The following is a 115343-nucleotide window of genomic DNA, read 5'->3' on the forward strand; positions in this document are numbered from 1 at the left end:
CATAGGCATTCCAACTTTAGCCGCTAACTATGTGCCTGCTGACATAGAAGTGATGTTGCAGTCAGAAAACGGTTTATTAGGCATGGGGCCTTACCCAACTAAAGCGAATGTAGATGCTGACATGATCAACGCAGGTAAAGAAACCGTAACTGCAGCCACAGGTGCAGCTATTTTTAGCTCAGCGGAAAGCTTTGCCATGATCCGTGGCGGCCATGTTGATGTAACGGTATTAGGTGCGTTTGAAGTTGACCAAAACGGAAATATTGCCAGTTATATGATCCCAGGCAAGTTAGTAAAAGGCATGGGCGGCGCTATGGATTTAGTTGCTGGGGCAGACAACATCATAGTTACTATGATGCATGCCAATAAACATGGCGAGTCTAAAATATTGCCTGCGTGTACGTTGCCGCTAACAGGCGTTAACTGTATTACTAAAGTTATTACTGACTTAGCTTATATGGAAATTGAAAACGGCGAGTTTGTGTTAAAAGAACGTGCGCCGGGGGTTACGGTTGAAGAAATTATATCTAAAACAGCAGGTAAATTAAGAGTGGATGGTGATATACCAGAAATGCAATTTGCTTAGTGTTTAAATGCTTTATCATATTGTGGTGATATGACTTTAGGGATCTGTATCAGATCCCTTTTTTTATGCGTGTTAAATAGAGATCAAGTTTACGCATTGACGTCACGAGCCAATTTAAGTTGTAGTTAATAATAGGCGAGTTGCTAAAAATGCATTTGAGCTGTAATTTATCGTTAAATAAGGCGAGTGCGCAGATTTGTGTAGTTGTTTTTTAACACATCAAGATGCCAATTGAGTCATTAAAATAACTTGTATTGACAGCGTTGATGGAAATGAAATACAAACACGTCAGTGACAATTTTTGTAGGTATTTATTATGTCAAACATAGTTCCATTAGAGTGTTCGTGCAAAGCCGTAAAAGGTCAGCTTAAAATAGTACCTGGTTCGTTTTTTCATGTGCAGTGTCTTTGTTGCGACTGCCAGAGTTTTGCGGCACATTTAAACAATAAAGAGCAAATTCTTGATCAACATGGAGCAACTGAATTAGTTCAAACCTATCCCGCTTATATGAAAATTACACAAGGGCAAGACAAAATTGCTTGTGTTCAATTAAATGATAAAGGTTTATATCGGTGGCATACCGCCTGTTGTAATATGCCATTAGCGAACACAATGAACTCATCAACCGTGCCTTTTGTTGGTGTATCAGTAGAACTAATGAAATTTGGTAATGAACAGGAAAAATTGGAACTATTGGGGCCAATAACAATGAAAGCATTTGGTAAATATTCAATTGGTGAGATACCAAAAGATGCCCACGCTCGATTTCCACTTTCCTATTTGCCCAAGATAATCGCTTTTATGTTAAAAGGAATGTTTACCCACAAAAACAGACCTTCTCCGTTTTTTAATAAAAAAATTCCCGTAACTAAAGTTAACGTTTTACCTTAGTTTATTATGCATCCATCGGTCATAAAGATAAGTGAAGATTACTTTAAAACATTAAATGTTGAGGCAAAGACATTAACTAGTTGGTTTTTTTGTGATAATAAAATTGACGCCAATGAGTGTGCAAAGCTAGTTTTGCAAAATATTAAAAAGGCGACATCGCCATCCTTATGGTGGTTCCATGCTAACGATGAAATATTGCCAAACGTTGGTGACCTAAACATAATCACCAATTGGAATGGTGAGGCGCAATGTATTATTGAGACAACAAAAGTTTCTATTGTGCCCTTTAATGAAATCACGGAAGAATATGCCGCTCTAGAAGGTGAAGGCGACAAGACACTTAAGTATTGGAAGCAAGTACATTGGCCTTATTACCAAAGGGAACTTGAAAATACCTGTTATACCCCCCGAGAAGATATGCCGATTGTGTGTGAGGTATTTAAGGTGGTTTTTACACCAGACTAATATTTATAAATGGTTGTCGTTTAGCATGTTCTATTAGTCAATGAGCATTGAGTAAATGACTGTTAACTATATATTTCAATAACCAATAACCAATAACCAAGGTGCGCATTAAATGCCTGAAGCTCATCCAGACCGTATTATGTCATTTGAAACCGCAACTGCGTTTGCTCAGTGGCTTGAACTTAATCACGCTACAGAAAGTGAGTTATGGGTGAAAATATTTAAGAAAGGTTCTGGTATTGTTAGTGTGAATTGGGATGATGTTGTCATTGAGTCTTTATGTTGGGGCTGGATTGATGGCATTAAAAAATCCCTAGACGAACAAGCTTACCTGCAACGGATAACCCCGAGGAAAGCTCGCAGCGTGTGGTCAAAACGCAATAGACAGCATGTGGAACGTTTGATTGCTGAAGGTAAGATGATGGCGTCTGGTCTTGTTCATGTGCATGCAGCACAATCGGATGGACGTTGGGACAAGGCTTACGCTGTCAGTGAAATGAAAGTGCCTGAGGATTTTATTAAAGCGTTAGAAGTAAAACCCGAGGCAAAACAGTTTTTTGAAAGTTTAAACAAATCGAGTCATCAAACCATCTCATATGCTTTATCAAGCTGTAAAAAAGCGGAAACAAGAGAGCGACGGTTTGTTAAGTATATGGACATGATGCTCAACCAACAAAAGCCAGTTTAATCATGTTTGGTTATTAAGGATATCAACTCGTCCGTCGCCCAAAAGCATTCGAGGTATTTAAAGAAAATAAACCCAATTAACATTGTTAATTGGGTTTTTAATATTTTGCTAAATATTGTAAATGTAACGGCTTAATTTACCGCTCCGTTGGCAATTAAAAACTCACGTATCTTTGCTGTTTTAGCACCATTGAGGGGACTTCTTAATTCTTTCCCTCGAACGGTTTCAGCGACAACTGATAAATTAATATCTGCCCCTTGGTCTACTAAAAACTTCACGACGTTGAAGTGTCCTGCCCGTGAAGCACTAATGAGCGCCGTTTCATCATGTACGACTATGGCATCTAGTTGAGCGCCTTGTTGGTACAAATAGTTAACCATTTCCAGATTATTGGTTAATGCGGCTGTAATAAGTGGGTTGCCATCTTGAATACATTCACCATTTACATCAGCCCCACGGTCTAATAAATATTCCACTAATGGTTTATTGTTGTTTTTCACTGCGATAATCAGAGGTGTACCTTCGCCAATAATTTTATGGTTTATGTCCATCCCGTTATCAAATATCTGTTCGATTTCAATTAGATTACCTTTAGATAAAATGTGAGTGATTTCATCATTGGTTTTGTTATCCAGAATATTAGCAAAACAAATGCTGGAGGCGAAAAGGCAGACACTAGACATTGCGATTACTTTAAATTTCATTGATGTTACTTTGCTACCTTTGTTTACAACGGGTGACTGATCAGAAAAAATATTCATTTTTAAATCCTTACTATTATTTAAGTGCTGTTTAGTAGAGTCGAGGTGAGCTGTAAAAAAGTTTGACGTTATTAGAAAGTTAACAGGCGAAGTTATTTTAGGTTGTGAGCGCAGTTGGTTTTGAAGCAAAAAAAGGCCCTGCGTTGCAGAGCCTGTTTAACTATTAAATCGAGCGATTTATTTATTTCTGACGTTTGAACTCAGACGTTTTAGACCAGTTTGGCCAGTCTTGACTGTTTGCTATTGTATATCCAACTTCAAAGAATAACTGAACGTCTTGCTGTGCGCCCGTTAAGTCCCAGCTTGAGCGATATTTATCACAAGGCTGGTGATAACAACCACGAACGATAAGATTCATTTTTTTACGGTATTTTGCTGTTTCTTCATCTAAAGGATCATTACCGCCACCGGCGTATAATGCTGGCACACCTACTTTGGCAAAGTTGAAATGATCTGAACGATAGTAATATCCTGCTGACGGATTTTTGCCTTTCGTAACACTTCTGTTTTGCTTAGTGGCTGCGGTAGTTAAATAGTCATCCATTTCTGACTTACCTAATCCAGTAACGCTGATATCTTTAACTTTTCCTAACACATTTAAGCTATCCATATTGATAACAGCAACCGTTTTATTAAGGGGTAATACTGGATTTTCTGCATAATAACGAGAACCTAATAACCCTTGCTCTTCCGCAGTAACAGCCAAAATAGTCACTGAACGTGATAGAGGTTGTTTTAACTCCGCATAGGCTTGGCCAATTTCTAAGATACCACCAATACCTGTCGCATTGTCGTGTGCACCATTATAAATTTGGTCACCTTTTTTAGTTGTATCCACACCTAAATGATCCCAATGCGCGGTATACATAATATGTTCATCAGCCGCTTTGTCACCCGGTAAAGTCGCAATAAAATTATAGCTTGTCGACTTTTTCACTTTTGATTTAACATCAACTGAAGCCGTTAACCCACCTAATTCAACCGATGTTGGTTTTTTCATGGCTTGTTTTTTTAGTTTATCAAAATTCAAACCGGCTTTATCAAAGATCTCTTTTGCAACTTCATGTTGTATCCAGCCTTCAACTGCAACTCGACCTTTGTTACCGTCATCTTTCCACAAACCATATTGTGGACCTGTCCAGCTATTTTCAACGACAGTCCATGGGTAAGAAGCCGGCGCTGTTTCATGAATAATAATGGCCCCTGCAGCACCTTGACGGCTAGCTTCTTCGTATTTGTATGTCCAACGACCGTAATAGGTCATAGTGGTACCTTGGAATAACTCTGGATCGCCAGACTCATAACCAGGATCATTAACAAGAATAACGGCCGTTTTACCTTTCATGTCGATACCAGCATAATCGTTCCAGTTATATTCTGGTGCGTTAATACCATAACCCACGAAGACTAATTCTGAGTTTTTTAACTGTTCAAATTCACTAGTACGACTAGTGCCCGTGACCATATCTTTACGATATTCATAAGCTTTACCGCCAATGGTCAGTACTTGATCTTCGTTACCAACAATCTCGACTAACTCCACGGCTTGTAAAAAGCTGTCGCCATTGCCCGGTTTAAAACCGTATGAAGTGAATTGTTTGGTTAGGTAATCTAGTGTTAGTTTTTCACCAGGACCTGTAGGAGAACGACCCATGTAACGATCGCTGGCAACTTCTTTAACATGTTTGGCAATATCTGCTGCTGTGATTGAATCGTAAGCTCGCTGAAAGTTATCTTCCGCGGTTGCATTAAATGTAGCTAAAACACTGGCAGCAAGTGCCATGCTTTTTATTGTTATTTTCATATTTGACGTTCCTGTAAATACATTGAATTACATAGGTTTTAAATAAAAGATGTTGGATACTAAATGATTTTTAATAACAACTGTTTAATATAAGTTGGATAAAAGGAGATCCAAAACTGACTTGAGTATAACTATCTGTTTTGGATCAAAATAGACCCTAAGCTCATTTATTTGTTAAAACTTTTTTGTTCACGGTTATCGGTTTACTGTATCCTCTAGTTAATAAAGTTAGATAGGTAATGCATTTACATTAATTTATGAAAAAATTTGAAACTTTCACAGAATGGACAACCAGTTTTGCTAACCAAGGTTGTTTTGACCATATCAATGCAATGACCGCATTTGACGAGTGGCTAGGTTGGCCAAGTACCGAAGCATTACAAACCTTGCAGCCAGACGAATTAAAAAACTTAAATAATAAAACTATTCAATTTGTGCCTCAGTCTGCAGAGCAAGATTACTCAGCCGTTGCCTACGAAGAATACATATACGAAACGGGCAAAGTACCTACACGAGAGAAGTCATGGCATGATATCTTTGGTGCTTTATCTTGGTGTATGTTTCCACAAACCAAAGCTACTATTAATCAACTTCATTACCACGACATCAAGCAATTTGGTACACAACAACGTAGTAGTTTAAGAAACGCATTAACCTTATTTGATGAATGTGGTGTTGTGTTGGTGACAACCAATCAAACCTTGTTAACCGCGTTAAAACAGCATCAGTGGCAACAAGCTTTTGTAGAATTAAGGCACTTATGGCATCAAGCGTCAGCAGAAGGAGTAGCTGTTTATCAGTTTGGTCACGCCAATTATGAAATGTTAACCAAACCATACGTGGGGTTGACAGGTAAGTGGTTAGTCATTGATGCCAGTGCTGAGATTGCCGGATTACCACTTAATGTTCAGTATAGATTGGTGGATCAAAAACTAGCCAATGCACTTAAAACTGGAACTCTTAACGACAATTCAAATCTGTATCCGTTACCTTTATTAGGCGTGCCCAATTGGTATGACGCGAATGAAGATTTTCGTTTTTACAACAACACAGAATACTTCAGACCTAAACCAAATAAATAGGAAGTGGATATGAAACTATTGTTATCATTAATTTTTACTGCTGTTGTTACAACATTTAATCTTAACGCGGCAGTTGCGTTTGAGTTTAAAACAACCACAGAAGTAACGGGCCTTAATAAACCTTGGGGCATGACCATGTTACCCAATGGTGATGTGATCATTACTGAACGAAATGGGCAACTAAGACGTTGGAATGGAGAGTCGTTATCAAACCCAATTCTAGGTATACCTGAGGTACTCGACGGTGGGCAGGGCGGCATGTTAGATGTAAAAGCCCATCCTGATTTTGCTAATAACCAAATGTTATATTTTACCTATGCCGCAGGGACAAATAGCCAAAATGGGACTCATTTAGCCAGAGCCAAGTTAACAGACAATGTGTTATCTAATGTTGAAGTATTATTCAAACCTTCCTTTTTAAAACGCAGCAGTTATCACTTTGCTGGCAGGATAGAGTTTTTATCTGATGATACTTTAGTGTTTGGTGTGGGTGATGGTTACAGTTATAAAGAACATGCTCAGGACTTAACCAGTCATTTAGGTAAACTTATCCGTTTAAATGACGATGGAACCATTCCAAGTGATAACCCATTTATAAAACAAAAAGATGCTCAACCAGAAATATACACTTACGGTCACCGTAATCCACAAGGCTTAGCTTTTGACATTAAACGGAACATTCTATTTTCCAATGAACATGGACCTAAAGGCGGCGATGAAGTAAACATTATTAAACCTAGCTTAAATTACGGTTGGCCAGAGATCACTTATGGGGTGGATTATTCAGGTGAGATCATTAGCAAATATTGGTCTAAACCAAACATGCAACAGCCTTTAGTGAATTGGACACCTTCTATTGCACCGTCTTCAGTCGTTGTTTATTACGGGAAAGCGTTTCCTGCATTAAACGGTCATTTGTTAAATACCGCATTAAAATTCCAAGAATTACGATTGGTAGAACTGACTAATTCAGTAATTAAAAACGGTGTAAGTGAAGTTCAAATAATGAGCGAAACTACGTATTTAAAAGAATTAAAAGAGCGTTTTCGTGATATTGAGTTGGATAATGAAGGCAATATTTACCTACTGACGGACAGTGGTAAGTTAATAAAATTAGAACCGAAATAGTGGTGAGTCGTAAGTATGGCTGCGCCACAAGCTAGAAGCTTTAAGTAAAAACAATTAAATAAATCCTTTTTACTTTTGTGGAGTTACATCAGCCTCTCGCAACTGGTTTTCCCGAACCTCCAGACACAAAAAAACTTGAAATGAGTATCAACTCAATTCAAGCTTTTGCTTACAGCTTACAGCTTACAGCTTACAGCTTACAGCTTACAGCTTACAGCTTACAGCTTACAGCTTACAGCTTACAGCTTACAGCTTACAGCTTACAGCTTACAGCTTATAGCTTACAGCTTATAGCTTAAAACTTTCACGCTCTCATCGGAATATCGTTATTTAACAGAGTCTGTTTTAACTCTTGAATATTGATAATCTGTTTATGAAAGACGCTGGCTGCTAATGCTCCGTCAACTTTGGCTAGTTTAAATACATCTTCAAAATGAGATATTTCACCAGCACCACCAGAGGCGATTAAAGGTAACTTACAAGCGGCTCTTATTTCTGTGAGCTGTTTGATGTCATAACCACTTCTTACCCCATCTTGATTCATGCAGTTTAATACGATCTCACCGGCGCCAAGTTGTTGTACTTGTTTAACCCAGTCAATCGTTTTCCAACTGGTTTTTTGCGTGCGTGTTTCATCACCAGTAAATTGATAAACTTCGTAATCACCAGTGTCATTATTAAAAAATGAATCTATACCAATAACAATACATTGTTGGCCATAAGTATCATGTAACTCAGTGATTAATGCTGGGTTAGAAAGAGCAGGGGAGTTGATAGATATTTTATCCGCACCCATAGCTAAAATCTCACCCGCTTGTTCTACCGTTTTAATACCACCGGCTACACAAAATGGAATATCAATCACTTGTGCTATCTTAGTAACCCAAGACTTGTCGACAACGCGGTCGTCGCTTGAGGCGGTAATATCATAAAAAACTAACTCGTCAGCACCTTCCTGAGCATAACGCTCAGCTAGCGGGACTATATCACCAATTATTTCATGATTTCTAAATTGCACGCCCTTTACAACTTTACCGTCTCTGACGTCTAAACAAGGAATAATGCGTTTGGCTAACATGAAATTCTCAGTATGAATAAGTAGAATAAAGGCGCAATTTAATTTTCTCAGGCTGTGCTGTCAACTGTTTACGTTAATAACTTATGTATTAATGGAATAGTGGAGCATAAATGTACTACATACGTAATCATTGGATTAGGACTTTACAACCCAGTTAATTCCATTATTTTTGCTACATAATTATTATAAAAGTCAGTTCAGGGGCGCGTTAATGTCTATTCAATTTCGATTTAAAAAGTCGATGTTATTAATCCTTACCAGTTTAAGTTTATCAATCAGTGGATGCAGTTCGGATTCAGTTGAACAAAATTCTGAAGTACAAAACATTGCGGAACCGGTTTCATATTTACAACGTGATGTGACGGACGATGTCTTTTATTTCGTGATGCCTGATAGATTTTATAATGCAGATACCAGCAATGATGAAGGTTCTAAAACGGTTTCTATCTCAGCAGGGGGATTTGATCCGACAAGTACTGGACACTATCACGGTGGCGATATTAAAGGTCTAACGGCTAAGTTAGATTACTTACAAGATATGGGTATTACGGCTATATGGTTAACACCTATTTTACGTAACATTGCGGTTCAAGGTGACTCTTCTGGTTATCATGGATATTGGCCATTGGATTTCACGCAGATAGATCCACATTTAGGTACTAATGATGATTTAGTGGAATTGATTGATTCTGCTCATGAAAAAAACATGAAAGTGTTTTTCGACATTATCACTAATCACACAGCGGATGTGATCAAATTTAAAGAATGCCATGACAAGTTAGAAGTTAAATTCAGCACGTCAAATCAGTTATGTGAATACAAGACATTAGCGCAGGTGAAGTCAGGCGATAAATACACGCCTTATATTCCAGAACACGCAAAAGCGGTTAAATTCCCAGCTTGGTTGAATGATACTAAGTTTTATCACAATCAAGGTGATAGTACATGGCAAGGTGAAAATTCAGTATACGGTGACTTCATGGGATTAGATGATGTTGATACCGACAACCCTGAGGTTGTTCAAGGCATGATTGATATATTTAATAATTTAATCACTGAATTTAAACCTGATGGTTTTAGAATTGATACAGTTAAACACGTTAACATTGAGTTCTGGCAGCAATTTACTCCTGCTATTACCGAACATGCTAAATCCCAAGGTATCCCTAAGTTTTTTGTTTTTGGTGAAGTTTATGATGGTAATCCAGAAGTATTAAGTTACTTCACGACAGTCGGCAAAATGCCGTCGGTACTGGATTTTGCTTTCCAATATAGAACAAAGGATGTGTTTGCTTTTGAAAAAGGCACAAACAACTTAACGGATTTATTTTCTAAAGATGAATTGTATCTAGATGAAGACAGCTCGGCTAACCTGTTGATGAATTTTGTTAGTAATCACGATGTTGGTCGTTTGGGTTATACCTTAGATCAAGCGTTACCTAATGCAACTGACGAAGAAAAGGTGAAACGCGCGGCATTATCAAATGCGTTAATGTATTTTGCTCGCGGTATTCCAGTGGTTTATTACGGTGATGAACAAGGCTTTACCGGAGATGGCGGTGACCGTGGCGCGAGAGAAGATATGATGCCGTCTAAAACCCCATCGTATAACGACAATGTATTACACGGCACCACAAAAACCACAGCGGATGATAATTTTGATAAGACTCACGTTTTGTATCAAAAGTTTGCTGATTTTGCCAAGGTATATCAGCGTTATAACGCTTTACGAAATGGTGAGCAGGCAATCTTATCTTCATCTGATGATGCGGGGATTTTTGCATTTAGCCGCAGCATTAAAGACGAGAAGTTGATAGTGGTATTTAATTCAGCTTTGGAAGCCCGCTCTTACGAAAACGACACACTTCTGTCTTCACAAGTAGTTTATGGAGATGGTGAGTTGGAAAAGAACTCGGTTAAGTTACCAGGCTTGAGTGTTTCTATTTTAAAAGTGAATTAACTAAGTCAAAGTTAAAATCGTTTTATCAAATACAAAGGTGCTTTTAGAGCACCTTTTGTTTATTTGTTATGCACATCAGGTATTACCAGTTGATTTAATTACATAAAATCAAACGGAAACTTTCCTATTTAGCACTTTGTTACGTAAAATAAACAGATTAATCACTTCATGTTTATGAACGGAAATACAATGTCTGAATTAGTACCTAAAAGCCCACTTTATATCCACCATTCTGGGCCAGCGTTAATCGAAACCCCATTATTAAATAAAGGTACCGCATTTACCAAAGTTGAACGAACCAACTTTAACTTAATGGGCTTGTTACCTCCGCGTTATGAAACCATTGAAGAGCAATTAGAGCGTGCTTATATGCAGTACTCTAGCTTCCAAGACCCAATTAATAAGCACATTTACCTACGTAATATTCAAGATAATAATGAAACCTTGTTTTTTAAATTGTTAAATCGTCATATTGAAGAAATGATGCCAATTATCTACACACCTACGGTAGGTGAGGCTTGTGAGCGTTTTTCTGATATTTACCGTAGTAATCGAGGTTTGTTTGTTTCATTTACAGAACGTGATCAAATGGACGATATTTTACGTAATGCAACAAAACGTAATGTAAAAGTGATCGTTGTTACCGATGGCGAACGTATATTAGGTTTAGGTGACCAAGGCATTGGTGGAATGGGCATTCCAATTGGTAAGTTATCTTTGTATACAGCCTGCGGTGGCATAAGCCCAGCGTATACTTTACCGATTACGTTGGACGTAGGAACCAATAATGAAAAACTGTTAAACGATCCTATGTATATGGGAGAGCGACATAGACGTATTAGCCAAGCGGCCTATGATGATTTTGTCGACCAGTTTATTCAAGCCGCTCAAAGGCGTTGGCCTGGCGTTATGATCCAATTTGAAGATTTTGCGCAACCAAATGCAATGCCGATATTAAAACGTTACAGAGATAATGTTTGTTGTTTTAACGATGATATACAAGGTACTGCAGCCGTTACTGTTGGTACTTTATTAGCGGCGTGTCGTAAAAAAGGGCAGAAGCTGTCGGAGCAGAAAGTCGTGTTTGTTGGTTCTGGCTCTGCAGGTTGTGGTATTGCTGAGCAGATCATCATGCAAATGATTGCTGAAGGCTTAAGTGATGAACAAGCAAGAAGCCAAGTATTTATGATGGACCGTTTTGGTTTATTAACCGAAGGCATGTCGGGCTTACGAGAGTTCCAACAAGCACTAGTGCAAAACCAAACGAATATTGGCAACTGGAATATAGAAGGTGAATACGCCAGTTTGTTAGAAGTGATGGTTAATGCAAAACCGGGGATTTTAATTGGGGTGTCTGGTGTACCTGGACTATTCACGGAAGAAGTGATTAAAACCATGCATAAAGGCAATAAAACACCAATTGTGTTTCCTTTAAGTAACCCGATTAAACAGATTGAAGCGCGTCCTGAACAAATAATAGAGTGGACCGACGGTGATGTGATTTGTGCATCAGGTAGCCCGTTTGACCCAATAGAATATAAAGGTAAGTTTTATCATGTTGCGCAGTGTAACAATGCGTATATTTTCCCTGGTATTGGTTTGGGCGTATTGGCAGTTAAATCTAAAATTATCAGCGATGAGATGTTAATGGCAACCAGTGTGACCTTGGCAGAATCTTCACCGGTAGTGAATACTGGCAATGGTAACTTATTGCCAAACTTGAAAGATTTACCAGAGCTGAGTAAAACAATTGCTTTTAATGTAGCCAAAATAGCAATGGAACAAGGGCATGCGTTAACTATTTCTGACGAAGAGCTAAAAGCACGAATTGAAAAGGGCTTTTGGTTACCAGAATATCGACCGTACAAACGGGTAAGTGTTTAGTTTTATATTTAAAGCCGACAAGTTTATCGGAATATGATTAAGTTAGTTTTCACTAAAGGTAGGTTATTAAAGTTATGGAATATGTTCATACTATGGTTAGGGTTAGTGATTTAGAACAGTCACTTAAGTTTTATTGCGAGCATTTAGGATTAAGCGAAGTTCAACGAACCGATAATGAAAAAGGGCGCTTTACCTTAGTTTTTTTAGCCGCGCCAGATCAATTGGAAGAAGCTAAGTTAACCAAAAAACCAACAATTGAGTTAACTTATAATTGGGATAAAGAAGAATATACGGGGGGACGTAATTTTGGTCACCTAGCGTTTAGAGTGGATGATATCTATACTCTTTGCCAACAACTAATGGATGCAGGTGTTGTAATTAATCGACCTCCACGTTGTGGTCATATGGCGTTTGTTAAGTCACCGGATGGCATCTCGATTGAATTAATACAGAAAAATGGCGATTTACCGCCACAAGAACCTTGGCTATCTATGCCTAACACGGGAAGTTGGTAATCCGCTAACTTTCACCTTTAACATATCCACAAGGAGAGTGATTCAATTAATTAAGCCGTTTACAATTTGGAGTCTATATGAACTATCCTTGGGTTAACAAAGCTAATAAATTATTTTATTGGATACTAATTTGCCAATTTTTAGTTGGATTACTCCTTACTTACTTCTCTGAGTCAGGTTATGCCCCTATAGTATTAAGTGCAGTGATCATCTCACTGCCGCTCATTCTAATCGCAACTAGACCATACGCTGTAATAACACGACATACAGTGGCTGCAGCTGTTCAATTGGTAACTGCCGTGCATATTCATCAAATGCAAGGGCTAGCAGAGATACATTTTGAGATCTTCTCATTATTGGCTGCTTTGATTTTTTATCGAGACTGGAAGGTCATTTTAACCAGTGTAGTAGTGGTCGCAGTACATCATATTTTGTTCTTTATTCTACAATCCCAAAGTATGCCAATTTATATTTTTGAAGAGGGGCATGTTTATTTTTATATTCTGATAATTCACGCCTTATTTGCAATAATTGAGGGTGCCATACTGATGTACATTGCTAATGATAGCTATAAAGAAGCAATGACAGGTTTAACAATTACCAATACTGTTCACAACATATTAAAACAAGATAATGTGTTTGATCTTTCTACCGAAATCGGTACAAAAAATAGCTCAGCGGAGTTAGATGATTTTAATCGATTATTGAGTTCGTTTAGATTGTTAATTGAACATGCCAAAACTATCTCACAAGCAACTAGTGAAGCATCGTTTAATGTCTCTACAACCGCAAAAGAAATGTCTGCGTCGACTGACCATGTAGCAGAACAAGTGGATTTAATTGCTACCGCTATCGAACAAATGACGGTAACTAATAATGACGTAGCGCAAAGAACAGTTGATGTGAGTAAAAATGCAGAATTAGCTAAAAATAATACGAATGACGTTAAAGTGATTATTAATCAATCCAGTAACAATATCACTTTGCTGAAAAATGATGTTGTATCTACTGCCACCACAATTGAAAACTTATCCGTTAAGTGTGATCAAATAGCAGAGGTAATGACATCAATTACTTCAATTTCAGATCAAACTAACTTGTTAGCATTAAATGCTGCGATAGAGTCTGCAAGAGCTGGTGAGCATGGGCGAGGTTTTGCTGTAGTAGCAGACGAAGTACGTCAACTTGCGACCAAAACAAGAGAAAATGCGGAAGGTATTCAAGCGGTCGTTCAGTCATTGATTGAAGATGCTAATTTGTCAGTTACACAAATGGCTTCTTGTATCGACAAAGTTGAATTGGCGGTTAGTTCATCTGATGAAATTTCAGATGTCATGGATTCTGTTTTGGATAAGATTGATACAGTTGCTGATAATATTAATTCTGTTGCGGCTTCTGCAGAAGAACAAGCAATCGTTTCAAATGATATTTCACAGTCAACTCAAGGGTTACATTCAACGGCGACTGAGCAAAATGCGGCGATGGAAAAAGTACAATTTGATATCACTCAATTAACCCATCGTATCGATGAGTTAAATGGTGAACTTGAAAAAATTCATCGTATGAATCTAAAACGTAATGCTTTGTATCTGATTGTTTCATTGTGGTTTGTTGGCATATTGGCTAGTTTGGTTTATATGTCAATATCCTCGGTTACTGCATTTGATCCAGACAATCAGTTACTTAGGCAAACCTCTTCACAGGAATATGATTTGGTTTTTGCCCATCAATTGGAAAAAAACTTACTAATATTGATAATACGGTACTGCACTTTGTTGAAGAAGGTTGCCGTTGTAATACCACTGCCGAGGAGCACATTAACTCAGTATATGAACTGGCAAGGCAAAACCACTTTAAAAACAGAACCATTGATATCAACGCAATTACTTTTATACAGCAAGGTGACTATTTACCAATCATTCCATCAACTCCGGCCATTGCTGTGTTTGGTGATGCCGGCAAGTTAATCTACTTTGGTCCATATTCAGCAGGTTACTCTTGCTCTGTTGGCAATGGAATTGTCGAATCTTTTATTTCGAGTCAATCCAACAAGATGCCAGGTGCTGCAATAGTTGCTGATACGTTGGGATGTTATTGTAATAGAACTTAATACTAGGGAAGTGTGTGTAAAGGTAAGTAAGAAGGGAATTAATAGATCCTGAAATCAATGATTTCAGGATCTGTAGGTCACTTGATTAAGCTTGGTAAACCCAAGCTAAAAACGATTTAGAGTCACGTGTGTTCATGAATTTAAATAGTTGTGAACCAGTTTTGTCTGTAATAACAATATTTTGTTTATTTACAGAAATAGATTGTACGGGTGCTGTAACTGAATACTCCGTACCATTATATGTATAAGACATAATAATACTCTCTTAAAAATGCGTATTTCGTATACGCTTGTTTCAGAAAAGCTCTACTATTGTTTAATCGATAATTTTTTACATTTATAACTGACTATTCTGAATCAAATTAATCTTTTTTATTAAAATAAAGGTAATTTGCAATTCAGATACTTAACAACAATTAAGCTTAATATTTTTGAGTGATGACTGACTGTGAAAGGGAAAGGCATAACTAAATTACCAACTGGTAATCTGTTAGATAAACAAGATAAGAATATATAACAGGCGGGACTATATAGAGTAAATCCTAATAAGTAAATGATTTTATTATTTTAATTGCTAATTAATGATTAAACACGTCGTAATTCACCACAAGACCAGCAAAATTCAAAGCTGTTCGCATTAATTTCTCCGCATTCTATACATGACCAATCAATATTATTTTGCTTTACTTCAGACTCAATCTGCTTACAAATGTGATTGGCCTGATCATAACAAGCGTCGTCTAATAGCCATAACTCTGGCCACACATCGGTAAAAGGTAATTCACCAACCGCCCCACTTATATATTCATTTTTACGTATAAATTTAATGTCAGCGACATTTAACCCAAATTCATAAGGGGCTAATTCAATGAGTGACGAACGACTAATTAGTTTTTTCATATTTTGAATGTCTACTTTTTATTCATTTTTAAATCAATTTGCTAAAAGTAACAAGCAGATTAAAACAATTAATGCGAGATGGCCTCTAAGCTCGTATAATGCAGCTAATTATTTTGTTGAGAGTGTAAAATGCAATTATTTGTTAATGACCTAACCGTGATCGATTTTTCTTATTTGTGTCCCAAACGAGGCATGGTAGGTGAAAGTTGGATTGTAGATTTGACATTACATGGTGAGCTAGATGAGCAAAACATGGTGTTGGATTTTGGTAAGGTGAAAAAACAAGTAAAACGCATTATCGATGATACGGTTGATCATAAGCTCGTGGTTCCGTCTGAATACGCTGGCAGTGAAATAAATCATATAGAAAACAGTAACTATATAAGAGTTAACTTTTCTGATGAACATGGCCACTCTATCGCTATTTCTAGCCCTGACGACGCTTTTTGTTTCATTGATGCTGACATAGTATCAATGGACGACGTTATTTTGCATTTAGCTTCAGTAATAAAACCACAATTACCTGACAACGTGAAAAAAGTAGAATTAAGCTTACGAGCGGAAGATATTAATGGCTTTTATTATCACTACACACACGGTCTTAAGAAACACGATGGTAACTGTCAACGTATCGCTCATGGACATCGTTCTAGAATTCAAATTTTTGAAAACGGCATGAAAAGTCCAAAACTAGAAAAAGCATTTTCACTAGAGTGGGCTGATATCTATGTTGCCACTGTAGAAGATGAAGTGACCAATCAGCAATTAGAGTTTATTCAATGTAGTGAGTCACAAGTTGCCTTTAAATATGAATCTTCTCAAGGCAAGTTTGAAATAGCATTGGAAAAAAGTGCGGTATATGTGATGCCAATGGATACTACTGTTGAGTTAATTGCTCAATACGTGGCGGATAAAATGAAAAAACAATACCCTGACAACAGTTATAAAGTCATTGCTTATGAAGGCGTGGCAAAAGGAGCAATTGCTTATGCTGAATAAAATTATCCTGATACTGGTTATATTTTTGTCGATAAACGCTAATGCGCAAAGTAAATATGTAAACCTGTCTGGTGATTTTATTCAAGGTGGAATGGTTATTGGCCAATCTACTATAGCAGTGGAAAGTGCCACTATTGATGGTGTGAAAATTCCAATTCATCAAAACTTAACTTTATTTGCTTTTGGCTTTGACCGAGATGCTAAAGCCGAGTCTGTACTTACGATTAATTATAAAGATGGCTCGCAAGAACAAATTCCCCTTTATATTGAACAGCGTGAATATAAAGTTGATAGGGTAAATGGAGTTGCAAGTAAATACGTATCCCCACCAGAAAGTGTATTACAACGAATTCGTAATGATTCCACAATTGTAAAACAAGCTAGAGCTGGATTGTCTTTTAGAACTGACTTTACTGACACTGCAATTAAACCGGCTCAAGGCCGATTAAGTGGTGTATATGGTAGCCAGCGAGTCTTTAATGGGGTACCAAAACGTCCACACTTTGGTATGGATATCGCCGCTAAAACCGGTACTGATGTAATAGCACCTTGGTCTGGAAAGGTAATGTTAGCAGAGCCTGAATTGTATTATTCCGGTGGCACTCTAATCATAGATCATGGCATGGGCATAACCACAACGTATATACATTTAAGTGCGATACATGTGGAAGTGGGAGATGTGGTTAATCAAGGTCAGTTAATTGCAGCTATTGGCGCGACAGGACGTGTGACTGGGCCTCATTTAGACTGGCGTTTAAATTGGTTTAACCGCAAACTAGATCCTCAATTACTTCTACCTTAATACACCCTGTTTTCTACTCAAACATTTAAGCTTGTTCAGTTTTAGTTACTGAACAAGCTAGCTGTCATAATTATACCAATCCATCTAGATCAGTGCCCACTCAGCGAGAGTTAAAAGCTTAAGAGGCAAGGCATTGATTGAAGTGAATAGTTGTTCTATTGTCAAAATCAATAACGAAGCATATGAAGCTTTTAAACTCGCCCTTGGGAACTCCCCAGCGGCGCGATAATTGCTCAAAATTACCTTGATGTACGACCACAAGGATGTGGGAGGTTGAGCGACGCGGGATGCCAAAGCCGAGAATGACTATACCTTCATAAGTTTCGCTTATTCTACCACCGCTGAATGAGTTCTGAGTGGGTAATTATCTAAATGGACTGGTATTATACTTGTTACTTTAACCACACCTTGGCTTTATCCGCATCTTGTACAACTAAACTGGCAATGAACTTAGGTGAAACTTCAATCTTGAGCATGTTTTGATATAACTTGTCTTTCCTAAAGTAATGAATCGTTGTTGTTTCACCTTCAATGGTACTTAACACTTTTTCAATATTGGTGTTATTAAGCCGGAAATTGCCAATTGCAATTAAGTGATCGTTAACGGCAATACCTGCTTGTTCTGCTGGACTATTCTCTAACACTTGCTTGACGACTAAGTTATTGTTATTAAGTGCCGTTACACAACCCAACCAATTGTTTTCTGAGTCATTAATAATGCCTTGAAGGTGAGTGCCGTTTTGTTGTGATTGATAGGTTAACGCCACACCGACTTTGGCAAAAGCGTCAGTTAAATCGATTTTATTGGTGTTGTATAAAACATCATGTAACAAGTCATGGTTATCTTGGCCAATAAAGGTTTTGAATAATGCTTCAAGTTGTTCTTGGGTCGTACCTATCTGGTTTTTGCCATAGGTATGCCATGCTTGATTCATTAAATCTCTTAGTGATTGTTTCCCTTGGCTGTCGTGTTTAATAATTAAGTCCATTAAACAGGCAATCGCAGTGCCTTTTAAGTAATAACTGACAATTTGATCTGCAGCGCCTTCGTCTTGCTGATAAAACTTAGTCCAAGTATGTAAACTGCTTTCGACAACCGATTGGCGTAATTGGCCTTGGCCTTTTTCTATTCGGGTTAGTGCCTTAGCTAAAATCTCTAAGTACTTCTCCTGTGTTATTGTATTGGTTTCAACCAAACTCAGATCATCAAAATACGAGGTCATGCCTTCGTAAAACCAAAGTTGCTTGGTATAAACTTCTTGTTCTAACTGATACGGAATAAACTCTTTCGGCTTTAAGCGTTTTACATTCCAAGTGTGTAAATATTCATGGCTGCATAAACTTAAAAATGTGGTGTAGTTATCATCAATATCTTGGTCTTTATTTAAAATGTCAAAACGACTACACACTAATGCCGTTGAATTAAGATGTTCCAAGCCACCAAACCCATTATCGGTCACCATAGTTAAAAATAAGTATTTATCGACCCCTTGTGGTAAAGCGTCAAACATGTCGATGTGGTATTGGCATAGAGGTTTTAAATCTTGCGCGGCACGTTGAACATCACCAAAATGTTGGCCTACGGTAACGAGATAATGCGGGGTATCTGCAACTGAGAATTCAGCAACATCTAGCTCGCCAAAAAGAATTGGGTAGTCGGTTAATTCTAAATAATTATTAGCGGAGTAATCACCCCAAGCAAAACAATCATTATGTTCAACCCCAGATAGCCCAGAAGCGGGTTGCCAGTTGGTTATTAATGGATGATTTGGTTTGATGAGCTCAACCAGACACTCTTGATGTTTAAGTTCATCAATACAAAATAAGGCGCTGGCGGGATTAATAAATCCAAATTCTTGATCTAAGTAAGCCTTACGTACGCTCATATCAAAGGCGTAATATAAGTAACTAACGGTAATTTCTTGTTGGTTATGATTGATGGCAAATCGGTTTTTTGAAATAGTTGTCAGGCACAATTCGCCATTCTTATCATGGGCCTTTAATTCTAAGACGTGTTTGGCAAAGTCACGGATCATATAACTACCCGGTATCCAATTAGGTAGTGAGATATGCATCAATTTGTCGGTGTTTGGGGTAAAGGTTATTTGAATTTTGAATTGATGTTTTAGTGGATTTTCAATTGATACTTTATATTTGATCGGTGCCATTCTGCTCAACTTTAATTAGAATTGGATTAAATTTAGATTACACGATAGTTGTATGTGCGTTTATAATGCTTTTCAACTGCAGCATTTAATAAAGAGCACTCATGGAACATTCAGAAAAAGTCTTAGCCCGCATTAACTACGCAACTACTTATACCACAAAAACCGTCTTTCCAGGCAGAACAAATCATCACAATACTTTGTTTGGTGGCGAAGCATTGGCATGGATGGACGAAGTTGCTTTTGTTTGTGCAACTCGTTTTTGTCGTAAGCCTTTGGTAACAATATCGTCTGATCGTGTTGATTTTAAAGAGCCAATTCCAGCCGGTTCGATTGTTGAACTTGTGGCAAGTATCGGTTCTTTGGGTCGTACTAGTTTAGTTGTCGATGTGAATATTTTTGTCGAAGGTATGTATGAAGACGACAAACATAAAGCGATAACGGGATCATTTAAGTTTGTTGCGCTAGACGAAAATAGAAAACCAACTCCGGTTTTAGATGGCGTTGAATTGTAGTTCGTGATATTTAGTAACAGTTAACGACCTATGAAGGTATAAAAATAATCTAGGTTTTCCTAATATCAATAAAAATAAACTGGAATTTGTTATGAAATCTATTACTCAGTGGTTAGAAGAATATGGCGTAAGCCATCAAAACCAAACGAATAAACTCATTCATTATTTGTGTGTCCCTGCAATCTATATGACGGTACTTGGTTTGTTATGGTCAATTCCATTTCCAGTAGCTGATATGCCATTGTGGGTGAATTGGTCTACGGTTTTGGCTATACCTGCATTGTTATTCTACTTTTCGTTGTCTTCTGTTGTAGGCCTTGGTATGACAGTGTTTACCGCGTTAATGGTCGTTTTCTTGCAGTGGTGGCAACTTAATATGGCGGAGTATATGTCGGTATTAATCATGTCAGTGGTTGTGTTTGTTGTCGCTTGGAGCTTGCAATTTGTCGGGCATAATATCGAGGGTAAAAAACCATCGTTTTTAAAAGACGTACAGTTTTTGTTGATCGGCCCAGCATGGATTTTATGTTTTGTTTATAAAAAGTTGAATATTAAGTTTTGATCTTACATTTACTTTGGTATCGACAAAATCGATAGTAAAGCGACAAACGGTGCATCTGCCAAGTCAGGCGGTGATGTGCCGTTTTTTATTACATTTATAATGAAATTAATGATTTGATTTATCCTCGTAGTTAAATAGGTAGTAGTTTGAATTTCCAAAATTTAATAGAAGACAGAAAACGATTTTTTTGGCTATTGCATTTCTCTGGATGGATTGGTTTTGCGTTAGTGCATTACATCGGGTCATTCATGAATGACATGCGTGACATTTATGTGTTTATCATTATTTCTAATGCCTGGTTTGGCGCTTTATTAACATTACCATTACGGTATGTTTATCAGCGAATTTGGGACATGGCCCCTTGGAAACTTATCTTGGCTATCCTTTCCGCTTCCTATGTGGTTGGGTCTATTTGGGTGGTTATGCAAAACTTCACCTATTGGGAGTTTTATAGGTTTGGTTACAGACCTGACGCTTGGTATTGGTATTTCCGAAATTCACTAGGTGGGTTCTATATCGTTCTTTGTTGGAGTGGATTGTACTTTGGTATTAAGTATTATCAGATGTTACAAAAAGAAAAACAAAAAGCGCTAAAAGCGTCGAGTATGGCGAACGAAGCACAATTGAAGATGTTACGTTATCAACTAAACCCACATTTTTTGTTTAACACTTTAAATGCAATCTCGACTTTAATATTATGTGAAGAAAATAAAACCGCTAATGGCATGGTCGCTAAGTTAAGTGACTTTCTACGTTATTCGTTGCATACAGACCCGATAAAAAAAGTACAGCTTAAACAAGAAGTACAAGCATTAACTTTATATTTAGAAATTGAAAAAATTCGCTTTGAAGAAAATTTAAAGGTCATTTGGTCGGTCAGTAAAGAGGCGAACAATGCATTAGTACCCAGTTTGTTATTACAACCTTTGATAGAAAATGCCATTAAATATGGTATTGCGGCCAAAACAGACGGTGGCACTATTAATATTGTGGCTAAAACATTTGGTAATGACTTATTGTTAGAAGTAAGTGATGATGGACCTGGATTAACTGCAACCAATACATCTTCAACTAATAAAGGTGAAGGGGTAGGGATTGCCAATATTAAAGACAGATTACAAACGTTATATGACGATTATTCATTTTCATTGTCAGCCAATGAACCAAATGGTTTAAAAGTTAACATTAGGATCCCTTTAGAGTTTGACTCGGAATAACCCGTATGATTGAAATCAATACCGATAATAAAATCAAAACCATCATAGTTGATGATGAACCTTTAGCCAGAAAGGGACTATTGATCCGATTAGCCGAATTTGCAGATGTTGACGTTATTGCGCAATGTCACAATGGTGTATCGGCCCTTGAGGTAATAAAACAAGAAAAACCAAGATTAGTATTTTTGGATATACAGATGCCAGGTATGACAGGCTTTGATGTGATGAAAAGCTTACATGATGATATGGCAACGGAAGATTGGCCAATTGTGGTTTTTGTTACCGCATATGATCAATACGCGTTAAAAGCATTTGAAGTGCATGCATTAGATTATTTATTAAAACCAGTTAACGACGAACGTTTACAAGACTGCATAACAAAAGTACGTAGTCAGATTAATTCAGATAGCCAAAATGAAAATCAAACTAAACTGGTTAATATGGTGGCACAATTAATTGGTTCAGATAGTGAAACCATATTAAAAAACCTAGCCGATGGTGAGTTTGTGCCTGCTAAAGAATACAGCAGTTATATCGCGGTTAAAGACGTTGGCGAAACAACCAGAATACCAGTAAAAGAAGTCGTATGGGTGGATGCAGCAGGGGATTACATGTGTGTGCATTGTTCAGATGGTGAAACACATATATTACGTAAAACCATGAAGCAGTTAGAGCAAGAATTAGACCCGAGTCGTTTTATTCGGGTTCATCGTTCAGTTATTGTAAATTCTACCGAAGTTTCAAAAGTATTGACGTTAACCAGCGGTGAATACGTCATCCAACTAACCAATAAACACGAAATAAGAGTTAGCCGCAGTTATCGAGATAAAGTGAGAGCTGCTCTGTTGTAACGACAATTCTAACTTACGCTTAGCTGCTTGCTGCTATTCGTATACGTTCTGCCGGTATACGTAGTTGTGTAATTAAATACCCTTTAAAATCTTCTTTATAAGGCTGTAACTCTACAGCCTTTTGCATACATAAAATCCATGCGTCACTTTCAGCATGGCCAATGGGTAAGTGCTTGTGAGCTTGAGGAATGTTTATCGGGCCAAAATGTTCCGAATACAATTTAGGGCCACCTAACCATGCGGATAAAAAGTACGCTAACTTTTGTCTTGATGAAGTAAGATCCGATTTATGCATATCTCTGATCACTTTAGCTTCTGGTAACGAGTCCATAAAATCATAAAAGTCATCGACTAATTTAGTTATCCCTTCTAACTCTCCAGCCGCTTTAAAAGAATTGTCACCCAGTCCGTAAGATTGCATGGTTAAGGTCATATATGACTTCCTAATAGATGGTTTAAGACAAGCTTATTGAATTAATAAGTTTTATCGGTCGTGGTTATTTTATTGGAAAATAGGCAATTAACAAAGCGCTATTAATAACTTATGGAACGGGAGTTTAAGGTTAAAACTCTTGTTTTGCCCCTTTAGTCATCACTTTCATATAGGTGTTCGGCAACAAGTGAAATAGCCAATGAGCAATAGTTGCTACTCGACCTAACAGTAAAGTTGGTTGTTTGTTTTTAATCGCTTTTAAGATTTGTTTAACCGCAACTTCAGGAGGGATAACTTGGCCGTTGGTGTTGTTTTTGGCTGCTCCTGGTGATGACACACCGTTATTTACTTGTACTTTAAGTTCGGGACGAGTGTTAACAAATGAAGGACACACGACAGTAACGTCAACATTTTGATCGCTAATCTCCGCTGACAATGAACGGAAAAAACCTTCCATAGCATGTTTGCTTGCACTGTAAGCTGCTCGGCCATATAAAGGTGCAAAGCCAGCAACACTAGATATAGCAACTATATGACCTTGGCTGTTTATTAAATGAGGCAAACAGGCCTTGGTGATATAAACGCTACCCATAAAATTAACATTCATTATGGTGCTGACTAACTCCAGAGGTGTATCTTCAAATTTACTCATGTGAGTAATGCCAGCGTTATTGATTAAAATATCTAACTTACCAAAGGTTTTAATCCCTAACTGCACAGCTTGTTCAACAGCGTCTTTACTGGTGATATCTGTGGTGATGTATAACACGTCATTGGTGGATTCTAAATGCTCAGTGGTTAAATCAAGTACAATGACTTTTGCACCAGCTCTTTGTAATTCAGACGATAAAGCACTGCCTAATCCACCGGTTCCTCCAGTGATCAAAACTACTTTATTTTTAAAATTTGAATACATAATTTACCTACTGCTAATACTTTAATTAATGACTTTCTAATTGCGAAATAGCGCGGATTGTTTTAAATCGCCAACTCGCCAATAACAGCGAAAATATGATTAAACCGCCAAACAATAATAGGGCAGTTTGGTAACTAAATAATCCGGCAAATATACCAGCTCCTAATCCACTCATGGCTGGTATAAACTGGCCAATGATAGTGTAAACACTCATTATTCGACCGCGATATTGTGTTGGTGAAAAATACTGTAAACCTGCCACTATCAAACTAATGGCAATCCCACCGCAAACACTGGCAATGATAAGTAAAGTAACCGAGGTGGAAAGTTGCTCTATGACTCCAAGGGAAGCGATACCAGCTCCCGCCAATGCAATGCTAATTATGCATAGCCAGCCAAAGTGAACTTTTTTCTTAATCGCCATCGTTAACAAGCCGCCAATGATTAATGAAAATGCCACTAAGCTCAAATAGTTACCTTGTCCAGTTTGTGATAACTGCAGTGTTTGTTCCGCAACCGTAGGTAACAATACTTGCATAGGTCCCATCAACAAATAGGCGATAGCAGCTAACGACAATAACTGTTTAACTTCAGGTGAGCCTTTTATAAATTTTAAACTCTCGACAATCTCAGCTAAGGTTTTATCTGCTGGTTTAGACTTAAACTTGATTTTTAATGGTAAAAGTAACAGCGAAGAGACGAACAATAGGCCAACCGTAGTGAACATGACTCCTTGCCAGCCAAAATCAACATTGACTAATTTAAGTAACATAGGTGCTAGACCAAAACCTGTCATTACCATTAAATTTAGGCCAATTGAACCTAACATTAGCTTTTCTGGTTTGACATAAAATACTACAGCTGCAAAACGAGCCGGAGCAACAAATGACCAGCCTATACCAGAGAAAAATGCAGCGCTTAATAACAAAATAAGTTGAGTGTCAGTACTTTGGTCAAAGGCTAAATACAGCAAAAATAAACTTACAAAGTAACTATTTTGAGCCACTAAAATTACATTGCGTGGTGAATAGCGATCACAATAAACCCCTGCAAACCAACCCAAAATAACCGGTGGCGCAAAACATAAAGCATAACCAATCCCAGCAATAGAATGAGAGTCAAACCATTCTAGTGATAGAAAGATAATACTGTAGTTGACCATATGTCCTGCCAAAAAGGCCATCAGGCAGGACAATAAAAACAGGGGGAATTTCATTAGTTAGCGTCTGCTTGTTTTTTAACATCAGAATCGTAGCTTTTATCAAGCTCATAACTATTTTCAAGATCATAGCTGGGACGTAAACGGATCAGGGTTGGTTGTGCATCTTCGATGTGCCAGCTTGGAAAACTAGAATTAGTGGTATACACATCACCGTTTGGTGCAATTTCAACATCACGGGTAAAAGTTACACGTTTTGGCATAGGGAAATGTTGCCATTCTTGTTTATCAATATTAAAGCTGTACAAGGCATCGGAAGTATTACCGTTTACCCAAACGATATCGCGCTTAGTATCAACGTTAAGTGAATAGGGTGTTTCGCTACCTAACGGATATACTGGCAGTGGGTAGTTAGTGTAAGTTTCCGTAATAGGATCAAACTTAACTATCATCGACTCAGGAAATGCGGCAATCCATAAATTGCCTTTAGAGTCGGTACGTAAACGACGAGGCCCTTTAAATGGTGTATCGTAAACCGTGACTTGTTTGGTTTTAGCATCAATTTTACCAATAGAGTCGGCCAATAAACGGGCAAACCATATATCACCATTTGGTGTGATGTCGATACCATAAGGCATAGGTAACCCAGATGATTGTTCGTCTATGCTTACCCAGTTGGCAAGTGGTAACCCCCAGTCCATTAATTTTAAGATCACGCCCATTAACGAAACGGTCACCCCTTCTTGGAAGTTTCTAGCCGGTAAGTCAAACAATTCAAACTCTTTATTAGTGCGGTCGAACATGGCAATTTGATTGGATAGTGCCATGGTGAACCAAACTCTATCTTGTTGATCAACTCTTACGGTATGAGGGTAATAACCATTATCCATGTGATGGTTAGTGAACTCTTTAGTTCTAGGGTTAAATTCTACTAAACGTTGTTGATAAGAGGTTGTGATAAAGATGTTGCCATCTTTAGGGGACTCTGCAAAAGAATGGATGCCGGCAAAGGTTTCATGTTTTGGAAAAGTAGCCAAACGGGCACTCATTAAGCCACCATGTTTGTCATACGTTTCACGTTTTAGACGGTAAACAATGAACTCACCAGTTTTGGGGTTTAGTTCGTATAACCTGTCTTGTAAGTTGTCACCTATGTAAATTAAGCCATTTGAGTGATACAGCAAGTCATGCATTTGTGAGAACGAATCACCAATAGGCCAAGAGGTGATCTCTGCGTCTTGTAATATTGGAGACCAGTTTGTGCCTTTTGGAATTAATTCAGGGTTTTCATATAATTGTTTGTAACCATTGGCTAATAATCCGGGTAATACTTCTTGTGCATCATCATGAATTCGAGCGCCATAACCTATCATTCGATTCATCACTTCTTGCCAGTTTTCTTCTGGGCGAGGGCGACGGAAAAAATATGAACCTTGTTGATGACAAAAGCCACATTGTAAAATGTAGTGCTGCTTTAAGTCTGGATCATTACCCATGTCTAAAGCCGCTAACCAAGTATTGGCTGGACGAGACTCTGCACGTTTTAATACATCCGTTATCGGTTTCATGACAAAGCTGGCATCTTGATCCCCCATCATTTCTGAGGTCACATCTTCCATATCTGGCGCTCTTAAACGAATACGCACATTTTTATCTGCATACTGACTAAACTCAACCTGACCAAGTTCATTGGTGAATAAAGTATTTACTGCACTTACACGGTTTAACTTACCATGCGGCGGGTAACCATGATCTGACTTATCTAGATTGTAATCATCAACGGCGGTTTGCCTTACCATCACATTTGAAAGCGGCTTACCGTCTTTATCCGTTACTGTAATTGTTGCTGCTTGAGCAAAAGACACACTAAATAAGGAGTTTATCAATACAGTGATGACCGCAATAAAATATAAGATTGGATTGTTTTTCATTTATTATTGCTCCACGTCTGTTGATGAAAGTTGTAAATAAGCATCAAGGGCTTGTTCAGATGTATACCTTGGCTGATGATTAAATTGTTGTTTAATTTTTGAGTTGTCTAATACCGGACGATATTTAATAAATTTCACTTGTTCAGGTCCGTATTGAATAATACCTAATGGCTTTAAAATACTAAGTGCTGCTTGGATCAACAATGGTGGCAGCGGCAAATAAGATTTGTTTAGTCTTTTGGCAATTTGTCTCATTGATAAAGCACCATCTCCAGCGACATTAAATTGTCCGGTAATATCTGTTGTTACCGCTTCAACTAAATAATCAACAACATCCAAAGACCAAATAAAGTTAAATGGGCCTGGGTAACCAATTAGTCCAGTGATAATGCGTTGTTCAAATAGGTTCACTACAGGACCTTCAAAGTTAGGTCCGATAATAGCCCCGGGTCTTAATATCACTTGCTTCATATCAGGGTAAGTATCAACCGCATTTGCCATTATTTGCTCTACTTGTGCTTTATGATCAGAATAAAAATAGTCCATGTTGCCTTTTGTTGGGCGGTCTTCGGTGATGAGACTGTTAATGTTTTCTGGATGATAACCATAGGCTGCACCACTGGTAGTGATTACAAACTTTTCTACACCAATTTGAGCACATAAATTGGTTAAGTTTTCTGTGGCTTGCACATCAATTTTATAAGCAAGTTCACGAGTTAAGGTTTTTGATATTTGTAATACCGAGGCCAAATGGATAACACCTTGCGGGCGCACCTGTTCTACCCAATGAAGAAACTCATCGCTAGTAATGTCGAGTTGTTGATAAATTAAACCAGCATGTTGAGGAAATGGGTTAGGTTTTATATCCGTCGCGAAGACTTGATATGATTGTTGTAACAAGGTTTCGACTAATTGTTTACCAATACAACCAGCTGCACCTGTGATAATTACTTTCATTGAATTTACCTATTCTACTTTGCGTTTGGTTGGGTTGGAATTGCGCTGGTGGCAGAGAAATAACGTCTGAATGTAAGCGCAATCAATAAACCAGAAACAATATGCCAAGTGCCCCAAAATGCGCTGATAAGTGCCATGCCCGCTTCCCCATTAAATTGCGTAAATACAATCGCAATAGCTAGTGAAGAGTTTTGCATGCCCACTTCGATGGTGGTGGCCTTGATATCTCTTTGCTGTAACCCGGCAAACTTGCCACTTAAAAAACCTAATACATAAGCCAAAGCATTGTGTAATAACACGATGGTGAATATCAGATAAAAGTGCGATAAAAAGGCTTCTTGATTTCGGGTGATAGCAATACTGATAAAAGCAATAAGTGCTAAAAGACTCGTGACGTTGAATACTCGATGGATCTTTTTCGCAATATTGGGCCATTTGGTACTTATTAATAAACCTATGGCTAACGGTAGGGCTAAAACAAATAACAAATTAATGAATAATGCAGTGGAATCCACATTGATGGTTTGTAACATTAGCGCTGTATTTGGGTTTAATTGAGACCAAAATATAAAGTTAATTGGTAAAAAAACGACGGCCAATGCACTAGAAGCTGCAGTCATTGATATTGATAATGCGGTATTGCCCCCTGATAAATGGGTGACAAAATTAGAAATGGCACCACCAGGACACGCTGAAACTAAAATCATGCCTAGCTCAATACCCGCAGGTAAATCGAGTATTAAAGTTAATGCCGTGGTAAGAGCTGGTAAAAACAAAAATTGGGCGGTTAATCCAGCAATAATGGCTTTAGGCATTTTAGCGACGGCTTTGAAATCATGCCATTTAATGTCTAACGCAACACCTAATATCATACTTGCTAAAACAAGGTTTAATAACCATTGGGAGTTAGCGTCGTAATATACTTGTCCTACTTCCATATGTTTGTCTCTTTTAAAATATTGATTACATCATAACCAACCAACTTTTTGAATCAATGACTCAGTCTGACATGATTTTGGCGCATAAAGTCAATTTTTGTTAATGGCTTTTCGATAACGAGCCGGAGAGGTCTGTTGCCATCGTTTAAAAGCCCGATTAAAGGCGCTTAATTCAGAAAACCCTAATAACTCAGCTATATCATTTAAGGAGCGCTGACTGTGGGTTAAATAATTAATCGCTATGTCTTTTTTTACCTGGTCGACTAATTCTGAAAAACTGGTGTTAAGTTCATTTAATCTGCGTTGGAGGGTTCGTTCACTGACATTCAAATAGAGCGATAAACTCTGCAGACTTGGTTTTTTATAAGGCAGTTGCGTTGCAATAAAGTCCGTAGTTACTTCGATGGGATTTTGAATCGAATGCTCTGATAATAATGAATCTGCGTATTTGGTGAGGGTTTTATTTAACTCTACATTTGCCCCTGAACTGGCTGATTTCAATAGCTTAGAGCTTATCACTAAGCCAGTGAAGTCATGATTAAATGTAACAGGACAATCAAAGTACTGTTGATACTCAAGCGGGGTAGTTAAACATGAATGGCTAAAATAAACATGAAACGGTGAGGTTGTGGAACGGGTCAAGCGTCTGGCAAATTCAATCCAACTCGTGATTAATTCTTCCGCTAGTTGTTCACTATTTTCAATCGCTGGTAACCACTTTAACGTGACAGTATTATTTTCAATAGTAAAGCTGGGAGTGCCTAAACTGCCTGCAATGGATTGATATCGTCGCTGATTTGCTAATGCGACTTCAAGGGTCGGTGAGGTAAAAATAATCTGGCCTAACACACCCCATCTATCGGTATGAATATGTTGACCATACCGAAACCCCAAATTGTTCACGTGAAGGCAGGACTTTGCGTGATCGTATAAGGCTTGGTAGTGTTTGATATCTACTAATTTTTGCTGATTAAGTTGCTGCTCTGTTAAGTTAATTAACTCAAAACATTGTGTTCGTTCAATGCCTAAAATATGTAAATAATTAATAAAGCTATACACGGCATTACTGGATATATTAACCATACAAACCTAATAAAGTAGATATTCATCCCCCATTAAAGTGTTAATGTCGTATAAGGTCAAATTGTTTTTTGGTATAAAAGCTCTAATTGTATCGGACGTTTAATTTAGTTTGTTGGTGTAAATATTAAGTAAGTAAGGATCGACTTGTTTGGTTCCTAAGCCAGTTTTTTCTAGCTCGGTTAAGGTTAACTGCCCATTTACCTGCCCAGACATGACATTGTTATATCCTGAAATAAGACTTTCTACCGCAAAAGCACCTAATTTTGTGGCTAAAGTTCGATCCGCACAGCTGGCCAAACCGCCACGTTGCATATGGCCTAAAACACTTGCTCGGCACTCTATTCCTATTTGTTTAGTTAACAATTCAGCCAACGCTAAAGCGCCATCAGGGTAGGTGTTTTCGGCTGCGACTATAATATAACTGGCATGCCCGTTATCTATTAAGTAACTATTAATATGCTGTGCAATGTTTTGGACAATTAAGTGTGGGTCGATAGCCATTTCAGGGCAAATGATTTGCTCTGCTTCTGCGGCTATACCTACATTAAGTGCTAATTGCCCACTGTGTCGCCCCATCACTTCAATAATAAAAATCCGCTCAAATGCATCGGCGGTATCTCTAATTTTATCAATAGCATCCAATGCGGTATTGGACGCAGTATCAAAGCCAATCGTGTAGTCACTACCATCAATATCATTATCTATGGTGCCTGGCACTCCTATTATAGGGATATCGGTGATTTGACTGAGTAAATGAGCACCTTGAAAACTGCCATCACCGCCAATCACAATTAACCCGTCAATTGAATTGTTGATCAAGGTTTCAATGACTTGGTTTCGAAACTTTTGTTCCAACATTCTAGGACAACGCGCACTTTTTAAAATGGTCCCACCCAGGTGGGAGATATGTTTAACGTTAGTTAGGGTGAGGTCATGATGGATATCGTCGATTAAACCATTGTATCCACGCTCAAAACCAATACATTGAATATTATGAAATCTGGCAGTGGTCACAATCGAGTGTATTGCCGCATTCATTCCGGGGGCATCTCCACCAGAGGTAATAATTCCAATTGTTTTCATAACAAACATATCCAAGGTGTTTTTAAATTTGTCACTATTATGATCTAAAAGTAGGCTAAAAGGGTATTGATCTATAACAATAAAATATTAGCTTTATGTTAGGGTTTGTTTATCGTTAACTGAAAGATGATCAAAACTTGGATAAGTGCTACAAGATGGAACGAACGTAAATGCCCACAAGCTTGGAAAAATCTCTAATCATCATCATGTTTACGCTTTTTCTAACAGGCTGCAGTGCGAAGCTTGTATATAATTATGCTGACTGGTTAATCTTTTGGAAAATTGGTGACTATGTTGAGTTGAACTCAGAACAAAAAAAGGTATTAGAAAATAAAGTAGAAGAATTACAGAATTGGCACAGGACAGAAGAATTGCCATATTATTCTGCTTTACTAAAACAATTACGGAATATTGTTGAGAACAGAGACGAAAAAGAGTTGGCTGCCTTATTCTTACAAGGCCCTATGATATGGCAACGTTCGATTACCAAATTATCTCCTGAAATCATTGAATTTTTGACTTTGTTGTCAACATCACAAAAACAAGAAATCATAACTAACATTGGCTCCATCCAACAAGAAACCAATGAAAAGTGGTTAAAAGAGATCGAAGATGGTAATCAACAACGAATTGAAGATGCAGAACAAAGAATTGAGGACTATCTTGGTAAACTAACAAAGAAACAGAAAGAGACGTTAGTCATATATGAACAGCAACGCCCAAATATCATCCCTTTGAGGATTGAAGGGAGGAAACGTTGGTTAACCTTGTTTTCTAAAGCTATCTTACAAGGTCCTGAGATTGATAAAACATTGGTGGAAAAACTACTCACCGATTTGTCGAGTCATCGTAGTATAAAACAACAAGCTTTAACTGAGCAGATTACCCAATTAAATTTGTCCAAATTTAGATATCTACTAAAATCTATGACGGATAAACAACAAACAAAATTGTTAAAAAAAATAGATGAAATTACTAAAGATATAGATCAGCTATCGAAACAAATTTAAATACGTATGCAACATTCGTCTACTATTTAAAGTTAAATATTTGGTGTCAATGTTGCTTAATAAAAATCAAATAGACAGGCCGTTCATGTGGTATTTATCAATATAGACGTTTTTTTATCCATTTAGACTAGTCTATTGCCATTAATTCGGTTGCTAACCTTTAATTTTGGGGCGGATCAGAGTAAGTTACGGCGTTACGTTTAGAAATGACCAATTAATTAAAGGTGTATCTTGGCCAAAATAGAGTTATATCGTGAAATAAATATGCAAGTGAACGCACTTTGTGAGGGGGAACCAAACCTTATCGCAAACTTAGCAAACATAAGTGCAATATTATTCGATAGATTAGCAAACATAAACTGGGCAGGCTTTTATTTAATGCAAGACCCAATACATGGTAGTGTTCAAGAACTTGTATTAGGTCCATTTCAAGGTAAAGCTGCATGCATACGGATACCTGTGGGTAGAGGCGTTTGCGGAACTGCAGTTGCAACTAAAACATCTCAATTAATTGAAGATGTTCATGCATTTGACGGACATATTGCTTGTGATGCCGCAAGTAACTCTGAAATTGTGGTACCTATCATTATAAATGACGAGGTTGTTGCGGTTTTAGATATAGATAGTCCGAGTATAGGTCGATTTGATCAAGATGATTTAAATGGAATTGAAACTATAGTTAGTTTTATTGAAACTATTTGGCCGAAGAAATAACAACAAATGAAAGATTTTATAAATATCCATGATTACATTATTAGTTCGGAACTAGTAGGTGATTGGGATGGTAAAGAAGAAGAGGTGACTGATCGGATCAATACAATGATCCATCAGGCCTATGATATGTTCCCGGAAGACATCACAACCGAAACCGCGGAACAATTATTTGATGAATTATGGGCGGCAGTAGCAGGGCAAGAATTTGTTATTGAAGCAGAATATGATGAACTGGAAAGCTGGTTAGATACCTTTGTTCGCCAGAAGCTAGATGAAATAGAGTACGATTGATGCAAAATCAAGAAAAAACAGATTTAAATAAAGTAATTGAATTTTTAACCGTTAAGTTTCCAAAGAGCTTTAGCTTAAAAGGCGACGCTAAACCACTTAAAGTCGGCATATTTAATGATATAGCTGAGCAAATTGGTGAAGAAGATCCAGTTTCAAAAACCCAAATTAGACATGCATTACGTCGTTATACTAATAGCTGGCGCTATCTTGAGGCTGTTGTTAAAGGCGGCCAGCGAGTTGATTTGGAAGGGGATGATGTTGAAGCGTTAACAGAAGAACACGTTCAGCATGCACAGGAGCAATTAGCTCAAAGCAAAGCTAAATTCCAAGAAAAGAAAAAAGCAAATGCGGGTAAGGACAAGAAACCTTACAAAAAACCGGCTAAAAATGTTGCTAATCCACCGAAAAGAAAACCAAAATCGGAAAGCCAAGGAACTAAACCTACTGCTGAGCCTCAAAAAGAACTTGTAGCCAATGATGACTTTACCGAAGGTAAACAGGTTCAAGTTAAGTTAGGCGCTTCACCAGTTGCTGCGACAATTGTAGAAACATCAAAAAATGATGTGTCAGTTCAATTGGCTTCAGGTATGGTGATGAAAGTAAATAAGGAAAATATCTTCCAAGCATAGGAGTTCATATGCAGATAGTTAAGCGTGTTTTTACATTACCCTTATTAGTATCGTTATGTGCGTCATTTACCATAAACGCATCTATTGAAAATGAGACATTTGATACACCCAAATTAAGCCAAGAAGCTCAACATGAAACAGCTTCTAAAAGAATGACCTCTTGGTTTTTAAGGTATCATTATAAAAAAACACAGCTAGATGACGAACTGTCTGCCAAAGTGTATAAAAAGTTTATTGAAAACTTGGATTACAACAAAAGTATCTTCCTACAAAAAGACTTAGATAATTTTGCTCAATATCAATATAAATTTGATGACGCAATTAAAGCCGGTAAATTACAATTTGCTTTCGAGATCTATGAAGAGTCTATCAAAAGACGTATTGAACGTTATGATTATTCTATAAAAGTACTCGACAGCAAGTTGGATTTTGAAAAAGACGATGTGTTTTATTATGACCGTGAAGATGCCGCATGGCCTCAAACGGTTGCTGAGCAAGATGAATTTTGGCGTCAAAAAACCAAGTATGACGCATTAAATTTAAAACTAGCTGGCAAAGAAATTCCGCAAATAAAAGAAACGTTAACTAAGCGATATACCAACGCCAAACGACGTTTATCACAAACACAAAGTGAAGATGCATTCCAATTAGTTATGAATGCATTTGCTACAAGCATTGAAGCACATACTTCCTATTTATCACCACGTCGCTCTGACCGATTTAATATCGATATGAACCTTGAGTTAGAAGGCATTGGCGCTGTATTACAACCGGTTGATGAATACACAGTCATACGCAGTTTGGTCCCAGGTGGTCCAGCTGATAAAACTGAAAAATTAAAACCAGAAGACAAAATCATTGGTGTTGCTCAAGGCAAAGACGATTATGTTGATATAGTCGGCTGGCGTTTAGATGAAGTTGTTGAGTTAATAAAAGGTAAAAAAGGCACAGAAGTTAGACTGCAAATAGTCCGTGGTGAAAATACCGGTGTTAACTCTAAAGAAGTGGCGATAATCAGAGATAAAGTTTACTTAGAAGATAAGTCAGTTGACTCGCATGTATTTGAACCGGTTACGAGTTCTATAGATAGTAAAATTGGCGTGATAACCGTTCCAAGCTTCTACAATAATGTGTCTGGCGATGTTAAAACTGAAATTAAAAAGTTAAAAGATCAAAACGTAAGCGGTATTGTTGTCGATTTGCGTGGTAATGGTGGAGGTTCATTAATTGAAGCTTCATTAGTGACCGGTTTATTTATCGATAAAGGTCCGGTTGTTCAAATACGTAATAGCGTTGGCAATATTGACGTAAGAGGGGATTACGATGGTGTTACTTATTACGGTGGTCCGTTAACCGTATTAGTAGACAGATATAGTGCTTCCGCTTCTGAGATCTTTGCTGCTGCATTACAAGATTATGGTAGAGCGTTAATTGTTGGTGAGCAAACGTTTGGTAAAGGCACGGTTCAGCAGTTTAAACCGTTAGAGAAAATGTATGACCGTTTTGATAAAAAACTGGGGTCGGTGAAATATACCATAGCTAAGTTTTATCGTATCAATGGTGGTAGCACGCAGCATAAAGGTGTAGTGCCGGATATTCTATTTCCGTCGGCGATAGACTCACCTGAATGGGGCGAAAGTCAAATGGATAATGCTTTACCTTGGGACAATATCCGTTCTGTGCAATACTCACCAACGCCTTCAATTAGATCACAAGTGAATGCACTAACAGAGCGTCATAACCTTAGAATTAAATCTGAGCCTGAATTCTTATATTTGAAAAACGATATCGAAGAATACAAAGAAGAAAAAGAACGTAACTTTATCTCACTTAATGAAAAAGTACGTTTGGCTGAAAAAGAAAAGAATAAGGCTAAAAACTTAGCTCGACTCAATGAACGTTTAACCCGTTTAGGTTTAGAAAAAGTAGAATCGCTAGATGAAGATACACCTAAAGAGTTAGATAAGTTAGATCCATTCTTAGAAGAAGCGGCTCAAATTATTGCAGACTTAATCTCTGTAGGACAATTTGCAAAAGTTGTAAAATAAACAAAATAGTTAATTAAAGAGCAGCCCCAGAGGCTGCTTTTTTGGTATTAAAATAAAAAAGTGTAACAGGCGATGAGATGAAACAAGCCTTAATATTTACAAACAAGGCACATTCAATCGACGTTAGTTTTACACACTGTTTGACCACATTAAAATCTGTGGTATTGGTATACATAAATTAGTAAATGATGAGCCCTTCATCATGTTATTAATATAATTATTATGTCTAGAAGGACTTAAGTTTTGAAATCAGTTAAATCACCAAGTTTTATTGATGCACTTATTCCGGTGCTATTTTTGGTTATCTTATTAGCGGTATCGGTTGCTATATACGGTAGTGATAGTTCGTTTGGTCCCAATCAAATAATTTTAATCCTAGCGGCTGGTGTTGCCAGTATCATAGGTTTAAAAAATGGCCTCACTTGGAAGGCAATTGAAGACGCCATGATCCATGGTATTTCAGTGTCCATGGGAGCAATTTTCATCTTGTTAGCGGTTGGTTCTTTGATTGGTACTTGGTTATTGTCAGGTACGGTTCCAACATTAATCTATTTTGGTTTACAAATATTAAGCCCCGATTGGTTTTATGTTGCAGCTTGTTTATTAAGTGCAATCGTGGCAATGAGTATTGGCAGCTCTTGGACTACAGCGGCCACTATTGGTGTTGCGCTAATGGGGATTGCAAATGGTATAGGCGCTGAGCCTGCAATTGCTGCTGGTGCGGTAATATCTGGTGCGTACTTTGGTGATAAGATAAGTCCTTTATCTGAAACTACAAATTTAGCCCCAGCAGTAGCTGGTAGTGATTTGTTTAGCCATATTCGTCACATGTTATGGACAACGGTTCCGTCGTTTGTGATTGCCTTAATTTTATTTACCATTCTAGGTTTTACCGAAGATCGTGTGGCTGCTAATGTATCAGTTGATAGTGTGCAAGATATCATCTTAGCTAATTATAACGTATCCATGTTTAATCTAATTCCATTAGTCCTACTTGTTATCATGGCTCTTAAGAAGCTGCCAGCGTTTCCTTCTATTTTCATCGGTGCATTAATTGGTGCCGTATGGGGATTTATATTCCAACAAGAGCTATTGGCGAATATTGCTAATAGTACTTTGCTGATTGACCATATATCTATTATCTGGACGGCGATGTTTGATGGTTTCTCCATAACCACGGGTGATGATGTTATGGACAAGTTGTTAAGCGGTGGTGGTATGTCTAGCATGCTGAACACTACTTGGTTGATTATGACGGCATTGATGTTTGGTGCGGTAATGGAAAAAGTAGGTTTGTTGGCTGTATTTGTACAAGGAATTTTAAAAGCCGCTAAATCAACAGGCTCATTAATAACCTCAACCATATTTACTGCGTTTGGCACTAATTTAATTACGGCCGATCAATATATGTCGATTGTTATGCCTGGTCGTATGTACAAAGAAGAATATGAACGCCGTGGGTTAGATAACGTTAATTTATCTAGAGCATTAGAAGATGGTGGAACAATTACCAGTGCATTAATTCCATGGAATACGTGTGGCGCATACATGGCTGGTGTTTTATTGGTTAGTCCATTGGATTATTGGCAGTTTGCGTTCTTTAATTTAATAAACCCTGTTTTGGCAATCGCATTTGCGTATATGGGTTTTAAAGTTTTAAAAAATAAATCTGAAATTATAAGATAAGCAGTGCCAACGGCTTATCTTATAAGTAAACTTGGTCCGTTTAATTGATTTTCTCATTAAACGTTTTTACCGTTCAAATTCCTGCAAGTGACCTCTATGACTACTGAAGCAAAATACTTAAAAGATTATCAACGTCCAGATTTCTTAATTCCAGAAACAGAATTGTTTTTTAATTTAGATGATGAAAAGACCTTAGTACGCAGTAAATTAAACGTGGAGCGAAATGGCTCTCATAATCGACCACTTGTATTAGATTGCCAGGTGAAACAAGTATTAAGTGTCGCCATAGATGGGGTTATGGTTGAATTTAAGGTTGGACAAGAGCAACTGTTTGTTGATGTTCAACAGCAAGTATTTGAATTAGAAATTGAAGTCATTGTTGATCCTATTAACAACACGGCATTAGAAGGTTTGTATAAATCGGCTGGTGTATTTTGTACACAATGTGAAGCTGAAAGCTTTAGGCGTATTACCCCTTATTTGGATAGACCTGATGTATTGTCAGTATTTACGGTTACTATTTTTGCTGATGCTGAGTTATATCCGCACATGTTATCAAACGGTAACCTCGTTGACTCAGGTGTAGTGTCTGAAGATGATGAAACTAACCAACAAATCAGTTGGGTGAAATGGCATGACCCACACCCGAAACCCAGTTATTTATTTGCCTTAGTCGCTGGCGACTTCGATTTATTAACGGATGAATTTGTTACTCATTCAGGCCGCAAAGTAGACTTAGAATTATTTGTAGATAAAGGCAATTTACACTTAGGCCATCATGCAATGGCATCTCTGATCAAGTCGATGGCATGGGATGAACAAAGATACGGACTGGAATACGATTTAGACAAATACATGGTTGTAGCTGTCGATTTCTTTAATATGGGCGCGATGGAAAATAAAGGACTGAATGTATTTAACAGTAAATATGTGTTGGCCGATTTAAATACAGCAACAGACCCTGATTATCATGGGATAGAAGCGGTTATAGGGCATGAGTATTTTCATAACTGGACAGGTAATAGAGTAACCTGTCGTGATTGGTTTCAATTAAGTCTTAAAGAGGGACTAACGGTTTTTCGTGACCAACAATTTAGTGCCGACATGGGCAGTGAAGTATTAGAACGAATAAGCCATGCGAACATCATTAGAACCATGCAGTTTGCTGAAGATGCAGGTCCAATGGCACATCCAATAAGGCCAGAAAAGGTTATAGAGATGAATAACTTTTATACAGTGACAGTCTATGACAAAGGCGCTGAAGTTATTCGCATGATGCACAGTCTATTGGGTGAGTCTGGTTTTAGGGCTGGCATGGATTTGTATTTTAAACGTCATGATGGCACAGCCGTCACTTGTGATGATTTTGTTTCTGCGATGGCAGATGCAAACAACAAAGATTTAACTCAATTTCAAAATTGGTACTCACAGGCTGGAACCCCAAGTGTCGTTGTTACAGAGCGTAAGACAGACAAAGGTATTGAATTAACATTATCGCAATCATTACCAACACGACCACCTGAAGAGCAACACAAGCCGTTAGTGATCCCGGTGAAATATGAATTGATAGCGAATGAAGGTGGGCAAAGCTTAGAGCGTGGTACGATTATTTTTAATCAGAGAAAGCAAACGTTTACATTTGATTGTTCGGTCCCTGCAACATTGGTTTTATTTGAGAATTTTTCAGCACCAGTTAAAGTTCAAAGAAAGCTGAATCAAGCACAGCTTATTCATATAGTAAAATATGCAACTGATGAGTTCTGCCGTTGGGATTCGATGCAATCCTTATGGTTGCAACAAATCAATGGGAAAAGTGACGATTCACAAGGTTTAATTGATGTCATTGAATACCTAATCAACAATGACGATATCGCACCGTCAATTAAAGCTGAGTTGTTAACACTACCAAATTACACCAGTATTGCTGAAACGTTTGATGTCATCGACCCTGCACATATATTGACGGTTAAAACGGCAATTACACAGGAAGTTATCGCTTCTTTATTCCCAGCTTTTATCCGTTTGTTATCTGGGCTTAAGAATATTGAAGATGGGTATGTACAAAGTCATGTTGCCCAACGTCGTTTAAAACACGTGTTATTAACCTATTTATCGTATAGCGACCATGCTGAAGTGGAAGATATTATCCGCCAGGTATACTTAAATTCAACAAATATGACTGAAAAAGTATCAGCGCTAGAAGCTGCTAGAGTCTATTCTTCAGACTTATTAGAGCAACTATTAGCAAAAATGGACGCAGAATTTAAAGGTAACGTTTTAGTGTTTGATAAAATGACATCAGCTATTGCTCGATTACCAGTAAATGATGTTTATCAGAAAATGCAATTATGGTCAGAACACGCGTTATTTTCTGATAAGAACCCAAATCGTATTCGTTCCTTGTATGGGGCTTTTGTTATGCAAAACCCAGAGCAATTTCATGATGACAGCGGGAAAGGGTATCAATTCCTGACTCAACTATTGAAAAAGTTGGATAAATTAAATCCTCAATTAGCATCAAGAATGATATCGCCATTATTAAGTTGGAAACGTTACGAGCCAACAAGAAGTGCATTGATGAAACAACAATTAGATGAATTAAATGGATTAGATTTATCTAAAGATTTATTTGAAAAAGTGAGTTCTGCGTTAGGTTAGTTATGACACGTAAATTTAGATTTTATTTAACATTATCGCCGGCAGAGTGTCGTCAATACTACGAAGGGTTTTATAAATCGATACAAGTAGTTGCTCATACCGGTCAACGAATCCAGTTTCCTGCAGAGCATATTCGTTCTTTTGTAACCACAAGTGGAATCAACGGATTGTTCGAACTTGAACTTGAATCCAATAATAAATTTAAATCTTTGCAAAAACTCTCTAACTAACGGTATTTTACGGAATAAATACTCTAATAATAATTAAATATAGCGCTTGCGTGCTTGTTAAAATGGTGTAATTATTAGGACAATTACGCTCATCCGATGAGCTTAATATCCTCACTTATAAATATAAAAAATAATCTTGAGAGGACAAGGGGAGAAAAATATGTCTAGAGGGGCGAAAAAGTCTGCTTTAAAACCACTTGTTACAAGTATTGCTTCAGCAATCATTGCTATGCAATCTTTTGGCGGTCATGCAGCAAGTTTTGAACTTGGTAATTTTGATATACAATTTGATTCAATTTTCTCTGCTGGTGCGTCGTACCGTATTGAAGATAGAGATTTTAGTCTGATCGGTAAATCTAACAATCAGTTGTTCGACTGGTCAGGTTATAAAGCCACTGCACCGCAATACGCCAATACTGAAATTTGGCCTACCTACGGCTCTTATTCAACCAATGGTGATTTATCAAACTTAAATTACGATCCAGGCAAAGCATTTTCACAAGTTATCAAAGGTTTGCATGATTTAAGTATCGATGGCGACGGTTACGGCGCATTTGTACGTTTTATGTATTATAAAGATTTTGCTGTTGAAGGAATTGGTTATAAAGATCCAGTTTCTGGCGTTAGTTTTGATCCTTGTGTTGATTCAGAAGCTAAAGAGTTAGCTTGTGAAGATTTCCGTTTCTTGGATATGTACGTTTATGCAAACTTTGAAATAGCTGATAAACCAATTTCAATTAAAGTTGGTGAACAAGTTTTATCTTGGGGTGAAAGCACACTTATTCCTCATGGTATCAACGTGGGTGCTGTTGACGTAGCTCGACTAAAAACTCCGGGCTCAGATTTAAAAGAAGCTTTTATTCCAACCGGAATGGTTTGGGCTAATATTGGCTTAACTGATAGCTTATCATTAGAAGCTTTCTATCAATACGAATGGCAAGAGTCGCGTTTAGCGGTATCAGGCACTTATTTCTCTACTAATGATTTCATATCTGCAGGTGGGGCATTAAATGGCGTGCAATTAAACTTTGCGTCAAACCCTGACATGAACCGTGCGGAATTAATTAACCAACTAAACGATTTAAGACCTTTAATTGCTGCTAATCCAGAACTTGCTGGAAGTGCTTATTTAGCATACCCAACAAAATATGCACTAAGAACCGCGGACTTAGATCAAGAAGCGAAAGATTCAGGCCAGTTTGGTGTTAAATTAGGTTGGTTTGCTGAAGATCTAAATTACACAGAATTTGGTTTTTATTACATTAACTACCATAGTCGTCGTCCATTAATATCTGGTGGTGCATCAGACTTTACTAGTGCCGCTATTATGGAAGATTTAACGACGATAGCGACTCAAGGTGTAAGTGTTGATAATATCAGTTCATTAAATGCCTTTACTAAAGCTGCTGTATATTTCCCTGAAGATATTCAATTATTTGGTTTCAGCTTTAACACCACAGTTGGTACGACTGCTGTATCTGGTGAAATATCTTATCGTCAAGATGAACCTATTCAAATTGATGATGCTGAGTTGTTATTTGCTGCTATGCCGGAGCAGTTAGCTAATGCAGGTTTACGTGGTGAACTAGCGGGTATCTCTCAAATGGGTGATCACGAAGTTGAAGGTTGTGATATACCTTTAGGTGGCGTTCAACCAGGTGCAACGGCCAATGGTTATTGTTTAGTAGACTCAGTTCAAGCTCAATTCACACTAATTCAGTCATTTGGTCCTACATTAGGTCTAGATAACTTAAATGGTGTGGCTGAATTTGGTTACATCACTATTAATGATTTCCCAGATCACGATATAATTCGTTTTAATGCTCCGGGAACTGCACGTTCAGGCGCTACCACTGATGATATTTCAGCGGGTGTTCTAGCGGGTGTGCAAAATGGTGTTGATCCTGAACCAAACTTCCCAACAGAAGATGCTTGGGGTTACCGTTTAGTTTTAGCGGGTGAACTTAACCGTGTATTTGGTTCGTTTAATTTAAAACCAAAAGTTATTTTCTCTCACGATGTTGATGGTATAACACCAGATCCATTATTCCTTTTCCACGAAGATAAAAAGTCAATTAGCATGTCTATGGACATTGAATACCAAAATGTTTCATTTGGTATGGCCTATAATGCATTTTGGGATGGCGTTGGTACGATTAACCAAATGGCCGATCGTGACTTTGTTTCTTTCAATATTAAATATTCACTATAAGGGATGTTACTTACTATGAAAAAGATCACCTTATTGACCTCTGCACTAACTTTTGCATTAGCATCAGTTGGCGCGAGTGCAAAAATTAGTTCTCAAGAAGCTGCAAAACTTGGTGGCGAGTTAACGCCAATGGGCGCGGTTAAAGCGGCCAACGCTGACGGTTCAATCCCTGCTTGGAATGGCGGTATTACTACCCCTCCGACTGGATATACTCCGGGTATGCATCATCCTGACCCATTCTCTGGAGATAAAATACTTTATACCGTTACTAATGCGAACAAAGAACAATATAAAGATTTATTAACACCAGGTGTAAGTAAAATGCTTGCAACCTACCCAGATACTTATAAGTTAGATGTCTACCAGACTCGCCGTACAGCGTCATATCCTAAATATGTTTATGATGCAACTAAAGCGAATGCGACTAGTGCAGAACTTGTACAAGACGGTAATGGTATTAAAGGCGCGGCGATTGGTATTCCATTCCCTGTACCGGCTAACGGTTTAGAAGTTATTTGGAACCATATCTTACGTTACCGTGGTGTTTCTGCCATACGTAACGGTGGCCAAGCTGTACCTACAGCAGATGGTGATTACACTTATATTGGTTTTGATGAGTCGATAATGCTTGATTACTCTAAGCCTGATGCAACGGCAAAAGAGTTGGAAGAAAGTAATATCTTATTCCGCTTTAAACAAAAGATCACAGAGCCAGCTCGATTAGCAGGTACCGCTCTATTAGTTCATGAAACAATGGACCAAATAAAACAACCTCGCCAAGCTTGGACTTATAATGCTGGGCAACGTCGAGTTCGTCGTGCGCCAAATGTTGCATATGATGCACCTGGATCAGCAGCTGATGGTCTTCGTACAACAGATGATTTTGATATGTATAACGGCGCACCAGATCGCTATACATGGAAATTAAAAGGCAAAAAAGAAATATTAATTCCTTACAACAGCTACAAACTGCACAGTGATTCATTACAATATGATGACATTATCAAACCTGGACATATTGCAACGGACGTTGTTCGTTGGGAAAAACACAGAGTTTGGGAAGTAGAAGCTGAACTTAAAGACGGTATTAGCCATGTTTACAAAAAACGTGTGTTCTATATTGATGAAGATAGCTGGCAGGTATCAATTGCCGACATGTACGACAATCGTGATGAGCTATATCGTGTAGCTGTAGCTTATGGTATTAATTACTATGAAATCCCAACACATTGGAGTACGTTAGAAGTCTATTATGATTTAGATTCTCGTCGTTATATCGCGATAGGTCTAGATAATCAGGAAGATATGTATGACTTCCAGACTGAGCAGCAAGAAAGAATGTATACACCAGCTGCGTTAAGGCGAGAAGGGAAGTAACTCGTTATATAAAAACGGTTGGATTTTCCAACCGTTTTTATTTGTCCTTTATTTCAATGCCTCGTTATTATTTATCACGCACTATTTATCAAAAGTTATTAATCTATGAAGTCACCTATGTTGAATACAATGTTTAAAAATATCCTCTCAATTATGTTTGTTGGCACAGTATTTACTGCTGTTGCACAACAACCTACAGCCGCAATGAAATCAAAATTAGCACAAAATCAACTAATGACAGATATTACGCTTGCGGGTTCTAAGTTGGTTGCGGTAGGTGAAAGAGGACATATATTAATTTCTGAGGATGGTGAGCAATGGCAGCAAGCAAATGTTCCTGTCAATGTATTGTTAACGTCAATTGATTTCAAAAACGATAATGTTGGTTTTGTAACTGGTCACGATGCAACCTTATTAAAAACCACAGATGGTGGTTTAAACTGGTCAATTGTGAATTATCAGCCAGAGCTTGATAAACCATTACTAGATATTAAAGTCCTCAATAATAATGTGATTGCTGTTGGGGCGTACGGCCTATTCTTGCAATCGACAGATGCAGGAGAATCATGGCAGGACTCTTTTCAAGATGAATTATTAATTGAAGACGATCGACTTTATTTAGAAGAATTAAAAGAGTTCGAACCAGATACCTATATTAAAGAAAGACAATATATGCTGCCGCATTTCAATAGCATCAATGTGATAGGTGAAGAGTTATATATAGCAGGTGAAGCAGGCTTTTTGGCAAACAGTGATGTAAATGGCGCAGATTGGCAGGTAATTGAAACTGATTATTTTGGTTCTTATTTTTCCATAGTTAAAGTGGAAGAGTCATTATTATTAGCCGGATTACGCGGTAATTTGTTTAAAAGTGAAGACGACGGTGAATCTTGGCGCTTATTAAACACCGGGGTTAAAGCAACCATCAACTCGGCCTTTAAAGATAGCCAGGTTACGTATTTTTTCGCTAATTCTGGAAATGTTTTTTATACCTTAGATAATGAAGTAATTAACAATTATGTACTCGATGATGGTAAAGCGGTAATGGCAGGTGTTGTACTAAATAACTTTGTATATCTAGCGACAGAAGCGGGCATTAAAAAAGTCCCTACCAGCGAATTCACTTCAAATAAAGCAAGAGATTAAATAGATGTTTGTTAAAAGTATAGAGCAGTTCTTATTCAAGCAACGAGCCTTTGTTATTGGCATTTTTACAGCGATAACGTTGGTTTTAGGTTATCAAGCTTCCAATATTCACTTAGATGCTTCATTCAATAAAAATATTCCACTCAACCATGAGTATATGAAAACCTATGTTAAACATAGTGCTGATTTCGGTGGCGCAAACTCTATCTACATTTCGGTGTGTGATAAAGAAGGGGATATATTCAACCCTGAGTTTTTTGAGTCTTTAAAAGCCGTTCATGATCAATTATTTTTTATTCCTGGGGTTAATAGAACTTTAGTATCTTCATTATATTCACCATCTACACGTTTTATCGAAGTGGTTGAAGATGGTTTTGCCGGTGGTCCAGTTATTCCTGCAGATTTCCAAGCAGACAAAGCTGGTTTAAAACAAGTTAAACAAAATATTGAAAAAGCAGGAATAATCGGACGTATGGTTGCGGATGATTATTCGTGTGCGATGGTTTCTAGCCAATTGTTGGAAACCAATCCAGATACAGGTGAAAAACTTGACAGTATCGCCTTAGCACAACGTTTAGAAACTGAGATAAGAAGTCAGTTCGAAAATGATAAAACATCCATACACATCATTGGTTTCGCTAAGATGATTGGTGATGTTGCATCAGGTGCAAAAGACGTTGTTATGTTTTTTGCAGTGGCCATTGTGATCACTGCGTTAATGGTTTGGATATTTATCCGCTCAACGGTATTAACAATATTACCAATAGTGTGTTCTATTATTGCCGTAATCTGGCAGTTGGGTATGTTAAACACCTTAGGGTTTGGATTAGATCCTATGTCTATTTTGGTACCGTTTTTAGTCTTTGCTATCGGTGTGAGCCATGGTGTGCAAATGATTAACTCCATTGGTAAACGAGTACATGAAGGCTTTACCGCAAAACAAGCCTGTAGCGCTAGCTTTTGTACGTTATTAATCCCTGGTGGAATAGCGTTAATGTCTGACACAGTTGGCTTCTTAACACTATTAACTATTGATATAGGGATAATCAAAGAGTTGGCAATTACCGCCAGTTTAGGTGTGGCAGTTATCATATTTACCAACTTATTTTTAATGCCGGTATTAGCGTCTTATATTGATTTTGATAAGCGATTCAAAGCGTTGCCCGCCGACAGTCACGACCATTTATGGCGTGCCATGTCTAGTGTAACTAAACCTAAAAATGCAGCAATTATTTTAGCCATTACCGCAGCGTTATATGGATTTGGTTGGGTTAAAAGCCAAGAGATGAAAATTGGCGATATGAAAGCGGGCGCACCTTCGTTACATGAAGAAAGTCGTTATAACCAAGATACGTTTTTAATTACCGATCGTTATGCAATTTCAACCGACATTCTAAAAGTCATTGTTGAGATCCATGATGATAATCCAGATGACGAAAAAACGTTCGATTGTACCAGCCATCAAACCATGGACTTGATTGACCAGTTCCAATGGCGTTTAAGTAACGTAGAAGGGGTTCAGTCAGCAATTAGTTTATCGACAGTTGCGAAAGTTGTTAATACCGGTTACAACGAAGGCAATTTAAAATGGCGTTCATTGCCACGTAATAGCTCGACATTAGTGCAATCGACTGCTCGTATTGAAACCAGCACTGGGTTATTAAACCGTAACTGTAGTGTGATGCCTATCGTATTGTTTTTAGAAGATCACAAAGCTGAAACGATTGAACGTATTATTACTGAAATCAAAACGGCTAAATCTGAAATGGAAACTGACCAAGTTAAGTTTATGCTGGCATCAGGAGCCGCAGGTGTTATGGCAGCAACAAATGAAGCCGTAGAAGCCGCTCAAGTGCCAATGCTTTGGTATGTGTATGGAGCGGTAATTATATTATGTTTAATTAGTTTCCGTTCTGTTAAAGCCACCGTTGCTGTAGTACTGCCATTGTTTGTGGTCTCGACATTAGCCCAAGCATTAATGACTTACTTAGAAATTGGATTAACGGTTTCAACCATGCCAGTTATTGCCTTAGGTGTTGGTATTGGTGTGGATTATGGTATTTATATTCTATCCACCATGATTGATGCATTAAGAAATGGTAACAGCTTAACGCAAAGTTATTTTTTAGCCCTTAAAGAACGTGGTAGTGCTGTATTATTCACTGGATTGACCTTAGCAATAGGTGTAAGTACATGGGTATTCTCAGCCCTTAAATTCCAAGTTGATATGGGTATATTGTTAACCTTTATGTTCTTAGTGAACATGTTGGGGGCCGTCATTATTTTGCCTGCTTTGGCATCGGTTCTTTGGCGTAAAGAAAAGTAAACAAATAAAATGTGATTATTTTATTTAGTTTTTTGTGAATAAATATATTAAAAAGCGGCGTAAAGCCGCTTTTTTATTTACCCCTCTGCATATCTTTTGATTTCTAACTAATCTATTGAATTCTTTAGTGTTACTACCAGTCATAATCTACTTCTCTAATTTAATAAATAGGTCTAAACTGAGGGTAATTCATCATTTTACTGGGCGTTAAGCCTGTTTGTATGAAGACTGAGTTCGTCAATTCAACAATAATTATAAGTTTTATAATAAAAAGGAAACTGTAATGACCTTATTACGTAATTCCTCATCGGTGATCCTTAAGAACGTCGCCAAATTAATAAATGAGAAGTTACCCGCCGAACGTCAAAAATTGGTCGAAGATTTTGCCTCACGCTTGTTTGAAAACATGGCGTCGGAAGATTTAGATAGACGAATTGACGTAGATTTGTACGGCGCATCTCTTAGTCTATTTAATGCTTTTAACGAGGCATTTGAAGATGAGCCTGTTATCCGAGTATTTAATCCTGAACTAGGTGCAGACGGTTGGCAGTCAGAACACACCATAGTGCAAATTGTGGTTAATGACTTGCCGTTTTTAGTTGACTCGGTTCGTATGGCGTTAAACCGTTTATCAATCACATCGCACTTGTTATTACATACTCCAGTAAAAGTGAATAGAGATAAAAGTGGCCAAGTAACTGAATTCATCGATTTAAAAGCGGGCACTGGTACTCATCAGCAAACGGTATTTCTGATTGAAATAGACCGTCAAGGCGATAAAAAACAATTAAGCTCTTTAACCAAAGAGTTAGCCTCAGTACTTGATGATGTTGGTATTGCAGTTCAAGATTGGAAACCAATACAAGAGAAGTTGGCTGCTTGTATCAATGAAGTCAAAAAATCAAAAGCATCCAATAAAGAAAATTTAAAAACCAGCTTAGCGTTTTTAGATTGGATTGCCGATCATAACTTTACTTTAATGGGTTATCGTGAGTATGCCGTGTCTGCTGTTAAAGGCGACACTTTAGTTCAAGGTATAGACGATACCTCTCTTGGCCTAATGAAAAATAGACCAAGTACTGACAGATTATTATCTGAGTTGTCACATACAGGCAGAGCTGAAGCTTTGTCTGATAATTTATTAGTGTTAACTAAAACCAATTCTCAATCACGAGTTCATCGTCCGGCGTATTTAGATTATATCGGGATCAAAAAATTAGATGCTCAAGGTAATGTAATTGGTGAATACCGATTTGTTGGTTTATATGCGGCAAGTTTATATAACTCAAGTGTTAAAGACATTCCGTTATTAAATGAGAAAATTAATCGTATTACTGAAAATAGCTCATTTGCCAAAGAAACCCATGGTTATAAAGCGCTATTAAATGTTCTAGAAACCTATCCTAGAGATGAGTTGATTCAGGCTACGGATGAACATTTACACGAAGTCGCCATGGGTGTTTTGCAGATGCAAGAACGCGATATGACGAAACTATTTATTCGTAAAGATACCTATAGTCGTTTCTATTCTTGTATGGTGTTTGTTCGTCGTGAACGCTACAACACTAAACTTCGTAAAGATACCCAAGACATATTACGTGAAGCGATAGGCAGCGATGGTGAAGTTGAATTCACTACTTACTTTTCAGAATCACCTTTAGCGAGAACACATTATATTGTTCGAGCTAATAAACAAGATGTTGAAATTAACGTGAAAGAAATCGAGAATAATTTGATAGAAGCGGCTAAAACATGGGACGATAAATTAGCAACAGCCTTAACGAAAACGTTTGGTGGTGCTAAAGGTAAAGAACTTGCTACTCGTTACAATAAATCCTTCCCAAGAAGCTACAAAGAGGCCGTATTGCCTTCTACAGCAACGGTTGATGTTACGTATTTAGAAAAACTAAATAACGATAACAAATTGGAAATGTTGTTTTATCGTTCACAAGAAGCGACTGAAAAGAACGCCGTTCGTTTAAGTTTATTCCACAAAGATGAGCCAATTCATTTATCCGACGTATTGCCAATTTTAGAAAACTTTGGTTTACGTGTTATTGGTGAAACGCCTTATGCCGTTGCCACTGAAACCGGTGAGCATTGGATCATGGACTTCACCATGACGTTAACCAATGGTGATAACTCAGACTTTGAAAAAACACAGCAATTATTCCAACAAGCGTTTGCTGCAGTTTGGAGTAATCAGTTAGAAAATGATGGTTTTAACCGTCTAATTCTAGGCGCTAAATTAAGTGGTCGCCAAGCATCAATCATACGTGCGTACGCAAAATATATGCGTCAAATTGGTGTGACATTCTCACAAAGTTATATTGAGTCTACGTTTGACCGTTATCCTCAAATTGCGGGTAAATTGGTCACGTTATTTACTCATAAATTTAAGCCAAATAAAGACAGCGTTAAAAAGTACGACAAAACTAAAGATGAGATATTAGTTGAGTTAGATAACGTTGGTAACTTAGATGATGATCGTATTATTCGTTTATACATCACGTTAATGGATGCAACGTTACGTACCAACTTCTACCAAGCAGCAGCCGATGGTTCAGAAAAACCGTATATCTCATTTAAGTTATTGCCTTCGTTAATTCCAGAAGTGCCATTACCAAAACCTAAATTTGAAATATTCGTATATAGCCCTCGTATTGAAGGTGTGCATTTACGTGGTGGTAAAGTTGCGCGTGGTGGATTACGTTGGTCAGACCGTATGGAAGACTTCCGTACAGAAGTTTTAGGCTTAGTAAAAGCACAACAAGTTAAAAACACGGTTATCGTTCCTAATGGTTCAAAAGGTGGTTTTGTTTGTAAACAAATGCCAACTGAAGGCGGCCGAGATGCCTTTTTTGCTGAAGGGCAAGAGTGTTACCGTACATTCATTAGAGGTTTGTTAGATTTAACCGACAACATTGTACATGGTGAAGTTGTGCCTCCTAAAGATGTTGTTCGTCATGATGAAGACGATACCTATTTAGTGGTTGCTGCAGATAAAGGGACTGCAACCTTCTCAGATATCGCTAATGCCATTTCAGATGAATATAACTTTTGGTTAGGCGATGCGTTTGCATCTGGTGGCAGCGTAGGTTACGACCATAAAAAAATGGGTATTACAGCTCGTGGTGCTTGGGAATCCGTTAAACGTCATTTCCGTGAAATGGGCATTGATTGTCAAACTACAGATTTCACTTGTGTTGCTGTAGGTGATATGGCTGGTGATGTATTTGGTAACGGTATGTTGTTATCAAAACATATACGCTTGCAAGGTGCATTTAACCATATGCATATTTTCATTGACCCAAATCCAGACTCAGCTACGTCTTATCCAGAACGTCGTCGATTATTTGATTTGCCACGTTCATCTTGGGAAGACTACGATACAAAACTGATTTCAAACGGTGGCGGCATTTTCTTACGTAGTGCAAAATCTATTACGTTAACGCCAGAAATGAAAAAAATGTTGGGTACTAAAAAAATTAGCATGACACCTAACGAATTGATCAGAGGTTTGTTAACCATGGAAGTTGATCTTCTGTGGAATGGTGGTATTGGAACTTATCTTAAATCTAAATATGAAACAGATGCTCAAGTAGGCGACCGTGCAACGGATTTAGTTCGTATCAATGGTGCTGAGCTTAAAGCAAAAGTATTTGGTGAAGGTGGTAACTTAGGTGCGACACAACTAGGTCGTATTGAATATGCACAAAGTGGTGGCCGAATTAATACCGACTTCGTTGATAACGTAGGTGGTGTTGATTGTTCAGATAACGAAGTTAACATTAAAATATTGTTAAACCAGTTAGTTACTGAAGGTGAATTAACCAAAAAACACCGTGATCAGTTACTTTATGACATGACAGACGATGTATCTAAAATTGTATTAAAAGATTGTTACCGTCAAACCCATACTATTTCAGTTACTGAATTAAAAGGCGCGAGTTTGTTAAAAGAGCAAATGCGCTTTATTCACGCCCTTGAAAAAAGTGGCAAGTTAGATCGTGAAATAGAGTTCTTGCCTTCAGACGAAGCTATTGCTGAACGTCAAGTATTAGGACAAGGGTTTACTCGTCCAGAATTAGCGGTATTAGTTGCTTACGGTAAAATGGTATTAAAAGAACAGTTTGCTATTGATGAAATTGATCAAAATCCATATTACTTAAACCTATTAATTGAAGCGTTTCCGGCGAAGTTACAGGAAAACTACAGAGAACAAATCCAAAAACACCCATTGCGTAAAGAGATCATTGCTACCAAATTAGCGAATGAAGTGGTGAATGATATGGGTTTAAACTTTGTTGAGCGAATGAAAGAAGAAACGGGTGCCTCAGTTGAAGAAATACTGACTTGTTACATGATGGCACGTGAAGTATTCGACTTACCAAAATACTGGTCTCAAATTGAAGCGTTAGACAATAAAATACCGGCCATTGTACAAACAGAAATGTTGCATCAAATGCGTCGTACCGTTCGTCGTACCGCGCGTTGGTTCCTAAGACATAGAAATAAATCTCTGGGCTTAGAACAAACGATTGAGTTCTATAAAGGTACGTTTGACCGATTAAGCACTAATTTACCAGAGTACTTAATTGAATCGGAAGCTAAGAAACTAACTGCAGCTGAAAGTGATTTTGTGAAAGAAGGCGCACCAAAAGAATTGGCCGCTTATATTGCGCAATTAAGTTCAATCTTCTCTGCAATGGACATAGCGGATGTGGCTCAAAGTATGAACAAAGATGTAGACTTAGTGACTAAACTTTACTTTAGATTAGGCGCTAAACTTGGTTTACATTGGTTCTTAGATCAAATTACCAATCAACCGGTTGCAAATCACTGGCAAGCCCTTGCTCGTGCTAGTTATCGCGAAGAACTAGATTGGCAGCAACGTGCGTTAACGTCTGCTGTCCTTCATTTTGATCAAACGAGCACAGACAGTGAAGAAATGTTTGAAAACTGGTTAGCCGAATTTAAACAAATTCTTGGCCGCTGGAATCAAATGTTGGCTGAATTTAAAACCTCAGATAGTCATGAGTTTGCTAAGTTCTCCGTGGCGTTACGTGAACTTATGTTATTAAGTCATCACTGTGAGTCTTCAGTTTAAAGGGTCACAAAACCAGACCAAAAATAGACAATGAATTGACTAACAATTTAATGCCTAAATCTATAAAATACGCCTCATGAAATTAATTCAGAGGCGTTTTTTTATTTCTCTGTTTTATCTCCGAAATATAAATCCAAAGGATGCTTAGTATGTTATTTGAATTAGCCAAAAAGTTTATGTTCACCCAAGACGCAGAATGGGCGCATGAATTTGCGTTAAACAGCTTTAAACGATTTGCTAACACGCCACTTAGCTTAGCTTGGAGACAAACGGTAGAAGATAAGCCGGTTGAGTTATTGGGGATGACATTCCCAAATCCTGTCGGACTTGCAGCAGGTTTAGATAAAAATGGTGAATGTATAGATGCATTTGGTCAAATGGGGTTTGGTTTTGTTGAAATTGGCACGGTAACGCCAGTAGGGCAAGCTGGAAATCCAAAACCTCGCATATTCCGTTTACCAGAACAAAACGCCATCATTAATAGAATGGGCTTTAATAATCACGGTGTAGAAAACTTAATAGAAAATGTTAAGAAATCAAACTTCAAAGGAATTTTAGGCATCAATATTGGCAAAAATAAAGATACGCCAAATGAAACGGGTCATGAAGATTATGTGATCTGTATGCAAAAGGTATATCAATATGCTGATTATATTACCGTGAATATTTCTTCTCCAAATACGCCAGGTTTACGTGATTTACAATTTGGCGATTCGTTGAATACTTTATTGTCAGCGGTAAAAGAACAACAAACATTATTAAACAAAGAACACGGCAAATACGTACCTGTGTTAGTTAAGATCGCACCTGATATGGACGACGTTGCAATTGAGCAAGTTGTTGAATGTATTGTCTCTGAAGGCATGGATGGGATTATTGCTACTAATACCACTTTATCTCGTGAAGCGGTTAAAGGCTTAAAATACTCAGAAGAAGCGGGCGGATTAAGTGGTAACCCTGTAACCGATATGAGCACAGAAGTAATACGTAAAATCCGTCAGATCAATGCAGACATTCCAATTATCGGTGTTGGTGGCATTAACGATGCACAAACCGCTAAAGATAAATTGGCAGCTGGTGCAAACTTAGTTCAAGTTTATACCAATTTCATTTATCAAGGACCTAAGTTGATAAAACAGATAGTGAATAATCTATAAATAGTAATGTCTGATTACACGGTAGTTCAGTTTGATTAGCCGTGTTTTTGGTTATGGCTGGAATTGCGTAACCAAGTCAGTTACATTAATTTACTAGATACGTTAATAGAGTTTAATTAGGTGGTGTTTTTTGCAAAACAACTTGGTCAATTGGTATTGGAAAATAGATGTAAATTCTGAACAACTTGTTTTGTGTTTATCTAGTGATATTCATTTTCCAACACTTTTTTGTCGCCAACAGGTATCGTCATTGACGTCACCACAATGTGCATTTACCACAGAAGATGCTTGGTTATATAGCGCATTTCGTGATTTGTTAGGTTTAACGAATTTAAATCAAGAAGCGCAGTTTACACTTGCAATAAATGCGACTGCAGCGTGTAACTACTTAACACCTTGTGCGACTAAAAGTTGGTTTTTTGAAACCTTAAGTAAAGATAAAAAGACTTTTGAATGTGGTGATATAGTGGAAACACAGTCGTTAACGCTTGGTTATTATTTAGTGTTAGACAGCGACCCTTTAACATCTACCATTATTTTATTATCACAAAAACAACAAGTTGACTCCAACCGAGTGTTTAATCAGGGTCAAGTACTTAAAGTACACAATGACCGTTTAGAAAAGAAATCAAATATTGAGTTATTAACATTATGAGTCGAGTAATTATATTAGTAGCCGACGGTTTAGGTGTCGGCAGTAGCGCAGATGCAGAAAAGTTTGGCGATGTCGGAGCCAACACCTTTTTTCATATATATGAAAAAATGAAACAATTAACATTAAGCGGTCAAGGTCATGACTTACATTTGCCTAATTTAGCTAAATTAGGCTTGTTAGCGGCTTGTGAAGAAGCTAATGGCGTAACCATGGACTTAGATTGCAAAACCGATCCAATAGCCGCTTATGGATATATGCAAGAGATCTCAACAGGGAAAGACACACCAAGTGGCCATTGGGAAATGGCAGGAGTTCCTGTACTTTTTGATTGGGGATATTTCACTGAAAAAACCAATAGTTTCCCAGAGGAACTAATCAAAGAGTTAGTTGAAAAAACAGATGTTGCAGGCATATTAGGTAATTGTCATGCGCCGGGTACGGACATTTTGATCAAACATGGTGTACAACACATAAAAGATAAAATGCCTATTTGTTATACGTCTGCGGATAGTGTATTTCAAATAGCGGCTCATGAAGAGCACTTTGGCTTACAACGTTTATACGACTTTTGTGAAGTCGCTCGCGAGTTATTAGACAAATACAATATTGGCCGTGTTATCGCACGTCCATTTTTGGGTGAGACACCTAGTGAGTTTAAACGTACAGGTAACCGTCGTGATTTATCAGTGTTACCACCTAGTCCAACTATGTTAGACAAGTTAGTCGCTAATGGTGGTTCAGTCACTAGTATTGGTAAAATTGCTGATATTTATGCACATCAAGGGATCAGTGAAAGCATCAAAGCAACAGGATTAGAGCAGTTAATTGATACCACGATTGCACAAATGCAAAAGCCAGGAACCAATCAGATTATATTCACTAACTTAGTCAATTTTGACCAAGACTTTGGCCATAGACGTGATATACCGGGCTATGCGGAAGCGTTAGAGTATTTTGATACCCGTTTAGCAGAAATCATGGATAACTTACATGACGACGACATTTTAATGATCACTGCCGATCATGGCTGTGATCCGAGTTGGGTAGGCACAGATCATACAAGAGAATATGTGCCTATGTTGGCTTATCAGAAAAATATGCAGCCAGTGAACTTAGGTAAACGTGATACTTTTGCTGATATGGGGCAAACCATAGCGGATATCTTTAATTTACCTGCAATGGAATACGGTCAATCATTTTTAAAACAGTTAGTCGTTAAATAGGCTTTTGATGTACTGATAAGAAAAAACCTTAGCATATTGCTAAGGTTTTTTTATTTGAAGGATTCAGCATTAACTGTCAGGCGATAGATTAAGTTCTAGCTGATAATCATCCATAACATAACCACCACCTATGTCCGCACACAACTCTTTCACTTTAGTAAAGCCTATTTTGTAATAAGCATTGATAGAGCCATGATTGTATTTATTAACGGTTAAATACACTTTGCTTTTATGATGCTCTCGCGCGGTTTGGATAATAAAGTTAGTAGCTAATTTTCCTAATCCTTGTCCTCGTTCAGAACTTAATAGGTATAATTTACTTAAAAATAAATCCGACTCTTGTAATTGAAAACCGCAATAACCAACGGCTTTATCATTATTGATGATCAGATAAAAATGATAATTTTGTTCGGCAATTTGTTTACTAATCTCAGCTTTGGAATGGAAGTGAGTTAACATGTAATCAACTTGTTCTGAGCCTATGATTGGCGTGTAATGTTCAGTCCAAATAATGTGGGCTAATTCAACCACTTGATCAATATCTTGTTGGTGTATGACTGGTTTAAACATGTTCACTCTAAAATTAAATAGCTGGTAAATGGTAATAAGTCGCGAGTACATTTGCACAAGCGGCTAATTTTAATTGAAAGGTATTTTCAACTTGAGCGCTGTCTTTCATCGCGACATTTAACTCGTCGTTAGAGAACATAATCATGCAAATGAAACTCTGTTTGGACATATCGTGATTATAGATCGCGGTTAATCCTGGCAAATTAATAGGGATCCAGTTTTTGTCGCTATCGACTTGCAAATCTAAAAATTGGTGTTCTGGCAAAATAGTAAAGTTCATGTTTACCACTAAACTCTCATCCCCATACCAATTAGCACCTAAGGCTTTAAAGTTAAGCCAAGCTTCCAACTTACTGATCAAGAACTGAGAGTTCTTATCGTTGGCCTCAAATAAACCTTTAGTGGTTAAGGTGATAGGTAAGTCGGTATCCATAAGCTTCCTAAATGTTAGATAGTCGTTTTATAAAGTGGCGATTAATGACGATATTTACGAATTTGGATCAATATGCCCATTTTGGGGTGATCTAAATAATGAAGATCCCCTGAATAAGATTTTCGGGTTTGTTTGAAGTTGTAATTTTTTAAGTAGTTAATCGTTACTAACTCTTCATTAGTAACTTGCGTCGACACGTCTGTGCTCGTTTCGGCCTCGACCTTTGACATCGCTTTATCTTCAGTTAATTTCGCCAAAAACTGCTCAGGATTAATTACCTCTTGGCTTAATTCTCTGAAATTAAACTGCCCCTCTAAATACAAATAATGATCTAAGTGCACTTGAATAAAGCCATCAAGTTGCCAAGTTTCATCAGGTAATGCATTTTGTTTTGGGTAAATCAGTGAACTGTTTTTGAAATCGACCACAGCGCCTGATTGCAGTTTTTTCATAAAGTTTGTAACGTTATTTCTGACATCGTTATTTAAATCAGGTGCCACATTTTCAACAGGCGTGGTTTCTGATTCATCATCCATATCTTGTTTAAAGATTAATTTTTCTGAACCGTCGTATCTAAATCGTTCAGAATAATTATGCCCAGCAACTAGGTATACCGGACGAGATTCGCGTTTAGATAAACCCGGTTGACGCCAACCTATATGCAGCATAGGTTCCGTATTAGGATTTTTTTTCAGTTTATTAAAGTGCGACGTTAATTGTAAATTTTGTTCGGCTAACACATAAACATTATGAAAGTCATCATGATCTCCAGCCGTTACTTTGGTTGGAATAACATCAAGTGGAACTTGGCTGTTAATTGGTTTCTCAAATAAAGGCACATTGTTCACTAACTGCCAATAACCTGATAATGACTCGCTCGGCATCAAACACAGCTCATTAGTAAACTGCCATTTGTTATTAATTAACTCTTGATAACCGCTCATTTGAGTATAAAACTCTTGTGGCGACAGTGGGGCGTCGGGGTTTATATTCGCCAGTGGATTTTTATCTTGATGACATTCTGGCAAACCCGCTAATAATAGTGAGATATCAGGTTGTAATAAATCACGTACAAGATCCCATTGTCGACGTTTGGTTAATGATTTTACATTTTGTGAAAACTGTTCACGTAAGTTAACGTTATCGGTGCGCTTAAAAATGATCATTTCTACTTCAAACCAACGACCATCACGTGACTTAATGCCTTCCACAAGCTCTTCTGTTGGAACTCGTGTTGACGCGTCTTCTTGCGCCGCCAAGTTACTTGTAAATGAAAACGCAGGGGTTAAAACAGACACTAACATTAATGCCTTAATCTTTACTTTAAACGTTTCAATGTTAAACAGATCCAAGTTTACTTCCTTTACTAAAATAATTAGTCGCTGACGTGCTATTTTTTAAGTTTGTGCTCAAAGTCATTAAGCATCGAATTTATCAGTTTTATCCGATCCTCGGTATCTTTATTTTCCAGTACAAACTTAAGTTTGTTACCGCCATCCAGTTTATAAACACTAGGGTGTTGCTGAATTAAACTAATGATAAATACTGGGTCAACTTTAGTGTTGTCACCAAAGGTAATACTACCACCTCGAGGTCCACCTTCAATTTTAGTAATACCTAACTTTTGCGCTCTTTGCCTAAACTCACCAACGGTAAATAAATTTTTAGCCGCATCTGGTAATAAACCAAAACGGTCGATAAGTTCCACTTTAATTTCATTCAACTCATCCACATTAGTGCATGTAGCAATACGTTTGTATAAACTTAAACGTATGTTTACTTCGTGAATATAACTGTCTGGCAATAGAGCTGGTATGCGTAGCTCAACTTCGGTTTGCTTCGCGTTTAAGGCATCTAAGGTGAGTTCTTTACCTTGTTTAAGGGCTTCAACGGCTTGCTCTAACATTTCCATGTATAAGGTAAAACCAATTGTGTGTATTTGACCGGTTTGATCATCACCTAATAACTCACCAGCACCACGTATTTCTAAATCGTGTGTGGCTAACGCAAATCCTGCACCTAAGTCTTCTAGTGACTCAATCGCTTCCAAACGTTTAATCGCATCTTTGGTTATTGATTTAGGTGGCGGTGTTAATAAATAAGCATAGGCTTGATGATGAGAACGTCCCACACGGCCACGTAATTGGTGTAACTGCGCTAAACCTAAGCGGTCAGCACGTTCCATAATAATGGTATTGGCGGTAGGTACGTCAATGCCGGTTTCTATGATAGTTGTACACAATAATACGTTATATCGTTGATGATAGAAGTCACTCATGATGCGTTCTAAATCACGCTCTCGCATTTGACCATGGGCCACCACAACTCTTACATCAGGCATTAACGCTTCTATATCTTTGGCGCGTTGTTCTATGGTTTCAACATTGTTATGTAAGAAGTAAACCTGACCACCACGATTGGTTTCACGCATGATGGCTTCTTTGATTAACTCCAAATCGTATTTACGGACAAAGGTTTTAACCGCAAGGCGTTTTGCTGGAGGTGTTGCAATAATAGATAAGTCACGCATGCCACTCATGGCCATGTTTAAGGTTCTTGGGATTGGCGTAGCAGTCAGCGTTAATATATCTACATCAGCACGGAGTTTTTTAATCGCTTCTTTTTGTTTCACCCCAAATCGGTGTTCTTCATCTATGATCAGTAAACCTAAATCTTTAAACTTGATGTTGTCTTGTATTAATTTATGTGTGCCAACGACTATATCGACTTTTCCGTCTTTTAACTGCTCTAAAATTTCAGTTTGTTGTTTGGCTGACTTAAATCTGGATAATACTTCGACTTTCACTGGCCAGTCGGCAAATCGGTCGGAGAAGTTTTCATAATGTTGTTGTGCTAATAACGTGGTTGGCACTAATACCGCCACTTGTTTTCCGTCATTCACTGCAACGTAAGCTGCACGCATCGCCACTTCGGTTTTACCAAAACCAACATCACCACAAACCAGTCTATCCATGGCATTTTTAGATTTCATGTCGTTAATAACTGCGTTGATGGCACTTTGTTGATCGTCGGTTTCTTCAAAAGGGAAAGAGGCCGAAAATTGACGATACCCATCACGATCTAAGCTGTATTGATAACCCGGTTTTGCTGCACGCTGAGCATAAATATCCAATAACTCAGCGGCCACATCTTTGATTTTTTCTGCGGCTTTTTTACGGGCTTTTTCCCAGGCATCTGAGCCTAGTTTATTCAGCGGAGCCGATTCGGTATCGCCGCCAGAATAGCGGCTTAATAAATGAAGATTACCCACCGGAACATATAACTTAGCTTCATTCGCGTATTCTATGGTGACAAACTCACTGGCCATGCCGCCTGCATCTATAGTTTGCAAACCAAGGTAACGTCCTACCCCATGCTCAATATGTACGATAGCTTGGCCCAGTTTTAACTCAGCTAGGTTTCTGACTAATGCATCAGTAGATATATTCTTCTGGCGTTTATTACGGTTACGTTGGCTTACACGGCCGCCTAATAATTCTGTTTCCGTTATAAAGGTAATCGGTACTGAATTATTTTCGACTAACGCCAGCATTTTAAAGCTGTGTTCTAACGAGGTAATTACAATGCCAATATCAGAATTAGACTGGATAAAGTCGCTGATAGTTGGGTGTTGTGTGGGTTTTAATTGTGCTTGTTTTAACAGTTCTAATAAGGTTTCACGTCGTCCTGGTGATTCAACGTTAAATATAATGCGACCTTGTTGTTCTTTTTGTTCTAACACATAGGCGATTATTTTATTAAACGGTGATTTTAATTGGCTATCAATAGCAATGTCAGGAACGGCTACGGTATTGGCATTGAACTTCCCGGCACCAGCTGGTAATACACCTTTTTCAAGTTTGATCGATGGCCAATTATTAAATTGACCAAATACTTTATTGATCTCCAAAAATAACTGACTTGGTGGTAATAGGGGACGTAACGAATCAACATTTAAATTGTTATATCTGTGTTCGATATCGGCAAGGAAATGTTCCGCTTGTTGTTTGATATCACCCACTTGGATGATTTGACTGTTAGTTGGGAAATAATCAAACAAGGTTGCCACTGAGTCAAAAAACAGCGGTAAGTAATATTCAATCCCTGCAGGGAAACTGCCTTCGGTGACTAACTTATATAAACTGTCTTTTTCGTTTCTAACGGTAAAGGCTTCGCGGTAATTATTTCTAAATAACTCTATGCCTTTACTATCTAAAGGAAACTCATGAGCTGGCAGTAAGTTTATCGAATCGACTTTATCTTTACTGCGTTGAGATTCAGGATCAAAGTACCTGATGGTATCTATTTCATCGTCAAAAAAATCCAACCTAAATGGTTGGTCGCTGCCCATTGGGAATAAATCTAAGATGGAACCTCGTACTGAAAATTCACCATGTTCAATAACCTGTTCCACGTGACGATAGCCGTTACTTTCTAATTGCAGTGTTAACGCCGAAATATTGTTGGTGTCACCTGCGGCAAAAATAAAACTATTGCCCTGAATATATTCAACCGGACTTAAAAAATGCATCAAAGTGCTAATAGGCACTATCACTATGCCTTTGGTCATTTTTGGCAATTGATATAAAGTTAAAAGTCGCTGTGAAATAATGTCTTGATGCGGAGAAAACGTGTCGTATGGCAGTATTTCCCAATCTGGAAAAGTAAATACGTTAAAGTCATTTGGGACTAATGATAAAATCTCAGCTTCTAATCGGTGTGCCGCCGGAGTGCTCTCTGTAATGACGACCGTTACTCGGTCTGAATATAATGCACTTTCTGCAATAGCTAACGTTTTACTGCTGCCAGTAAGACGACCCCAAGAGATCTTGTCAGACTTAGTTGCGGTAGAGGCTTTAGGTATTGGTAAATTGGTGAGTTTTGTTAACGGCAGGGATGCGGTTGAAACCTTGTTAGACACTAATTATTCCATAACAAACGACAATAATGTGGTTAGTGTAACTTGATTGGCATGATAAAAAAAGAATCCGGCAACAGGATGCTTTTCATTTTTAAACGATATCTGTTAAATAAAGACGTCAGGCACATGATTGTGCCTGGTTAAATAGCGGATAAGTTTGCTGTTAAACAAAAACTACTTGTTATTTCTCTGTTTGGTTTTGTTCAATAACAGTTTAGATTGTTGATGTAATGATGCTCTTACCACCACTTCACGGTCTTCATCTCGGATACGGTGGAACACGACTTTGTAATTATATGACGTTATTGGGGGGGGTTACTTACACTATCTTCATCAGGGGTAATCGTTTCAATTTCTACAATTTTACCTAAACAAAAAACCGCAGCGGCTTCTTCATTAAAAAATAGCTTACATTGGATCCAGTTATTTAGTGTAAATACTTGTTCCGATTGAAATACAAAACCGCCGCCGCCATATGAGCTCGCTTGAAATTTTAAGTCGTCGTCATCTTGGCCTTGTAAGATATAACTCATCATTAAATCTATTTTACGGCTTTGAGCTTTTAGGTATTCAGCTAGTGGTTCAATCACATCACCAAGTTGACGTAGAGGACGTAACATAGTTTGTTCTAAACCTTTCATTTCAGACGCTATTTTATATGGGGTTGGGATCATAGCTTCAAACTGATCCATGGTTGGGATTGAATCCCAGTCGCCACCATCTTTGATATTGACAGGAATTTGATGCTCTAATTGGAAATACTCTGAAAACAGTTCTAAGTCTTGTTCAGTCATACTATTACTCTAAGGTTTTACTAACCAGTTACGACAACTCGTAATACCAAATCTCATAAGGCGATTGATTTTAGCTGAACGAACAACTCTATATGACCTTTGGTATCGCTTGTACTTTAACAATGAAAACCATATTATCGAAGCTTATGTTTAATTACATTAAATAATTGATCCGCTTAGGCAATTTCCACTTAACTATATTTAAATGTAACCAACTCAATAGAATCTCAATGAACTTTCCAATTAGTTTACAAATCGGTTTACGGTATTCAAAAGCAGCCAAAGACGGAAAATTTATCAGTTTCATCTCTTTTTCTCTATGGCGGGCATCGCATTAGGCGTCTTAGCGCTGGTTTTAGTGATGTCAGTGATGGATGGGTTTGAAGGTATTTTAAAACAACGTATTTTAGGTGCGGTGCCGCATGTACTAATAAAACCTATCTCTGCTACATCAGCCACACTTGATGTACAACAATTTAACGACATGATTCAAAACGCTGAGTTTAAACAAGACATAATCCAAGTTCTGCCCCTGGTGCAATCTGTCGCCATAATGCAATTACCCTCCGATTTAAAAGGTGTGATGGCACAAGGCATCAGTGACGACAAGTCCATCCCATTAGGAGTACTAAATAGTTTATCGAAAAGTCAATACTCTACTACGCCTGATGTAAGCAGTGCCGCCAGTTGGTCTCGTTTTATGGATAGTAAATATGGCATTATTGTTGGTCAATATCTGGCTATGGAATATGGCTTGGCGGTTGGCGATAAAATTAGGTTAATGATCAGCGGTACAAGTCATTACACGCCAATAGGGCGTATGCCGTCACAACGTACTTTTACCATTGTTGATATGTTCCATACCGAAAGCGAGATAGATGAACAGTTAGTCTTTGTTCGCTCACAAGATTTAAACCGATTAATGAGAAAATCTCCTGCTGACAATGAAGGTATAAGATTAGTACTTAATGATGCGTTTTTGGCGAATGAGATCGCACAGCAAATAACGGAATACTTTCCTGAGTCCGATTACAAAATTGAGAACTGGCATGATACGCACGGTAAGTTATTTGATGCGGTGAAAATGGAAAAAACAATGATGTGGTTCATGTTAAGTTTAATTATTTGTGTTGCCGCGTTTAACATTGTTTCAGCATTAGTCATGATGGTAACCAAAAAACAAAACGAAGTGGCCATATTAAAAACTCTAGGTATGACGCCAAATACTATTTCTAATATTTTTATTGTGCAAGGTGCCTACAACGGGGTTTTTGGTGCCTTATTAGGTGGTAGTGTTGGTGCGATATTAACCTTAAACTTAAATGGCTTTATGGCCGCCACAGGATTAAATTTTTTGGGCGTGGCCGGGATAGGATTACCCATAGAATTTAGTTGGTTGAAGTTAACTTATATTGTTAGTTTAGCCATCATAATGGCGCTATTAGCTAGTATTTACCCAGCCAAGAAAGCAGCACAGTTAATGCCTGCAGATGTATTACGTTATGAGTAAAACAATGAATAATGAAACAACAGATATGAACTTGGTTGAATGCCAAAATGTAATTAAACAATATGCCGATGTGTTAGATGCGAAATCTAAAGATCCTGCATTGATGACCCAAGTATTAAAAGGCATCAACTTAGATATTCGCCAAGGTGAGCAAATTGCTATTTTGGGACAATCGGGTTCCGGTAAAAGTACTTTGTTACATATTTTGGGGATGTTGGATGAACCGACATCCGGAGTGGTTAAAATTTTAGGTCAAGATATAACTGGCTTAAATGAAATCCAGCGAGCTCAGTTTAGAAACGAAAACATGGGGTTTATTTACCAATTTCATCATTTGTTAATGGAGTTCAGTGCATTAGAAAATGTTGCTATGCCTTTATTAATAAAAGGTGTAAGTAACCAAGAAGCAAATAAAGAGGCCGCTAAATTATTGGAGTTAGTTGGCTTATCACACCGATTAAATCATAATCCAGCCCAGTTATCAGGTGGTGAACGTCAGCGTGTTGCGATTGCTAGAGCCTTAGTTAACAAACCTAAGTTGGTATTAGCAGACGAACCAACAGGTAATTTAGATAAACAAAATGCCGAGCAGATCTTTAAGTTATTTATGCAGCTTAACCAAGAATTAGGCACCAGCTTGGTGGTAGTAACCCATGATTTGGAATTAGCGGCACGCTTTAGTCGAGTGATAAAACTCGATGACGGGTTAATAAGTTAAATCCAATGATGTCTAAATTTATTTCTTTTTTCAGTCCATCGGTACAGTTATCAGCGACATTTGCTCAACGTTATTACCATGCCGCTTTTCAAAATAAGTACATTCGGTTCATCAACCGGGCTTCCAAGATTGGAATAAGTGTAGGGGTGGCCGCGTTAATTATTGGGCTGTCAATAATGAACGGATTTGAACGAGAGTTAAAAAACTCGCTGTTAGCTGTTGTCCCTGATGTAGAATTTGAAGCGGTTAATGGAACGTTACCTAATTGGCACATTACCCAACACAGTATTTTACAAAACCCAAATGTATTAGGTGCAGCTCCTTATATAAAAGTGAATGCGATGGTGCAAAAGCAAAATGATTTAGAAGCCATATTGCTGCATGGTGTTTCACCAAAATTAGAAACTGAGGTAAATGCTACCTACAAATACATAAAAGCAGGGCGCTGGTTAACGGATAATCAATCAGCCACACAACCGAATACAGTAGAAGCGGTTATTGGCCAAGGTCTAGCCGACAAGCTCACTTTGGCAGTTGACGATGATATTGAATTACTTATCCCCAATACCTTAGCATCCGGCAAACTTGCCGCGCCTAAATATCTTAAAGCAAAAATTGCTGGTATTTATCAAATTGGTGGCCAAATGGATTATGGCCAGGTTTATGTGTCGTTAGACACAGTACAAGAAAAGTTTAATTGGACAGAACAACGAGCTGAAGGTATTAAAGTTGCGTTAACCGACCCTTTTAATGCACAAATTATTGCTCGTCAAATTGGCAGTAGTTTGCAAGATTATGTGTATGTATTGGACTGGTTTAGAACCAATGGGCATGTGTATAACGATATAGTGATGGTTAAAGACATTATGTATTTAGTCATGGTTTTAGTGATGTCGGTGGCCTGTTTTAATATCGTGTCGTCATTAACGATGGCGATTCAAGAAAAACACAGCGACATCGGCATATTAAAAACCATGGGATTAACGCCGGTGATTGTTAAACGAGTGTTTGTCATGATGGGGATGTTAACTGCGATAAAAGGCATTGGCTGGGGAATGGTTTGGGGAGTAGTGTTAACTCTTTGCATACCAGAATTGTTTAGTGTGGTTGAGCAATTATTTAATGTTAAAGCACTGGATGGTGAAGTGTATTTTATTGATTATTTACCAACAGAGTTAGACGTTGTGCAGGTACTTATTGTGTCAGTTACCGCCTTTATTATTGCCTATTTTGCGACGTTATACCCTGCAAGCAGGGCATCTAAATTGTCACCGGTGGAGTTGATTTCAGGGTGATAGCTCTATCTTTATGGCTTATCATTAAACATAAAAGTAGATCATAAAGAAATGACAAATCGCGCCGCCTAAAACAAACATATGCCAAATAGCGTGGTTAAACGGTATTTTTTTATTCACATAAAAATATACGCCAGAGGCATAACTTAATCCGCCAAACGCTAATAACATAAAACCATTGTGTTCCAGCGCGTCATACAATCTTGATATAAAAAATAGTGAAATAAAGCCCATTCCTAGGTAGGTGGCCAATGAAATTATTTTATATTGTGAACCAAATTTAATCTTAAAACCTATGCCTAACAAAGCCAAAAACCAAATAACCGCTAACATAACAAAACCTAACGTACCGCCTAATGTCACAGCCATAAGTGGAGTATAAGTACCGGCAATTAATAAATAAATGGCACAATGATCAAATAGCTTAAACAGCTTTTTTATCTGCGGTTGGTTAAAGGCATGATATAACGTTGAGGCTAAAAATAAGCTAGTTAAACTCAGTCCATACACCAAATAACTAAACAACAAAGTGAGGCTTTCAATCTCGCTGGCAGAAACTAATAACAAGGTTAAACCTGCAACACTCAATAAAGCGCCAATGCCATGACTGACAGAGTTGGCTATTTCTTCATTTACGGAATAACTTGCGAGTTTTGTTGTTGGTGTTTTTATATCTTTATTATTCATAATGACCTTTCAGCGTACACGTGTTCGCTGAATGATAACAGGTGTTTGTGACATTAGAAAGAATATTACTGCTACAAATTTAATCATATTAAATCTAATGGAATATATGCCATTAAACCTAAAGCATAAAAAAACCGAAATGTTTTAACATTCCGGCTTAATTAATTGTTGATGAATGACTAAGTACTTAATGAAATTGGTATAAACCAGTATTTAGCTTTTAATTTTCCAGCTACAGGTTTGTCCACCAAAAAATGGCACAATAGGGTTACCGTTTGGTAAAGTGATCTCGGCTGGAATCGTCCAGTCTTCTTTTACCAAGGTTATACTTGTGGTGTTACGCGGTAAGCCATAAAAATCAGCGCCATGATGTGAAGCAAAACCTTCAAGTTTATCGAGTGCCCCTAACTCATCAAATACATGGGTATATAATTCAATTGCACTCCAAGCGCTATAACAACCGGCACAACCACATGCATTTTCTTTTTTGTCTTTTTCATGAGGGGCAGAATCTGTGCCTAAGAAAAACTTTTTATTACCTGTGGCAACAACCGCTCTTAACGCTTGCTGGTGGGTATTACGTTTTAATACTGGCAGGCAATAATTATGCGGACGCACACCACCAACTAATAAGTCGTTACGGTTTAATAATAAATGTTGTGGAGTGATAGTCGCGGCAACGTTGTCATTGGCGGCGAGAACAAATTCAACGGCATCTTGAGTTGTGATGTGCTCAAACACCACTTTTAAATCAGGGAATGCACTAACAATACGGATCATGTTTTGATCGATGAACTCTTTTTCACGATCAAAAATATCTATGTGGTGGTCCGTGACTTCCCCATGCACTAACAACAACATGCCTTGTTTTTGCATTTCTTCAAAAATAGGAAATAAACTATCAAGTGCACTAACCGCTGCGTCAGAGTTTGTGGTAGCGCCTGCCGGGTATAATTTAGCGGCTAATGTGCCTGCGGCTTTGGCTTCAATAATATCTTCGCGACTCGTATCATTGGTTAAATACAAGGTCATAATAGGCTCAAAAGTGCTGCCTTGTGGACGTGCGGCTAATATTCTGTCTTTATAAGCACTTACCATTGCTGCGTTGGTAACAGGGGGAACTAAATTAGGCATAACAACAGCACGTTGAAAACAACGAGCGGTTGCAGGTACTGTCTCGTTTAGTATATCGCCGTCTCGAAAATGTAAGTGCCAGTCATCTGGTGTTTGAATTGTAATTTGAGTCATTGTTGATCCTGAAATTAGAAGTTATTAAGTGCAAATACACAGAGATATTTATATTCGTATTAGTTGTCTTTATTTTTATTTAGACGTTTTAATTTTCGGTCTGACCAAGCTCTTGCCACCGAATATCGCCATAATATATCGATACCAAAAAATCCAATAATGGCGCACACACTGGCGACGACAAGACAGCCAAACAAAAAGGTAGGGCCAATAGTTGATAAACTAGCAACTAACCAATCCCAACTCAATTGGAAGGCAAAGTTATGTCCCGTTGGACCTAAAATCCATTCACCAACTTTATAACAGCCATAAAATAATGGTGGCATCGTTAACGGGTTACTGATCCATACAAGACCAACTGAAAGCGGTAAGTTTACTTTAAAGATGATCGAAAATAATGCAGATAAGTACATCTGGAACGGCACGGGAATAAAGGCGTTAAATAGGCCTATTGCGAATGCGCCTCGTGCTGATTTACGGTTTAAATGCCATAAATTTGCATCGTGCAATAAGGTGCCAAACATATTAATTGCTTTGTTTTGTTTTATTTTTTGGTGGTCTGGTAAAAACCGTTTAATAAATTTTCTAGGCATCTTTTACACTTATTAGGCAGTTAGGAGCTGGCAGGATTTAACGCTTTAATCACAGATTAATGCTTAAATTACAACATAAAAAAATTAGGCTAAACTTACCTTAATTTGACCAATTTGTAATTATATTTGTTGTAAAAATGTTTCACTAAACAACAGTGGCAGTTTACCTTTCATTTTATAACAATAAAATAGGAATTAGCCATGGAATGGTGGATTGTTGCTTTAATACTAGGTCATTTATCGGCTTTGTTTTCTCCCATTTTATTGCCTACTAACCTCGTTTTAGCTGTTTTATTTATCACTCTCGCGTTAACTCTCACTCTAGTAAGAAATAGAAAAGGTCACTTTGTCATTAAAACCATCAATGGATATGTGATGGGGGCCGGTTTTGTGATGTTGACAGCCAATCTACATTACGCCAATTATTTTGTGACTAAAGATAAACAACAACTTATGATCAAAGGCAAAGTGAGTTCCGTTGTGGTTAAACAAGATAACCACGCATCGCAAAGCTTTAGTGTAATCATTGACGAAATAGATGGAATGCCGGTAGAACGAGCTTGGTATCAAGCCAATATTCAAGTTCGTTTAAATTGGTTTAAACCTAAATTACTGTTGCAACAAAGGGACGAGCTGCTTGCTACAATTAGGGTAAGCAAAGCACATGGTTATCAAAATACATTTGGCTTTGATTATAATCAGTGGTTATTCTCTAAACAGTTTCAGGCAAGTGGCAATATTAAAACAGTACACTCTTATTTAAGTTATTCTAACGTTCAATCCACAAGCCTTTTTTCTAACACCCAGCAAACCAGCACCAACAAACTAATATCAGCCACCAATGATTTAGCCACACAAAGTCTCATTTTGGCAATTGGCTTGGGTAATCGCAGTTTAATAAAAACGCAAGAATTTGAACGGTATAATCATATGGGGATCAGCCATTTATTAGCGATTTCGGGGTTACACATTGGCATCATTTATCTAGTCGTTAAATTGTTAATAAAGGGGTTATTAAAAGCCTTGCGCTTATCTTTACAGTATATGGTTGTACAAGTGCTCATATTAAGTGTGTTATGGAGTTATATCGCACTTATCAGTTTTCCGATATCAGCCACTAGAGCAGCATTATTAGTCACATTTTGGATCTTGCTTAATATCAGTTATACCAATGTAAATAAAATAAAGGCTTTGTTATTCGTTGCTCTATTTAGTTTGTTATTGGATCCCTTCGCCATTTTAACTGCAGCGTGGTGGTTAACCTTTTCTGCCGTATTGGGGATCGTGTTATTTATTCAAAAATATCCATCAAAAAAACTTGAGCTATCAAGAAGCGCTTCGAACCGACGGGGCACTCACATCAAAGATACATTTTTTGTTAACGCAATTGATGAATAAGTTGGTTTACTTAGTTAAATTTCAGGTGTTTATTACGTTGTGGATGGTGCCTGTTGTGATGTTTTGGTTTGGAGGGGTATCACTGTCTGGTGTATTAACCAACTTAATCGCGATTCCACTGTTTAGTTTGTTCATTGTGCCAGCTATATTTATAGGGACGGTGGTTGTCATGATTGACAATGTCGGTGTTGGTATAGACATATCGTCCTATATATTTTTGGGGGTTGATGCATTACTTAACCAATTAATTACAGTATTTAGTCATTATCCTATTTTTCATTATTGGGTAAATATCGCGAACGGTCTGTGGTTTTGGTTTTTGCTGTTAATCGGCCTTTTATTAGTTAGCCCTGTCTATTTGGTTACGTTTACTCAAAACCTTCGCTCGCTAAAAAGTAGATTTATATTAACGGGATCTATAATACTCCCATGTATATTAATCCTTGTTCCAATTGGCTTGAGTTTTCCAACATGGAACAGCAGTCCAAAAGACTCAAGCTGGCTAGCGAGGGCGTTGCAACCTAAATTAACTATGTACCTACTCGATGTAGGGCAAGGTACGTCCGTATTATTCCAGCAAGGGCACTCTGCTTTTATTTACGATTTAGGGCCTATTTACCCATCTGGTTTTAATGCGACACAATCGGTGGTTCAACCTATGTTAGTTGGGGTAGGGATCACTGATATTCGGCATATAGTAATCTCTCATAATGACAGTGATCACATCGGTGATATTAAGGCTTTGGGTAAACAAGCGAATATCAAGGACAAAATACTGACTTGTACAGCACAATCGTATAAATGGGGTCGTACTCAAATTGACATCATTTGGCCCAATCATATTGCGTATCAAGACATAAACGATCTGTCAAAAAACGACACCAGTTGTGTGATTAAGTTAACCGATGAACTTACCCATTTATCTGTGTTATTAACCGGGGATATCACGGCTAAAATTGAACGGAGATTGGTTAAAATGCATAATCAACAGCAGATTAATTTAAAGTCAGATTTACTTATTTCCGCACATCACGGCAGTAAATATTCATCAACTAGCGATTTTATTAACGCGGTGTCAGCCACTAAGGTATTACACAGTGCAGGCGTAAATAATCGGTTTGGATTCCCAACCAAGGAAGTGATCCAACGATTTAATGCATCAGGCATGACGGCATCCGAGGTGAATGAAATTAATCAAGTTAACAGCAAACAAACAAAAATAAGTGCCAATAACAAGGTAAATCAATATTCAACCAATCAAGTCGGCATGATAAAAGTGGAATTTGATAAACCATGGTTTGAAATTAACCATAGCCAGTACAAAGTCATAGAGACTCAATTGAACGTGAGTGGTTATTTAAATCATTGGCAGCCATTTTGGAAAAAACAAAATCCTTTTAGTTTTACATCAGAAATACGGTAGAATACCAACTCATTTGATCCCTTTATGTTAATTTTTGAAAAGGCGCCATTTTTGAATTCAACTACGATTAAAAAAGAAGGTACGTTTAAACGTCTATTTCAGTATATAAAGCCGTTTAAGTTTGTATTCGCGATTGCCATAATAGGTATGGTGATCAATGCTTCTATCGATGCATTATTTATTTCTAAAATCCAAACCTTTATCGACGAAGGTATCACAGAGCAAAGTTCCACCGTCTTAGCTTACGCCCCTATTTTTGTCATTATCGTGTTCTTGTTAAGAGGCATGTCAAACTATATGGCGACCTTTGGATTAGGCTGGGTTGGCTCTAAAATCGTGATGAACTTACGACAAGAGTTATACGAAAAAATCATGTCATTACCTGTGAGTTTTCATGACAGTAACTCCACCGGGAAACTCATTTCTAAAATCACCTACGATACAGAACAATTAGAAAGTGCGTGCAGTAAAGCGCTGTTAGTTATGGTACGTGAAGGTGCATTTGTTATCGGTTTAATGACCATCATGTTTTACCATAGTTGGCAATTATCAATTGCCATATTAGTGCTAGTGCCTTTTGTTGCGGTCGTTGTCACTTATGTAACTAAACGTTTTAGAGTGATCTCAAAACGCATCCAACAAGCTATGGGTAATGTGACCCGCCAGTCAGAACAAATGATTTCAGGACATAAAGTCATTTTAGCCTTTGGCGGCCAAGAAAAAGAGAAAACTGAATTCCAAAATATCAACAACCATAATCGTCAGCAAAAGATGAAAATGGTTTCGACTAGCGTTTTAAGCGTATCTTCCATCCAAGTTATTGCATCTTTTGCTCTTGCGGCTGTTTTATATATGGCGTCAAGTCCTGAAATGTTGAAAAGTTTAACGCCAGGTACTTTCACCGTGGTTATTACGTCTATGATGACGTTATTACGTCCATTAAAACAATTAACTAATGTAAACAGTGAGTTTCAACGAGGCATCACCGCGGCTAAAAGTGTATTTGAGGTATTAGATGAAGAGTCTGAAAGTAATACCGGTACTATCGTTAAAGATTCAATTAAAGGCCAAATAAACTTTAAAAACTTAAGTTTTTGTTACCCAAATAGTGAAGTACAAGTTATTAAAAACTTGAACTTAGAAGTCGAAGCTGGGACAACAGTTGCCTTAGTTGGTCGTTCAGGCAGCGGTAAAACCACCATATCCAACTTTATCCCTCGATATTATTATCCAGCTCAAGGGCAAGTAGAAATAGATGGGGTTAATATCAATGATTTTGAATTATCCAACTTACGTTCCCATATTGCTTTAGTTTCTCAACACGTCACATTATTTAATGACAGTATTGCTGCCAATATTGCGTATGGTGATAAAAAAGTAACAAGAGCTGAAATTGAGCATGCGGCTGAATTGGCTCACGTTACCGAATTTGCTGCCAATATGGAATTGGGCTTAGACACCGAAGTCGGTGAAAATGGGGTGTTATTATCTGGCGGACAACGTCAACGCATTGCGATAGCTCGGGCTATTTTGCGTAATGCGCCAATTCTTATCATGGATGAAGCGACATCGGCACTGGATACAGAATCCGAACGTGCTATTCAAGATGCACTGGATAAGTTAATGAAAAACCGTACTAGCATTGTGATTGCCCATAGACTTTCCACCATAGAAAAAGCCAATAAGATCATTGTGATGGAACAAGGTGAAATATTAGAGCAGGGCAGTCATGCTGAGTTAATCCAAAAACAAGGTGCTTACGCTGCATTACATCAATTACAGTTTAGTGAAAGTTAATCCAATGTTAACCAGTCAGTTGAGAACCAAATGAATTGGATTGAACGTGGTTGGTATTCAGCCAGTAAATTAAATTTTATTTTATTGCCTTTAACTGTTTTGTTCTGGTTATTGTCGAGCGTGCGTAAGTGGCTGTTTAAATTAGGTTTAAAACAAACTATCCAATCACCATTACCTGTCATAGTCGTTGGGAATATCTCAGTTGGCGGCACAGGTAAAACGCCTTTTGTTATTTATTTAGTTGAGCTATTGCGTCAACAAGGTTTTGAACCTGCCATTGTTAGTAGAGGGTACGGAGCAGAGAAAAGTAACGATGAGCCTTTCCCACGTTTAGTCACTCCAGAGTTACCTGTGAATTTATCGGGAGATGAACCTAAATTATTGTATTTACGTACCCAGTGTCCCGTGGTTATTGGTTCAGACAGAGCACAAGCGGTTCAGTTTGTTAAAGATAACACCCGTGCCAATATCGTTATTTCGGATGACGGTTTACAACATTATAAAATGGCACGAGATATTGAAATTGTATTATTAGATGCCAAACGAATGTTTGGCAATGGTTGGTTATTACCGGTAGGCCCTTTACGTGAATTACCATCGAGATTACAAACGGTGGATTTAACTTTAATTAATTCAGGAAGTGAAACCTCTGAAGAACAAGACCAAGCAAAAACAGAGAAAGAATATCAACTGGCTGCAGAGATTGCCTATAACCTGTTAACACCAAACTTAACCTTGAGCACGAATACTAAGGTCAAGTTAGTATCAGGTATTGGAAACCCGCAACGATTTTTGTCTACGGCGTTAACGATGGGATACCAAGTAGATGACACACTCTGGTTTGCTGATCACCATCAGTTTAAGGCGCAAGACTTTGAGCGTTTTAATCTAGATGACATTATCTTATTGACAGAAAAAGATGCCGTGAAATGTCGAGCATTTGCACAAGATAACTGGTATGTATTACCTATTTCAGCGGTGATATCAAAACAAGTTGAATTAAAATTATTAGAGCTGATCAATGATCTACCAAAGGCTCATTAATAGAAATCTTATTAAATATAAGCATAAATTAATCATAGAATACTGTGTTATTAAGTTAACTCAGACGTATTGAATAAAGGAAATGGCATATGGCATTTGATAAAAAATTATTAGAAATATTGGCTTGTCCAATTTGTAAATCTCAGTTGATCTTTAATAAAGAACTTAATGAATTAGTGTGTAAAGCCGACAAATTAGCTTATGCCATTAAAGACGATATTCCGGTGATGTTAGAGAATGAAGCACGCCAACTAACGTTAGAAGAATTAGAACAAATTAAATAATTGATTTGAAACCTGTAATACGGAACTGCCAATGTCACAACAAAAACATAACTTTATCGTAGTCATCCCAGCACGTTATGACTCTTCAAGATTACCAGGTAAGCCTTTGGCCGATATTGGTGGTAAACCTATGGTTCAATGGGTCTATGAACGTTCAATTAAAAGTGGTGCTAAACAAGTAATTGTTGCCACTGATGACAAACGTGTTGAGCAAGTGGTACGTGATTTTGGCGGTGAAGTGTGTATGACGTCGGTTGCACATACCTCAGGTACAGAACGTTTAGCGGAAGTGGTTAAAAAGTATGAATTTGCTGACGATGAGATAATCGTTAATGTTCAAGGCGACGAACCTATGATCCCATCGGCTAACATTAGCCAAGTTGCAAATAACCTGTCTCAATACTTATTAAACTCAGCAACTAATCAATCAAATAAAAATGTTGGTATGGCGACCCTTGCTGAGCCAGTTTGTTCAAGAGCAGAATTAGCCAACCCTAACGTGGTTAAAGTGGTCACCGATAAAGATGGTTTAGCATTGTACTTTTCTCGTTCTGTATTGCCCTTTGATCGTGACGGTAAAGAAGATGAATTAAATTACGGTTATTTAAGGCATATTGGTATTTACGCTTATAAAGTGGGTTTTATAAAACAATACGTAAGTTGGCCTGTTTCACAATTAGAACAAATAGAATCGTTAGAACAATTACGAGTATTATGGCAAGGCCAATCTATCCATGTGGCAGAAGCGGTTGAACCCCCGCCTGCTGGTGTCGATACAGCAGAAGATCTAGAACAAGTTCGCCGTTTAGTTGCTAGTTTAAAGAGTTTTTAATCTTGAATATAACTCTTATATTTGAACACCCTGATTTTTATGTAGTTGATAAGCCAGAGGGCGTTGGCTTTCATGATGAAGATGTTGCCATGGCAAATAAACAGGGTACTGATGGAACGGACATAAAAGAAAAACAAATGGGTTTTTTTAACTTATGTGCAGCCCATTTTTCTGAAACCTTATTTCCGGTACACAGGTTAGACAAACTGACCAGTGGGTTATTAATTTTGGCTCGCAACAAAAAAGCGGCAATTTGGTTTCAGCAAGCATTTGAGAATAAACAAATTCAAAAATACTATTTAGCGTTATCGATTGGGAAGCCCAAAAAGAAACAAGGTAGTATTATCGGAGACATGGCTAAAGCCCGTTTGTCTCAGTGGAAATTGATAAAAACCAAAGAAAACCCGAGCATTACCCGGTTTTTTAATTGGGGATTAACATGCCCATCCACCACTGGCTTAAGATTGTTTTTAGTTAAACCTGAAACGGGTAAAACACATCAAATTAGAGTCGCCCTTAAAAGTCTAGGCTCCGCTATATTGGGGGACAAACTTTATGGTGGTCAAGACAGTGATAGAGGTTACTTACACGCATTAATGCTTAATTTTACTTATAGCGAACAAGAGATAAAGTTAATGTCTTTTCCAAGTTCAGGGGCATTGTTTGTTGATAATAAAAACCGTATTTCTGAATTGGTTCAGCAGCCAGAGTTACATAACTGGCCAAGTAAATAAGCCAAAAAAACTAACTCATAACTTCAATTGATAAGACAACAGTAAACAAAATGACAGATTACGAAACACGTTTTGGTGGCATAAGTCGCTTATACGGTACACAACAAGCAGAATGGATCCAACAAGCACGAATTTGTATTGTTGGCATTGGTGGCGTAGGGACTTGGGTTGCAGAAGCGTTGGCGCGCACAGGTGTTGGCCATATAACACTCATTGATCTCGATGATATCTGTATGACCAATACCAATCGTCAAATTCATGCCATGGTTGGCACTGTCGGGCAGGCTAAAGTTGATGTGATGGCTGAGCGAATTAAAGCCATTAATCCGGTTTGTAATGTTATTTGCATTGAAGACTTTATTACTGCGGATAATCTAATTGAAATGATTGGCACAAAAGAACACAGCAAGTTTGATTATGTGATCGATGCCATTGACAGTATTAACGCCAAAACATCTCTGATCGCGCATTGTAAGCGTAATAAGATAGGTTTGTTGGTGACCGGAGGTGCTGGTGGACAGACTGATCCCAGCCAAATCCAATTTTCAGATTTAGCTAAAACAACTCATGATCCATTATTATCAAAAGTAAGAAATTTATTACGTCGTGACTTTAATTTTAGTAAAAATCCAAAACGTAAATTTGGTGTAGACTGTGTGTTTAGCACTGAGCAATTACAGTACCCGCAAGCCGATGGTAGTGTATGTCAAATGAAAGCCAATGCTAAAGGCTCAATGCGTTTGGACTGTAACATGGGATTTGGTGCCGCGACTATGGTAACAGGCACGTTTGGCTTTTTTGCAGCATCCAAAGCGATTAATAAAATCTTGCAAAAAAAGCAGCGTGAATTAGAAACCTGATCACAACCCTGTATAAACACGATTAATAACCAAGTCTAGCTCACAAGGTTAGTCTATTTCACCGCCACAGCTTAACTCTATGGATGCGTTATGACATTTTTAGTTAATATTCCCAATAGACCGCTAGATAAATTAATTACTCGCTTAAAACAAGATATTCCAGAAAATGAAATAGAAATTTGGCCAGATGTTAAAGACCCTGACAAAGTTGAATTTGCCTTAGTATGGAAACATCAACATGGCTCACTAAAGGCATTTAAAAACTTAAAAGCTATTTCTTCTTTTGGTGCAGGGGTTGACTCTATCATCTCTGATCCTGACTTACCTAAAGTACCTATCTGTAGAATTGTAGACCCAGATTTAGCCGTTAATATGGCGCAATATGTATTAACCATGATTCAGCATCATAAACTACGCTTGCCACAATTTAATCAACAACAAAGTGAAAACTTATGGAAACCTAAATCCCCTAGAAAAGGCAACAAAGTAGGGGTCTTAGGGCTAGGGCAGTTAGGTTGTAAAACTGCAGAAGTCTTATTAAATGCAGGTTTTGATGTATCAGGTTGGAGTAGAACGTTAAAAGATATTGATAATGTTGATTGTTACACTGGAGATAGTGGTTTTAAAACCCTAGTCACTAATTCTGATTATTTAGTGTGTTTATTACCTTTGACAGACAAAACCCATAATATTCTAAACGCAGATGTATTCTCTATGATGCCAAATCACGCTGTACTAATTAATGTGGCTAGAGGGGAGCATGTGGTTGATGACGATTTGATAGTAGCCTTAGATAACCAAGTGATCGACTTTGCCTATTTAGATGTATTTAGACAAGAACCATTGCCAGCAGAACATCCATTTTGGTCCTCAACTCAAATTCAGATTACGCCGCATGTTTCTGCGGTTACCAATGTTGAAACTGCCGTTACCCAAATAGTTGAAAATTATTATTTGCAACAACAAATTAAGCCATTAAAAAACGTAATTGATCCGAGTGCTAACTATTAATGATTAGCTAAATAAGTTAAACGCGTATTCTTCAGTAAGTGTTTATAAATTAAAAATAAAAAAACCAGTAGTGAATCACTACTGGTTTTTTATTGTTACTAATATATATCTAAATTAAATTTAGAATAATACTTTAGCACCTAAGTAGAAACGACGAGGTTCAACCCAGTCTTTTGCTTCGCCAAATGCGAATGTACCACTACCGGCAACTAACTGCTCTTCTTCAACAACCGCTTGGTCATCTAAGATGTTAAAGATGTCTAAGAAGAATTCTGTTTCAAAGTCACCAAACATGTGAGTGTATTTAACACGAACATCTAAAGTACCGTAAGCTGGAGTAGTTTCACTTGCTACGTTACCTGGTGCAATCCAAGTACCGTCATAACCACCGAAGTCATAAGACGCAGTCTCACGTAATGGTAATAAACGACCGTATACGTTAGTTGCGCGGTTATAAGAAGTACCAGAGTTCCAGTTATAAATACCACCTACTTCAAAACCGTTGTCGAAGTAGTAAGTACCTAAGAGCTTGAACTGATGTTCAACGTTACCAGGCTGTTTGTCGTACATGTTAGGAGCACGAGGGTCTAGGTAGTAGAAGTCACCTTGTAAGTCAGCATTACCGTCTGAGTTAGAGTTACCTTCTGCATCATTGTAAGTATAAGATGCAAGCATGCTCCAGTTTTCAGTACGTAATTTCTTAAATGTTACTTCAATACCTTGGTAATCACGTTTACCGCCTTCTAACGTAGCAAGAACGTAGTTAGAACCAGGGTTTTCAGTGTAACCAAAGTAAGATAATGGAAGCGCTAAATCAGAACCCCATAATTGACCGCCTTCAGTGTAAACACCTAAGTCGTAATCTTCTAGAATATCTCTAGTCGCACGGTTTGTATACGTTACAGAGATATTAGTATCTTCAGTTAAGTTAGTTGAATAACCTACTAAGAACTCATCTGTATATGGTGTTTTAGTTGTAGGAGCAAAGAATGCATCCTGTGTTGCAACACCACCACGAGTACGGAACGTAGCCCATTCACCGTTAACAAATACTTGTTCTTCACGAACAGAACCCGTTAAGTTACCAGCGAATGACGTCATGTCTGTACGAACTGGGTCATAATAACGACCAACGAATGCCCAAACTTTAGAGTCACCGTCACCATTAATGTCATATACAGCACTTAAACGGTGAGCAATATCCCAATCAAATGTGAAGATGCTTGCGCCTGTTGATGCAAAATGTTCCCATCTCTCAGCACGTAAACCAACATTTAATGTTAAGTCATCAATCGTTACACTGTCTTGAATGTAAAAAGTTTGACCTTTAGTTTCAAGTTTAGACTCAGCTTGTTGCGTTTGAATGATTCTGTAAGCATTAACGTCACCAGTTGGGTTACCAGCTGTGCTGTTAAATACAATGTTCGGTACATCAGCTACATCGATACCGGCGCCATCAGCAATACGTTGTGCATCATCGTCAGAAAGATCGATTGTGCCAACCCAAGCAGGATCATTAGCATAAACATCAAATGTTACACCAGCATCAGCAGCTGCAATTGAAGTGTATTGAGCGCCATCACCTGTGTATACAGAGTTTGTGATATTTTCATTAGTCTCAGCAGAGTAACCCGCTTCGATTGTGTGATATCCGTAATCAGTATCTAAGTAGTATTCAGCATTAACATAGTAGCTTGATTTGTTACGGTTACGTAACGTATCAGAACCTAGACCACCAAGGTCAGTACTAGTTTGTGTAGCTGTACTTGCATTAGTTAAGAAAGCAACGTCATTACGCGTAGACTTGTCTTTTGCAACATCAGATAATTCTGATTCATGGCTCATGTAACCAGCATTAATTACTAGGTCATCCCAAGCGTGAGAGTAATCAATTTTGAAGTTATCGCCACCTTGTTTACGAGCACGATCTCGGTTAGTTAATGTATCAAATGCATTACTACCAGAAACGTCAGTAGGGTCACTGAAATAAGTAAATACTAAACGATCGTCTTCCGTTGCTTGCCACGTTAATTTACCAAAACCTAATGTGCTTTCATTTTCAACTGAACGAGCAACTTCACCCGTTAGTGGATCAGCAACATCGTCTTCACGATTTTTGATTTGGTAAGAAGCGAAGAACCAAAGTTCATCTTTAATTATTGGACCACCTAATGTTACGGCAGTATCAAACGTAGAGAAGCCACTTTTTGATTTAGTAGGGCTTTCATAGTCGCTTACTAAACTATCATTTTGTAGGTAATAGTTAACAGAACCGTGGAATTCATTACTACCAGATTTAGTAACAACTCGAGATACAAGACCTGAACCACCTGCATACTTAGCAGGGATAGCGCCAGTAATAACTTGTTGTTCTTGAATGATTTCTGAGTTGATGTTACCACCAAAAGTACCAGTTACATTATCTGTTACGTTAACGCCATCGATGTAATAAACGTTATCTGTAGAAGAACCTGTAGTACCACCTGCATCAGAGTAGTTAACACCTGATTTAGAAGACGGGTTACCGCCTGTACTAGGTTTAACACCTGGCGTTAATTGTAAATAACTTTGGTAAGAACGACCTGTAGGTAGTGACTCTGTCATATCAAGAGTAATATCCATACCTGTTGTTGCAGAAGTCGTATCGATAGCTGAGATAGCACGGCCAGAAACTGTAATTGTTTCCATGCCGCTGTCAGCAGTACTTACTGCGTAATTAAGGTTTAAGCTTTTACCTGTAATTACACGTACGTCACTTGCTTCAAATGACTGAATGTCAGAACCGTTGATGCTTACTGTATATTGATTTGATGCGTCCAAGCCTCTAAGAGATACGTAACCTTCGGCATCAGAAACAGCAGTTTTACTTACTAAAGCATCTGGCGCTTTTACTAATACAGTTGCACCTGCAATAGCATTGCCATTTTTATCCGTTACTTTAATTTTTAATCCGCCAGTTTCAGCTGCCATAACAGTACTTGACAAGCCAAGTGCTGCAGCAACTGCAAAAGCGGTTAAACTATTTCTAAAATTATTCATATTTTGGTTCCTAGTTATATTGTTGTTTTTTTTGTAAAAAGTCTAAATCAGACAAGCTACGCTGAATTTATACATTTTACTGGAGCCGATGTTAAATGCATTGGAAAGAAACATTCAATACATTTTTATTGAAATGTAAACTTTTGTATCAAAACGAGTGCAATATATAGCTCAAAGGCTTTACATATTGGGGGAGACGGGATAGTTCGTGGAAATGTGTCTAATTTGTAAATAAATATGTCAAATGTAAAAAAACGCCACTCTTATTCCTAAGAGCGGCGTTTTTCAGAATAATCTAATTAATTAAATTAGAATTTGAAGCTAGCACTTAACTGCACGTAACGTGGAGTTTGGAATGCTAATGGACGACCAAATGAGTAATCGTTGATTACTGCAAATGAACCTTCAGCACTTTCATCTACACGAGTAACTGTAGCTGCATTAAATACGTTAAATACGTCAATTTTGAATGAAGTATCTAAGCCCATTAATTCAGTGTTATACGCTAAGTTTAAGTCTAAACGTGATTGCCATCCTAGACGACCCATTGAACCACGAGGGCTGAATGTCCAGTCATAAATAGCATTGCCATCACCGTCAACTTCACCAGTATCATTCGCTAACCAGTAAGTATCACCGTAGTCTACTTCACCACCGTAGTTAGGGTGACCTAGACCTGTTGCATTGATTGGACGACCAGATTCAATGTTGAAGTTAAAGCCAGCTGTTAACTCGTCAGTGATTGCAACTGAACCGTAAACTTTGATGTTATGACGACGGTCATTTGGTAAGTAACCATATGCACCATCCATCAATTCAGGGAAATCCCAGTCAGTTGTTAAACCAGCGTCAGTTTGACCGTTATCCGACTTAACCATACCTTCCGCATTACCTCTACTCTTAGACCAAGTGTAAGTGATGTTTACAGCCCAAACGTCATCCCATTGCTTAGCAAGGTTAAGATCAATAGCGTCGTATGTACGTTCTGCTTCTGGGTATACTAAATCTTCAGCAGAGAATGTCATCCAACCGTCAACTTCACCATCACAGTCTGTGTCACCAAATATTTCCATATCTTTACCTGGGTTACCAAGTACATATTGATGTGGAGCATAACCAGCAGCACAAGTGCCAGAGTTAACATATGCGTGGTCGATGATCATGTCATCGATAGCACCGTTCATTGAACGGTTAGTATATTTAATACCAGCTGACCATTCATCACTAACCATAGTTTGGTAACCAATGATAATTTCATCTTGGTACATAGAATCTAAGTTGTTAGATACAATTGAACGAGTGTCAGGTGTTTCGCCACTAGAAATTACTTCTAGATCGCCAATTTGAGCGCCAAGTGTGTAAGCATTTTTAGGATCGCCAGTTAGGCCACCTAATTCGTAATATTCTCTTACATCCCTTTCGTTACCAGCTAGACGAACATTGGTGTTGTTAGCTACAGGCAAGAAATAACGACCAACATTGATGAATGCTTTAGAGTCGCCGTCACCATTAACATCCCAAGCTAAACCTAAACGAGGTGCAATCATGCTATCGATTTTTGCGAACGTTTCTCCGCCCGCATTTTTATTATCAAACGCTTCGTTACGAAGACCGATAGTAGCGGTTAAGTTATCGTTAATCGCCCATGTGTCTTCAATATAAAACGCAGATGCTGTCGTTTCAAATGAACCACCAACTGTTCTTTCACGACTACGGATGTAGTCAATATCTTCAGTTAGAGTTACACCATTAACTGCTGTTCCGGCATTACCTGGGTATATTAACCAGTAAGCGCCATTTGGACCTGAATATAATTGATTAGAGAAAGATGTATTAGTTTCATTGTCGAAACCAAAGCGGATTAAGTGATCGTCGCCAAGTACCCATTCAAAGTCCATACGGAACGCTTCACAAGTATCTTCACCTTCTTCTAAGAAGTAATCAGAAGTGGTAGAACAACCAATCCATACATCGCCTACTGGGATGCTAGAGTTAGCGCCGTAATAAACACGGTAGTCACCAACAAGTTCACATTCGCCGCCAGTTGACGATTGTGTAGTCAAGTCATATGAGTTTTCACCATATAATACAGACATTGTTAAATCGTCGGTTAAATAACCAGTGTATTTAACAGACCAGTTTTGACCACCACTTTGATCAACAGCTGTTGATGCGTAAGTATTATTGCCGTCACCGTTGCCAGTGTAAACGTCAGTAACTGTTTCATTCTCATCAGAGAACGCTAAAAATTCTAAACGATGATTGTCTGAAATATTCCAGTCAATTTTTGCACCCCAGAAAGCATTATCTGAGCTGTCTTTATCTAAGTTACCATTTGAATTAGTACGGTCATACTCAGCTGATACATCACGTGGATTGTAAATAGCGTAGTAGAATAATGTATCTTCAATGATCGCACCAGATGCCCAGATATTAGCTTGAGTGCTAGAGCGGCTGTCATTGTCTCTATAAGTGTACCAAGTACCGTCGTTTGCACGAACAGAAGGACTGTTTTCACGCATAGATTCAGGTTGCGTGTAAATGCTGCCACCCATAGCAAATTCGTTAGAACCAGATTTAGTTACGGCATTTACAACACCACCAGTTGAACGACCAAATTCAGCTGAATAACCACCAGTTTTAACTTGGAACGTTTCATAGAACTCATAAGGTACATTTGAGAAGCCCAAACCGTTACGGAAGTTAGTAACGTTCAAACCATTAATGTAAGTAGAGTTTTCTGCAACAGAAGAACCACCGAATGATGCGCCGCCGAAACGAGAGTCACCACGAGTTGTACCTGGTGCTAATAAAGCAACAGAAGTAACATCACGAGGAACAGGAATACGAGCTAGTTCAACAGCACCAATGTTTAACGCAGTTTCTGCAGTTGAAGTATCGATTGCTGAAATTGCACTACCCGTTACAGCAATACGCTCTACGCCAGCTTGGAACATAGTTGCGCTTACTGATGTCTCACCCAATCGAACACTAATGTTTTCAATTGTTTCAGACTCGTAACCAGCTTTAGTGGTTGTAACTGTGTATTCACCAATTGGTAAAGAAGGGAAACGGTAAGAACCATCATCGTTTGCGATAACTGTTCTTGTAAAACCTGTGTTCGAATTTTTAATTGTTACAGTAGCGCCTGCAATAACCGTTTTATTCGCATCAGTAACTAAACCTTTTAGAGTACCTGCATTATTTGCTGCGAAAACATTAGCAGACATACCTAAGGTAGTTGCAACTGCTAAAGCAGCAATACTACGTTTAAAATTTTTCATGTGATTTGTTCCTGGATTATTTTGTTATTTTTTTTACATAAGTGATGCTTGAAATGGAATCATTGATTTCATTTTGCACAACTTGCTGACCAATAGTAAACGTAACAAATTGTAAAGTTCAACACATTTCGTAATAAATGTTACATTTCGCAACATTTTGGTTAATTAAAGAGCAATTTTCTAGTGTAATACTATGAGACAGGCTGTTTAATAGGCTTTTACTGTGCAGATATCGGTAATTTACAATCTTACATCTACGTAATAATCAAAGGAGGGTCTGTATAATTTGCTGGTGAATGTAACAAATTATTGCCAAATTATATATTCTGAAGCTCATCACTTAATTTAATTTTTTATATCGCTTTGCAACTTGAGCCGGCATTTGGGCTGTGAATTGCGTATTTAAGCCATTTAACGCAACGAACATGCTGCTAGGATCAATTTGATCTAATTCAACTAAGGAGTAGGCCGCAGATTCTAATGTGGACATTCCACCTTTAAAATTGCTTTTCCTTATTTTGTATTCAGTTTCCGTACCAATGGCGAATGTTAAATGCATTAACGGACTGAGCCAAGGGTTTTGATACATGATTTTTTTTGCTTTATTCCAAGTACCATCGATTAAAATGATATTGTTAACTTCAGATATGACTTTGGGGTCACTATTTATCGGTCGACTTTTTTCAGAAGGAAAGATAACGGCGTAGTGCTCTGGGTTGGCGGTAACCAATTGTTTTATTTCAAGGAAATCAGTTTCAGATTCGCCAATATAAGTAGCGATATTATCTGATAATAACGTTAACAAACGAACGGTGTTTTTTGCATTTTTCACCTCAGACGGGTGTTGTAAGATTATTATCCGAGTTTTATGTTTAACTGGTTGCAGGTAACTACATAAACATGTTTTCACTGGATATTGGCATTTTTGGCAGATATCTCTAGGCATAAAACAGACTTTTATTAGATAAAAAGGTCTCATGAAGGTTTATCAATGCCTTCATGAGATGAAGTTAGGCAATTTTATAACTTATTAAACGCATCAATAGAAAGGTTTTCAACGTTACCTTGATTCATTGCAATACTGTCTTCTAACCTAAATCCACCATAAGGTTTAAATTGTTCAACTCTATTCCAATTAAAATCTGTGTTGTCTTTTACCGTATCTAATAGCTGATCAATAAAGTAAATCCCAGGTTCAACCGTGAAGACCGTATTTTTTTCCATTCTACGTAGCAGTCGTAAATGCGGGTACCTAGGATCTTTAGAGAGCAACTCTCCTTGTTTATTGGCAAAGTGGCCACCCACATCATGTACTTGTGTGCCAATGTAATGGCCAACACCACATGGAAAGAATAGTTGGCTATAACCTTTTTCATAAGTTTGTTGGGCATCACATTTTACAATATCAAACTCAGATAATAATTTGGAAATACGGCGATGGGCCGAGTCATGAAAGTCAAAATACGCTTTGTTAACTTCAATTTCAGATAACAAATCAAAATATTCTACTTGGTAAGCATCGAACATTTGTTGAAATTCACTTGTGCCATTTAAATAGGTTCTACTTATGTCTGCGTTGTAACCATTAAACTCAGCGCCTGCATCTATAAGGAAAGATAACCTTTGTTGTGGTTGTTCTGTTTGGTAATCGTCGTAATGTAATACAGAGGCATTATGGTTAAAGGCAATAATGTTGTTATAAGGTAAACCAGACTCACGAATGTTTAATGACTCAAGGTAGGCTTGATGTATCTCTAGTTCAGTTTTACCGGCATAAAACGCATCTTTTGCGACAACATGTGCTTTTGCAGCCATAAAGTTAGCCACTCGCAAACATTCAATTTCATATTCAGTTTTATAGGCTCGGTTATATTCTATTTGGTTTATTAATAAAGCTGGATTAATTGCACCTAGACTTAAATCTTCGGTAATAGGCAAACCTATATATGCGAGAGATTTAGTTTTATCTTTAACGGCATTTTTAACATCAGCTATATTGGTGATGATGGTCAAGTCGAAATGTTGCTGCCACTCACCGTCTGGCAGTTGCGGTTGTGCATGCCAGTAGTCTAATTTCTGATTCAAAAATAAATGTGGCTTTTTACCTACTTCGACTAACACAAAACTTTCTGGTTGTTTTGTTAATGGTAACCAGTATTTAAAATGTGGGTTGGTTTTAAACGGATAGGCATTATCGTCTCTAAAACCATAACCACTATGACCTGAGTAGATTAACACGCTTTCAAAATCATTTTCTTGTAATGCCGATTCAAACGTTTGTTGCAGTTTTTGAATATGTTGTTGGTAAATAGAGATCATTAGCAAGCCTTGTCGAATGTATTAAATAGTGGTTATTTTTTTATTTTATAATGACACGTTATTTTATTTGATATGTCGGTTCATTCTTTTCTGAATAAAGAGTCCTAACACTATCACCACAAGCCCGATTACAGTTGATATATAAATAGGCTCTTTTAAAATCCAATTTATAAATAACAATGAAAGGAAAGGAGACATATAAATTAACGAACTAATTTGTGCGGTACGAATAGCATAAGACATCGCTTTTAACCAAAATACAAAAGCAATACTCATTTCAAATAGCCCTATGTATATCCCCGCCGTAACATTGGTAACCGTAAAGTTAAAGGCATCCCAATTGTAAATGGCTAACAGCAATAACGCAGGCGTTCCGCATATAAAACAGATTAAAATAGACTCTATAGCGGGCGCATTGGTTCTTTTGTTTAATAGCCAGTAACTGGACCAAATTAAAGTAGAAAGAAATGCGAGTCCAAGACCTATCAAATCAAAATCTGGTAAATTGGCAAAATCAAATTGGGTGATCGAAATGATAACGCCAACATAACAAAGCGCGAGGCCTATCCCATCCCCTTTAGAAAACGTTTGTTTTAAGATAGGTATAGATAATATAGCTAAAACAATACCCCAAGTGTAATTAATTGACTGCGCAATCTGTGCGGGCAACCTTTCGTAAGCACCAAACAACACATAATAATATAATACCGGGTTAATATTGCCTAAGATCAAGTAGAGCAATGGGGTTTTTCTAAATATCGCCAAGAGGCTTTTTTCTGTTTAGAAAATAGATAAACCACAAATAACACAATAAGTGACGACACTGATGAAACAACAACAAGCTGCGATAAGGTCGAATCACTAAGCGCTAATTTAAACGCCGTTGCTACGGTTGACCATAATAGAACACTGATCAACGCAAATTGGATGGCTTTGGTTTGATTTTTTTCCGTCATGGTTTTTCGTTCAAAAGATCTTGTTTCATGATCTCTTGATACGGCGGCCAACCTAAAGGTTTACCTGCTAAAACATGTAAATGGATATGGTAAACGGTCTGTCCACCATTTTGATTACAGTTCATCACAGCACGGTAACCGTCTTCTGCGAATCCTAACTCAGCTGCTATTTTTGCTGCAACAACGTATAAATGCCCCACTAAATGAGAGTTTTGTTCGTTAATGTCATTCATCGTCGCAATACGTACTTTAGGTATCACAAGAAAGTGAGTTGGGGCTTGAGGGTTAATGTCGTTAAATGCCAGCGCTAACTCATCTTCGTAAATAATAGTGGCAGGGATCTCTTTATTAATGATCTTATCGAAAATTGTGCTTTCTGACATGGTAAATACTCGTCTGGTTGTAATTTGGGGGATACTTTAATCAGCGTTGTTAATTAACGCAATCTTTAACAATGAAATATTCGACAACTTGTTACTTTATTAATACAAAAGTTAATTAGGTTAAAAACGAAATGGTGTTTTTGTTTGATGTTATTGGTTATGATAAGAAAAATTTTATCAACACAGTGACGCTTGTGAAATTCCACCGCTTTTTAATACAGATCATTACCTTAGTTAGTTTATTGTTTGGGACTTCTGCTTTTGCCGTTGAAGTTACTAACTTATATACAGGTAAAATCTTGGTTAACGATAAGACGCAAAAAACCAGAGTTAAAGCGCATCGTTGGGCAATTGAGCAAGTCTTATCTAAAGTCAGTGGTGATAAAGATATATTAGATAACGATGTGATTAAACGTGAAGTACAACACAGATCGGCTAATTATATTAAATCGTTTGCATTTAAAACCGATGAACAGGGTAGAACCTTTTTAGTCGATCAGTTTTATCAAACCAAAATCGATAAACTTATTAAATCCGTTGGTGGCTCTATTTGGGGACGTCGCAGACCAAACACATTGATTTGGTTAGTGGTCGAAGAAGGGGTTAACCGTTCTATTGTAGAACTTGAACAATACCCTCAGTTATCTGAAATACTAAGTCAATCTTCCGATGATCGTGGCCTTCCAGTTCTATTACCGTTAATGGACACCATAGATAAAGATGCGATTTATTCGTCTGATGTTTGGGCTCGTTTTGAAGGAACCGTTTCTGCCGCATCAGAACGCTATAATGCCGACAACTATATAATGGCTCGTATGCGTTTTGTTGATTCCAATAAAGAGCCTGAGTATCAAACTGGCTGGTTGTTACAATTTCAATTAATGAAAAACACCAAACAACTACTTAGCGATGAATTTAGCGGAGAGCAGTTTGCGGTTATCCGTTCAATGATAAATCGTGTTGGCGATTATTTTGCCTCTGAGTATGCCATCGATAGTGAACAAGTTGGGGCAGATAACTTAGAGCTAATGTTAGAAAATGTGCCCAATATCGTTGCGTTAACCAAAGCGGAAAAGTACTTATCGTCTTTACCGCCAGTCACTGATGTACAACTTATGAAAGTAAGCAAACAACAAGCTCAGTTTTATCTAAACTTATCTGGTGAAGGACTCGACGTTGTTCGGGCGTTAGCGTTATTACCTGAATTTGAAAAAATAACAGATGTAGAACAAAAACAACCACTTAAAAGTCTGACCATAGAACAGCAACTAGAGATACTAACACGTGAATATTTAGCACAAACGCAACAGGCTCAACAGTTAAACAATTCTGAAGGTGCAGAAAACGCGGTAGTGGAAGACGTTAAAAAGAAATCGATTACACTTAAATATAAGTGGTTAGGTAAATAAAGTGCAATTATTACTGCCCGTTACGATTAACAGTAGTCAGACATTTTCTTCGTTTGTTACCCCTAAAAATGTACAAAACGTCATGACCAATGAAATAAGCCGAGCTATCGAATCAGATAGTTTTGTGGCTTTATATTTGGCAGGTAGCGACAGCAGTGGCAAAACTCACTTATTAACGTCTTGTTGTCATCATGCCAATGAAGTTGGTAAGTCGAGTATGCTGTTACCATTAGAACAAGTTGTAGACTCATCACCTGATTTAATATTGGGGTTAGAGAATGTCGAAGTCGTGTGTGTTGACAATATCGAAGCCATATCCAACAACTTAGAATGGGAAACGGCTATTTTTAATCTGTTTAATGCATTACAACAAAATAACGCCACAATCATATTTACGGCTTCGGATTTACCTACTAAAACTCAAATATCACTCCCTGATTTAGCGTCTCGTCTACAGTGGGGAACGTTGTTTCAAATCCCAACTTTATTAGAACAAGATAAAAGTCGTGCGCTTGTTCAACATGCGCACTACATGGGGTTTGAATTAACGGAAGAAGTGGCAAAGTTCATGTTAAATAGATTGCCACGTAAAATGTCGTTTTTGATGCAAGCGCTAAATACGCTTGCCAAACAAAGTATTGAAAAACAGAGGAAAGTTACGGTTCCTTTTGTTAAAGATATCCTAGAGATATAGCCAATTTATAGAACTATTTAGGCCTGATGTTACTGATAATATCACCTAAACTGCCATATTCAGAACCGCCTAATCTTGACAGCGGATTTACTTTATTAGCTAACACTTTGACTCTGCCTTTATCATCTATATTAATCACTTCATCATTAATATAAATATGTTCAATTTTAGCGAAAATAAGCGTTTGCGGTGTTTCACCCAACTCCTGCGTTTCAAATAAAGTACAAGCAAAGGCAATATGACAATCTTTTAATCTAGGTAATGAAAACCCTTCAAATTCAACGGTTTCTAATCCGGTTGATAATAATTCAGACTCTCCATGTTCTAAGGTCGCAGCCGAAGCTGTCACCGCTTTTGACTGGTCACTGTTGGCAATATGGATAACTAACTTTTTGTTTTGCTTTACATTAACCGTTGTATCTTTTGCCGAACCATCCGGTTTTTTACCAACAGAAAACATCAATAGTGGTGGTGCACTGGATACCGCAGTGAAATATGAAAATGGTGCAAGGTTATAATTCTGATCACCAGAGTCTGTTAACACCCAAGCAATTGGTCTTGGGATGATAGTTTGAGTCATTAAATGGTAGACGTTATTGGCTGATAACTGCTCTAAATTGACAAGCATAATAGGTTAATTTTCCACTTTTAAAACTAAAGGATTAAGCATACAGAAAAAATAAGCGGAAAATCCATATAAATAAGGATTTAGCACTAATATTTTGTGTGCAATTAAGTTAGAATTCGCGGCTGTAATTTTTATTAAAAGTTTAGTGCCAATCAAACTAAGTTATTGGTATTTAAAGACCTTGGATTTTGTACCGAGCGTCAGAACAAATAAAGAGTGTTCCATGAATTTAGAAGAGATCGTTGGATTAGCTGAACAAGCAATCACACAAGCAAATGAAATCCAAGCGCTGGAAGATGTGCGCGTTGAATATTTAGGTAAAAAAGGCAAGATCACTGAGTTACTTAAGTCTTTAGGTAAAATGGATCACGAGCAGCGTAAAGAAATGGGTCAAGCTATCAACATAGCAAAAGGCACAGTTCAAAAGTCAATTTCAGAGCGCCGTGAACAATTACAAACAGAAGCACTGAATGCAAAATTAGCATCTGAAACGATTGACGTGACTTTATCTGGTCGTGGTGCAGAAATGGGTAACATTCACCCAGTGTCACGTACTATCGAGCGTATCCAATCATTTTTTGGTGATTTAGGCTTTGAAGTTAAACATGGTCCTGAAGTGGAAGATGACTTCCATAACTTTGATGCGTTGAATATCCCAGAACACCATCCGGCGCGTGCAGATCATGATACTTTTTATTTTACCCCAAAAACGGTTTTACGTACTCAAACCTCGGGTGTTCAAATCCGTACAATGGAAAAAGAAACACCGCCGTTAAGAATTATCTCTCCTGGCCGTGTTTATCGTAATGATTACGATCAAACTCATACGCCAATGTTCCATCAGGTTGAAGGCCTTATGGTGGATAAAAGCGTCAGCTTTGCTGAACTTAAGGGTGTGATTCATGACTTTTTACGTAACTTCTTTGAAGAAGACGTTCAAGTTCGTTTCCGTCCATCTTACTTCCCGTTCACTGAGCCATCGGCAGAAGTGGATATTATGGATAAAAATGGTAAATGGTTAGAAGTATTAGGCTGTGGCATGGTACATCCAAATGTATTACGTTCAGTAAATATTGACCCAGAACAGTACACAGGTTTTGCCTTTGGTATGGGTGTTGAGCGACTAACAATGTTACGTTACGGCGTAAACGATTTACGTTCATTCTTCGAAAACGATCTTCGTTTCTTAAAGCAGTTTAAATAAGGATCTCACAAAATGAAATTTAGTGAAAAGTGGTTACGTGAGTGGGTTAATCCTGCAATTACAGTTGAAGAATTAGACGAACAGTTATCAATGGCTGGTTTGGAAGTTGATGGTGTTGAGCCAGCTGCAGCAGAATTTACCGGTGTCGTTGTTGGTGAAGTGGTTGAATGTGGCAAACATCCAGAAGCGGATAAATTACAAATTACCAAAATTAATGTAGGCAGTGCAGGCGATGGCGAATTAATCGATATCGTATGTGGTGCTAAAAACTGTCGCCAAGGTTTAAAAGTAGCAGTTGCTATGGTTGGTGCTGTTTTACCGGGCGACTTTAAAATCAAAAAAGCCAAATTACGCGGCCAGCCATCATTTGGTATGTTGTGTTCTTGGTCTGAATTAGGCATGGCTGATGACTCAGATGGCATCATGGAATTACCAGCAGATGCACCTTTAGGCACAAACATACGTGAGTTTTTACAATTAGACGACAACATTATTGAAATCGACTTAACACCAAACCGTAGCGACTGCTTAGGCATTGCAGGCGTGGCTCGTGAAGTTGGCGTATTAAATAACATTGATGTTACGTCTTTAGAAGTGAAATCGGTTGAAGTATCGATTGCTGATACGGTTGATGTTGAATTAGTCAACTCAAATGGATGCCCACGTTATTTAGCCAGAGTTATTAAAGGCATTAACTTAGATGCGACAACCCCGTTATGGATGGTTGAAAAATTACGTCGAAGTGGCATTCGTTCAATTGATCCCGTTGTTGATATAACAAACTTTGTATTGATTGAATTGGGTCATCCAATGCATGCGTTCGACTTAGCAAAAGTGGAAGGTGGCATTAAAGTACGTAACGCTAATAAAGATGAAAAATTAACTTTATTAGATGAGACAGAAGTGACATTAACAGAAGATACGTTAGTCATTGCTGATCATAATAAAGCATTAGCGATAGCTGGCATCTTTGGTGGTTTAGAGTCTGGCGTGTCTAACGAGACAAAAGACGTTATCTTAGAAAGTGCATTCTTCAATCCGGTGACTATTGCTGGACGTGCTCGTTCATACGGTCTTCATACTGATGCATCTCATCGTTATGAACGTGGTGTGGATTACGAATTACAACGTACAGCGATGGAACGTGCAACTCAGTTGTTACTTGAGATTTCTGGCGGCGAAGCAGGACCTATTGTTGAAGCGGTATCAGAAGCTGACTTACCAGTTCAAACAGCGATTGTATTACGTCGTGCACGTTTAGATCGTGTTTTAGGCCATGTAATTAGTGATGATGAAGTTACCACAATCTTAAATCGTTTAGGCTTAAAAACTGAATTTAAAGACAATAGCTGGTTTGCTATCTCGCCAAGCTTCCGCTTTGATATTAATATTGAAGAAGACTTAATTGAAGAAGTAGCCCGTGTTTACGGTTACAACAATATTCCAAATGTGGCACCTGTTGCTTCATTAAATATGCCTGTACGTAAAGAAGCTGTATTAGATAAAACGGTATTTTCTAATATCCTAACTACTCGTGGTTACCAAGAAGCAATTACATACAGTTTTGTTGACCCTAAAGTTCAAGAGAAGTTATTCCCAAAACAAACTGGATTAACGTTACCTCACCCAATTTCGGCTGACATGTCAGTGATGCGTGTGAGCTTATGGGCTGGTTTATTACCTGCAGTAGTTCGTAACCAAAATCGTCAGCAATCACGAGTTCGTTTATTTGAAAGTGGTTTGCGTTTTGTGCCTGATAACACGGCCGAAATGAACATTCGTCAAGAAGTGATGTTTTCTGGTGTTATTGCGGGTTCTATCGCGGGTGAATCGTGGGAAGAAAAAGCGCGTCCAGTTGACTTTTACGATGTTAAAGCCGATGTTGAAGCCTTATTACAAAAATGCGTAGACAGCTCATCGTTCACTTTTCAGCCTTTAGCTGCGGACAGTGAATTGAATGTTGCATTACACCCTGGTCAATCTGCAGAGATATACCGTGGCGATGTATTAGTCGGTCATGTAGGTGCGGTGCATCCTGCGGCTGAAAAAGCGTTAGGTTTAAACGGCAAAACATTTGTATTTGAACTATTGATGTCAGAACTAACTCAGCGTAAATTGCCAGATGCAAAACCGGTGTCTAAATTCCCTTCAAATCGCAGAGATATAGCGGTTGTTGTGAAAGAACAGGTAAATGCCGGTAATTTACTAAAAGAAATAGAAAAAGTTGGCGGAAATCAATTAGTTGACCTAAACTTGTTTGATGTTTACCGTGGTGAAGGCATCGGTGAAGGTTTTAAAAGCTTAGCAATCTCAATTATTTTACAAGATGTTGAAAAAACATTGGAAGAACAAGAGATTAATACTAAGATTGAACAAGTCGTTAATACGTTAACTGAAAAATTTGAAGCAACGCTTAGGGATTAAAACACTATGGCACTAACCAAAGCAGAAATCGCAGAACATTTATTTGAAAAAGCAGGCATTAACAAAGCCGATGCGAAAGATTTGGTTGAAGCTTTTTTCGAAAAAGTGAGAACTACACTAGAAGACGGTGAACAGGTTAAGTTATCTGGTTTTGGTAATTTTGAATTACGTGAAAAACAATCGAGACCTGGCAGAAATCCTAAAACTGGTGAAGATATTCCAATCTCTGCTCGTCGAGTAGTCACCTTTAGACCGGGCCAGAAGTTGAAGGCTAGGGTAGAAGTTGGGACCGCTCAATTGGTTGAAAAACAAAAGTAGTGGAATTAATAGGTCATCAAGTGTGGCCTATTTTATAACCAATAAAAAAACCAGCTAAATGCTGGTTTTTTTGTTTTTTGAATTTACTAAAGTTTTTAGTAGAAACCGTGAGGCGTTCTGCAATCCATACCTAAAGTAGATAGGTAATCTAACCAGAAGTTAGCTGGGTTATATCCGTCGCCTTGTTTAACTACAGTGTAACCTGTAGATGTTACTGCAACTGGAGCCGCTTTTTTAGCCGCCGCTTTTTTCTTAGCCGGTGCTTTTTCTTTAGCAGGAGCCGCCGCTTTAGCAGGGGCTGCTGTAGAACCTGAAAGTTCTGCAGTCAAATCAACTAATGCTGCTAGACGAACATTTTTTCCGCCATCAATACTGTACCAACCACCTTTTGCTTCAATTTGTGGTTCTTTTTTATTTACTTTTTTGTAAGCTTCAGTGAAGTCAGACAAGACTTGATCTTTGTCTAGTGTGCTCATTATATTTACCTGAATTTAGTAAGAATTTAAGTTGAGCCTTATTTATACAAAGTTTTTCTACCTATATCAACTTATCGGCCCAACTTAAGCCAAATTAACAGTAAAAAAGCCTAAATAGGGTTATAAACATAGAAAAATAACAATTACACTAGCGTTAACGAGAAACATCAATTGCGAATAAAAATTTATGAAAACCAAGCAACTTACTCAATATCTTAATACACTATTAAACTCGGATAACATAAATGATTATTGTCCTAATGGTTTACAAGTTGAAGGCAAACCAGAGATCGGCAAAATAATCACAGGTGTTACCGCCAGCGAAAGGCTAATCGATGCAGCTATCGAACATCAGGCCGATGCCATATTGGTGCATCATGGTTACTTTTGGAAAGGTGAGTCGCAAGTTATTACCGGTTTGAAAAAAAATCGATTAGCCAAATTATTAAAACATGACATTAACTTACTTGCTTATCATTTACCTATCGATGTTCATTCTGACTTGGGCAATAACGCCGTGTTAGCCAACTTACTTGGTATAACCAATGTAGTACCAGTGGAGTCGGTTAAACCTAAAGGCGTGTTGATGCAAGGGAAGCTCTCTACACCAATGTCGATTGATCAATTTGGACAGTTAGTTAACTCAAAATTACAACGTGAACCTTTAATTAATGCCGTAAATAATGAGCTCGTCTCAACGATTGCTTGGTGTACAGGTGGTGGCCAAGGTTATATTGATGTTGCCGCGGAACTAGGTGTTGATGTGTTTTTAACCGGAGAAGCATCGGAACAAACGATTCACAGCTCTAGGGAGTTTGGTATTCACTTTGTCGCCGCGGGACATCATGCAACCGAACGTTATGGTGTGAAAAGCGTAGGTGAGCATTTAGCCAATGAATTCGGTTTAGATGTTCAGTTTGTTGATATTCATAACCCAGTGTAAAAACGAGTCTTTAATCTAATGTCTAAAAATGATTGTAACTTTGATACTCGTACTAAAACCTTTAAAAATAATATTTATGGCACTGGCAAAGGGAAAATTCGTGAGGCCGTTTTACTACAAGATCTAACCCAATACTTAACGCAGCAATGTGAGAATAAAGCAGAAAAAAATCAGCATTTAAAATCTTAGATGTGGGGGGCGGACAAGGTCAAATCGCCTTACAATTGGCCGAGATGGGATTTGATGTCACCTTATCCGATATTTCAGCTGACATGTTAGCCATGGCTCAAGAGTCGGCTCATGAGCGTTCATTAACGAATTTGACCTTAATTCATAGTGCCTTACAAGATTTACCTAACCAACTTAATCAAAAATACGACTTAGTCTTGTGTCATGCGGTATTTGAGTGGTTAGAAAACCCAAAACAAGCGTTTGAATTGTTAATCCAATTTTGTACGGCAAAAGGGGGTATTTCGTTAATGTTTTATAATCAAGCAGGGCAAGTGTTGAGTAATTTAGTTTACGGCAACTTTGATTATATTCGCAGTGGCATGAAAGCTAAAAAAGTGGTGAAACTTAATCCACAGTCAGCGTTAAATTCAGAAGAGGTTTACAGTTGGTGTGACGAATTTAACCTTAATATATTGGTTAAATCCGGCGTCAGGTGTTTTCATGATTACATGCGAGATATCTCAAAGTGGGATTCAGACTTTGACAATATTCTGCAAATGGAATTACAGTATTGCCAACAAGAACCTTACGCCAGTATTGGCCGTTATATGCACTTATTAATAACAAAGTAATTTCAGATATATTTAAGGATGACTATGAAACTGTATGGCTCAACAACCTCACCATACGCAAGGCGTTTACGTTTATTTATGGCCGAGATGGAATACGAATTTATTAACATAGATGTATTTGGTGACGATAGGACATTATTAAAAGAGAAAAATCCTACCTTAAAAATACCCATGTTGGAGGATCTGGATAATGCCACTTGCCCTATTATTTATGACTCAGGCGTGATCCATCAATACTTAGTTAATAAGTTTAAATTAAGCAATTTATCCATCAATCAACAAACCCAATTAGCGGTGATTGATGCGTGTACGGACGCTTTACTTAATATGTTGTTTTTGGCACGAAGTGGGGTAGACACAACTCAAGACAATTTATATTTTAATGCGCAAAGAGAGCGAACCGTCACGTCATTTAATCAGTTGGAAAAGCTTGTTTCAGACAAACATATCCACGAATGGGATTATGTCGCAATCAGCTTGTACTGTTTGGTCGAGTGGGCTGAGTTTCGTCAATTAGTCGACCTGTCAGAATATCGTAATATAAACGCCTTTATGGCCGTAAACGATTACCATAAAGGCATAAAACAAACTAAACCCTCAGCGTGATTAAACAATCACAACTGAGTTGTCCTCGTAACTTAAGGGAGAAGGAAGGTAGGCGTCTGCTTGCCAATCGTTTTCCCAAGTTTGCTCATCCAATAAATACCTGAATTGATACGCCTGATCTTTGTCTAAATCTAACGTTAAGGTGAAATCACCAGACTTTAATTTCTTCATGGGTGCGGGTTGCCAATTATTAAAGTCGCCTGACAGTAAAGCTACATTAGCCTGTTTACTTTCATCTTTTGGTAATTTAAAGGTGACTTTACAAATGGGTTTAGTTTTTAAATACTTTTTACTTAAGCTCATATTAAAATCCTTCTACATAAAGGTTGAGATTGGGGGGCGTCAAATCTTAATATAGAAGGATTAACGCATTTTGAAATAGAATTTGAGTAATTACTCTGATGAAATCGTTTGCATCAAACAAGTCATATAAATGGTATGTTTTTTGACCGTATTATGGATTGAAAAATGAGGCATAAAAAAACCGTTAATATTAACGGTTTTTTTAGTTCGTCAGATAAGTAGATGATTAAGACTTATCAGAATACCCTTGGTTATGTACATCAAACATAGCACGTCCAGAAGGGTCAGCATTTGCTGTAAAGCTCGCATCCCATGCTAACGCTTCAGGCGTTGAACATGCTACCGATTTACCACCTGGTACACATTCAGCCGCTGAATCTAACGGGAAGTGCTCTTCAAAGATAGTACGGTAGAAATACGCTTCTTTTGAATCCGGCGTATTATGAGGGAAGCGATATTGTGCACTTGCCATTAATTGATCGGTTACTTTTGATTCTGCAGATTCAACTAATGTATCTATCCAGCTGTAACCAACGCCATCTGAGAACTGTTCTTTTTGACGCCACAATACTTCTTCCGGTAAGTAACCTTCAAATGCTTCACGTAAAATGTGTTTTTCCATTTTTCCGTTACCACACATTTTAAGTGCAGGATTGGTGCGCATCGCAATGTCCATAAAGTCTTTGTCTAAAAATGGTACGCGTGCTTCCACGCCCCAAGCTGACATCGCTTTATTTGCTCGTGCACAATCAAACATGTGTAGACGTTTGATCTTCCGTACTGTTTCTTCGTGGAACTCTTTCGGGTTTGGTGCTTTATGGAAATATAAATAACCACCAAATAATTCATCAGCGCCTTCACCAGACAATACCATTTTTATGCCCATCGCTTTTATTTTACGTGACATTAAGTACATAGGAGTTGAGGCACGAATGGTTGTAACATCGTACGTTTCTAAGTGATAGATAACATCACGGATCGCATCTATCCCTTCTTGAATAGTGTAGGTGATCTCATGGTGAATAGTACCAATTGCATCAGCTACTTTTTGCGCGGCAATTAAGTCAGGTGCACCGTCTAAACCAACAGCAAATGAATGCAGTTGTGGCCACCATGCTTTTGATTTACCTTCATCTTCTACTCGTTTTTGGGCAAACTTTTGCGCAACCGCAGAAATAACAGAAGAATCTAAACCTCCAGATAATAAAACACCATAAGGTACGTCAGACATCATGTGTGATTTAACCGCGTCGCTTAATGCATCATGAATTTGTTTAGCGTCGCCTTTGTTGTCTTTAACGGCATCAAACTCAAACCAATCTCTTGTATAATATTGTTTGATCTCACCGTCTTTACTAGACCAGTAATGTCCCGGAGGAAATTCTGAAATAGTGCGGCAAACCGGCACTAACGCTTTCATTTCAGAGGCAACATACAGTTGTCCGTCTACGTCATAACCGTAATACAAAGGAATGATCCCCATATGGTCACGAGCGATCAAATAACTGTCGTCTGTGTCGTCATATAAGATAAACGCAAACATGCCTTTTAATTTGTCTAAAAACTCAATGCCATCTTGCTGATATAGTGCAAGAATGATTTCACAGTCTGACTGAGTCTGGAAGGTATAGTCAGTGGTTAACTCTGCTTCAAGAGCTTTATGATTATAAATTTCGCCATTAACGGCTAAGATGTGATTTCGATTTTGATTATATAGAGGTTGCGCGCCATTCTCTAAGTCAACAATCGATAAACGCTCGTGAGCAAGAATCGCATTGTCGTTATTCCAAATACCAGACCAATCTGGGCCACGGTGACGTAATAGGCCAGATAATTCTAGCGCTTTAACTCGTAAATCTGCAACGTCAGTAGTAACGTCCAGTACTCCAAAAATAGAACACATAAGTAGTTCTCTCCATTAAATCAAAATCACAATAATTCAAGTCATACACTAAGCGTTTGGCGCGGCTTTGGTATATGACATCTATAATAACTTAACAATAAGTTAGATTAGAGCTTGTACTTTAATCAAGCCCAGCCTGAGACTGCCACAGATGATTAGCCAATGCCAAGTGATTTTTATGCAATTAATAAATGTAGGAATCAAAAGGAGAAAAAAGCATCACTAAGTGTTTAAAAATAATACGTAGAAGGTAAGGTTAATTACCTTCTAACGATTCTGAAGTGACATAAAAAGCAATGACTAACATCATGCCTGATACGATATACACAGGATTAATACCCAAGAATAAACTCGATAGATCAATTAGTTTATTGGTTAACGGCAAGTTGCCTTCAAATAAGAAGAGAAAGACAGATAAAATAGTTATGCAGACAAAAATTGAACAAGTCATGATTTTCTGTTTTAACTTTAAATAACCTTGTTGTCTTTTTATCAATGTATTTAAAACTTGTTTGCTAAAACCATCGTCTGACAATACGGGTAACGATTGTTGTAACAGGGCGTCTATGTTTCTATTCACTATGCTGCTCCTCGTTTTTTGTCCTTAGAGTTATCGACGTTTTTCTCAGATAGTAATTCCGCTATTTTAGCTTTACCGCGAGAAATATGTGATTTAACCGTCCCTATCGGTAATTGCATAATCTTTGATATTTCTTGATGTGTATGACCAAAATTAGAGTTAAGCGTAATGGCTGAACGTTCTTCATGGGTCACATAATACAGAGCTTGTTCTATTAAAATTTGCGGCTCAATATTATCCGTTATTTGTATCTCAATGGGGTCATCATTTAATACGAATTTATTCTTTCTGATATATTGTAAAAAATGTCGGTAACAAATCGTTAATAGCCAACCAATAAAGCTGCCTCTCGCATCATAGTTTTTAACTTTCTCAAATGCTGTAATAAAGGTTTCTTGTGAGATATCGTCAGCAAGTGCATTGTCACCTTTACATAATCGTCTGGCATAATTTCTTATTTGACTCTGATGCAAATTAACTAATTTGGCAAAGGCATGATGATTTTCATCTACGATAACCTTTGCAATTAATTTAGATTCAATAATATCCATTAAATAGCGCTAAATTACGATTCAAGCTTTTCATGTAATTTAAACACTAATATATACGCAAACCCAATAATAATTGGGAACATACTGAAGCCAATCATCACTTTAGTTTCAAGCTCACCCGCTGGTGAAAATATACCGAACAACGCAAAAGCAATACCAAAAGCAATAAAAATAATACCGCGTTTTAGGTCGGCAAAAGGGCGCTTTTTATCTAACAATTTTTCAATAGTTTCTGGCGATAATGTTTCTCCTTTTTCAATGGCCAGTTGTAATGTTTCTTGTAGTTGCTTCTTAGATTTAGAATTAAAAAACATAAAACTAACCGTGATAATGGCAACCGCCAAAAAGAAAGTAATAGGAACTAAAATATCGTGCATGGTCACTCCGAGTTGTTGTATAAAATATAGTTGTTAAGTAGATGCAGCAAAAACGAATTTAGATGCAAAAAGTTTAATTTATTTAAAAAATATACAAGATCTCTATGCGCTAATGCGATTTATAATAAACAGACACTGAATCTACTTATTTAATTTATATATTATTTTTTCTGAAAACGGATGGTCGGGGGATGTGGTATAAAATGGAAAATGTGCAACGTTAGGTGAATTAGGATAAAACTGAGGTTCTAAACAAATTCCTTGTCGCGGTAGTAAAGGAGACGACAAATAATCACTGGTATACACTTGTAACCCCGGATAACCAGAAATAACTTCAAGGGTTAAATCCTGTTCTGGACTTACCAAAACGGCAGACGGTTTGCTTGTGTCATTAACCACATAATTATGGTTAATCGATTTAGATCCAATGTTAGTGAACTTAGTGAAGTCAAATTGAGTATGTTGCACCTCATCTACATTACCAGTAGGAATTCCTTCGTCATCAACTGGTGTATAATGTTGGCAATTTAACCATAAAGAATGTTGGTCAATTAGGGATGTCTTATTAGCATTAACACCTGATAAGTTAAAATACGCATGACCTGTAGGGCCAATAAATGTTTCTTTTTCGCTATATGCATTAATGTTAATTTTTAGCTGACTGGTTTGTTCAGCCAAACGATATTCAACCTCAAAGGTGATGGAACCAGGGAAGCCATTAAAGCCATCTTCTAACCAATATTTTAAGGTAATGGCCCGAGTAGAATGTTCTTTAACCTGCCACATACAAGATTCTAAGGCATTGTTGCCACTATGTAGTACGTTGTTCCCTTCATTTGCCGCTAGTTTATGCAATACTCCGTTTAACTGGACCGTCGCATCCTTAATTCTATTGGCATACGGCCCCGCGATTGCCCCACAATAACTAGGATCGTCCCGATACAATTCATAATCTTGGTAACCAACAATAATATTTCTGGATTGGCCGTTAACCAAGGTATCCCATTTAACGAGGCGAGCGCCTAAGTTAATAATAGATACATTGTCACCAACCTGATTTTGAATCGTAAATGTTTTTATCATATTTCACTAAAGTCATATAACGAGAAAGAAATAATAGTCAAAATTGCATCATTTAAACAGCATTGATTTTATTCGTTTTTAATAGCGCTATAAACCGCTAAATCAAACCAGTAAAATCAAAACATACTGCTAAGTGGGTTAACATTCAGTAATGTTAACCGCTAAGCCGCCACGTGCTGTTTCTTTGTATTTTGACTTCATGTCATTGCCGGTATCCCACATGGTTTTTATCACCTTGTCTAAAGATACTTTTTGACCGCCCGTACCACGTAGGGCTAGTCGAGCCGCATTGATGGCTTTGATTGAGCCCATTGCATTACGTTCTATACAAGGCACTTGAACCAATCCGCCAACAGGGTCGCAGGTCAAACCTAAGTTATGCTCCATGCCAATTTCGGCTGCATTTTCAACCTGTTCAACACTGGCGCCTTGAATTTCGGCTAATGCCCCCGCTGCCATGGAACAAGCCACGCCGACTTCACCTTGGCAGCCAACTTCTGCGCCAGAAATGGAGGCATTCTTTTTATATAAAATACCAATTGCGCCAGCGGTTAATAAATAACGCACAATCAAATCATCATCTAATGGTTGAACAAACTTATGATAATACATGAGCACAGCTGGAATGATGCCAGCAGCGCCGTTAGTTGGCGCGGTAACTACACGGCCGCCGTCGGCATTTTCTTCATTCACGGCTAAGGCAAATAAGTTAACCCAGTCCATCACCATCAATGGATCTTTGGTTTGATCCGCCGATAACTTACGTTTAAGTGAAGACGCGCGGCGTTTTACTTTTAGCCCGCCAGGTAAGATGCCTTCAGTACGAATACCGCGCTCAATACAAGCTTCCATCACATGCCAAAGTTTAACCAACTCAGCGCGTATGGTTTTTTCATCTTGAAACGTTTTTTCGTTCGCCATCATTAATGCCGGTATGCTTAACCCATGGGTTGTACATTTTTCTAGTAGTTCAGCACCGCTGGAAAATTCATAAGGAACGGCTTGGTCAATTTGTTCAAGTTTTGCGGTTTGTTTTTGTAATTCAAAGTCTTCATGTTTGACAATAAAACCACCACCAATGGAATAGTAGGTTTGTTCAAATATGATTTCAGTGCCAGCACTTGTATTGCCGTAAGCAAAAAACGTTAACCCATTGGAGTGAGCAGGTAAGGTTTTTCTACGGTGGAAAACGATCGCATTGGTTCTAGGGAATTGAACTAGATGTTTACCTAACAGGTTAATCGTCTCAGATTGTTCTATTAACTGTAATTTATCTTTAACGGTGTCCGGGTCTATGGTTTCAGGCAGCTCACCTAATAAACCTAAGATAACAGCTTTACCGGAACCATGACCAATGCCTGTTTGGCCTAGGGAACCATATAATTCCGTTTTAATAAAACTGACTTGTTGCAACAAGTTTTTGTGCTCTAAGGTATCTACGAATTCGCGCGCGGCTTTCATAGGTCCAACGGTATGAGAACTAGACGGCCCAATGCCGACACTAAACATATCAAAAACACTTAACATAAATATGGATCTTCATTTCAAAATATTGAAACTATTGTAGCTTAGATTGTAACTATTCACACCCACTTACGCATGAGTAAAACTTATTCGAAATGTAAAATTAATTGGTCAATTATAGCCGCGGTAGCACCCCATATCAGCCTACCTTGGTATGGCATAAAATGTACAGGGTGGTTAGTGTTATTCACGCAAGGACTTATTATATGGTGGTTATCTCTGTTGGTGAAGTGCGACAATGGCACTTCAAATGCGTTATCAACTTCCCCAGGGTTTAACGTTAAATCGCTAATGTCTTCAATTAATCCTACTAATGGATGTAAGCTGAAATTTGAAATGGTTTGAAAACTTGGTAACCAACCTAAAGTCGTGATCTTGGTTTCATCAATACCCACTTCCTCATAGGTTTCTCTTAACGCGGTAAAAGTTAACGAGTTATCGTCTGGGTCAACTTTGCCGCCAGGAAAGCTTATTTGGCCAGGATGATGGCGCATGTGTTTGGCTCTTTGGGTAAATAAAAGGGTTAAACCCGTAGGTCGTTTTATTACAGGTACCAGAACGGCCGCGTTTTGTGTTTTGCTGTTAGGCTCAAAACGTGTGATCGGTTTGTTATTCTGTAAATTGTACAAACAAAATCGGCTAGCAAACTGCTCTGGTGTCATCTTGTTACCTTTGCTGATCGAGTTTCAATCGTCGCTTCATATTATTATAAATAAAATAACAGGTTATGCGCTTTCCAATATAGGTAGTATTTTATTCACTTTATCTAAGGTTTCTTGGTATTCCTCATCACAAACGGAGTCGGCAACTAAACCGCCGCCAGCCCAACAATGTATTTTGTTTTGATTACAAACTAACGTACGGATAGAGATATTACTGTCCATATCTCCATTAGGTTTAACATAACCTATCGCACCACAATAAACACTTCTAGGATTGGGTTCCAATTGATGAATTATTTCCATTGCTCGTATTTTGGGTGCACCAGTAATAGACCCGCCAGGGAATGCACCACGTAATACATCCAATGCGGAAAACTGTGGGTCTAAGGTTGCGGTGACTTTACTGACCAAATGATGTACTGCGGGAAAACTTTCTATTTCAAATAATTCTGGCACGTCCACCGTGCCAGGTACTGCTACTTTTGATAAGTCGTTACGCAACAAATCAACAATCATCAAGTTCTCAGCTCGGTCTTTGGTCGCATTTTGTAACTGCTTAGCGAGTTCAATATCTTTAGCTTTATCAGCGTGTCTAGGCCTAGTGCCTTTGATTGGCTTAGTTTCAATGATGTTGTTTTTTACTTCGATAAAACGTTCTGGTGACACACTTAATACAGCGCCGTTTTTATGACGAATAAAACTAGAAAAGGGCGCAGAATTTTGTTTTCTTAACTTGTTATAGGCCGTCCACTCAGAGCCGTATTCACTACCTGAGTAACCTGCGCTAAAACGCTGTGCTAAATTGATTTGATAACAATCACCGGATAATAGATGTTGCTGAACTTGCTGAAATTTTTCAGTGTACTCAACTTTAGTCATATTGGATAACCATGGGGTGGTTAACTTAAAATCTAACTCGGTCTGTTGCGATAAGTTATTGATCTGTATTTCTAATTGAGCCCATTTTTGCGGAGCTTGTTCATCTTGACTGACAAAATATATTTGTTTGTTTTGGTGATCCACCACAATTGCAGAAGCATAAATACCAATAAACATATTGGGCATGTTAATGTCAGATGTTTTAGGTTTAGGTAAGGTTTCAAAGTAGCCGCCCAGTTCGTAATCCCAATAACCCACAGCACCACCAGTGAAGGGTAATTCAGAGTCAATAACCGCGAGTGAATCTAAACAGAGTTGCACTTGTTCTAATGGGTCGGTACTAACTTTTGAAATTAACTCGTCACCACAATAAACAAAGGTATGTTGGTTAACCGTTTCAATGGTAAAGCTAGGTTCCCATACAAAAATAGACACATTACTATTTTTGTGGTCGGTTGATGCAGAGTCCAAAAACATAGCGCCATGTTCTTTTTGTAACAAACAATAGAGTTGTTCAAGCTGACTTGCAGTTAACGACAGAGACTTTACGAAAAGGGTGTTTGACATTACGAAAACCTAAAAGCTAAATAATGGTTAACAAATAAGCAGTTAGAGTGATTTTGCTATGTTAACTTGTTGGTTTAATTTTAGAGGGAGGTTATCATCGATATACAACAATTTCAGTAACCTTGTGCTAGCGACCAGTAATTAAGTTTTAACTGCGATAAAACTAGCCAATTATTTAATTCTTACTATGTTGATTAGTATGCAAAACAATCAGGGATCATTATGACTGTCATTCGCCAACAAGATTTTATCGAAAGTATTGCAGATGCCCTGCAATATATTTCGTATTACCATCCATTAGATTACGTTAAAGCCGTTGAAGTTGCTTATAACAAAGAGCAAAACCCAGCAGCAAAAGATGCAATGGCACAAATTTTAATTAACTCAAGAATGTCAGCAGAAGGGCACAGACCTATTTGCCAAGACACAGGCATAGTAACTTGTTTTGTTAAAGTGGGCATGGACGTTAAATGGGATGATACTTCATTAACCGTACAAGAAATGGTAGACGAAGGTACTCGCCAAGCGTACATGAATCCAGATAACCCATTGCGCGCCTCAATTGTGGCAGACCCTGCAGGTACTCGTAAAAATACCAAAGACAATACCCCATCGGTTGTGCATATCGACCTAGTAAAAGGTGCAGGTATTGAAGTGATGATCGCAGCCAAAGGCGGCGGCTCGGAAAATAAATCTAAAATGGCGATGTTAAATCCGTCAGACGACATTGTTGAATGGATCAAGAAAACCGTTCCAACCATGGGGGCTGGTTGGTGTCCACCGGGCATGTTAGGCATAGGCATTGGCGGAACCGCTGAAAAAGCAGCGGTTATGGCAAAAGAATCGTTAATGGACCCAGTTGATATTCAAGAGTTAATTGAACGTGGTCCTGAAACCACCGAAGAAAAACTACGTATAGACATTCTTAACGCAGTAAATGATTTAGGTATAGGCGCACAAGGTCTTGGCGGGTTAACCACCGTGGTTGATATCAAGATCAAATCTTGCCCAACACACGCCGCTTCAAAACCAGTAGTGATGATCCCTAACTGTGCAGCTACACGTCATATTCACTTCCACTTAGATGGTTCTGGTCCTGCGGATCTTAAACCGCCTCGTGTTGAAGACTGGCCAGAAGTAACATGGGAATTGGGTGACAACGTTCGTCGAGTTAATATCGACAACATCACAAAAGAAGAAATTGCAGACTGGAAAGCCGGTGAAACTGTTTTACTTAGCGGTAAAATCTTAACAGGCCGTGATGCGGCTCATAAACGCATTAAAGACATGTTAGATAACGGCGAAGGTTTGCCAGAAGGCGTGGACTTTAATAATCGTTTCATCTACTACGTTGGTCCAGTTGACGCAGTACGTGATGAAGTTTGTGGTCCAGCAGGCCCTACAACGGCAACACGTATGGATAAATTTACCGACATGATGTTAGAAGACACAGGTCTTATTGGCATGATAGGTAAATCTGAACGTGGTCCAGCTACAGTAGATTCAATCGCTAAAAACAAAGCCGTTTACTTAATGGCTGTTGGCGGCGCTGCTTACTTAGTATCTAAAGCAATCAAGAAATCTCGTGTTGTTGCATTTGGTGATTTAGGTATGGAAGCGATTTACGAGTTTGAAGTAGAAGACATGCCGGTATCTGTTGCCGTTGATTCTACGGGTAACAATGTACATGAAACAGGCCCTGCTATTTGGAGTGGTAAAATTGCAGAGGCAAAGGCTAAAAAGTAGTTTTTGGTTTTGTTTTATGTGAGTTATTTAAGAGAGGAACCTGAGGGTTCCTTTTTTGTTTTTGTTTTCTTTAAAAGATTAAAAAGATTATTTCACCTGCGGCGACCATACCTTTTTCAACAGCCAAAAAGGTAGGCCAAAAGGCCGCTTCCAAGCAAAATCTTATGCTTCATTAAATAGTTATTTTTGTTTATAAAAACGGGCTTAACTTTCGTCCATGAAAAAGCCCTTATTAATAACAAGGCCACCCAACTCAATTTGACCGAATAACAAGGCCACCCACCTCAATTTGACCGAATAACAAGGCCACCCACCTCAATTTGACAGTTAGTTAAACTGCACTAGACTTGCTTGTACCTATATTAATACGGTGAGTGTTTTGTTATGCCTAGACCCAGAGAATTTCAAATTAGCTTATCGGATACGCCGTATTATCACTGTATCTCTCGTTGTGTTCGCAGGGCATTTTTATGTGGTGAAGATAAACAAACCCATCAATCTTATGAGCACAGAAGACAATGGGTAGAAGATAAGCTGTTAATTCTCCCTCAAATATTTGCTATTGAAGTCTGTGCTTATGCAGTCATGAGTAACCACACACACCTTGTATTACATGTGAATGAACAACAAGCACTTAACTGGAATACATCAGAAGTTCTAACTCGTTGGCATAAGGTGTTTAAAGGCACATTACTGACACAAAAATATCTAACTAAAATTAATAACTCAGATGATATTAATGATGAACCTTTAACCGGAGCAGATCTTCTAGCCATAGAAAATAACAAGGCCACCCTCCTTAATTTGACAGTTATTTAAACTGCGCTAGACTTTTTTGTACCTATATTGATACATTGATTATTTTGTTATGCCTAGACCCAGAGAATTTCAAATTAGCTTATCGGATACGCCGTATTATCACTGTATCTCTCGTTGTGTTCGTAGGGCATTTTTATGTGGTGAAGATAAACAAACCCATCAATCTTATGAGCACAGAAGACAATGGGTAGAAGATAAGCTGTTATTTCTCCCTCAAATATTTGCTATTGAAGTCTGTGCTTATGCAGTCATGAGTAACCACACACACCTTGTATTGCATGTAAATGAACAGCAAGCACTTAACTGGAATACAACAGAAGTTCTAACTCGTTGGCATAAGGTGTTTAAAGGCACATTACTGACACAAAAATATCTAACTAAAATTAATAACTCAGATGATATTAATAATGAACCTTTAACCGGAGCAGAGCTTCTAGCCATAGAGCAAACCACCGTTATTTACAGAAAACGCCTAATGGACATAAGTTGGTTTATGCGCGTGTTAAATGAAGGTATAGCAAGACAAGCGAATAAAGAAGATAAATGCACAGGGCGATTCTGGGAAGGACGTTTCAAATGCCAAGCCCTCTTAGATGAGTCAGCCTTACTTGCCTGTATGGCATATGTAGATTTAAACCCAGTAAGAGCCAAAATAGCAACCACACCAGAAAACTCTAATTACACCAGCGTAAAGCAACGCATTAAACATATAATCCAAAACCAACAACAACCAAGCACATTAAAACCATTTGTTGGTAACTCAAGAAAAGATATGCCAAACGGTATTCCTTTTGAACTAAATGAATACATAGAATTAGTAGAGGTGACAGGACGTTGCATAAGAGAAGATAAAGCAGGGCATATAAACAACAACCTACCAAGTATACTCACACGCTTAAGCATAGAGCCTGAGAGCTGGTTAATAATGACCAAGCAATTCACCAAAGTATTCCATGGTGCAGTAGGTAATGAGCATGTATTACAAAACTTCAGTGAGAACTTACAACTAAAACGACGACCAAACTTATCGAGTTGTAGAAAGTTACTAGCTTAATCCCCAAAAAAGCCTGTAAAAAATTAACCAAAAAGACAAAATATCAAATCAGAATCCACTGAGATAAGTGCATATCTAGCATTCAACCCAAAAGTTAAAACAAGCCAAAAATACGAGTAAAAGCGTACAATTACACTCAATATTTCAAATTAAACTTCGATTAAAAATCTAGAACTTATTTTAAATTTACAAATTGATTAAGTTTAATTTAAAGTGGGTGGCAATGTTATTTTAAGTTTAATTTAAAGTGGGTGGCAATGTTATTTGCTTATTTCAAATTAAACTTCGATTTAAAATCTAGAACTTATTTTAAATTTACAAATTGTTTAAGTTTTATTTAAAGTGGGTGGCAATGTTATTGGCAATGTTATTGATGTTGCAATGTTATTTATCCAAGTGGGTGGCAATGTTATTTCGCAATGTTATTTTATAGCGAAAATAGTGCAAAGAAAACAAGGAATTTGACTAAAGCTATTGTGATCTTGGGGTTATTAAATCTTGCTTTTCAGGTGTTTAAATGGGTTCATGACAGCAAAATAATAGAGATCTAATTAGGCAATTCAGCAGGACAAAAAACAGCTGGATTTTACCCGTTCCTCGTTAATTTTGACCAGCTATTTTATTGCCGCTTAAAACGGCGTGTGGCTTTCAGGAGGTTTTGTGATTCGTAATGCCGTTGCTAAGGATGCAGCTTCTATTGCTGAAATATATAATCATTATATTTCAGATACTGTGGTTACATTCGAAACAGAGATGATCCGTTCTGAGGATATTCTCAGTCGTATATCTAAAGTTCAATCCGATGGTTTACCTTGGTTAATAGCTGAAGATGCTTCAGGGAAATTAATTGGGTATGCTTATGCTACTAAATGGAGAGAGCGCTTTGCTTATCGCTTTTCTGTCGAAGTTACTGTTTATTTAGCGCCAACATTTATAGGTAACGGCGTAGGTTCACAGCTTTATGATGCTTTATTCTCAGAGTTGAAATCGCGTTCAATTCATTCCGTGATTGGCGGGATTACATTGCCTAATCCGGCGAGTGTCGCTCTTCATGAGAAATTTGGCTTAGAAAAAGTGGCTCATTTTAAAGAGGTAGGCTTTAAATTTGAACAATGGCAAGATGTGGGTTATTGGCAAGGCGTATTAAAAGGCTAACAAAAAAAAGTACCACCCACCTTTAAAACCAAATAAAAAGCCAACCAAAAATAAAAGTGCCACCCACCTTTAAAGCCTTAAATTTGAACAATGGCAAGATGTGGGTTATTGGCAAGGCGTATTAAAAGGCTAACAAAAAAAGTACCACCCACCTTTAAAGCCTTAAAGCCTTAAAATTAGTACTTCCAACTGTTCTTTTTGATCTTGCTTTTACTTACCACTTACGGCTTCCAGCTGATATAAAAGAGACAATCACTTTAAACCTAATGAAAAATAGAACTACTTGGTTCGCTGTATTCTTTCTTAATGCCTTAAAGCTATTTTTGCCTCGGTACTAATATATTAATTTTCCAGATCCTGTGGATATATCACGCCAAGTTGCTTACGTGTGGCATCCAGTAGTTGTTGAATCGCGAGGCTTATTTGATGGCTGACTTTACTTGGTAGCAAGGTTCCTGATTGCACGTCTTGGCAAAACGCCACAATTTGCGAGCGCATGGCACCTACATTATCCACTCCCTCAATACTGATATTTTCACCATTGATCAACTCAAGCTCAAGTCGTTCAAAGAGTGAGGTTGAGTGTACGGTTAATCTGCCATTTTCCCCTTGGATCTCAATGATGTTTTGCCCTAGGGTGATTTTGGAATAGGCGATGCTGGCAAGCATATCTGGGTAGTCAAATTGTATTTCCCCCATGCCATCAACGCCTGTGCTTAGCAGCTTGCCTTGCGCCTTTAGATTCGTGGGTGATCCAAATAGGGCAACCATGGGCGCCATTGGATAAATACCTAAATCCATTAACGCACCGTTTGAGAATTCGGGATTAAAGGTATTAGGCAGCTCGCCCTTTAATAATAAATCTAGGCGAGAGCTACGTTGGCAGTATTCGCCGTGGTAGCGCTCAATTTTACCAAGTTTGTTTACACATTCTTTGAAGCGATCATAAATAGGCGAGCTAAAGGACAAAATACCTTGAGCCAATAATTTCTTTTGCTGGTTGGCAAGTTCAATGAGTTCACTGAGTTGCGCCTGATTACTGCAGGCGGGTTTTTCCAACAATACGTGTTTACCCGCGAGTAGACATTGTTTGCTTTGAGCAAAGTGTAAGCTGTTTGGCGAAGCAATATAGACTGCGTCTACATCTGAACAAGCGCATAACGCTTCAAGGCTGCCAAATGCAATACCGGCATCTGGTTGACCATAATGTTGAGTAAACTTAGCTTGGGCTTTTGCTGGATCGCGAGAATAAATGCCGACTAATTTTGCTTGGCTGCATTGTTGTAGTCCCTTGATAAAGGTATCGGTAATAAAGTTTGAACCAATAATTGCAAATCCTACGCTCATTGCCTTGTCCTCTTGTTGACCAGTTGCAAAGGTAAACAATCTTAACTCTGTAATCAATGGGGTTCAGAGTCGTTGATTTAATTTCAAAATAACAGTGACATCCACTTAAGACCTAGTAAAAAAGCGAACTTGATAGTCCGCTTTGTTTTTATATTTCTGGCTTCTGGCTTATATCTTACGACTTGTAGCTTATATTAATCTTCTATAGGTATGTTGGAGTTGTATCTAATCACGCCAGAAAGCTCAGGTGATTCTTTTGACTCACAGCGCTGTGTAAAGTCGATGGCTAATTTGTCGATTTCTCCAGATTCTGAGTAGCTTAATTGGTGAATAACAAAAGCACCATAGTTTTGATTACACCCTCTATGTTCACCAGATATATCTATACCAGATTCGGCGCTATCGTTAAATGGATAACGAGTCGCTGACGTATATTCACCTATTGATAATGTTGTCCCTTCTGGTGCTGCAAACTGAAATGACCAATATGGATTATTATCTGTGTTAAGTTCAATGACTTTAGTTTGATCATGGTTTGAACTAAAGCTGAATTCGTTTACAACAGGATTTAACATTCGGTCATAACCTTGAGAAATATAATCGCCTTCAACGCCTTTTATATATACAAAAGTGCCATTGGGTGGTTGTGCAAAAATTTTCAACTCTGAAGTTGCCGTATTTCCTAATTCGTTAGTTACTTGCAAATGAATTAACAAATCATCTTCAACCTCATCAGGTACTTCAACTTCAGTTGTTACACCTGTGGGATTGGTAAAAGTTACTCCAAGTTCGTTTACATCTAACCAGAGGTAATTTAATACTTCTCCTTCATTTAACTCGGTAGAGTTGGCATCTAACTTTGGTGTCATCGTTGAATTAAAGTAACCCTTATCTGCTGTAATCACAGGCACAATTGTATCGTCAACAGTTATACCACCAAAATAATTCAAATTACCTTCAACATTTTTTTCATTTAGAACGGCATTGAGTCCAGAATTAAAATTGTACTCAACACCAGCCACTAGTGGACTTTCTGGTATTAATGTCAATACAGACCCGTCAAACGTTTTATTAAAGTTGACGTAGGTGGTGCCAAAATTTAACCAGCCATAAGCAGAAAGTTCATACTCGGTTAATTCTGCAATTGGCCTCGAAAAAAGCACATTAATTGGTTCTAAGGTGCCAATTTTGTTTATATCGTTTAGAACAGCAACCATGTCAAAATTATTAGCGTTAAACTCTTTGGGCCATAAAGAGTATAAAGGAGCAAACGAATAAAATGATGAGGCTGTGTCTCCTCGCCAAGATAAATCAAATTCACGTTCAGCCCCTAACACAGAAATATATTGTGAATTAATCACAAAGTTTGCATTTAGTGAGATTTCCTCACCAAACGCCCCTGCAATCTTAACTTGTCCTTGATGCGGTACCTCACCTAGATAGCCGAACCAAGGAGAAACTGTTTCAACAGTGAAATTCCACTGTTGATTTAACACGACAGAGCCAGACGTTGTAATTTCAAACGTTGCGCTATTTAATGACCAATCTTTAGATACTTGATAGTTAGAGGCGTCGAGCTCAATATCGTCATAAGAAACTGATAGACTATCGACTAGTTTTACGGACAGTTTATGGTCTTTATCTTTGCTGTATTTTGTCGCTGATAAAATGCCACTGTATTCTTTTCTTTCATAACCCACTAAAACTTGTTGATAAGCAACTTCTACTTGTGTAGTAAAGTCTGCTTTCTCGATAATAGTGAAAGTAATTTCTCCTTGTAAAATGTCATTATAAGCCTGAACAAAACAATCCAAATAGTCTAAGACTATAGTGTCGCCTTGTGACAACTCACTGTTATTATCCGAGTCTGTATAAGTTAGAGAATACACGCCGCCATTTTCACAAGTAGTTTGTTCGAACGAGGTTATAGGTTGTTTTGAATCTAGGTAATATTCTGCAATATAACCCAAACGTAAAAGGTGTTCTTCGATTGACTGAACTGCTGTGTTATATAAGCGTGGTTCCTTAGTCACCAAAATCTGATTTTTAACGGTATAACTCCCAGTTGCTTTAAACTCTTCTTCTTGATAATGAGCATAAAGAGTGACTGAATAATCAGTATCTTCATACACGTTTTGAGCTGTAAACGTTGCTAGACCAGTTTGCATATCTATGCTTTCAGAATTTAAATACAGTCCTTCCCAATAGATTTGAAGGTTGTTCAGCGGTTTATTAGACGTGATTTGTATAGTGACTTCTTCACCTTCATACACCGAAGGCGTAATCGAAAAAGAGATTGATAACGGCTCTGGTTCAGGTTCTGGCTTACTGTTATCTTCCTGCATACAGGATATTAAAGTGAGGTTACAAATGAATATAAAAAGCAAGCGGAGCATTGTGTCGTCCTTGAGTTTTTTTACTGAGATAATCGTCCATTTAACTGAAAAATAACGATTTTAAATTTTTAGCGATAATAACAAACCTAATCTAACTTAGCTATTTCTAATGCCAAACCACACATTTATACCAAATAAAAAAAGCGAACTTGATAGTTCGCATTGTTTTTATATTTTTGCTTCTGGCTTCTGGCTTCTGGCTTCTGGCTTCTGGCTTCTGGCTTTACAGCTTACAACATACAGCTTCTAGCCCTCACCCCTTACAACTGCTCTTACAACGTGGTAAAAACGCCACCGCGTTCTACTGCTTTTTGATAGGCTGGAATAGCTTCTATTTGCTTGAGATAACGAGCTATATTGGGAAAAGCGGTTAAATCCATACGGTTGCTTGACGCTTGGATTGGAAAGCTCATTTGGATATCGGCGCCGGATAACTCATCGCCTGTTAACCAAGTGTTATTGGCCAGTGTCTGTTCAATCAGTTCTATTTGTGGTGTTAGGCGAGGGGTGATGAACATATCCTGTATTTTCTGGCTTAACGTTTTGGCAATTGGTTTTACAAAAAATGGCATTGGATTTTTTGGCATTTTCATCATAACTAGCTTCATCACTAATAATGGCATTAATGAACCTTCTGCAAAATGTAACCAGTAGCGGTAGTCTAATAACGCTTGCCCAGTTGTTGGACGTAAACGATTTTCTGAGTCGTAACTGTCTAACAGATATTCAATGATCGCCCCTGATTCTGCAATGGTTAAGTCGCCGTCAGTGATGACGGGTGACTTACCTAATGGATGAATCGCTTTTAGTGACTCCGGAGCGG

The 115343-nt window shown here is 37.9% G+C and carries 99 protein-coding genes and 2 pseudogenes (2 of these 101 only partly in view); 58 read left to right on the top strand and 43 right to left on the bottom strand.

Going from position 1 to position 115343, the window contains the following annotated elements; genetic code table 11:
- The 4 genes from RT723_RS16930 to RT723_RS16945 all read left to right on the top strand — a co-directional run.
- A protein-coding gene (locus tag RT723_RS16930; protein WP_315948315.1) for a CoA transferase subunit B crosses the window boundary here: on the top strand, positions 1–586 show its 3' portion. The gene continues 74 nt to the left of window position 1, outside the view; only the last 586 of its 660 coding nucleotides appear in the window; its start codon lies off the left edge, out of view; its stop codon occupies positions 584–586.
- Between the two features lie 316 nt (positions 587–902).
- A complete protein-coding gene (locus tag RT723_RS16935; RefSeq protein ID WP_315948316.1) occupies positions 903–1478 on the top strand; it encodes a DUF6151 family protein in 576 nt (191 codons plus the stop codon).
- 6 nt (positions 1479–1484) lie between these two features.
- The gene (locus RT723_RS16940; protein ID WP_315948317.1) at positions 1485–1943 is read left to right on the top strand and encodes an ASCH domain-containing protein; all 459 of its coding nucleotides are present in this window, start codon (positions 1485–1487) and stop codon (positions 1941–1943) included.
- A 112-nt stretch (positions 1944–2055) separates the two neighbouring features.
- Positions 2056–2631 (top strand): YdeI/OmpD-associated family protein, encoded by a 576-nt coding sequence (locus RT723_RS16945; RefSeq protein WP_315948318.1) that lies wholly within the window; start codon positions 2056–2058, stop codon positions 2629–2631.
- 131 nt (positions 2632–2762) lie between these two features.
- On the opposite strand, the gene RT723_RS16950 is transcribed toward RT723_RS16945, so the two are convergent.
- Both RT723_RS16950 and RT723_RS16955 read right to left on the bottom strand, forming a co-directional pair.
- On the bottom strand, positions 2763–3392 hold the full coding sequence (locus tag RT723_RS16950; protein WP_315948319.1) for an ankyrin repeat domain-containing protein: 630 nt from the start codon (positions 3390–3392) through the stop codon (positions 2763–2765).
- A gap of 181 nt (positions 3393–3573) precedes the next feature.
- A complete protein-coding gene (locus tag RT723_RS16955; protein ID WP_315948320.1) occupies positions 3574–5196 on the bottom strand; it encodes a M28 family metallopeptidase in 1623 nt (540 codons plus the stop codon).
- A gap of 257 nt (positions 5197–5453) precedes the next feature.
- Here RT723_RS16955 and RT723_RS16960 point away from each other — a divergent pair, with 257 nt between their 5' ends.
- Positions 5454–6278 (top strand): DUF3025 domain-containing protein, encoded by an 825-nt coding sequence (locus RT723_RS16960; RefSeq protein WP_315948321.1) that lies wholly within the window; start codon positions 5454–5456, stop codon positions 6276–6278.
- Positions 6279–6287: 9 nt separating this feature from the next.
- A complete protein-coding gene (locus RT723_RS16965) occupies positions 6288–7406 on the top strand; it encodes a PQQ-dependent sugar dehydrogenase (RefSeq protein WP_315948323.1) in 1119 nt (372 codons plus the stop codon).
- Between the two features lie 304 nt (positions 7407–7710).
- Here RT723_RS16965 and hisF read toward each other — a convergent pair whose 3' ends face one another.
- Positions 7711–8484 (bottom strand): imidazole glycerol phosphate synthase subunit HisF, encoded by a 774-nt coding sequence (hisF, locus tag RT723_RS16970; protein ID WP_315948324.1) that lies wholly within the window; start codon positions 8482–8484, stop codon positions 7711–7713.
- Positions 8485–8695: 211 nt separating this feature from the next.
- Between hisF and RT723_RS16975 the strand changes: the two genes are divergently transcribed.
- From RT723_RS16975 to RT723_RS18225, 5 genes and pseudogenes are all read left to right on the top strand, one after another.
- Positions 8696–10444 carry an alpha-amylase family glycosyl hydrolase gene (locus RT723_RS16975; RefSeq protein ID WP_315948325.1) on the top strand — a complete coding sequence of 583 codons (1749 nt, stop codon included), beginning with the start codon at positions 8696–8698 and terminating at the stop codon, positions 10442–10444.
- Positions 10445–10633: 189 nt separating this feature from the next.
- Positions 10634–12328 carry an NAD-dependent malic enzyme gene (locus RT723_RS16980; RefSeq protein ID WP_315948326.1) on the top strand — a complete coding sequence of 565 codons (1695 nt, stop codon included), beginning with the start codon at positions 10634–10636 and terminating at the stop codon, positions 12326–12328.
- A gap of 74 nt (positions 12329–12402) precedes the next feature.
- Entirely contained in the window at positions 12403–12843 is a 441-nt protein-coding gene (gene gloA, locus RT723_RS16985) for a lactoylglutathione lyase (RefSeq protein WP_315948327.1), read from the top strand.
- A gap of 860 nt (positions 12844–13703) precedes the next feature.
- Positions 13704–14279, top strand: a pseudogene (locus tag RT723_RS18220) (methyl-accepting chemotaxis protein); the annotation flags it as partial.
- A gap of 329 nt (positions 14280–14608) precedes the next feature.
- Positions 14609–14953, top strand: coding sequence for a DUF6436 domain-containing protein (locus tag RT723_RS18225; RefSeq protein WP_487379624.1), 345 nt, complete (start codon positions 14609–14611; stop codon positions 14951–14953).
- Positions 14954–15038: 85 nt separating this feature from the next.
- Here RT723_RS18225 and RT723_RS16995 read toward each other — a convergent pair whose 3' ends face one another.
- Both RT723_RS16995 and RT723_RS17000 read right to left on the bottom strand, forming a co-directional pair.
- A complete protein-coding gene (locus RT723_RS16995) occupies positions 15039–15206 on the bottom strand; it encodes a hypothetical protein (RefSeq protein WP_216053508.1) in 168 nt (55 codons plus the stop codon).
- Positions 15207–15538: 332 nt separating this feature from the next.
- Positions 15539–15853 carry a putative signal transducing protein gene (locus RT723_RS17000; RefSeq protein WP_315948329.1) on the bottom strand — a complete coding sequence of 105 codons (315 nt, stop codon included), beginning with the start codon at positions 15851–15853 and terminating at the stop codon, positions 15539–15541.
- Between the two features lie 129 nt (positions 15854–15982).
- Here RT723_RS17000 and RT723_RS17005 point away from each other — a divergent pair, with 129 nt between their 5' ends.
- Positions 15983–16852, top strand: coding sequence for a 6-pyruvoyl trahydropterin synthase family protein (locus RT723_RS17005; protein ID WP_315948330.1), 870 nt, complete (start codon positions 15983–15985; stop codon positions 16850–16852).
- A complete protein-coding gene (locus RT723_RS17010; protein ID WP_315948331.1) occupies positions 16842–17654 on the top strand; it encodes a M23 family metallopeptidase in 813 nt (270 codons plus the stop codon). Before RT723_RS17005 ends, RT723_RS17010 begins: the two co-directional genes overlap by 11 nt.
- Positions 17655–18046: 392 nt before the next feature.
- Here RT723_RS17010 and RT723_RS17015 read toward each other — a convergent pair whose 3' ends face one another.
- Positions 18047–19822 carry a M61 family metallopeptidase gene (locus RT723_RS17015; protein WP_315948333.1) on the bottom strand — a complete coding sequence of 592 codons (1776 nt, stop codon included), beginning with the start codon at positions 19820–19822 and terminating at the stop codon, positions 18047–18049.
- Between the two features lie 101 nt (positions 19823–19923).
- On the opposite strand from RT723_RS17015, the gene RT723_RS17020 reads away from it, so the two are divergent.
- The 4 genes from RT723_RS17020 to RT723_RS17035 all read left to right on the top strand — a co-directional run bounded on the left by RT723_RS17020 (position 19924) and on the right by RT723_RS17035 (position 22964).
- The gene (locus RT723_RS17020; RefSeq protein WP_216053513.1) at positions 19924–20334 is read left to right on the top strand and encodes an acyl-CoA thioesterase; all 411 of its coding nucleotides are present in this window, start codon (positions 19924–19926) and stop codon (positions 20332–20334) included.
- Between the two features lie 91 nt (positions 20335–20425).
- Positions 20426–20896, top strand: coding sequence for an Mpo1 family 2-hydroxy fatty acid dioxygenase (locus tag RT723_RS17025; protein WP_315948335.1), 471 nt, complete (start codon positions 20426–20428; stop codon positions 20894–20896).
- A gap of 146 nt (positions 20897–21042) precedes the next feature.
- Positions 21043–22113 (top strand): sensor histidine kinase, encoded by a 1071-nt coding sequence (locus RT723_RS17030; protein WP_315948337.1) that lies wholly within the window; start codon positions 21043–21045, stop codon positions 22111–22113.
- A gap of 5 nt (positions 22114–22118) precedes the next feature.
- Positions 22119–22964: a LytR/AlgR family response regulator transcription factor gene (locus RT723_RS17035; protein ID WP_216053516.1), complete on the top strand. Its 846-nt coding sequence runs from the start codon at positions 22119–22121 to the stop codon at positions 22962–22964.
- Between the two features lie 19 nt (positions 22965–22983).
- On the opposite strand, the gene RT723_RS17040 is transcribed toward RT723_RS17035, so the two are convergent.
- From RT723_RS17040 to RT723_RS17075, 8 genes are all read right to left on the bottom strand, one after another.
- Complete coding sequence (locus RT723_RS17040; RefSeq protein WP_315948338.1) at positions 22984–23397, bottom strand: group II truncated hemoglobin; 414 nt, start codon at positions 23395–23397, stop codon at positions 22984–22986.
- A 130-nt stretch (positions 23398–23527) separates the two neighbouring features.
- Positions 23528–24313, bottom strand: coding sequence for an SDR family oxidoreductase (locus tag RT723_RS17045; protein WP_315948340.1), 786 nt, complete (start codon positions 24311–24313; stop codon positions 23528–23530).
- Positions 24314–24338: 25 nt separating this feature from the next.
- Positions 24339–25529: an MFS transporter gene (locus RT723_RS17050; protein WP_315948342.1), complete on the bottom strand. Its 1191-nt coding sequence runs from the start codon at positions 25527–25529 to the stop codon at positions 24339–24341.
- A complete protein-coding gene (locus tag RT723_RS17055; protein ID WP_315948344.1) occupies positions 25529–27403 on the bottom strand; it encodes a Vgb family protein in 1875 nt (624 codons plus the stop codon). The genes RT723_RS17050 and RT723_RS17055 overlap by 1 nt, the downstream gene beginning before the upstream one ends.
- Positions 27404–27406: 3 nt before the next feature.
- Positions 27407–28360 (bottom strand): NAD-dependent epimerase/dehydratase family protein, encoded by a 954-nt coding sequence (locus RT723_RS17060; protein ID WP_315948345.1) that lies wholly within the window; start codon positions 28358–28360, stop codon positions 27407–27409.
- 14 nt (positions 28361–28374) lie between these two features.
- A complete protein-coding gene (locus RT723_RS17065) occupies positions 28375–29298 on the bottom strand; it encodes a bile acid:sodium symporter family protein (RefSeq protein ID WP_315948346.1) in 924 nt (307 codons plus the stop codon).
- 90 nt (positions 29299–29388) lie between these two features.
- Positions 29389–30381: an AraC family transcriptional regulator gene (locus RT723_RS17070; RefSeq protein ID WP_315948347.1), complete on the bottom strand. Its 993-nt coding sequence runs from the start codon at positions 30379–30381 to the stop codon at positions 29389–29391.
- 99 nt (positions 30382–30480) lie between these two features.
- Complete coding sequence (locus RT723_RS17075) at positions 30481–31464, bottom strand: 6-phosphofructokinase (protein ID WP_315948348.1); 984 nt, start codon at positions 31462–31464, stop codon at positions 30481–30483.
- A gap of 170 nt (positions 31465–31634) precedes the next feature.
- Here RT723_RS17075 and RT723_RS17080 point away from each other — a divergent pair, with 170 nt between their 5' ends.
- From RT723_RS17080 to RT723_RS17155, 16 genes are all read left to right on the top strand, one after another.
- Positions 31635–32474 (top strand): DUF6279 family lipoprotein, encoded by an 840-nt coding sequence (locus RT723_RS17080; RefSeq protein WP_315948349.1) that lies wholly within the window; start codon positions 31635–31637, stop codon positions 32472–32474.
- A 231-nt stretch (positions 32475–32705) separates the two neighbouring features.
- Positions 32706–33188: a GAF domain-containing protein gene (locus RT723_RS17085; protein ID WP_216053526.1), complete on the top strand. Its 483-nt coding sequence runs from the start codon at positions 32706–32708 to the stop codon at positions 33186–33188.
- A gap of 6 nt (positions 33189–33194) precedes the next feature.
- Positions 33195–33479 carry a hypothetical protein gene (locus RT723_RS17090; RefSeq protein ID WP_216053527.1) on the top strand — a complete coding sequence of 95 codons (285 nt, stop codon included), beginning with the start codon at positions 33195–33197 and terminating at the stop codon, positions 33477–33479.
- Entirely contained in the window at positions 33479–34108 is a 630-nt protein-coding gene (gene proQ, locus RT723_RS17095) for an RNA chaperone ProQ (protein WP_315948350.1), read from the top strand. Before RT723_RS17090 ends, proQ begins: the two co-directional genes overlap by 1 nt.
- A gap of 8 nt (positions 34109–34116) precedes the next feature.
- On the top strand, positions 34117–36156 hold the full coding sequence (gene prc, locus RT723_RS17100; protein ID WP_315948351.1) for a carboxy terminal-processing peptidase: 2040 nt from the start codon (positions 34117–34119) through the stop codon (positions 36154–36156).
- Between the two features lie 243 nt (positions 36157–36399).
- Positions 36400–37842, top strand: a complete 1443-nt coding sequence (gene nhaC, locus RT723_RS17105) for a Na+/H+ antiporter NhaC (RefSeq protein WP_315948352.1) — start codon at positions 36400–36402, stop codon at positions 37840–37842.
- A 96-nt stretch (positions 37843–37938) separates the two neighbouring features.
- On the top strand, positions 37939–40500 hold the full coding sequence (pepN, locus tag RT723_RS17110; protein WP_315948353.1) for an aminopeptidase N: 2562 nt from the start codon (positions 37939–37941) through the stop codon (positions 40498–40500).
- A gap of 2 nt (positions 40501–40502) precedes the next feature.
- Positions 40503–40730, top strand: coding sequence for a DUF2835 family protein (locus tag RT723_RS17115; protein ID WP_216053532.1), 228 nt, complete (start codon positions 40503–40505; stop codon positions 40728–40730).
- Positions 40731–40890: 160 nt separating this feature from the next.
- Positions 40891–42942, top strand: coding sequence for a DUF1302 domain-containing protein (locus RT723_RS17120; protein ID WP_315948354.1), 2052 nt, complete (start codon positions 40891–40893; stop codon positions 42940–42942).
- Between the two features lie 15 nt (positions 42943–42957).
- Positions 42958–44319 (top strand): DUF1329 domain-containing protein, encoded by a 1362-nt coding sequence (locus tag RT723_RS17125; protein ID WP_315948355.1) that lies wholly within the window; start codon positions 42958–42960, stop codon positions 44317–44319.
- 129 nt (positions 44320–44448) lie between these two features.
- Positions 44449–45465, top strand: a complete 1017-nt coding sequence (locus RT723_RS17130) for a WD40/YVTN/BNR-like repeat-containing protein (protein ID WP_315948357.1) — start codon at positions 44449–44451, stop codon at positions 45463–45465.
- A 4-nt stretch (positions 45466–45469) separates the two neighbouring features.
- On the top strand, positions 45470–47791 hold the full coding sequence (locus RT723_RS17135) for an efflux RND transporter permease subunit (protein WP_216053536.1): 2322 nt from the start codon (positions 45470–45472) through the stop codon (positions 47789–47791).
- A gap of 283 nt (positions 47792–48074) precedes the next feature.
- Complete coding sequence (locus RT723_RS17140; RefSeq protein ID WP_315948358.1) at positions 48075–52901, top strand: NAD-glutamate dehydrogenase; 4827 nt, start codon at positions 48075–48077, stop codon at positions 52899–52901.
- A 149-nt stretch (positions 52902–53050) separates the two neighbouring features.
- The gene (pyrD, locus tag RT723_RS17145; protein ID WP_315948360.1) at positions 53051–54058 is read left to right on the top strand and encodes a quinone-dependent dihydroorotate dehydrogenase; all 1008 of its coding nucleotides are present in this window, start codon (positions 53051–53053) and stop codon (positions 54056–54058) included.
- 130 nt (positions 54059–54188) lie between these two features.
- Complete coding sequence (locus tag RT723_RS17150; protein ID WP_315948361.1) at positions 54189–54713, top strand: cell division protein ZapC domain-containing protein; 525 nt, start codon at positions 54189–54191, stop codon at positions 54711–54713.
- Positions 54710–55936, top strand: coding sequence for a phosphopentomutase (locus RT723_RS17155; protein WP_315948362.1), 1227 nt, complete (start codon positions 54710–54712; stop codon positions 55934–55936). Before RT723_RS17150 ends, RT723_RS17155 begins: the two co-directional genes overlap by 4 nt.
- 69 nt (positions 55937–56005) lie before the next feature.
- On the opposite strand, the gene RT723_RS17160 is transcribed toward RT723_RS17155, so the two are convergent.
- The 5 genes from RT723_RS17160 to RT723_RS17180 all read right to left on the bottom strand — a co-directional run bounded on the left by RT723_RS17160 (position 56006) and on the right by RT723_RS17180 (position 62654).
- Positions 56006–56506, bottom strand: coding sequence for a GNAT family N-acetyltransferase (locus RT723_RS17160; RefSeq protein ID WP_315948364.1), 501 nt, complete (start codon positions 56504–56506; stop codon positions 56006–56008).
- Positions 56507–56519: 13 nt separating this feature from the next.
- On the bottom strand, positions 56520–56939 hold the full coding sequence (locus RT723_RS17165) for a hypothetical protein (protein ID WP_315948365.1): 420 nt from the start codon (positions 56937–56939) through the stop codon (positions 56520–56522).
- A gap of 41 nt (positions 56940–56980) precedes the next feature.
- A complete protein-coding gene (locus tag RT723_RS17170; RefSeq protein WP_315948367.1) occupies positions 56981–58291 on the bottom strand; it encodes a CsiV family protein in 1311 nt (436 codons plus the stop codon).
- A 38-nt stretch (positions 58292–58329) separates the two neighbouring features.
- Complete coding sequence (gene mfd / locus RT723_RS17175; RefSeq protein ID WP_428983716.1) at positions 58330–61833, bottom strand: transcription-repair coupling factor; 3504 nt, start codon at positions 61831–61833, stop codon at positions 58330–58332.
- A 329-nt stretch (positions 61834–62162) separates the two neighbouring features.
- A complete protein-coding gene (locus tag RT723_RS17180; protein ID WP_315948368.1) occupies positions 62163–62654 on the bottom strand; it encodes a PilZ domain-containing protein in 492 nt (163 codons plus the stop codon).
- Positions 62655–62973: 319 nt separating this feature from the next.
- On the opposite strand from RT723_RS17180, the gene RT723_RS17185 reads away from it, so the two are divergent.
- The 3 genes from RT723_RS17185 to RT723_RS17195 are packed head-to-tail and all read left to right on the top strand — an operon-like array spanning position 62974 to position 66177.
- Entirely contained in the window at positions 62974–64164 is a 1191-nt protein-coding gene (locus RT723_RS17185; RefSeq protein ID WP_315948369.1) for an FtsX-like permease family protein, read from the top strand.
- Between the two features lie 4 nt (positions 64165–64168).
- Positions 64169–64882 carry a lipoprotein-releasing ABC transporter ATP-binding protein LolD gene (gene lolD / locus RT723_RS17190; RefSeq protein WP_428983698.1) on the top strand — a complete coding sequence of 238 codons (714 nt, stop codon included), beginning with the start codon at positions 64169–64171 and terminating at the stop codon, positions 64880–64882.
- A gap of 5 nt (positions 64883–64887) precedes the next feature.
- Positions 64888–66177, top strand: a complete 1290-nt coding sequence (locus RT723_RS17195; protein WP_315948370.1) for a lipoprotein-releasing ABC transporter permease subunit — start codon at positions 64888–64890, stop codon at positions 66175–66177.
- Between the two features lie 24 nt (positions 66178–66201).
- On the opposite strand, the gene trhA is transcribed toward RT723_RS17195, so the two are convergent.
- The 3 genes from trhA to RT723_RS17210 all read right to left on the bottom strand — a co-directional run bounded on the left by trhA (position 66202) and on the right by RT723_RS17210 (position 68705).
- Positions 66202–66864, bottom strand: a complete 663-nt coding sequence (trhA, locus tag RT723_RS17200; RefSeq protein ID WP_315948371.1) for a PAQR family membrane homeostasis protein TrhA — start codon at positions 66862–66864, stop codon at positions 66202–66204.
- A 213-nt stretch (positions 66865–67077) separates the two neighbouring features.
- A complete protein-coding gene (pyrC, locus tag RT723_RS17205) occupies positions 67078–68112 on the bottom strand; it encodes a dihydroorotase (RefSeq protein ID WP_216053549.1) in 1035 nt (344 codons plus the stop codon).
- A 59-nt stretch (positions 68113–68171) separates the two neighbouring features.
- Positions 68172–68705 carry a DUF2062 domain-containing protein gene (locus RT723_RS17210; RefSeq protein ID WP_315948372.1) on the bottom strand — a complete coding sequence of 178 codons (534 nt, stop codon included), beginning with the start codon at positions 68703–68705 and terminating at the stop codon, positions 68172–68174.
- A gap of 201 nt (positions 68706–68906) precedes the next feature.
- Here RT723_RS17210 and RT723_RS17215 point away from each other — a divergent pair, with 201 nt between their 5' ends.
- The 9 genes from RT723_RS17215 (at position 68907) to RT723_RS17255 (ending at position 78088) form a co-directional block, all read left to right on the top strand.
- A complete protein-coding gene (locus RT723_RS17215; RefSeq protein ID WP_315948373.1) occupies positions 68907–70103 on the top strand; it encodes a ComEC/Rec2 family competence protein in 1197 nt (398 codons plus the stop codon).
- A complete protein-coding gene (locus RT723_RS17220; RefSeq protein ID WP_487379621.1) occupies positions 70096–71526 on the top strand; it encodes a ComEC/Rec2 family competence protein in 1431 nt (476 codons plus the stop codon). The genes RT723_RS17215 and RT723_RS17220 overlap by 8 nt, the downstream gene beginning before the upstream one ends.
- Before the next feature lie 24 nt (positions 71527–71550).
- The gene (gene msbA / locus RT723_RS17225; protein ID WP_216053552.1) at positions 71551–73323 is read left to right on the top strand and encodes a lipid A export permease/ATP-binding protein MsbA; all 1773 of its coding nucleotides are present in this window, start codon (positions 71551–71553) and stop codon (positions 73321–73323) included.
- A 30-nt stretch (positions 73324–73353) separates the two neighbouring features.
- A complete protein-coding gene (lpxK, locus tag RT723_RS17230; protein ID WP_315948374.1) occupies positions 73354–74367 on the top strand; it encodes a tetraacyldisaccharide 4'-kinase in 1014 nt (337 codons plus the stop codon).
- A gap of 89 nt (positions 74368–74456) precedes the next feature.
- Positions 74457–74651 carry a Trm112 family protein gene (locus tag RT723_RS17235; RefSeq protein WP_216053554.1) on the top strand — a complete coding sequence of 65 codons (195 nt, stop codon included), beginning with the start codon at positions 74457–74459 and terminating at the stop codon, positions 74649–74651.
- A gap of 31 nt (positions 74652–74682) precedes the next feature.
- A complete protein-coding gene (gene kdsB, locus RT723_RS17240) occupies positions 74683–75483 on the top strand; it encodes a 3-deoxy-manno-octulosonate cytidylyltransferase (protein WP_315948376.1) in 801 nt (266 codons plus the stop codon).
- Positions 75484–75485: 2 nt separating this feature from the next.
- The gene (locus RT723_RS17245) at positions 75486–76217 is read left to right on the top strand and encodes a TIGR01621 family pseudouridine synthase (protein WP_315948378.1); all 732 of its coding nucleotides are present in this window, start codon (positions 75486–75488) and stop codon (positions 76215–76217) included.
- Between the two features lie 50 nt (positions 76218–76267).
- On the top strand, positions 76268–77077 hold the full coding sequence (gene tcdA / locus RT723_RS17250; protein ID WP_315948380.1) for a tRNA cyclic N6-threonylcarbamoyladenosine(37) synthase TcdA: 810 nt from the start codon (positions 76268–76270) through the stop codon (positions 77075–77077).
- 90 nt (positions 77078–77167) lie between these two features.
- Positions 77168–78088: a 2-hydroxyacid dehydrogenase gene (locus tag RT723_RS17255; RefSeq protein ID WP_315948382.1), complete on the top strand. Its 921-nt coding sequence runs from the start codon at positions 77168–77170 to the stop codon at positions 78086–78088.
- Between the two features lie 120 nt (positions 78089–78208).
- On the opposite strand, the gene RT723_RS17260 is transcribed toward RT723_RS17255, so the two are convergent.
- From RT723_RS17260 to RT723_RS17290, 7 genes are all read right to left on the bottom strand, one after another.
- Positions 78209–81127, bottom strand: a complete 2919-nt coding sequence (locus RT723_RS17260; protein ID WP_315948383.1) for an outer membrane beta-barrel protein — start codon at positions 81125–81127, stop codon at positions 78209–78211.
- A gap of 308 nt (positions 81128–81435) precedes the next feature.
- Positions 81436–84411: a TonB-dependent receptor gene (locus RT723_RS17265; protein ID WP_315948384.1), complete on the bottom strand. Its 2976-nt coding sequence runs from the start codon at positions 84409–84411 to the stop codon at positions 81436–81438.
- A 340-nt stretch (positions 84412–84751) separates the two neighbouring features.
- Complete coding sequence (locus tag RT723_RS17270) at positions 84752–85357, bottom strand: tRNA-uridine aminocarboxypropyltransferase (RefSeq protein WP_315948385.1); 606 nt, start codon at positions 85355–85357, stop codon at positions 84752–84754.
- A gap of 74 nt (positions 85358–85431) precedes the next feature.
- Positions 85432–86730: a Xaa-Pro dipeptidase gene (gene pepQ / locus RT723_RS17275; protein ID WP_315948386.1), complete on the bottom strand. Its 1299-nt coding sequence runs from the start codon at positions 86728–86730 to the stop codon at positions 85432–85434.
- A gap of 63 nt (positions 86731–86793) precedes the next feature.
- Positions 86794–87471, bottom strand: a complete 678-nt coding sequence (locus tag RT723_RS17280; RefSeq protein ID WP_315948387.1) for a DMT family transporter — start codon at positions 87469–87471, stop codon at positions 86794–86796.
- Positions 87459–87686: a hypothetical protein gene (locus RT723_RS17285; protein WP_315948388.1), complete on the bottom strand. Its 228-nt coding sequence runs from the start codon at positions 87684–87686 to the stop codon at positions 87459–87461. Before RT723_RS17285 ends, RT723_RS17280 begins: the two co-directional genes overlap by 13 nt.
- The gene (locus tag RT723_RS17290) at positions 87683–88069 is read right to left on the bottom strand and encodes a histidine triad nucleotide-binding protein (RefSeq protein ID WP_216053563.1); all 387 of its coding nucleotides are present in this window, start codon (positions 88067–88069) and stop codon (positions 87683–87685) included. Before RT723_RS17290 ends, RT723_RS17285 begins: the two co-directional genes overlap by 4 nt.
- 131 nt (positions 88070–88200) lie before the next feature.
- Between RT723_RS17290 and RT723_RS17295 the strand changes: the two genes are divergently transcribed.
- Together RT723_RS17295 and hda are read left to right on the top strand one after the other, a co-directional pair.
- Complete coding sequence (locus RT723_RS17295; RefSeq protein ID WP_315948389.1) at positions 88201–89478, top strand: DUF2066 domain-containing protein; 1278 nt, start codon at positions 88201–88203, stop codon at positions 89476–89478.
- Between the two features lies 1 nt (position 89479).
- Positions 89480–90172 (top strand): DnaA regulatory inactivator Hda, encoded by a 693-nt coding sequence (gene hda, locus RT723_RS17300; RefSeq protein ID WP_216053565.1) that lies wholly within the window; start codon positions 89480–89482, stop codon positions 90170–90172.
- A gap of 13 nt (positions 90173–90185) precedes the next feature.
- Here the strand turns inward: hda and RT723_RS17305 are convergent, their stop codons facing one another.
- The gene (locus RT723_RS17305; RefSeq protein WP_315948390.1) at positions 90186–90800 is read right to left on the bottom strand and encodes a flavin reductase family protein; all 615 of its coding nucleotides are present in this window, start codon (positions 90798–90800) and stop codon (positions 90186–90188) included.
- 223 nt (positions 90801–91023) lie between these two features.
- Between RT723_RS17305 and pheS the strand changes: the two genes are divergently transcribed.
- From pheS to RT723_RS17320, 3 genes are read left to right on the top strand one after another with little or no spacing between them, the layout of a single operon-like run.
- Positions 91024–92004 (top strand): phenylalanine--tRNA ligase subunit alpha, encoded by a 981-nt coding sequence (gene pheS / locus RT723_RS17310; protein ID WP_315948391.1) that lies wholly within the window; start codon positions 91024–91026, stop codon positions 92002–92004.
- 12 nt (positions 92005–92016) lie between these two features.
- The gene (gene pheT, locus RT723_RS17315; protein WP_315948392.1) at positions 92017–94428 is read left to right on the top strand and encodes a phenylalanine--tRNA ligase subunit beta; all 2412 of its coding nucleotides are present in this window, start codon (positions 92017–92019) and stop codon (positions 94426–94428) included.
- 6 nt (positions 94429–94434) lie between these two features.
- Positions 94435–94746: an integration host factor subunit alpha gene (locus RT723_RS17320; protein ID WP_315948393.1), complete on the top strand. Its 312-nt coding sequence runs from the start codon at positions 94435–94437 to the stop codon at positions 94744–94746.
- 95 nt (positions 94747–94841) lie between these two features.
- Here RT723_RS17320 and RT723_RS17325 read toward each other — a convergent pair whose 3' ends face one another.
- A complete protein-coding gene (locus RT723_RS17325) occupies positions 94842–95222 on the bottom strand; it encodes a hypothetical protein (RefSeq protein ID WP_216053570.1) in 381 nt (126 codons plus the stop codon).
- Between the two features lie 187 nt (positions 95223–95409).
- Here RT723_RS17325 and RT723_RS17330 point away from each other — a divergent pair, with 187 nt between their 5' ends.
- From RT723_RS17330 to RT723_RS17345, 4 genes are read left to right on the top strand one after another with little or no spacing between them, the layout of a single operon-like run.
- Positions 95410–96165, top strand: coding sequence for a Nif3-like dinuclear metal center hexameric protein (locus tag RT723_RS17330; RefSeq protein WP_315948394.1), 756 nt, complete (start codon positions 95410–95412; stop codon positions 96163–96165).
- 18 nt (positions 96166–96183) lie between these two features.
- Entirely contained in the window at positions 96184–96354 is a 171-nt protein-coding gene (locus RT723_RS17335; protein WP_315948395.1) for a hypothetical protein, read from the top strand.
- A gap of 2 nt (positions 96355–96356) precedes the next feature.
- Positions 96357–96968 carry a methyltransferase domain-containing protein gene (locus RT723_RS17340; protein ID WP_315948396.1) on the top strand — a complete coding sequence of 204 codons (612 nt, stop codon included), beginning with the start codon at positions 96357–96359 and terminating at the stop codon, positions 96966–96968.
- A gap of 24 nt (positions 96969–96992) precedes the next feature.
- Positions 96993–97574: a glutathione S-transferase family protein gene (locus RT723_RS17345; protein ID WP_315948397.1), complete on the top strand. Its 582-nt coding sequence runs from the start codon at positions 96993–96995 to the stop codon at positions 97572–97574.
- Here the strand turns inward: RT723_RS17345 and RT723_RS17350 are convergent, their stop codons facing one another.
- The 9 genes from RT723_RS17350 to pabB form a co-directional block, all read right to left on the bottom strand.
- Positions 97575–97877, bottom strand: a complete 303-nt coding sequence (locus RT723_RS17350) for an isoamylase early set domain-containing protein (RefSeq protein WP_216053574.1) — start codon at positions 97875–97877, stop codon at positions 97575–97577.
- A 226-nt stretch (positions 97878–98103) separates the two neighbouring features.
- Positions 98104–99780: an asparagine synthase B gene (gene asnB, locus RT723_RS17355; protein ID WP_315948399.1), complete on the bottom strand. Its 1677-nt coding sequence runs from the start codon at positions 99778–99780 to the stop codon at positions 98104–98106.
- Between the two features lie 256 nt (positions 99781–100036).
- Positions 100037–100360, bottom strand: a complete 324-nt coding sequence (locus RT723_RS17360; RefSeq protein ID WP_315948400.1) for a hypothetical protein — start codon at positions 100358–100360, stop codon at positions 100037–100039.
- Complete coding sequence (locus RT723_RS17365) at positions 100360–100911, bottom strand: RNA polymerase sigma factor (RefSeq protein WP_315948401.1); 552 nt, start codon at positions 100909–100911, stop codon at positions 100360–100362. The genes RT723_RS17360 and RT723_RS17365 overlap by 1 nt, the downstream gene beginning before the upstream one ends.
- Positions 100912–100925: 14 nt before the next feature.
- Positions 100926–101288, bottom strand: a complete 363-nt coding sequence (locus RT723_RS17370) for a DUF6249 domain-containing protein (RefSeq protein ID WP_216053578.1) — start codon at positions 101286–101288, stop codon at positions 100926–100928.
- Positions 101289–101429: 141 nt separating this feature from the next.
- Entirely contained in the window at positions 101430–102371 is a 942-nt protein-coding gene (locus RT723_RS17375) for an aldose epimerase family protein (protein ID WP_315948402.1), read from the bottom strand.
- A 138-nt stretch (positions 102372–102509) separates the two neighbouring features.
- Positions 102510–103898 (bottom strand): L-serine ammonia-lyase, encoded by a 1389-nt coding sequence (locus RT723_RS17380; RefSeq protein WP_315948403.1) that lies wholly within the window; start codon positions 103896–103898, stop codon positions 102510–102512.
- Between the two features lie 83 nt (positions 103899–103981).
- The gene (locus tag RT723_RS17385; RefSeq protein WP_315948405.1) at positions 103982–104557 is read right to left on the bottom strand and encodes a CoA pyrophosphatase; all 576 of its coding nucleotides are present in this window, start codon (positions 104555–104557) and stop codon (positions 103982–103984) included.
- A gap of 63 nt (positions 104558–104620) precedes the next feature.
- Positions 104621–106003 carry an aminodeoxychorismate synthase component I gene (gene pabB / locus RT723_RS17390; protein WP_315948407.1) on the bottom strand — a complete coding sequence of 461 codons (1383 nt, stop codon included), beginning with the start codon at positions 106001–106003 and terminating at the stop codon, positions 104621–104623.
- Between the two features lie 222 nt (positions 106004–106225).
- Here pabB and RT723_RS17395 point away from each other — a divergent pair, with 222 nt between their 5' ends.
- The 4 genes and pseudogenes from RT723_RS17395 to RT723_RS17410 all read left to right on the top strand — a co-directional run bounded on the left by RT723_RS17395 (position 106226) and on the right by RT723_RS17410 (position 110777).
- The gene (locus tag RT723_RS17395) at positions 106226–107749 is read left to right on the top strand and encodes a fumarate hydratase (RefSeq protein ID WP_315948408.1); all 1524 of its coding nucleotides are present in this window, start codon (positions 106226–106228) and stop codon (positions 107747–107749) included.
- Positions 107750–108133: 384 nt separating this feature from the next.
- Positions 108134–108460, top strand: a pseudogene (locus tag RT723_RS17400) (transposase); the annotation flags it as partial.
- 157 nt (positions 108461–108617) lie between these two features.
- Positions 108618–109622: a transposase gene (locus RT723_RS17405; protein WP_315948409.1), complete on the top strand. Its 1005-nt coding sequence runs from the start codon at positions 108618–108620 to the stop codon at positions 109620–109622.
- A 660-nt stretch (positions 109623–110282) separates the two neighbouring features.
- Positions 110283–110777, top strand: coding sequence for an arsinothricin resistance N-acetyltransferase ArsN1 family B (locus RT723_RS17410; protein WP_315948411.1), 495 nt, complete (start codon positions 110283–110285; stop codon positions 110775–110777).
- Positions 110778–111119: 342 nt separating this feature from the next.
- Here RT723_RS17410 and RT723_RS17415 read toward each other — a convergent pair whose 3' ends face one another.
- From RT723_RS17415 to RT723_RS17425, 3 genes are all read right to left on the bottom strand, one after another.
- Positions 111120–112124 (bottom strand): Gfo/Idh/MocA family protein, encoded by a 1005-nt coding sequence (locus RT723_RS17415; protein ID WP_315948412.1) that lies wholly within the window; start codon positions 112122–112124, stop codon positions 111120–111122.
- Positions 112125–112318: 194 nt separating this feature from the next.
- Positions 112319–114469 carry a hypothetical protein gene (locus tag RT723_RS17420; RefSeq protein WP_315948414.1) on the bottom strand — a complete coding sequence of 717 codons (2151 nt, stop codon included), beginning with the start codon at positions 114467–114469 and terminating at the stop codon, positions 112319–112321.
- A gap of 323 nt (positions 114470–114792) precedes the next feature.
- A protein-coding gene (locus RT723_RS17425; RefSeq protein WP_315948415.1) for a glutathione S-transferase crosses the window boundary here: on the bottom strand, positions 114793–115343 show its 3' portion. Its footprint extends 115 nt past the window's final position; 551 of the gene's 666 nt are visible here — the last part of the coding sequence; its start codon lies off the right edge, out of view; its stop codon occupies positions 114793–114795.

This window comes from Psychrosphaera aquimarina (genome assembly GCF_032461525.1).
GTDB lineage: Bacteria > Pseudomonadota > Gammaproteobacteria > Enterobacterales > Alteromonadaceae > Psychrosphaera > Psychrosphaera aquimarina.

Bases quoted from the DNA above. Each gene is read 5' to 3' on its own strand.
- RT723_RS17050 (WP_315948342.1), bottom strand. From the start codon at position 25,529: ATGAAATTCCCCCTGTTTTTATTGTCCTGCCTGATGGCCTTTTTGGCA.
- RT723_RS17385 (WP_315948405.1), bottom strand. From the start codon at position 104,557: ATGACACCAGAGCAGTTTGCTAGCCGATTTTGTTTGTACAATTTACAG.
- RT723_RS16960 (WP_315948321.1), top strand. From the start codon at position 5,454: ATGAAAAAATTTGAAACTTTCACAGAATGGACAACCAGTTTTGCTAAC.
- RT723_RS17010 (WP_315948331.1), top strand. From the start codon at position 16,842: ATGCTGAATAAAATTATCCTGATACTGGTTATATTTTTGTCGATAAAC.
- RT723_RS17000 (WP_315948329.1), bottom strand. From the start codon at position 15,853: ATGAAAAAACTAATTAGTCGTTCGTCACTCATTGAATTAGCCCCTTAT.
- RT723_RS17065 (WP_315948346.1), bottom strand. From the start codon at position 29,298: ATGGAAGTAGGACAAGTATATTACGACGCTAACTCCCAATGGTTATTA.
- RT723_RS17215 (WP_315948373.1), top strand. From the start codon at position 68,907: ATGGAATGGTGGATTGTTGCTTTAATACTAGGTCATTTATCGGCTTTG.
- RT723_RS17165 (WP_315948365.1), bottom strand. From the start codon at position 56,939: ATGGATACCGACTTACCTATCACCTTAACCACTAAAGGTTTATTTGAG.
- msbA (WP_216053552.1), top strand. From the start codon at position 71,551: ATGTTAATTTTTGAAAAGGCGCCATTTTTGAATTCAACTACGATTAAA.
- asnB (WP_315948399.1), bottom strand. From the start codon at position 99,780: ATGTGTTCTATTTTTGGAGTACTGGACGTTACTACTGACGTTGCAGAT.
- pepN (WP_315948353.1), top strand. From the start codon at position 37,939: ATGACTACTGAAGCAAAATACTTAAAAGATTATCAACGTCCAGATTTC.
- RT723_RS17125 (WP_315948355.1), top strand. From the start codon at position 42,958: ATGAAAAAGATCACCTTATTGACCTCTGCACTAACTTTTGCATTAGCA.
- RT723_RS17185 (WP_315948369.1), top strand. From the start codon at position 62,974: ATGGCGGGCATCGCATTAGGCGTCTTAGCGCTGGTTTTAGTGATGTCA.
- RT723_RS17080 (WP_315948349.1), top strand. From the start codon at position 31,635: ATGCCCACAAGCTTGGAAAAATCTCTAATCATCATCATGTTTACGCTT.
- RT723_RS17345 (WP_315948397.1), top strand. From the start codon at position 96,993: ATGAAACTGTATGGCTCAACAACCTCACCATACGCAAGGCGTTTACGT.
- pyrC (WP_216053549.1), bottom strand. From the start codon at position 68,112: ATGACTCAAATTACAATTCAAACACCAGATGACTGGCACTTACATTTT.
- RT723_RS17040 (WP_315948338.1), bottom strand. From the start codon at position 23,397: ATGACCTTAACCATGCAATCTTACGGACTGGGTGACAATTCTTTTAAA.
- lolD (WP_428983698.1), top strand. From the start codon at position 64,169: ATGAATAATGAAACAACAGATATGAACTTGGTTGAATGCCAAAATGTA.
- RT723_RS17115 (WP_216053532.1), top strand. From the start codon at position 40,503: ATGACACGTAAATTTAGATTTTATTTAACATTATCGCCGGCAGAGTGT.
- RT723_RS16935 (WP_315948316.1), top strand. From the start codon at position 903: ATGTCAAACATAGTTCCATTAGAGTGTTCGTGCAAAGCCGTAAAAGGT.
- RT723_RS17195 (WP_315948370.1), top strand. From the start codon at position 64,888: ATGATGTCTAAATTTATTTCTTTTTTCAGTCCATCGGTACAGTTATCA.
- RT723_RS17070 (WP_315948347.1), bottom strand. From the start codon at position 30,381: ATGGTTAATATATCCAGTAATGCCGTGTATAGCTTTATTAATTATTTA.
- RT723_RS17090 (WP_216053527.1), top strand. From the start codon at position 33,195: ATGAAAGATTTTATAAATATCCATGATTACATTATTAGTTCGGAACTA.
- RT723_RS17020 (WP_216053513.1), top strand. From the start codon at position 19,924: ATGGAACATTCAGAAAAAGTCTTAGCCCGCATTAACTACGCAACTACT.
- RT723_RS16950 (WP_315948319.1), bottom strand. From the start codon at position 3,392: ATGAATATTTTTTCTGATCAGTCACCCGTTGTAAACAAAGGTAGCAAA.
- RT723_RS16965 (WP_315948323.1), top strand. From the start codon at position 6,288: ATGAAACTATTGTTATCATTAATTTTTACTGCTGTTGTTACAACATTT.
- RT723_RS17415 (WP_315948412.1), bottom strand. From the start codon at position 112,124: ATGAGCGTAGGATTTGCAATTATTGGTTCAAACTTTATTACCGATACC.
- RT723_RS17120 (WP_315948354.1), top strand. From the start codon at position 40,891: ATGTCTAGAGGGGCGAAAAAGTCTGCTTTAAAACCACTTGTTACAAGT.
- RT723_RS17420 (WP_315948414.1), bottom strand. From the start codon at position 114,469: ATGCAGGAAGATAACAGTAAGCCAGAACCTGAACCAGAGCCGTTATCA.
- gloA (WP_315948327.1), top strand. From the start codon at position 12,403: ATGGAATATGTTCATACTATGGTTAGGGTTAGTGATTTAGAACAGTCA.
- RT723_RS17210 (WP_315948372.1), bottom strand. From the start codon at position 68,705: ATGCCTAGAAAATTTATTAAACGGTTTTTACCAGACCACCAAAAAATA.
- RT723_RS17025 (WP_315948335.1), top strand. From the start codon at position 20,426: ATGAAATCTATTACTCAGTGGTTAGAAGAATATGGCGTAAGCCATCAA.
- RT723_RS17375 (WP_315948402.1), bottom strand. From the start codon at position 102,371: ATGATAAAAACATTTACGATTCAAAATCAGGTTGGTGACAATGTATCT.
- RT723_RS16945 (WP_315948318.1), top strand. From the start codon at position 2,056: ATGCCTGAAGCTCATCCAGACCGTATTATGTCATTTGAAACCGCAACT.
- hisF (WP_315948324.1), bottom strand. From the start codon at position 8,484: ATGTTAGCCAAACGCATTATTCCTTGTTTAGACGTCAGAGACGGTAAA.
- RT723_RS17130 (WP_315948357.1), top strand. From the start codon at position 44,449: ATGTTTAAAAATATCCTCTCAATTATGTTTGTTGGCACAGTATTTACT.
- prc (WP_315948351.1), top strand. From the start codon at position 34,117: ATGCAGATAGTTAAGCGTGTTTTTACATTACCCTTATTAGTATCGTTA.
- pepQ (WP_315948386.1), bottom strand. From the start codon at position 86,730: ATGATCTCTATTTACCAACAACATATTCAAAAACTGCAACAAACGTTT.
- RT723_RS17330 (WP_315948394.1), top strand. From the start codon at position 95,410: ATGAAAACCAAGCAACTTACTCAATATCTTAATACACTATTAAACTCG.
- RT723_RS17155 (WP_315948362.1), top strand. From the start codon at position 54,710: ATGAGTCGAGTAATTATATTAGTAGCCGACGGTTTAGGTGTCGGCAGT.
- RT723_RS16955 (WP_315948320.1), bottom strand. From the start codon at position 5,196: ATGAAAATAACAATAAAAAGCATGGCACTTGCTGCCAGTGTTTTAGCT.
- RT723_RS17290 (WP_216053563.1), bottom strand. From the start codon at position 88,069: ATGTCAGAAAGCACAATTTTCGATAAGATCATTAATAAAGAGATCCCT.
- RT723_RS17260 (WP_315948383.1), bottom strand. From the start codon at position 81,127: ATGAATAATTTTAGAAATAGTTTAACCGCTTTTGCAGTTGCTGCAGCA.
- RT723_RS17235 (WP_216053554.1), top strand. From the start codon at position 74,457: ATGGCATTTGATAAAAAATTATTAGAAATATTGGCTTGTCCAATTTGT.
- RT723_RS16975 (WP_315948325.1), top strand. From the start codon at position 8,696: ATGTCTATTCAATTTCGATTTAAAAAGTCGATGTTATTAATCCTTACC.
- pheS (WP_315948391.1), top strand. From the start codon at position 91,024: ATGAATTTAGAAGAGATCGTTGGATTAGCTGAACAAGCAATCACACAA.
- RT723_RS17160 (WP_315948364.1), bottom strand. From the start codon at position 56,506: ATGTTTAAACCAGTCATACACCAACAAGATATTGATCAAGTGGTTGAA.
- pabB (WP_315948407.1), bottom strand. From the start codon at position 106,003: ATGTCAAACACCCTTTTCGTAAAGTCTCTGTCGTTAACTGCAAGTCAG.
- RT723_RS17380 (WP_315948403.1), bottom strand. From the start codon at position 103,898: ATGTTAAGTGTTTTTGATATGTTTAGTGTCGGCATTGGGCCGTCTAGT.
- RT723_RS17035 (WP_216053516.1), top strand. From the start codon at position 22,119: ATGATTGAAATCAATACCGATAATAAAATCAAAACCATCATAGTTGAT.
- RT723_RS17255 (WP_315948382.1), top strand. From the start codon at position 77,168: ATGACATTTTTAGTTAATATTCCCAATAGACCGCTAGATAAATTAATT.
- RT723_RS17220 (WP_487379621.1), top strand. From the start codon at position 70,096: ATGAATAAGTTGGTTTACTTAGTTAAATTTCAGGTGTTTATTACGTTG.
- kdsB (WP_315948376.1), top strand. From the start codon at position 74,683: ATGTCACAACAAAAACATAACTTTATCGTAGTCATCCCAGCACGTTAT.
- RT723_RS17005 (WP_315948330.1), top strand. From the start codon at position 15,983: ATGCAATTATTTGTTAATGACCTAACCGTGATCGATTTTTCTTATTTG.
- proQ (WP_315948350.1), top strand. From the start codon at position 33,479: ATGCAAAATCAAGAAAAAACAGATTTAAATAAAGTAATTGAATTTTTA.
- RT723_RS17395 (WP_315948408.1), top strand. From the start codon at position 106,226: ATGACTGTCATTCGCCAACAAGATTTTATCGAAAGTATTGCAGATGCC.
- RT723_RS17135 (WP_216053536.1), top strand. From the start codon at position 45,470: ATGTTTGTTAAAAGTATAGAGCAGTTCTTATTCAAGCAACGAGCCTTT.
- RT723_RS16995 (WP_216053508.1), bottom strand. From the start codon at position 15,206: ATGTCTTATACATATAATGGTACGGAGTATTCAGTTACAGCACCCGTA.
- RT723_RS17075 (WP_315948348.1), bottom strand. From the start codon at position 31,464: ATGAAAACAATTGGAATTATTACCTCTGGTGGAGATGCCCCCGGAATG.
- RT723_RS17265 (WP_315948384.1), bottom strand. From the start codon at position 84,411: ATGAAAAATTTTAAACGTAGTATTGCTGCTTTAGCAGTTGCAACTACC.
- trhA (WP_315948371.1), bottom strand. From the start codon at position 66,864: ATGAATAATAAAGATATAAAAACACCAACAACAAAACTCGCAAGTTAT.
- RT723_RS17370 (WP_216053578.1), bottom strand. From the start codon at position 101,288: ATGCACGATATTTTAGTTCCTATTACTTTCTTTTTGGCGGTTGCCATT.
- pyrD (WP_315948360.1), top strand. From the start codon at position 53,051: ATGTTATTTGAATTAGCCAAAAAGTTTATGTTCACCCAAGACGCAGAA.
- RT723_RS17305 (WP_315948390.1), bottom strand. From the start codon at position 90,800: ATGCTTGTCAATTTAGAGCAGTTATCAGCCAATAACGTCTACCATTTA.
- RT723_RS16940 (WP_315948317.1), top strand. From the start codon at position 1,485: ATGCATCCATCGGTCATAAAGATAAGTGAAGATTACTTTAAAACATTA.
- RT723_RS17365 (WP_315948401.1), bottom strand. From the start codon at position 100,911: ATGGATATTATTGAATCTAAATTAATTGCAAAGGTTATCGTAGATGAA.
- lpxK (WP_315948374.1), top strand. From the start codon at position 73,354: ATGAATTGGATTGAACGTGGTTGGTATTCAGCCAGTAAATTAAATTTT.
- RT723_RS17285 (WP_315948388.1), bottom strand. From the start codon at position 87,686: ATGACGGAAAAAAATCAAACCAAAGCCATCCAATTTGCGTTGATCAGT.
- RT723_RS17140 (WP_315948358.1), top strand. From the start codon at position 48,075: ATGACCTTATTACGTAATTCCTCATCGGTGATCCTTAAGAACGTCGCC.
- RT723_RS17350 (WP_216053574.1), bottom strand. From the start codon at position 97,877: ATGAGCTTAAGTAAAAAGTATTTAAAAACTAAACCCATTTGTAAAGTC.
- RT723_RS17320 (WP_315948393.1), top strand. From the start codon at position 94,435: ATGGCACTAACCAAAGCAGAAATCGCAGAACATTTATTTGAAAAAGCA.
- RT723_RS17325 (WP_216053570.1), bottom strand. From the start codon at position 95,222: ATGAGCACACTAGACAAAGATCAAGTCTTGTCTGACTTCACTGAAGCT.
- tcdA (WP_315948380.1), top strand. From the start codon at position 76,268: ATGACAGATTACGAAACACGTTTTGGTGGCATAAGTCGCTTATACGGT.
- RT723_RS17295 (WP_315948389.1), top strand. From the start codon at position 88,201: ATGGTGTTTTTGTTTGATGTTATTGGTTATGATAAGAAAAATTTTATC.
- RT723_RS17015 (WP_315948333.1), bottom strand. From the start codon at position 19,822: ATGGCACCGATCAAATATAAAGTATCAATTGAAAATCCACTAAAACAT.
- RT723_RS17270 (WP_315948385.1), bottom strand. From the start codon at position 85,357: ATGCCTAGAGATATCTGCCAAAAATGCCAATATCCAGTGAAAACATGT.
- RT723_RS17180 (WP_315948368.1), bottom strand. From the start codon at position 62,654: ATGACTGAACAAGACTTAGAACTGTTTTCAGAGTATTTCCAATTAGAG.
- RT723_RS17335 (WP_315948395.1), top strand. From the start codon at position 96,184: ATGTCTAAAAATGATTGTAACTTTGATACTCGTACTAAAACCTTTAAA.
- pheT (WP_315948392.1), top strand. From the start codon at position 92,017: ATGAAATTTAGTGAAAAGTGGTTACGTGAGTGGGTTAATCCTGCAATT.
- RT723_RS17045 (WP_315948340.1), bottom strand. From the start codon at position 24,313: ATGTATTCAAATTTTAAAAATAAAGTAGTTTTGATCACTGGAGGAACC.
- RT723_RS16980 (WP_315948326.1), top strand. From the start codon at position 10,634: ATGTCTGAATTAGTACCTAAAAGCCCACTTTATATCCACCATTCTGGG.
- RT723_RS17055 (WP_315948344.1), bottom strand. From the start codon at position 27,403: ATGAAAAACAATCCAATCTTATATTTTATTGCGGTCATCACTGTATTG.
- RT723_RS17405 (WP_315948409.1), top strand. From the start codon at position 108,618: ATGCCTAGACCCAGAGAATTTCAAATTAGCTTATCGGATACGCCGTAT.
- RT723_RS17060 (WP_315948345.1), bottom strand. From the start codon at position 28,360: ATGAAAGTAATTATCACAGGTGCAGCTGGTTGTATTGGTAAACAATTA.